Origin of the sequence: Rhodococcus sp. Ni2, assembly GCF_021352185.1 — a bacterium.
Taxonomy (GTDB): Bacteria; Actinomycetota; Actinomycetes; order Mycobacteriales; family Mycobacteriaceae; genus Rhodococcus_F; species Rhodococcus_F qingshengii.
Window position 1 is genome coordinate 57,672 of record NZ_WOXZ01000003.1, and the last position, 115,343, is coordinate 173,014.

Sequence of the window (115,343 nt, forward strand, 5' to 3'; positions counted from 1 at the left end):
TGTTGGACGGTCATCGTGTGAATGCCGTCCAACTCTTGGTCGGTGGGAAGTTTGCGGTGATCCAGCAGCTGGATCCCCACTTGGAGCCCCTGCACGATCACCGCAATCAGTTCCCGACGAACTGCCTCCGTTTGGAGGGAAGTCAACGTCGGGTTGGCACGGGACAGGTGATCTACGAGATCGCTTGCCAGTGGGATGACGTCGTTGACCGCTGTGGAGGCGGGCTTGCCTCCCAACATGAGCGGTCCCGGGTTGTTCAGCAGCGCTGGGGACATGGGTGGCCTCCTCTAGACAGGTGCGTCGCCTGGCACAGGCACCCGGAGGCTCGGCGCGTTACGAAGCGGGGTACACGCTGAGGCCTTGTTCGGGGGCATACTCGCCGCTGAAATTTGCGGATCGAATTGCGCCAGGCGTTGTGATTTCTACCACATGAACGATCGTCCAACTGTGAAATGGACAAATGTGAAGATAAGTCCATATGCCCCACGCGCTGCGGACCTAAACAATCGTCCACTTACGGTGTTTTTCGACGTCAGAGCGGAAAACGGATTCGGAGGACACCACGAGTTCCGTCTGGGATCATTGCCGGCGCCTACGGTGCTCGTCGCGGGCGATTTGCTCAGATCAAGCTCGAGGGCCCTGGGTCCTCGCGGACCCAGGGCCCTCGAGGCCTAGGTATTGATTCGACCAGTCCGATGTACGGGAACCGGTTCAGGGTGAAATCACCCCTTTTTGTACTGCTGTCTGTATTGCGGAAATCTCTAGATGACGCCCAGCGAAATCATGGCGTCGGCCACCTTCACGAAGCCGGCAATGTTCGCGCCGTGCACGTAGTCGCCCGGCTTTCCGTACTCGGCAGCGGTGTTGATGGTGCGCTTGTGAATGCCGCGCATGATTCCGGCGAGACGCTCGTCGGTGTACTCGAAGCTCCAGGAATCACGCGAAGCATTCTGCTGCATTTCGAGGGCGGAGGTTGCAACGCCACCGGCGTTGGCCGCCTTGCCGGGCGCGAAGGCTACGTTCGCGTCACGGAAGAGCTGGATGCCACCGGGGGTGGTGGGCATGTTCGCGCCTTCGGCAACGGCCTGAACTCCGTTGGCGATCAAGGTCTTTGCGGCATCTTCGTCGAGCTCGTTCTGAGTCGCGCAGGGGAGTGCGACGTCGCACGGCACGTCCCAGATGGAACCATCGGCGATGAACTCGGCATGCGGAACTGCGTCGGCGTACTCGCTGATGCGGCCGCGGCGAACTTCCTTGATCTCCTTGAGGAGGTCGAGATCGATGCCCTTCTTGTCCACGATGTATCCCGAGGAATCCGAGCAGGCGATCGCGACGCCGCCGAGCTGGTGGATCTTCTGGATTGCGTAGATGGCGACATTGCCGGATCCGGAGATCACGACGTTCTTGCCTTCGAGGCCTTCACCCTTTGCCTTGAGCATTTCGGCGACGAAGTACGCGACGCCGTAGCCGGTGGCCTCGGTGCGAACCTGCGATCCGCCCCAGGTGATGCCCTTGCCGGTGAGGACGCCCGACTCGTACGTGTTGGTCAGCCGCTTGTACTGACCGAACAGGTAGCCGATCTCGCGACCGCCGACGCCGATGTCGCCGGCCGGAACGTCGGTGTATTCACCGATGTGACGCTGCAGTTCGGTCATGAAGGACTGACAGAAGCGCATGACCTCTGCGTCGGAGCGGCCCTTGGGATCGAAGTCCGAGCCACCCTTGCCGCCGCCGATGGGCAGGCCGGTGAGTGAGTTCTTGAAGATCTGCTCGAAGCCGAGGAACTTCACGATGCCCAGGTTGACGCTGGGGTGGAAGCGCAGGCCGCCCTTGTAGGGGCCGAGTGCACTGTTGTACTGCACGCGGAAGCCACGGTTGACGTGAACGTTGCCCTGGTCGTCGGTCCACGGCACGCGGAAGATGATCTGGCGTTCCGGCTCGCAAAGCCGCTCGATGAGTCCGGCGTCGGCGTAGCGGGGGTGGCGTTCGAGCACTACGTGAAGAGACTCGAAGACCTCTGCGGCGGCCTGATGGAACTCGGGCTCTCCTGCATTGCGAACCAAAACCTGATCGTAAATCTGCGCTACGCGGTCACGTACGGACACCGCTCACCTACCTCGTTGTGAGAACTCTTTTACATTTCCGTTACATACTAGGCGCCTTTATTGCTGTATCGGACAACTGTCCTGTGAAGGTGAAATCGGACACAGCTGTCACTTGTGTCAGTTGAACGGGCGATTTATAACAATTTGCTCAGCTTTCACTCTCTTAACACATTCCAAATGGTTTGCTTCTGCGGTCGGGGATCACTGTGCCTGTGGTCCGAACGAGTCGAAATGATCAGAGGGGCTGCACGTGCGTAATAAACACTCCATGTCGGCGATGTTGTCGATAGGCGTCGTCACGATTGCCGCGACGATTGCCGCAGCACCGTCTGCGTCGGCGATCGGCGGACCGTGTGGGTCGGGAGGAAGTGGTTCCGCCGGATCGATGACGGGTTCGCTCGGCTCGCTGACCGGATCGCTCGGCAGTGGTTCCGCCGGTACCGGCTCCCTCGCCAACGCGCTGCCTTGGATCACCGGCGCCCCCAACGGTGCTCTGCCGGTGCTGACCGGCCGGACCAAGGCGATCGAAATGGTCACTGGCCCAGGCAGTCCCAACAACACCATCGAGCGGTTCAACGTGTCGGGTACCGACCTCGGAATCATGTGGGACAACGGTCTTTCGGGGCCGGATCACGACGTGCTGATGGCATTCGGCGACACGGTGGGCGACTGCGACACCCCGGGTGACGACTGGCGCAGCAACGTATTGTTCCGCAGCAACGACACCGCCATTGCCGACGGGATGAAGATCGACAGTTCTCCTTTGGACGGCCCCAATCATTCCAAGGAGATCATTCCGGGATTCGGCATTCCGGGTGAGTTCACCACCATCCCGACCGCTGGAATCTCTTACGGTGGTGTGCAGTACATCAGATTCATGTCCGTTCGGTCGTGGGACGAACCTGGAGCCTGGACCACCAACTACTCGGCTCTGGCTTTCTCCACGGACAACGGTGAGAACTGGGAACTCGATCCGGCGACAGTTCGCGCCAATACCGAAGGACTTGGCATTCCGGGGATTCCGGCAGTATCGCCGATCAATTCCAACTTCCAGCAGAGCGCCTTCCTCGACGGTCGGGACGGCTACATTTACGAATACGGAACTCCCTCAGGTCGTTTCGGTAAGGCGATCCTGGCGCGAGTGGCCGGCGCCGACATCAGAAATCTCGGCGCCTACGAATACTGGGACGGCTCCGGTTGGAGTCCGCGAGATACCGATGCCGTTCAGGTCATCAAGGCACCGGTCAGTGAACTCGCAGTGCAGTGGAACGACTACCTGAACAAGTACGTTGCCATGTACACCAGTGCCGAGGGCAACCTGGTGATCCGTCAGGCCGACCAACCGCAAGGCCCGTGGAGTGGTACGCAGACCCTGTTGAGTGGAATCACGTTGCCCGCGTTGTACGGCGGATTCATGCACCCGTGGGCGAGCGGACAGTTCCTCGAATTCGTCGCCACCACGTGGGACCGTTACAACGTCATCTACATGCGGACCGATTTGAACGGACTCCAGATGGCGTCGTCGGATTCGCGCGATCGTCCTGACCCCGCGACCACCGGTGAGGCTCGCGTACTCGAAGTCACGATGCCGGAAGACCGCTAGCCGAGCAAGATTCGACAACTATGGCCTGCAACTCGATCGAGTTGCAGGCCATAGTTCTGTGGGTAGTGATATTCGGGTGATACTCAGAGAATGAAGAGCATTTCCTGATACGTCGGGAGTGGCCAGTGATCGTCGGCGACGATGGTTTCGAGGAAGTCGGCCGCTGCACGTACCTCTGCCATGGCGGGCAGGAGTGCGTCCTGTGCGTGCTTGGCCTGATCGAATGGCGACTCGCCGGCGTCGGTGTCGATTGCTGCGCGCAGGGCCGCGAGCGCTGTGCGCAGAGCCGCAACGGGCGCCGACACTTCTTCGAGCGGTGCTGAATCCGGTTCGAGGCCGGCGGACTTCAGTGCGACGAAGTTCTGCGCAACTTCCGTCTGGTGGCGCACTGCGGCCGGAAGAATCAGCGTCGTACCGATTTCGGCGGCCAGGCGTGCCTCGACGCCGATGCTCAGTGCGTACTGTTCGAGTCCGACCTCGTAGCGGCTGTGCATCTCCCGGTGGTTGAAGACCTTGTACTTCTCGAAGAGTTCCATCGAGGATTCGGTGATCAGTTCAGGAAGGGCGTCCAGCGTCGTGCGAAGGTTCGGCAGGCCGCGAGACTCGGCCTCGATCTGCCAGTTCTCCGAGTAACCGTCGCCGTTGAAGACAACCGCACCGTGGTTGGTGATGATCTCGGTGAGCAGATTCTGGACGGCGGTGTCGAAATCGGCGCCGTCGGCGACCGCGGCCTCAAGTTCGGTGGCCATGTAGTCCAAGGCCTCGGCCATGATCGTGTTGATGGTGACCATCGGGCCGTTGACTGTTTGCAGCGATCCTGGCGCGCGGAACTCGAAACGGTTGCCGGTGAAGGCAAATGGGCTCGTACGGTTGCGATCGCCCGGGTCGGTCGGTAGGACGGGAAGGGTATCGGCGCCGATCATCATGGTGCCCTTGTCCTTCGACGATGTCGCGGCGCCCTTGGCGATCTGCTCGAAGACGTCGGCCAGTTGATCGCCGAGGAAGATCGAAATGATGGCCGGGGGAGCCTCGTTGGCACCGAGGCGGTGATCGTTGGTTGCCGATGCGACCGACGCGCGCAGGAGGCCCGCGTATTTGTGGACGGCCCGGATGACTGCGGCGCAGAATACGAGGAACTGGGCATTGTCATGCGGATTGTCGCCGGGGACAAGCAAACTGCCGAGTTCGGAGTTGCCCAGCGAGAAGTTGACGTGCTTGCCGGAGCCGTTGACACCGTCGAACGGCTTCTCGTGGAACAGACATTCCATGCCGTGCTTCTTGGCGATTGTCTTGAAAGTGGTCATCAGCAACTGCTGGTGGTCCGCGGCGATGTTGCCTCGCTCGAACATCGGGGCGATTTCGAACTGGCCGGGCGCAACCTCGTTGTGCCGCGTCTTGGCGGGGATACCGAGTTTGAAAAGTTCCCGCTCGGTGTCCATCATGAATCCGAGCACACGTTCCGGGATCGCCCCGAAGTAGTGGTCGTCGAACTCCTGGCCCTTGGGCGGCTTTGCGCCGAAGAGTGTTCGGCCGGCGTTGAGGAGGTCGGGGCGGGCGAGGAAGAAGTGTCGATCGATCAGGAAGTACTCCTGCTCGGGTCCGCAGAACGACACGATGTGCTCGGGATCGGTATGACCGAACAACTTAAGGATTCGTTCGGCGTGGAAACCCATTGCCTGTTGTGAACGCAGCAGGGGAGTCTTGTGGTCGAGCGCTTCGCCGGTCATCGAAACGAACACGGTCGGGATACACAGTGTGTTGCCGTTGGGGTTTTCGAGAACGTAGGCCGGGCTCGTGACATCCCAGCCGGTGTATCCGCGAGCCTCGAACGTGTTGCGCAGCCCGCCGTTCGGGAAACTCGAAGCGTCGGGTTCACCTTGGATCAAGGTCTTGCCGGCGAACTCCGCCAGTGCACTGCCGTCGCCGACCGGCTCGAGGAAGCTGTCGTGCTTCTCGGCGGTCAACCCGGTAAGCGGATAGAAGACGTGGGCGTAGTGGGTTGCGCCTTTCTCCAACGCCCAGTCCTTCATCGCGGATGCGACCGCGTCGGCGACCATGGGATCGAGCGGTTTGCCTTGCTCGATCGTCGCCATCACCGATTTGTAGACAAGCTTGGGCAGTCGCTTCTGCATGACCACCTTGTTGAAGACGTTGGCTCCGAACACCTCTCCGGGTGTCTCGTCGGTCGTGAAACTGACCACCGGAGGTGTGTAGGCCTCGACGTCCTTGATCGCTTGCAAGCGAACTGCATTTCCACTCATGTGCTTACCCCTCGCCCGGGCCCAGGGCTGCGCTGCTGATTGCGAGCCCGACTTCGGCAAACCCTACGAACCTCCGGTATCGGGGGTGTTTCGTAGATATTGCGCCTGTCCGCAAACTTCGAGTCACAACGGAAATGTCGATCTGTCGGAGGTCTACGGCAGACTTCGAGCCGACGGGCTACTGCAGGACAGTCGAATCGGAGAGTCTTTGTGATCAGGGTGTTGGTGCCAACAACGGTGGAGCAGGGCGATCTCGCGGAAGTGCTTCGGTTGTACGACGAACTTGTCACCGAGACCCGAAAAGAGGACGGCTGCATCAATTACGAGTTACTGCAGCGCACCGAAAATCCCTGCGAGCTCGTGTTGGTGGAGGAATGGGAATCGCAGGAGCACCTCGACGCCCACACTCATACCGAGCACTTCGTCAGGTTGGTTGAGGCGCTGGACAAGCTCGAGACGGCAGCGCCGGCGCAGATCTTCACGAAGGTTCTGTAGCGGCGGGATCAGGGCTCAGCGCCTGCTCATCTTGTAGACGCGAACGAGCGTGCCGTCCAATTCGGGGGCCACGGTGCCGCAGTGAAAGCTGTGGGTTCGTCGAGGTACTGGACCCCGTGCCTTCCGCCGTGAAAAGAAGTTTGAATCGAATAACAGGCGGCTGTGACGTCGACTTCGAGTGAACCGTCGACCACTGACAACACCCAGGTGTCGAATTCTTCGAGCAGTACAGCGGACCCCCTGTCGCATCCGTCGCAGGCACAGTCAGGAATGGACGCCATCGCCACAGCCGGGTTGCCCGCGGCAATCGTGACATTGAACGGGTGGGCGCTGTCGACCGGAGTGTGCGTGGTCAGCACGAGCGGAACCGCACCGTCACTCGAAGGCTCCAAAACGGTGTCGGCCCCGCCGGACTCCAAGGGACGGAGCGCCCATCGCACAGGCGGTACTTCTCGTGCCCAGCCGCGATCGACGAGGACCTTTGTCCACGCTCGAGCTCTTGCCACCACGATCAGGAACTTCTCCGGATCGCTACAACGCTCGTACGAGTCCTTGCGGGGTTGGACGTCGCCGCTGTATGGGCTCAGCCACCCTGGTGTCTGCGCGCCCGTGATGGCGAACGCGGCAGCGACGTCATCGAGTAGGTCGCATAGTTCGCGAGAGAGCCTGGAATCGTCTTCGCTCCAGCCATTTTCGCGGGCGGAGAGGACGTTGTTGTTGTAAGTCTCCCACCACGGCCTCGTCGGGTCCGTAATCATGACGGCAACGCTACTGGCAACTCTGACGATCAGTCTCCGATATATCCGGTCTCCGGGTTGACCTTGCTGAGGAAGTCGCGGATCGACGCACGGTGTTCATCGATAGTTTCGGGCTGAATTTCGTTCGATGGACTGTTCGCTCGGTCGAGGACACTGTAGTAGGAAACACGGTGAAAACTGGAAAACCCGTACCCCTCGTTCGGCCCCGATTTCCAGTCGTAGTCGGACGCGCCCGGCTCCCCGGGGCGGACCGTCACCGTGAAGATTTCTCCATCGACTTCCAGCGTGAATGGCCCATCATCTGCGATCGGACGGCTTTTACATGTCGACTCGTCCTGTTCCTCGCACGTCATGTGTCGACCCTGTCACAAGGGAAGGGCTACAACGATTGGTCGGGTCCGGTCAACGAGGCGGGACCGGTAGTCGGTTGGTGTGCGCCGGTGAACCGCTCGACGACGGATACAACGACGATCGCGAGTGCCAGGATTCCAACGGTCCGGGCGAGTGACTTCAGGGTCTTCGGAAGTGCCTTCTTCATGCGAGGCAGATTACTGCGGACGGCACGTAATTTGTGGGCTAGGTTTCGGTCCGTATCGGACTGCTCTGCCCAGTGGCCGCTCGTCCACGCAGTGTGACTATCCGTGAATCAAATCTTGTGGTGCCCCCGGCAGGATTCGAACCTGCGACCAAGAGATTAGAAGGCTCTTGCTCTATCCCCTGAGCTACGGAGGCGCGTGGAACATCATACTCGAGGGTTCGGGATGTGACGCGCGCCGCCCAACTCCGACGCGTTGTCGTAGTCGGTTCGCGAAGGTCCTACCCTTGAGGTATGGCTACACCCGACCTCGCGCCGACAGATTCCCCACCGGAGTCCACACAGCACAGCGGTGCACCCGCTTCTTCGACCGCGATATTCGTGGTCAGCGGACTCATCGCAGGGCTCACTGCAGCCATCGTGGTGGGATTCTCCGCGTCGCAGGCACTGACTCTTCTGGGTATTCCGGATCCAGGCCCGATCACCACGTACGGCCTGCCCGCGATGCGGGCACTGGGGGAGATCGCCGCGGTCATCGCGATCGGGTCACTGCTTTTGGCCGCGTTCTTCGTGCCGCCGCAGAAGTCGGGCGTCCTCGACGTCGACGGCTATCGAGCAGTCCGAACCGCATCGCACGCCGCTATCGTGTGGGCGATCTGTTCGTTCATGATGGTGCCTCTGACGCTCTCCGACACGTCGGGTCAGCCGTTTGCCGAAGCGATCAAACCGGCAAACCTCTGGTCGGGACTCGATCAGGTCGAGATCGCCGGCGCCTGGCGATGGACGGCCATCATCGCGGTTGTTCTGGCGATCCTGTCCCGACTGACACTGCGCTGGTGGTGGACTCCGCTCCTGCTGCTGATCGGTCTCCTCGGACTGATGCCGCTCGCTCTCACCGGTCACTCGTCTTCCGGCGGGTCGCATGACATCGCCACCAACAGCCTGATCCTGCACCTCGTGGCTGCTTCGCTCTGGGCCGGCGGGTTGTTCGCGCTACTGGCACACGCGCGGCGCGGCGGCGACTACACCGACGTAGCCGCCCGACGCTTTTCGACGGTCGCATCCATCTGCTTCGTCGTCATGGGATTCAGCGGCGTTATCAACGCGATTGTCCGTCTGCCACTCGACGACGTTTTCACCACGACGTATGGACGATTGATCGTCGCGAAAACAGTTGCACTGATCATCCTCGGGTTCTTCGGTTGGGCTCAGCGGAGTCGGGCGCTACCGGCGCTGGCGGAGAATCCGAAGAGTCGCTCTGCCCTGATTCGGTTTGCCGGCGCTGAAGGCATCGTGATGGCGGCGACCATCGGTCTCGCGATCGGCCTCGGACGTACCCCGCCGCCCCCGCCGTTGTCGATTCCCTCGATTCCCGAGGTCGAACTCGGGTACAACCTTCCGGATCCGCCGTCGTTCATAGCCTTCGTGACGGACTGGCGATTCGACCTCATGTTCGGCACCGCCGCCGTTGCTGCGGCGATTCTGTACGGCATCGGCCTTCGCAAGCTGGCGAAGCGTGGGGATTCCTGGCCTGTCGGCCGAACCATCGCCTGGATGAGCGGTTGTGCGGTGCTCCTGATCGCCACGTCTTCGGGCGTCGGCAAATACGCACCGGCAGTCTTCAGCGTTCACATGGGTGCGCACATGGCGCTGTCGATGTTGGGCCCAGTCCTGCTGGTTCTGGGTGCGCCGATCACTTTGGCTCTGCGGGCCCTGGATCCGGCAGGCAAGGACGGCGTGCCCGGCATTCGCGAGTGGATTCTGACCGCGCTGCACAGCCCGTTCTCGCGATTCATCACCCACCCGATCGTGGCGGCAGTTCTCTTTGTCGGCGGCTTCTACGCGCTCTACCTCGGCGGAATCTACGGCGCTACCGTCGACTCGCACAGTGCTCACCTGCTGATGAATCTGCACTTCATCCTCAGTGGCTATCTCTTCTATTGGGTGGCGATCGGAATCGACCCGTCACCGCGCCAATTGCAGCCGGTGACCAAGCTGGCAATGGTCTTCGGCTCACTTCCGTTCCACGCCTTCTTCGGCGTGGCATTGATGAGCACTACCGCCGTCATGGGCGGCGCGTACTTCCGTTCGCTCGGCCTCGGCTGGAACAACGATCTGATCGGCGATCAGCAGCTGGGCGGCAGCATCGCGTGGGCGACCGGCGAGATCCCACTCATGGTGGTCATGCTCGCGCTGCTGGTTCAGTGGTCGCGCAGTGACGGAAGGACCGCGCGCCGAACGGACCGTGCGGCCGAGCGTGACCACGACGCCGACCTCGCTGCTCACAACGCCATGTTCGCCGAATTGGCCAGGCGGGACCGCGAAGGGTGGAAACCCCGTGAGGCTGCTGACGCGGAGACTACAAGCGAGGACTCTGCGGACGAGACACCCAGCGAGAAGAAATCCGACGAATCCTCCACTAGCACCTAGCTCCGACACTGCCCGGGCCATTCGGTCCGGGCAGTGCTGTTCTCCACAGCTGTCCCACCGATGCACAGGTGGAAATCGAGGATCCCGAGCCATGCGTTTGTCGGCCCACAATCGAAATTGCCGACGCAGTGATCGGCCCCGCGGCAGTTGGCGGGTTCTGGAGTTCGAAGGGGGATCGGACATGTACGAAACGCATGCAACGGTTGTCGGAACCGTCATCACCAATCCGGTGAAGCGGCAGACCACCAATGGCGAAGAGGTGCTGAGCTTTCGGATGGCGAGCAACACGCGTCGCAAAGACGCGGTGACCGGAGAGTGGACGGACGGAGCGACCCTCTATCTCACGGTGAGTTGCTGGCGGCGGTTGGTCACCGGCGTCGGCGCATCCATCATGAAGGGTGATCCGGTCATGGTGGCGGGGGAGTTGCGCACCAACGAGTACACGACCAAAGAGGGTGTGCCTCGTTCCGATCTCGAGCTACGGGCGACTGCGGTAGGCGCGGACCTTGCTCGTTGCGTCTCGAAGATCGAGCGTCAGAGCAAGCCGACGTCGGCGGAGAATGTCGAGGACGCAGTCGACACCGTCGCTGCGTGAGGACTCACACCGAAGGTTTCGGGCAGTCGCGGGGCCGAGAGTCGTGCCCCGCGTCCACTCGCTCGAGAAGTTCGGTGAGAATTGCTCGCTCCGATTCGTCGAGGTCGTCGAACACATCCGAGGATTCGCGTCGTTGAGCTTTCGCGACGTCGGCAGCGAGGGTAGCGCCGGCGTCGGTGAGCTCGAGTAATACAGCTCGCCGATCGTTCGGATCGGGAGTGCGGCGCACCCATCCGGCCTCTTCGAGGGAATCCACGACGTCGGTCGCCGACCGCGGAACGATGCGCAATCGCTCGGCAAGAAACCCGAGTCGAACCGGCTCGCCCACTCGGGTCAGTACTCGCAGCGCTCGGCTTTGCGACGGCGAGAGACCGAATGGTTCCAGCGCTGCCACCTGACGTCGGCGGATGAGCCGTGCCACGGACATCACGACGTCGGTGAGTTCGCGCTCTCGGGAATGCATGGCGTCAGTCTAGCGTTGTTGGTGTCAGCCTCATAGTGAGGTAACCTCATCAATATGAAACTAGGGTGAGAAAGCCTCCAGGAGGTAGAACGTGAAACCAGATCACATGCGAAACATCGAACGATCCGCTGTCGAGATCACTCCGGCGGAATCCGTACCGGCAAAGCGCGTACTCGGACTGTTTGCGCCGTATCGAACTCAGATCGCCATCGTCACCGCGGTCATCACACTCAGCGCGATCGTGGCGCTGGGCAGCCCGCTGCTCCTACGCGAAATGCTCGACAAGGCGATCCCGGACAAGAACCTCGGACTCGTGAGCGTTCTGGCCATCGGCATGATCGCTATTGCCGTGATCACGAGCTGTCTCGGCGTGGCGCAGACCTGGATGTCCAACAGCATCGGCCAGAAACTGATGCATCAACTGCGCGTGCGGGTCTACTCGCATCTGCAGAATCAGTCGCTCGGATTCTTCGCTCGAACCCGAACCGGAGAAGTTCAGTCGCGTATTGCCAACGACATCGGCGGTATGCAGTCGGTGGTCACCAACACGGCAACGTCCATCGCGCAGAATGCAACGACCGTGGCAGCCACCATTGTTGCTCTGTTCCTTCTGGATTGGCGGCTTGCCATCTTCTCGCTGGCGATCTTGCCGGTGTTCATCCGTATCGCACGCAAGATCGGTGACGAGCGCCGCAAGATCTCGGGTAAGCGGCAGAAGCTACTCAGTGATCTGTCGGTCCAGGTGGAGGAATCTCTCTCCGTCAGTGGCATTCTCCTCGGCAAGACGACCGGCGCGAAGTCGGCTCTGACGGATCGATTCACCGAGCGTTCAGCGGAAGTCGCAGACGTCGAACTCCGGGCCATGATGGCCGGCAAGTGGCGCATGGCGACCATGTCGATCACCTTCGCAGCCATGCCTGCACTGGTCTACTGGTTTGCCGGATTCACTCTCGATCACGGCAACACCATCACCGTCGGCACCCTCGTCGCATTCACCACGCTGCAAACACAATTGTTCCGCCCCACCATGATGCTGCTCAACACGGGCGTCGAGGTGCAGAGCTCGATGGCACTGTTCAGTCGCGTGTTCGAGTACCTGGATCTGCCGATCGACATCGCGGATCCGGAAGAGTCGAAGAGCTTCGACCGCACCAAGATGTCCGGCGAACTTCGGTTCGACCACGTCGACTTCTCGTATCCAGGAACCGACAGCAAGACCCTCGACAACATCGACCTCACGGTCCCGGCCGGCGGAACCTTGGCGCTTGTCGGCTCCACGGGTTCGGGCAAGACCACTCTCGGATACTTGGCCGCACGTCTGTACGACCCGACTGCGGGATCGGTGAGAATCGACGACGTCGACCTGCGGGACCTCGATCTGGCGACGGTCTCCGACCTGGTAGGTGTGGTGTCGCAGGAGACGTATCTCTTCCACACGACTATTCGTGAGAATCTTCGGTTCGCGAAACCCGACGCCACGGACGCCGAGATCGAGCAGGCAGCGCGCATCGCGCAGATCCACGAGTTCATTTCCGGTCTCGACGACGGGTACGACACCATGGTCGGCGAGCGCGGCTACCGATTCTCCGGCGGTGAGAAACAGCGCATAGCGATCGCGCGCACAGTCCTGCGGAATCCGCCGATCCTCGTCCTCGACGAGGCGACGAGCGCCTTGGACAATCGCACTGAACGTGCGTTGCAGGACGCGCTCGACGAGCTGATGGTCGGACGCACCACTCTTGTTGTGGCGCACAGGCTTTCCACGGTTCGAGATGCGGATCTCATCGCGGTCCTCGACCAGGGCGTGGTTGTGGAAAAGGGCACCCACGACGAACTGGTGAAGCAAGGCGGGCGGTACGCGCAGCTGCTTGCGGCTTCGGGTAGCGACGCGGTCGAACTGCCTGCGGAACTGCAGACCGTGTGAGTGTAAGAAATGTCGGCCATTTCACTTCCGCAAGTTTCTAGAACGTGTTCTACTTTAATGGTCGTTGATCGACTATCAGTGGAGGCGGAAAGATCATGGGTCAGGTTCTGGACAACATCTCACAGTTCGCCGACGAGATCCGCGCTGACGGGGTCGAGGGCGACAAGCTGATGCGCTTGACGGACGGCAGCGCGAAGCGTTTGCGCGACTCCGGCGTCATCCGGATGTTGCAGCCGAAGGAGTTCGGTGGCCTCGAGGCGCATCCGCGTGAATTCGCCGAGACGGCAATGGCTATCGGTGCGATGGACGGTGCCACGGGCTGGGTCAGCGGCATCGTCGGTGTGCATCCGTGGGAGCTTGCGTTCTTCGACCGCAAGGCTCAGGAAGAGGTGTGGGGAACCGATCCCGATACGTGGATGGCGTCGCCGTATGCGCCGATGGGTGTGGCGAGGCCGGTCGAGGGTGGGTACATCCTCAACGGTCGTTGGTCGTTCTCCTCGGGTACCGATCATTGTGACTGGATCATGATCGGTGCGATGGTCGGTGACGAGTCCGGTAAGCCGTTGATGCCGCCGAAGATTCTGCACGTGTTGTTGCCGCGTTCGGATTACGACATCGACCAGGACAGCTGGAATGTCGTGGGTCTGCGCGGAACGGGGTCGAAGGATCTGATCGTCAAGGATGCGTTCTTGCCGACGTATCGGACTCTTGATGCGGGAAAGGTTTTCGACGGGACGGCGTGGAAGGAAGCGGGCCGTACGGAGACGTTGTACAAGTTCCCGTTCTCGTGCATTTTCCCGTTGGGGATCACTTCGTCGTTGATCGGTATCGCTGAGGGCGCGTTGGCGTGCAACATGGCGGCGCAGCGTGAGCGTGTGACGGTCAGTGGTGTTCCGATCAAGGAAGATCCGTACGTGCTGTTCGCGATCGGTGAGGCGGCGGCCGAGATCGCTGCTTCTCGGGCTGCGATCTTGGAGACGGTGGATCGTTTCTGGGACATGACGGAGAAGGGGCAGGAAGTTTCGTTCGAGCTTCGTGCGATCGGTCGCCGTACGCAGACTGCTGCGGCGTGGCGTGCGGTGCGTGCGGTGGACGAGATCTTTGCTCGTTCCGGTGGTGGGGCTTTGCAGTTGAACACGCCGATGCAGCGGTTCTGGCGTGACGCTCATGCCGGTCTCGCGCACGCGATCCACGTACCCGGTTCCATTTTCCATTCGTCGACGCTCTCGCAGCTCGGTGGCGAGCCGAAGGGCATCCACAGGGCAATGATCTGAGCCGTCCTGGGGACACCCGGAGGTGTCCCCATCGCGGTTTTCGTGGGGGTCGATGAGCATGTCGACGAATCTGGTCGATGACCTCGGACTGTCCGCAGAACCCGCATCGGTGTGAGCGCCAACGCGCAATGTGGGTTATAGGACAAACACCGATAGGCTGGCGGTCATGGCTGAGTTCATTTACACGATGAAGAAGGTGCGCAAGGCGCACGGTGACAAGGTCATCCTCGATGACGTCACGATGAGCTTTTACCCCGGCGCGAAGATCGGTGTCGTCGGACCGAACGGCGCTGGTAAATCCAGCATCCTCAAGATCATGGCCGGACTGGACCAGCCGGGCAACGGCGAGGCATTCCTGGCTCCGGGCGCGACCGTCGGCATCCTCATGCAGGAGCCGGAGCTCGACGAGACCAAGACTGTTCGCGAGAACGTCGAGGACGGTCTCGGAGAGACGATGGTCCAGCTCAAGCGGTACAACGAGATCGCCGAGCTGATGGCTACGGATTACTCCGACGAGCTCATGGAAGAGATGGGCGAGCTGCAGGAGAAGCTCGATCACGCAGATGCGTGGGAGATCGACTCGCAGCTCGAGCAGGCTATGGACGCCCTGCGCTGCCCCCCGCCGGAAGAGATGGTCACCCACCTCTCCGGTGGTGAGAAGCGACGCGTTGCGCTCTGCAAGCTGCTGCTGAGCAAGCCCGACCTCCTGCTCCTCGATGAGCCCACCAACCACCTCGACGCCGAATCTGTCCTGTGGCTCGAGCAGCACCTCGCTGCTTACCCCGGCGCAATCCTCGCCGTGACTCACGATCGTTACTTCCTCGATCACGTCGCGCAGTGGATCTGTGAAGTAGACCGCGGACGCCTGTACCCGTACGAGGGCAACTACTCCACCTACCTGGAGCAGAAGGCTGCACGCCTCGAAGTTGCCGGCAAGAAGGATCAGAAGCTGCAGAAGCGCCTCAAGGACGAGCTCGCATGGGTTCGTTCCGGCGCCAAGGCCCGCCAGGCCAAGAACAAGGCTCGTCTCGACCGCTACGAGGAAATGGCGAACGAAGCCGAGAAGACGCGCAAGCTCGACTTCGACGAGATCCAGATCCCGGCACCGCCGCGCCTGGGTGACGTGGTCGTGGAGGTCTCGAACCTCGACAAGGGCTTCGACGGTCGCGTTCTGATCAAGGATCTCTCGTTCACGTTGCCGCGCAACGGAATTGTCGGCGTCATCGGCCCCAACGGCGTCGGTAAGACGACGCTGTTCAAGACCATCGTCGGTCTCGAGGAGCCTGACGCCGGTGAGGTCAAGATCGGTCAGACGGTCAAGCTGAGCTACGTCGACCAGAACCGTTCCGGAATCGACCCCAAGAAGACGGTCTGGGAGACCGTGTCCGACGGGCTCGATTTCATCGTCGTCGGCCAGACCGAGTTCCCCTCGCGCGCGTACATCAGCTCGTTCGGTTTCAAGGGCCACGATCAGCAGAAGCCGGCCGGCGTCCTCTCCGGTGGTGAGCGCAACCGCCTGAACCTGGCGATGACGCTCAAACAGGGCGGCAACCTGATCCTGCTCGATGAGCCCACCAACGACCTCGACGTCGAAACCCTCGGCTCGCTGGAGAACGCTCTCGAAGAGTTCCCCGGCTGCGCCGTCGTGATCTCGCACGATCGCTGGTTCCTGGACCGGACCTGTACCCACATCCTCGCGTGGGAAGGTGGCTTCGGCGACAACGAGGCAGCTTGGTACTGGTACGAGGGCAACTTCGAGGGCTACGAGGCGAACAAGGTCGAGCGACTCGGCCCCGACGCCGCACGCCCGCACCGCGTGACTCACCGCAAGCTCACCAGGGACTGATCCGGTGTCCGACGTATACACGGCGCAGATCCAGGTCCGGTGGGGCGATTCCGACCGGTTGGGTCACGTCAACAACACGCGTTACGTCGAGTACATGCAGGAAGCGCGCATCCAGTTCCTGGAAGCGAAACTGGCGCCGCTCGGCGGCCGGCCGGGATACCTCGTGGTTCGAAAGATGACCGTCGAGTTCCTCAAGCCGGTCACCGATCGGTCCGGTCCCTTGAATGTGGAGATCTTCACGACTCACGTCGGGACTTCCTCGTTCACGGTTCGGCACGTCATCCGTGACAACGCGGGTGTCGAATGCGCTTTCGGCGACGCGTTGATGGTCGGATTCGACACGGTGTCCGAAAAGTCCAGACCGCTGGCGGACAGCGAACGCGCGGTGCTCGAAGCATCGCTTGTTCAGATGACGACATCGTAGATTTCGTTTCTCAGTTCACCCTAGGTACTGGTTGCCGCGGCTAGTCTCGAGTCAGAGATTGGTCGCGGCGATCAGAACCCACAAGGATGTGAGCCAGGAATGACAGACCGTGTACGGCAGCAGGGCACAGGCCTCGACGAAGCGACGTTGTTGACGCGTCTTCGCGAGGCCTTTTTCACGCATATCGACGAGGGTGACAGCGACGACGTCATCAACGGTCGATCGGATCGAGTCCTGCTCGCGCATCTTGCGCTCGGGAGGCAGCGGACCCCGGGCACGGCCGTATGGCGTGTGTACCGCCCGTCAGGATCCGAGGGTCTCGGCGCTGCCGTCCAGATCGTCACCGACGACATGTCGTTGCTCGTCGAGTCCGTTACCGCGATGCTCAACCGACAAGGTGTGGGAATCAGTCAATTCGCCCATCCGATCCTGACGGTTGAACGCGATGACTCGGGCAATCTGATGTCCTTGGGCGACAGCGGTATCCAAGAATCCTGGATGCACGTCCAGTTGGACTCCAAAGTCGAGGATTCCGCTCTCGACGCGATCGAAGCACACCTCGGCAAGGTGCTCGCAGACGTCCGCCAGGTGGTTGGTGACACCCCGGACATGAAGGCATTGCAACTGCGCGTTGCCGACGAGTTGGAGAGTGCTGCAGAAACTGCCTCCGGGAGGATCACCCCCGAAGAGTTCTCCGATACCGCTCGGCTGCTGCGGTGGATGGCGGACGGAAACTATGCCGTGCTCGGATACCGGCGATTCGAGGGTACGAAGGACGGTTCACGCACGGTCGCCGGCAGCGGGCTCGGCGTGCTGCGCTCCGACGCGGTCACCGAAGGCCCGATGAGTTTGCCTCCCGTCGCAGATCTCCCGGATCGACCGCTTCTGGTCCTGACGCAGGGATCGTTCCCCGCCACGGTGCACCGCGCCGTCTACCCGTACTTCGTGGGTGTCTCGATCCTCGACGACGAGGGAAACATCGTGGGGGAGCACAGATTCCTGGGTGTGTTCACCGTGGTCGCACTCCACGAGAACGTCCTCGCGATTCCTCTGATCGAGCGCCGCGTTCGCGAAGTCATCGCGCGTGCCGGTGTCGACCTGCATTCGTACTCCGGTCAGGCGATGCTCGAGGTCATCCAGTCGTTCCCACGCACCGAGTTGTTCTCGAGCGACGCCGAGACCTTGTTCGAGACCGTCCACGCCGTGCACAGCATCGGGCTGCGTCGACAGGTGCGACTCTTTGTCCGCGAGGACACGTTCGGACGGTTCGTATCCTGCTTGGTGTATCTACCCCGCGACCGGTACACGACGCGGGTGCGACTGGCGATGCAAAACCTGTTGTGGCGCGAATTCGGACCAGGCACAGTCGATTACACCGCCCGGGTTACCGAGAACGATCTTGCGCTGTTGCACGTGACGATCCGGCGCGATCCGGACAGTGAGCCGGTTCATCTGGATGTCTCCGAGGCCAACCGCGAGCGAGTTCAGGCTCTGTTGACCGAAGTCAGTCGTAGCTGGGACGACCGCATCAACGACCTTGTTCGTGAAAGTCCAGGTGTGGATCCGGAACTGGTGCAGCGGTATTCGCGGGTGCTTCCCGATGGATACAAGGAGGACTTCGAACCGTCACGCGCGTTGGCCGACATCGCCAGACTCGAGGCGTTGGCGCCAGGCGCGATCGACGTACTGCTCTATCGTGCTGTGGACTCCGCGCCCGGTGCCTGGCGCTTCACGCTCTTCGTCGGCGGCGACGGTATCTCGTTGAGCCAGGTGCTACCGGTGCTGCAGTCACTCGGCGTCGAAGTTCTCGACGAGCGGCCGCACGTCGTGCAGCGACTCGACGGCGTTCAGTGCTGGATCTACGATTTCGGATTGTCGGTACCGGCGGATCTTCGGGCGTCGGTCGAGATCGACCTCGATGCGCAGGTGCCGCTCGAGACCAGTACCGCCCCGCTGACCGAGGTCCAGAAGCGATTCACGGCTGCATTCGGTGCAGTCTGGTTCGGCCGGGCCGAAGCTGACCGATTCAACGAGTTGGTGCTGCGGGCCGGAATGTCCTGGCGGCAAGCCGTGGTGCTGCGTGCTTACACAAAGTATCTGCGCCAGGCCACATTTCCATACAGTCAGTTCCACATCGAAGGAATCGCGCTTACACACCCGCAGACCGCGTTTGCATTAGTGCAGTTGTTCGAGGCGATGTTCGACCCCGAGAAGCAGGACGACATTCGCGTCGCCGAATTGGACGAGCAGTTGCGTGCGTCCATCGACGAGGTACTCAGCTTGGATGCCGATCGCATTCTGCGTGGAATGTTCTCCTTGGTGAAGGCGACCTTGCGTACCAATTTCTACGTCGTCGACGCCGATGGCCGCTCTCGCGACTACCTGTCGGTCAAGCTCGATCCCTCACGGATCAGCGAGTTGCCCAAGCCGCGGCCGGCTTTCGAGATCTACGTGTACTCACCCGAGGTCGAAGGCGTCCACCTGCGATTCGGCGCAGTCGCGCGCGGCGGGCTCCGCTGGTCCGACCGGCGCGAGGATTTCCGCACCGAGGTGCTCGGCTTGGTGAAGGCTCAGGCCGTCAAGAACGCGGTGATCGTGCCGGTCGGCGCCAAGGGCGGCTTCGTCGTGAAGAATCCGCCTCTGCCGACGGGCGATCCGGCCGTTGATCGAATGGCGACGCTGGAAACCGGCAAGGCCTGCTACACCACGTTAATCTCCGGATTGCTCGACATCACCGACAACGTGCACGCGGCTACCGGCGAAGTTGTGACGCCGGATCGAGTGGTGTGCAAGGACGATCAGGATCGCTACCTGGTGGTCGCCGCGGACAAGGGCACGGCGACGTTCTCGGATCTCGCCAATTCGGTTGCCGCCAAGTACGACTTCTGGCTCGGCGACGCGTTTGCCTCGGGTGGCTCCGTGGGATACGACCACAAGGGCATGGGTATCACCGCTCGCGGCGCCTGGGAAAGCGTCAAGCGGCACTTCCGCGAACTCGGGGTCGACACGCAGACGCAGGATTTCACGACGGTAGGCGTCGGCGACATGAGCGGAGACGTGTTCGGCAACGGAATGCTCCTCAGTCGGCACATCCGTCTGGTGGGCGCGTTCGATCATCGACACATCTTCCTCGATCCGAACCCGGATGCAGCGAGCTCGTTCGTCGAACGTCAACGACTTTTCGAGTTGCCACGGTCGTCATGGGCCGACTACGACAAGAGCCTGATCAGTGAAGGTGGCGGCGTATGGGACCGCACGGTCAAGTCGGTTCCGATCGCCGAAAGCGTCCGGATCGCACTGGGTCTGGCCGAGGGGGTCACGAAGCTCTCGCCGCCGGAATTGATGCAGGCGATTCTGTCGGCACCGGTGGATCTGCTGTGGAACGGCGGAATCGGTACATACGTCAAAGCGTCGACCGAGACCAATGCGCAGGTTGGCGACAAGAGCAACGACGCCGTGCGTGTCGACGGTCAAGATCTGCGGGTCAAGGTGATCGGGGAGGGCGGCAACCTCGGCGTCACTGCTCTGGGAAGAATCGAGTTCAGCGCCAGCGGCGGTCACATCAACACCGACGCCATCGACAACTCGGCCGGCGTCGACTGCTCCGATCACGAAGTGAACATCAAGATTCTTCTCGATTCGCTCGTGCGTTCGCAGTTACTGCCCACGCAGGAACGGAATCCGTTGCTGGCGTCGATGACCGACGACGTGGCGGCGCTGGTGTTGGCGGACAACATTGCTCAGAACGCGCTGCTCGGAATCTCCCGCGTGACCGCTTCTCAGATGCTCGGTGTTCACCGCCGTCAGTTGACGGATCTGACCAAGGCACGTGGCCTTGACCGCAAGCTCGAGGCGTTGCCGACCGACAAGGAGATCGAGCGTCGACTCGAGGCCGGTGTGGGTCTGACGTCGCCGGAATTGGCGACGCTGACGGCGCACGTGAAGCTTTCACTCAAGGACGATCTGCTCGCAACCGAGTTGCCGGACAACGATTTCTTCGCCCAGCAGATCCCGCAGTACTTCCCGACCGCTGTTCGCGATCGGTTCGAAACGGAGATCAAGGCACACCCGTTGCGGCGGCAGATCGTCGCGACGATGCTCGTGAACGAAGTGATCGACAACGGCGGAATCACGTACGCCTACCGCTTGGCCGAGGAGACCGGAGCGAGCAGTACGGACTCGATCCGTGCCTACGCCGCTGTGCGAGAGGTGTTTGCGCTCGACGAGGTGTGGTCGCGAATCCGCTCGGCGGGCGTCAGTGCAGAGATCGAAAACGAGTTGATCGTTGAGTCGTGCCGCTTGCTCGACCGCGCGTCGCGGTGGTTCCTGGCCAATCGGCCCCAGCCGATCGCCGTCGGTGCCGAGGTTGCGCGTTACTCGGCGGCGTATCGGGCGACGGCCCCGCTGGTTCCCGGACTGCTCGCCGGTCATCAGCTCGACGATCTGCTGGTGCGCGCGCAGTCGGTGATCGACCGTGGGGCTCCGGAAGCGTTGGCGCTGGACGTGTTCCGGCTGCTGGATGTCTACTGCCTGCTCGACATCGCGGATATCGCCGACATCGCAGATCACGACATCGCCGAAGTTGCGGAGCTGTACTACGCCTTGGACGCGCATCTGGGAATCGACTGGTTGCTGAGCGCGGTCTCGGGACTCGAGCGCGGCGATCGATGGCACTCGCTCGCGAGGCTCGCGTTGCGAGACGACCTCTACAGTTCGCTTCGGCAGCTGACGATGGAGGTTCTGGCCGGCGGCGAACCGGGGGAGTCGCCGCAGGAGAAGATCGACGAATGGGAGTCGACCAATGCCTCGCGTCTGAGCCGGGCGAGGGCAGCTCTCGTCGAGATCTTCGAGTCTGGGACGCTTGACCTCGCGACGCTCTCGGTGGCGGCGCGTCAGGTTCGTAGCATGGTGCGCAGCATGGGCACCCGATCGGAGGTAGGACGTTGAGCGAAGGATTCCACGCCGAAGTTGTGGTTCGGTGGTCCGACATGGATGCCTTCCAGCACATCAACCACGCACGGATGGTGACGTTGCTCGAAGAGGCGCGGATTCCTTGGTTGTTCGAAGACTCGCGCCCGACGGTCACCCTGCGTGACGGGGCCGTGATTGCCGATCTCCATGTGCGGTACCGCGGCCAACTGCGGCACGACGATTCGCCGCTCGACGTCTTCATGTGGGTGGAAAAGGTGCGCGCGGTGGACTTCACCATCGCGTACGAGGTTCGCCCCCGCGGTGCGGATCTCAGTGTCCCGCCGTCCATCGTGGCGTCGACTCAGATCGCGGCCTTCGATATCGACACTCAACGTTTGCGTCGCCTCAGCGGGCCCGAGCGCGAGTACTTGGAGAGCTGGCAACGTGCATGAACGTGTACTGACCGTGCCCGAGGAGGCCGAGCGAAAGAACCTGGCCGGCTTCATCGGTCATGCCTTGCGTTTGGACGAGTCCACGGTCATCCGGATGCGTCGACGCGGAGATGCTCACCTGAGCGTTTGGGCGTCAACGGGTTTCGACGCTCTCGCTACGCGAACCGTGGCGGGCACCATCAACCCTGACGACACCTCGGCTGCCGGCGATCAGTTGCTCTCGGCGGTGGAGCAGGCGACAAGTGAGCTGATCGATCCGGGGTTCGCCATGGATTCGGCGTGGCGTGGGGCGTTGCCGCCGATGGACGGCTTCGAGCACCTGGACGACGTACCCGCCCGGGTGCTGATCGAACTGGCGCAGCGGGGCAACGCCTTGGCACTGGAGCATGGAAGTAGTCACGGTCCGCCGGCGTCGTTGCTCGATCAGGACGTGCTCGAGGTCAGTGGTCCGTCCGGCACGGTCGGGATCTCGATGCGGGTTGTTTTTGCCTTGACCGCAATGGGATTCGTTCCGCACGCCGGGTCCGAGGCGATGACCGCCGACATCGACCTCGAGCAGATCGACGCCTCGGAACTGGTTCGGGTGCGGGCGAGCAAATCCTGGGTGCGGCTCGATGCACGGTTCGGTTCGATCTACCGTCACCGCGGTGGTTCGATACCGCTGATGGTCGCACGATAGGAGTTCAGGTGGCGGGTGCGGTGTTCTCTCAGATCAGCCACGCCGCAGCGTTGACGGGTAGTTGACCGTCGAGGAGTGGTGCGCTGCTCAACAGTAGCTGCCCGCTCGGCAGTGCGATCGGCACCTCCGTGGTGTTGAGAGCACAGATCAGACCACCGCGTCGACGGAAAGCGAGGCAGCCGGGGGGACTGCCGTACCAATCGATGTCGGCGCCGGAGAACTCCGGCCTGGCGCTACGAAGTTCGAGGGCGGCGCGATAAAGCGAGAGCATCGAGTCGACGTCCTCGATCTGCGCCTCCACCGTGAGCGTCGACCACTCGCGTGGCATCGGCAACCAGGTGCTCGCGCCGGTGGTGAATCCGAACGGGGGTTCGCTTCCTTCCCACGGAAGGGGCACTCGGCAGCCGTCGCGTCCTCGCTCGGCATGTCCGGATCGTTCCCAGACCGGGTCCTGTAGTGCCTCGTCGGGCAGGTCGACGTTCGGCAGGCCGAGTTCGGCTCCGTTGTAGATGAAGCTCGCGCCCGGAAGCGCCAGTTCGACGAGGATCATCGCCCGTGCGCGTTGGGTTCCGATCTCACCCCCGCCGTAGCGCGTGACTTCACGTTCGACGTCGTGATTCGACAGCGTCCACGTGGGCACACCCCCGACCTCGGCGACGGCCGCAAGAGAGTTCTCCACGGCCTCCCGGACGGACTCGGCGGAGAATTCGGTTTCTGCAAGTCGGAAGTTGAATCCGAGATGCAGTTCGTCTGGCCGGATGTATTCGCCGAACTTCTGGTTGTCCTTCACCCAGATCTCGCCGACGGTCATCGCCTCCGGGAACTCGTCCATGACCTTGCGGATGCCGCGGTGGATTTCGTGAACTGCCGGGTTGTTGAACCGCGGGTCGTCGTCGGAATTGCGCATGAGCTCGTTGAGCTCCCAGTCGTGGTCCGGCAAACCGTCGGGCTTAGCCATTCCGTGGGCCACGTCGATGCGGAATCCGTCGATTCCGCGCTCGAGCCAGAAGCGCAGAGTCTTGGCGAGGTCGTCGAAGACCTCGGGGTTGTCCCAGTTCAGGTCGGGCTGTTCCTTGGCGAAGATGTGCAGGTACCACTGGCCGGGTGTTCCGTCGGCTTCGCTGACGCGGGTCCATGCCGGGCCGCCGAAGATGCTCGGCCAGTTGTTCGGCGGTTCGTTGCCGTTTTCACCTTTGCCGTCTCGGAAGATGTAGCGGGATCGCTCCGCAGAACCTGGCGCCGACGCCAGGGCTGCCTTGAACCACTCGTGCTGATCACTCGTGTGGTTCGGGACCAGGTCCATCGTGACCTTGATTCCGCGTTCGTGGGCTGACGTGATCAGTGAATCCATCGTCGCCAGATCGCCGAAGAGGGGATCGATGTCGCGAGGATCCGAGACGTCGTAGCCGTGGTCTGCCATCGGTGACTTCATCACCGGGCTCAACCAGATTGCATCGATGCCGAGCAGTTCGAGGTAGCCGAGTTTCTCCTCGACTCCGCCGAGGTCGCCGATACCGTCGCTGCCCGAATCGGCAAAAGAACGCGGATAGATCTGATAGAAGACCGCCTCGTTCCACCACGGGGCTTCGGGCCGGCTTACAGAGGACGAATCCGCGGGGGTGCTCACAGCAGTTCATAGTGCCAAACGTCTGGCACTCTCACGACTTGGACACGGCAAAAGCGTGACTCTTTACCTAGCCTTGGTGTACTTTGCATTCACGCGGTGACACCATGTGGCAACTTTGGTGTTACTGCCGGGGGAGAAGTATTCGGGAATTCAACCAAGGGGGCTTGGCCTTGACTTTGTCGGCAATCGAAGCGGTCAGTTTGGATCATGTACTGCTCGAAGATGATCCGATCAACCGCGACTGGATAATCTTCGGCACACCGGTTGCACGGTCGGCGCAATGGTCGGCGAGTAAAGACGGGACCACGACTACACACGTCTGGGATTGCACGAAGGGGCGCTTCCGCTGGTACTTCCACGCGGACGAAATCGTGCACATCATCGAAGGGTCGGTCACCGTTCAGGCCGACGGAATCGCCGAGCGAACCCTGAGTGTCGGCGATGCCGCACTCTTCCGTGCGGGCAGTTGGTCGGAGTGGGAGGTCGAAGAGTACGTGCGCAAGCATGCAATCTTGAGTTCGCCCCTGCATCCCACGGTGTCGTTCGGGGTACGAGCAGTCCGCCGGGTCGCGCGCGTGTTCAGGCCGAAGGCTAAGTAGACGGTCAGATAGCGGAGTTCACCATGGACGCGGCAGCCATCTCCATGTAGTCGATCAACTGCTTGCGGTGCACCGGGCTCAGAGTCTTCTCGTCGATGGACGCGATGGCGACGTGCATGCACCGCAGCCACGCATCACGCTCGATCGGGCCGATCACGAATGGATTGTGGCGCATCCGCAGACGCGGGTGTCCACGCTCCTCCGAGTACGTGTGCGGTCCGCCCCAGTACTGCTCGAGGAACATCCGCATCCGCCGCTCGGCCGGGCCGAGATCGGCCTCGGGGTAGAGCGGGCGCACAACCTCGTCCTTCGCGACTTCTTCGTAAAATCGCGCGGTGAGCTTGTGAAACGTCTCGGCTCCGCCGACGGCGTCGTAGAAGGTCTGCTGCACGTCGTGCTGTACGTCATTCATGGCAAGTTCCATTGTGCCTGACGGCCGTAGTGGTCGGTTTCCGGGTCGACGACGGTTGTATCGAGTCGGAGTGCGTACCCATTCACCGGAAATTCACCGGCCGTCCTGGCAATTTTGTTCGAAATGAGAGTGCGTAACGCGATCATCCGTGGTCAACTTGGGGGCAGTCTCCCGGAGGTCGTATGAAGAACCGACATGCTGCACGCAATCACCGACAACTCCAGCCCACTAGCGCGCGGAACGACCACGCGTTAGGGGCTGTTCTGGAAGTTGTTCCTGACGGGTTCGCGCACACTACCGACCCACTCTTTTCCGACGAGCATTCTCACCTCGAGATGTTCCCTCCCGATCGCGTCGTCCCCGAGTGGGTGAAACGTCGGGTGCTACTGCTCAACGTCACGTACGAACCGCTGACCGCCCTTCCTGCCAGGCGCGCGGTCGTACTGATGGCCTGCGGCAAGGCCGATACCGTCCACGAGGACGAACAGGGCCCGGTAGTCCATTCCGCGGACTGGTCGGTGCAGGTTCCCTCGGTCATTCGATTGCGCACCTACGTGCGCGTTCCATATCGCGCCCGCATCCCCATGACTCGTGCCGCGCTGATGCATCGTGACCACTTCCGATGTGCGTACTGCGGAGCCAAAGCCGAAACCATCGACCACGTCGTTCCTCGCAGCAGAGGTGGCGGGCATTCGTGGGAGAACTGCGTCGCGTGCTGTGCCCCCTGCAATCACCGCAAGGCAGACAAGATGCTCAGCGAACTCGGATGGACCCTCCGTGCGGAATTGGTCCCGCCGTCCGGACCTCACTGGCGTCTGCTCGCGGCGACCAAGGAATTGCATCCGGCGTGGATGCCTTATCTCGGCGTGGGCGCAGCCTGAGCTATGTGTCGGCGTGGGCGCAGCCTGAGCAATGTGTCGGCGTGGGCGCAGCCTGAATTGAGTTCTAGCGTCACCGAAACGAAATTGCCCGAGAATTTGTGGCCCTGACGCTTTCCTTCCTGGCGTTCTGGGCTACGTTATCTGGTGTGAGCATTCTCGAGGTAGTACTGATATACGTTGGGATTCCGGCCTTGATCACCGCGTTCTTCGCGGCTGCGTCCTTCCTCGGGAAGAAGACGCCGGGACCGGTTCCGCCGGCGTTCCATCTCGGTGAGTCGTGGGATCACGCTCCCGTGCTGTGGAGTGCTGTCGACGAGGTCACCGTTCGCGGTGGCCATCACGGCAGTGCACACGCAATCGAAGCCGGTTCGGCTGATCTGATCGGAGGGTCCGCAAGTGGCAAGTGGTGATCATTCGACCGCGCTCGCAGTAGCGCCCGAGGACCTGCCCGTCGGCAGCGTCGTCACGTCCAGTGGACGCGTATCCGGTGTGCATCGCATCGGCGAGCCGTTCACCGACGATCTTCCGTTCGAGACCATGGATCTGGTCGCGCTCGACGTCGCGATGACCGAAGCGACGCGGGCCACCAAGGTGCGGTTCAACGCGTACGTCGGTGATCTCGGTTCTGATCCGGCAGCGGGTGCCGACGCATTGTTCCCGACCACGCCCGAAGCCGAGCGTTCCGTCCTGATCGCCGTTTCGCCCAACCAGCGCACCGTCGAGGTTCGCAGCGGTCGGGCAATCGCCGATCGGGTCACCGATCGTGTTACCCAGCTCGGAGCAACGGCAGCTGTTGCATCCTTCAGTGAAGGCAACCTGATCGACGGACTGATCAGCGCTATCCGCGTTATGGCAGCCGCAATTTCAGCGCCGTAACTGTTTGTCAGACACAGGCCGGTGCCCGCGTCGGTTCGTGAGAATCGACGCGGTCACCGGCCTTTCGCATGTCAGCTCGCGTCGAACTTTCGTGCTGCGAGTGAACGAACCACGCCGGCCTGGCCTTCGACGACCAGGCGACGCAACGCGGGAGGGATGTCGCCTTCGAGGAACCGGTCTGCTGCCGCTACGGATTCGTCCGAGATCGACCACGACGGGTACAGCCCGATGACGACCGTCTGTGCCACTTCGCTCGAGCGTCGTTCCCACACCGCCGCGATATCGGCGAAGTAGCGGGAGACGAAGGGCTCGAGCAATTCGTCCTGGCCTTCGCGAGCGAACCCGCCGATGATCGATCGCGCGGTGATGTTGGGCACGGAGTCGTCGCCGACGACCTTTGCCCAGACCTCTTCCTTGACAGCGACCTGCGGACGTCCGGCCGCGGCCGCCGCGGCTTGACGAGCGCCCGCAGCGGTCGGGTCACGCTGAGCTTCGGCGTCGATGAATGGAGTTGCGGTTCCTTCGGCGTCGATCTCACCGGCGGCCGCGAGTGCCCCGACGATGCGCCAGCGCAGGTCCGTGTCGACGATCAGGCCGTCGAGCCCAACGGTGGAGGGATCGGCGTCGAGCAATTCGCGCAGTACCTCGGTGTGCCACGGGGAGAGTGCTGCGCCGGTGAGTGCGTTGACGAATGCCAGCTGGTGGTCGGACCCGGCCTCTGCCTCACGCGCGAGTTCGAGCAACCGATTGGCGAAGCTCGCCGCGCCTTCGGCCTCGGCCCAGGCCGGATCTGCGTAGGAGCCGATGGCGGTTTGGGCTTGGAGCAAGAGACGTTGCACCACACCGACTTCGGTCTCCGAACTGATGCCGCGCTCGACCAGCGCGACGAAGTCGCGTGCCTTCAGTTCGGCTTGACGGGTCATTTCCCACGCCGCCGACCAGACCAGGGTGCGGGGGAGTGAGTCGGTGATGTCGCCGACCCGCTCGATCGCCGTCGCCAACGATTCGGGATCGAGTCGCACGGAGCCGTAGGTGAGATCGTCGTCGTTGACCAACACGAGTGCACCGCGGGCGACGCCGACAAGTTCGGGGACATCCGTGCTTTCCACGGCATCGAGGTCGAGTTCGACGCGATGGCTTCGCACCAACTTGCCGTCGACGTCGTCGTAGATTCCGATGGCGATCCGGTGGATTCGCCGCTCGCCGGCGCCTGGTGCAGCACCGTCCTGCAGGACGGCGAAGCGGGTGAACTTTCCGTCTGCGTCGACATCGAAGTCGGGGCGCAGGATGTTCAAACCGGTGGTCTTGAGCCACTGCCGACCCCAGTCGGAAAGGTCACGGCCCGAGGACTTTTCGAGTGAGCCCAGCAGATCGTCGAAGGTTGCGTTCCCGAATGCGTGCTCACGGAAGTACTCACGCAGTCCGGCGAGGAACGGCTCGAGTCCGACGTATGCCACCAACTGCTTGAGGACGCTGGCGCCCTTCGCGTACGTGATGCCGTCGAAGTTCACCTCGACGGCGGCCAGGTCCGGAATGTCCGCGGCAATCGGGTGCGTCGACGGCAACTGGTCCTGGCGGTACGCCCACGACTTCTCGACGTTGGCGAACGTCGTCCAGGCGTTCGTGTACTCCGTGGCCTCGGTCTGGCACAGGACCGAAGCGAAGGTCGCGAACGACTCGTTGAGCCACAGGTCGTCCCACCACGCCATCGTGACGAGGTCGCCGAACCACATGTGCGCCATTTCGTGCAGGACCGTTTCGGCACGACGTTCGTACGAGTAGCGGGTCACCTTGGAGCGGAAGACGTAGTCCTCGAGGAATGTCACGGCGCCGGCATTCTCCATCGCGCCGGCATTGAATTCGGGGACGAAGAGCTGGTCGTACTTGCCGAAAGCATAGGGAACACCGAAGTTGCGGTGATAGAAGTCGAATCCCTGCTTGGTCTCGGTGAACAGTCGCTCCTCGTCCATGAACTCGGCCAGCGAAGCGCGGCAGAAGATTCCGAGCGGGATGTCGCCGTGCTCGTCGGAGTAGTTGTCGGTCCACTGCGCGTAGGGACCGGCGATGAGCGCCACCAGGTACGTGCTCATCTTCGGGGTGGTCCTGAAGACGTGCTTGCCGGGATCGGCGGCAAGGGTCTCGACGACCGCGGAGTTGGAGATGACCTTCCACGACGTGGGAGCGGTGACGCGGACGTCGAACGTGGCCTTGAGATCAGGCTGATCGAAGCACGCGAACATGCGCTTGGCGTCGGCCGTCTCGAACTGTGAATAGAGGTAGACGGAGTCATCGGTCGGGTCGACGAATCGGTGCAGTCCCTCGCCGGTGTGGGAGTAGATGCAATCGGCCTCGATGACCAACTCGTTGTCGGTAGCGAGATCAGGCAGGCTGATGCCCGTCGACTCGTCGTAGCCGGAGATGTCGAGCGCGGTGCCGTTGAGGACCGCGGAATGGACTCTGGCCGCGACGATGTCGATGAAGCTGCTTGCTCCGGCCGTGGCGGTGAACGTGACGGTGGTCTTCGAGGAGAACGTCTCCTCGCCGGGTGCGTCTTTGCCGTCGGTGAGATCGAGTTCGATCAGGTAGTTCTCGACGGTCAGGATTGCTGACCGTTGCGCTGCGGTTTCGCGTGTCAGGTTCGGTGCGACCACAAAGATCTCCTCGTAGATGGTGCGGATCTGTTACGTCCATCCCATCACGAAGAGAACGACTTCACTCAAGCGGACACTTCTGCCAGCGGAATCTCCGGATCGGCCAACCGCTCCGGATCGACGGGACGCGAAGACGCGACCAATTCCTTGATGGCGTCACCGGCATCCCAGATGTTCACGTTCATGCCGGCGAGCACCTTGTTCGCGGAATCGAGCCAGAATGCCAGGAACTCGCGCTTGTCGACGTCGCCGCGAGTGACGACACGGGAGTAGCCGCCGTGCGGTGCGTGACCTACGTATTCCATTCCGAGGTCGTACTGATCGGTGAAGAAATACGGCATGCGGACGTACTCGGCGGGCCGTCCCAACATGGTCTCTGCGGCCGTCTCGGGTTGGTTGAGTGCGTTTGCCCAGTGCTCCACCCGAATTCGTGCATTCAGAATCGGATGCTGTGCGGCCGCGATGTCACCCACTGCGACCACGTCGGGGTCGCTGCTCTGCAGACCGGCGTCGACGAGAACCCCGTTCTCGACGTCGATACCCGCCTCCGATGCCAACTCGGTGTTCGGCAATGCGCCGACAGCGATCAACACGGCGTCGGCCGGAATCACGGTTCCATCACTCAAAGTGACACCCGAGGCGTGACCGCCGTCGACAGAGATTGCGGTGACGTCCGTGCCGGTGCGTAAGTCCACCCCGTTCTGGCGGTGCAGCGCGGCGAAGACCTCACCCATTTCCGGGCCGAGGGTCGATTCGAGCGGAAGGCCGGCATGTTCGAGCACGGTGACCTCGACGTCGAAACCGCGAGCCGACGCGGCAATTTCGAGGCCGATCCAGCCGGCACCGACCACGACGAGCTTCTTGTCGGCGGCCAGGGTGCGCAGCAGCGCGGCGGCCTGATCGACTGTTCGCACGTAGTGAACACCCTCGGCGTCGGACCCCGGGATGTCGAGGCGCCGCGACCGCGAACCGGTGGCCAAGGCGAGCTTGTCGTACCTGATCGTGGAACCGTCCGGAAGTGACACGGTGTGCGCAGCGGGGTCGATGGCCGTTGCCGTCGTTCCCGGGCGAAGATCGACGCGATGGTCGCGAAACCACTCGCCGTCGTGGACGGTGAATTCGGGGAGTGTCTTCTTGCCTGCGAAGAACTCTTTCGACAGCGGCGGACGCTCGTACGGGAGGTGGTCTTCTTCACTCAATACGGTGATCTCACCGTCGAAATCTCTGTCACGCAGGGCTTCTGCGATCTTTGCGCCCGCGAGCCCGCCGCCGACGATCACGAATCTCCGGTTGGTGCTCATTACTGAACCACTCCTTCGTACTCGTTTCTTTTCGACACTACTGCGATCGGGAGGTGGTTCGGGGGAAAGCGCGGGAAGGATTGCGGGTTCATGATTGTTGGCAGAACGGGAGTATGTCCCCGAACTGATATGACCTGACCGACATGAACTGATAGGGAGTTTCTTCGTGAGCGCAACCTCGAGCAAGACCACGGACACTGCTGACTTCTGGTTCGATCCGCTCTGCCCGTGGTGCTGGATCACCTCACGCTGGATTCTCGAGGCCCAGCAGGTACGCGACATCGAGGCCAAGTTCCACGTGATGAGCCTTGCGGTTCTCAACGAGGGCCGTGACCTTCCCGACGAGTACCGGGAGATGATGACCAAGGCCTGGGGCCCGGTCCGTGTCGCCATCGCTGCAGCGCAGCTGAAGGGCGACGATATCCTGCTGCCGCTGTACACGGCGATGGGGACGAAGATTCACAACGAGGGAAACAAGGACTTCGCCGACGTCATCAAGTCGTCCCTTGCCGAGGTCGGCCTGCCACCTGAACTGGCCGAGGCCGCCGACACCGACAAGTACGACGAGGCTCTGCGCGAGAGCCACCACAAGGGCATGGACGCCGTCGGACCCGACGTCGGAACCCCGACGATCCATGTCAACGGTGTGGCGTTCTTCGGCCCCGTGCTCTCACGCATCCCGCGCGGCGAGGACGCAGGCAAGGTGTGGGACGGCGCAGTCGCGCTGGCCGGCTACCCCCACTTCTTCGAGCTCAAGCGGACCCGCAACGAGGATCCTCAGTTCGACTGAGCGGCAGTGAGCGCCGGATTTCGGTAGAGCTGACCCGGCCGGAAGAACAGATGCCCTGAGTGCGTGCGGTTGCGAAGCGCAGCCGCACGCCAGGTCAGCACCGGATGCGACGACAAGATGTTGACGAACCACGGGAAGAACCCGGATTCGAGTGTCGCCCGATCGGCCAGTTCGTCGAACCCGACCAGACCCACCAGATACTTTCCCGCGCCTAGGACGCCCATCGCGCCCGGTGCACCCTGCGGACGCATGTGAAAGCCGAAGTTGTCCGCCGTGTACTCCATGGAACGCGACAGCGAAGACCCGATCACCGGAATGTAGTTCGACGCGAACTGTCCCCACTGGCGCCAGTACGACGCATGCCCGGCAGCGATGTGGCCGACCTCGTGGCCGATGATGAATGCGAGCGCATCGGGCTCGCGTGCCTGCCCACCGACTTCGAACAGGTCGCTGTAGACGACGACGAAACGGCGAAATCCGTGCCCCGACGCGAACGCGTTGATCCGTCCGTTCCCCAGCACGACGTAGGCATCCGGCGGAGTTTTCATGCCGAACCGTGCCGCAGCCTCGGCAACGAGCTGATACCCCTCCGGAAACTGTGAAGGCGTCATCTTGATTCCGTTGACCTGTTGCGATCCGTACAGCTGACCTCGCGCGAGGAACAGCAGGATCGGAGCCGCGAGCACCACGAGGATCCACGTCGACAGATCACCCGCAGCGATCAGAACGATCGCCACCACATAAGTGACGACCGTCGTCAGCACCGCGAGCACGAGTAGCGGGATTTCCCACGGGTGGCGAACGGCGTCACTGCCCGGTGACACACGAACGGCGGGTGCAGCGGCCTGGCCGTTGACGGGGTACATGGGCACCACGATAGGTGTGCTCGCGCGGCGATGCGTGTTCCTGAAAGTGTGACGTCGACCCGGGTGCGCCCGGCTGGTCGGGCCTGAGAGAATTGTCGCCATGCGCGTATACCTGGGTGCCGACCATGCCGGATTCGAACGTAAGAACGAGATCATCGAACACCTGAAAGCGAACGGCCACGAGGCCATCGACTGTGGTGCTCACGAGTACGACGCCGTGGACGACTACCCGGCTTTCTGCATCGAAGCCGCAAAGCGCGTCGTCGCCGACGAAGGCAGCCTGGGAATCGTCCTGGGTGGCAGTGGCAACGGCGAGCAGATCGCAGCGAACAAGGTTCCCGGCGCACGGTGCGCCCTCGCTTGGAGCGTCGAAACGGCGAAGCTGGCACGTGAGCACAACAACGCTCAGCTGATCGGCATCGGCGGGCGTATGCATTCCCTCGAGGAATCGCTTGCCATCGTCGACGCTTTCCTCGCCACCGCATGGTCGGGTGAAGAGCGCCACCAGCGTCGTATCGACATCCTGTCCGAGTACGAGAAGACCGGCGTCGCACCGGCTCTGCCGCAAGCCTGATCCGAAAGTTGTTCCGTGCCTGAAGGTCATACCCTGCACCGGCTGGCACGGTTGCATGCCCGCAAGTTCGTCGGTTCACCGGTCCGCGTCCTCAGTCCGCAAGGCAGATTCGCCGAGGACGCGCGCCTGGTGGACGGACACGTACTCACGTCCTCGGATGCCTGGGGAAAGCACCTCTGGCACACGTACGACAACGGTCTGACAGTTCACGTACACCTCGGGTTGTACGGAAAGTTCACCGACGTCACCCTGCCGATGGAAGAACCGGTAGGTCAGGTCCGGATGCGTATGGTCGGTGCCGATTTCGGCACCGACCTTCGTGGTCCCACCGCCTGCGAAGTCCTGCTACCTCCTCAGGTCGCCGCGATCGAGGCCAGACTCGGGCCGGACCCACTGCGCCGCGACGCGGATCCAGAGAAGGCCTGGTTGCGAATCTCCAAGTCCAAGACGGCAATCGGCGCCCTGCTGATGGACCAGGCGGTCCTGGCGGGTGTCGGCAACGTCTATCGCGCCGAACTTCTCTTTCGTCACGGAATCAACCCTGAACGACCGGGGAATCTCGTCTCTCACGGCGAGTGGACCGCCATGTGGGCAGACCTAGTCGAATTGATGAAAGTCGGCGTCAGACGCGGGAAGATGCACGTCGTTCGCGCCGAGCACGACAACGGAGATCCGGCGTACGCGAAGGATCGTCCGCGTACCTATGTCTACAGAAGAGCAGGATCGCCGTGCCGCGTGTGCGGCACACCGATCCTGCATTCCGTCATGAAGGCACGAAACCTGTTCTGGTGCCCGGTCTGTCAGTCGGCTTAGAAGTCGAAGCCGCCGAAGTCCCCGCCGCCCCCGAAATCCATTCCGCCTCCGTCGCCACCAGACCAGTCGCTTCCGCCGTCAGCGGTGTAGTCCGTGTTGTCGATACTTCCTTGGTCGGCGCCGGGATCACCGGCGTCCATACCCTGATCTCCCGAGTCACCGGAGCCTGTGTCGGCGCCGGGATCGCCACCCTGGGCGAAAGCCTCTGCGCCGTAAGGAACCCCGGCCATGCCGGAGAACATGGTCGAGAACAGCATCATCGAACCCAGACCCCAGGCGCCGGCGACGAGTGCAGGCTTCCACCAGGGTTCGGAGTACCAGCCGGCCGGGACCGGGCGTCCGGCGACTCGGCCACCGGGGTAGTAGTTGGGTGTGTGCGACGACGGATTGGGTGATGCGGCGACCTTGCGGCCCTCGAATTCGACCTCACGGTCTTCGGTGACCGAACCGGCAGCCTTCTGTCCGTCGATGGAAGGAACTTCCGGTCCCGGATCCATGCCCATCGCCACCCGTGCCGCGCGGATGTAGTAAAGCCCTTCCAGTGCAGTCTGTTTCGCGAGACGTGCTTGGACCGGCGTTGCGGCCTGATCGATCTGCGAGCCTGCGGCGTTGTACCGTTCGGCCGCGTCGGCGAGGGCTTGGCGCGACGCGTCGTCACTGCCGGTCAGGTTGTAGACCTGACCGCCGAGGCGTTCGATCGACTGCCGGGCATCGGCTTTCGCATCGTCGAGTTGTGTTGCGCTGTGGCCGGAACCGCGTTGCTGGCTTTTCATGACCAGGAATACGACTACGGCCAGAACGACGAGTATGAGAAGAATCGTGGTCACGTGGCCTCCCGAGCAGAATCGATCCGGACAACTCCAGGATACGGACCGCAGGGGAGTGGTCTGAGTGGACAAAGTCGGAATACAAAAAATCCGCACCGGCTGGGCCGATGCGGATCTTTTGTGGAGTTTCCCTCCTGATGGAGGGGATGACGGGAATCGAACCCGCGTGATCAGTTTGGAAGACTGAGGCTCTACCATTGAGCTACATCCCCGTGCATACGACAACTCGGGATCGCCGTGTTCGTCGTCTGCGATACGAAACTGTACCCAATGCCCCACCGGATTTCATAATCGGGGGGTCGGAGAAGTTCGAGACCGTCGTTCACCTGGGGAATTGGCGAATTGCTCGGCGAGTTGGGGTGTCTCGGCCGCAGGCGCGACTTCTGATTCCGGCTCTGAATGGCAGTTGAGGCAAGGCTGTATGTGGCTGCCGTATGTGGCTGCCGTCGGATGACATACTGACGGGGTCGACAGCCGGGCCGTGTACAAATGGCGGTCGGGTTCGTGAGAGAGTAGTGAGCGCGATAGGGTTGTGCGCGGTCACCGATGGTGGCTGCCTTTGTGGCCCGCTGTCTTAGTGGCCTCGGATGGCCGTATCGTGTGTTTCATGTGATCGGAAACGGGATGTAGCGCAGCTTGGTAGCGCATCCGCTTTGGGAGCGGAGGGTCGCAGGTTCAAATCCTGTCATCCCGACAAGTACGTACATGGCACTTCACCTCCAGTAAGTCCGGGAGTGAAGTGCCGCGCCAGACAGCAGTACCGAACACACAGCACTACCGAACACACAGCAGTACCGATTCAACACAAGTTGTGAGCAAGACCAGACGAAGGAGCGAAGTTTCGTGAAGAGCACCGTCGAGCAGCTCAGCCCGACGCGAGTCCGTATCAACGTTGAGGTGCCCTTCGCGGAACTCAAGTCTGATTTCGACAAGGCCTACAAGGCCCTCGCGCAGCAGATTCGTCTCCCCGGCTTCCGTCCCGGCAAGGCTCCGGCCCGCCTCCTCGAAGCGCGTGTCGGTCGCGGCGCTGTGCTCGAGCAGGTCGTCAACGACGCTCTGCCGTCGCGTTACTCCGAGGCTGTCACCAGCGCCGGCGTGAAGGCCATCGGCCAGCCCGAGATCGAGGTCACCAAGATCGAAGACGGCGAGCTCCTCGAGTTCACCGCCGAGGTCGACGTGCGCCCCGAGATCGAGCTCCCTGACTTCAGCTCCATCAACGTCGAGGTCGATCCGATCGAGATCACCGACGAAGCCATCGAAGAGCAGCTGCTTTCGCTGCGTCAGCGTTTCGGTACCCTCACCGGCGTCGACCGCGCAGTCGAGGACGGCGACTTCGTCTCCATCGATCTGTCGGCCACCGTCGACGGCGAGAACGTTGCCGAGGCAACCGCGAGCGGACTGTCGCACGAGGTCGGTTCGGGCCAGCTCATCGAGGGCCTCGACGAAGCCATCATCGGCCTCAAGGCGGGGGAGTCCAAGGACTTCACGTCGACGCTGGTCGCCGGCGAGTACGCAGGCAAGGAAGCTGTTGTCACCGTGACCGTGCAGACGGTCAAGGAGCGCGAGCTTCCGGCTGAGGACGACGAGTTCGCTCAGCTCGCCAGCGAGTTCGACACCCTGGAAGAACTGAAGGCTGACCTCCGTGAGCGCGTCGCACGCGTGCGCAAGGTCGAGCAGGCCGGTCAGATCCGCGACAAGGTTCTCGAGCAGCTGCTCGAGACCGTCGAGGTTCCGTTGCCGGAGGCTGTCGTCAAGGCTGAGGTCGACGCTGCACTGCACGACGCCGTTCACGGTCTCGATCACGACGAAGAGGCACTGAACAAGCTCCTCGAAGAGCAGGGCAGCAGCCGCGAAGAGTTCGACAAGGATGCACAGGAAGCCGCTGAGCGCTCCGTCAAGACGCAGCTCTTGCTCGACTCGATTGCCGATGCGGGCAACGTCACCGTCGGTCAGGACGAGCTCACCGAGCGCATCCTGTTCCAGGCGCAGCGTTACGGTATGGCTCCTGAGCAGTTCATCCAGCAGATCCAGCAGGCCAACCAGCTCGGCGCCGTCTTCGCAGACGTCCGTCGTGGCAAGGCTCTCGCGTCCGTCGTCGAGTCGGCCGGTGTCAAGGACACCTCCGGCGCAGTTGTCGACACCGCAGAGCTGTTCGGCAGCAGTGAGGCCGAAACCGAAGCGGACGAGTCTGATTCCGCCGAGAGCGAAGACAAGTAAAAACGCAGGCGGACGGGTGTTTTCACCACGATCGACTGCACTGAGTTTTCCGCTTTGAGCGAAGTAGGGCGGCACCGGGACTCCGGTGCCGCCCTACTTCGTTACTGTCTGTGTCAGTAGAAGTGTTTCGCATAGACGATCCACCGCACAAGTAGATCCACATAGAAGGCAGGTACCGTGACTTCCAATCACCTGGAGACTTTGCAGAGTCCCGCCATGACTTCAGCGACCGCTGGGTTGAACCTCAGCGACTCGGTGTACGAGCGCTTGCTGCGAGAGCGCATCATTTTCCTCGGTACCCAGGTCGACGACGACATCGCCAACAAGCTGTGCGCACAGATCCTGCTGCTCTCGGCCGAGGACCCGACGCGAGACATCTCGCTCTACATCAACTCGCCCGGTGGATCCGTGACCGCAGGTATGGCGATCTTCGACACGATGCAGTTCGCCGAGTGCGACATCGCCACCTTCGGCATGGGCCTTGCGGCGTCGATGGGTCAGTTCCTGCTCTCGGCAGGCACCAAGGGCAAGCGCTACGCGCTTCCTCACGCCCGCATCATGATGCACCAGCCGTCCGCCGGTATCGGTGGTTCCGCCAGTGACATCGCGATCATGGCCGAGCAGTTCAAGCACACCAAGCGCGAAATGGCCGAGCTGATTGCTCAGCACACCGGCCAGACGGTCGAGCAGATCACCGCGGACTCCGATCGTGACCGTTGGTTCACGGCGAAGGAAGCTCTCGAGTACGGCTTCGTCGACCACGTCGTCTCCCGTGCGAATCAGGCCGGCGGCACCGGCAACTGAGCCGGTTCGCCCATCCTTTCGCTGCCCAATTCATACTTTGGAGAACTGATGACCAATCTTTTCGGAGCTAACTCGCTGGGCGGCCAGGCGCCGTCGGGCCCCCAATCGCGTTACATCCTGCCCCAGTTCACGGAGCAGACCAGCTACGGCGTCAAGACGTCCGACCCGTACAACAAGCTGTTCGAGGAGCGCATCATCTTCCTCGGCTCGCAGGTCGACGACGTGTCCGCCAACGACCTCATGGCGCAGTTGCTGGTTCTCGAATCGCAGGATCCGGACCGCGACATCACGATGTACATCAACTCGCCCGGTGGTTCTTTCACCGCGCTGATGGCGATCTACGACACGATGCAGTACGTCCGTGCCGACATTTCCACCGTCTGCCTCGGTCAGGCTGCTTCGGCAGCTGCCGTGCTTCTGGCCGGCGGTACGCCGGGCAAGCGCTTCGCGCTCCCCAACTCGCGCATTCTGATCCATCAGCCGGCTACGGGCGGCATCCAGGGTCAGGTTTCCGATCTGGAGATCCAGGCTGCGGAGATCGAGCGTATGCGTCGGCTCATGGAGAGCACGCTGTCGCTGCACACGGGTAAGGATCCGGAGACCATCCGCGTCGACACCGATCGCGACAAGATCCTCACGGCCGAGCAGGCCAAGGAGTACGGCATCATCGACGACGTGCTGGCTTACCGGAAGCTCAGCGCACAGAAGTAGTCGATTTCCGCCTCGTGTCGAGGATCTGTATCCCGATTCCCGACACGAGGCGGACACGTCGAGAAGTGCCTGGTGGAGCGCTTGCCAGGCTGAAATCTCGACTCTTTTCTTTTTTATCCGCAGACGAAACGCCGAGAACAGGTCGACCCCGTTCGGGATCTGCGGGTACCGTCACTTCACGGGCTGGTTCTCGACCGGCGTTCTGCGATTGTTCGACCAGATTTGTTCGATCAGTTTGTCTGATCTGACAACTACCGAAGTACTGCGGAGCGTCTCGACCGATCGAGTGGCGGCGAGTGCACGTACATGATGGAAAGTAGGGACCTCACGAGATGGCACGCATCGGCGACGGCGGGGATCTGCTCAAGTGCTCTTTCTGCGGTAAGAGTCAGAAGCAGGTCAAAAAGCTCATTGCAGGACCCGGGGTGTACATCTGCGACGAGTGCATCGACCTCTGCAACGAGATCATCGAAGAGGAATTGGCCGAATCGAGCGAGGTCAAGCTCGACGAGCTTCCCAAGCCTGCGGAGATCCGAGAATTCCTCGAGAACTACGTCATCGGTCAGGACTCCGCCAAGCGGACGTTGGCCGTGGCCGTCTACAACCACTACAAGCGCATTCAGGCCGGCGACAAGGGCCGTGACGCGCGGGGTGAGACGGTTGAGCTCGCGAAATCCAACATCTTAATGCTCGGCCCCACCGGCTGTGGCAAGACGTATCTCGCTCAGACTCTCGCGAAGATGCTCAACGTCCCGTTCGCCATCGCTGACGCGACGGCGTTGACCGAGGCCGGTTACGTCGGTGAGGACGTCGAGAACATTCTGCTCAAGCTGATTCAGGCTGCCGACTACGACGTCAAGCGCGCCGAGACCGGAATCATCTACATCGACGAGGTCGACAAGATCGCCCGTAAGAGCGAGAACCCGTCGATCACGCGTGACGTCTCCGGCGAAGGCGTTCAGCAGGCGTTGCTGAAGATCCTCGAAGGTACGCAGGCAAGCGTCCCGCCGCAGGGTGGCCGTAAGCATCCGCACCAGGAATTCATTCAGATCGACACCACGAACGTGCTGTTCATCGTCGCGGGCGCTTTCGCAGGTCTCGAGCGGATCGTCTCCGATCGTGTCGGCAAGCGCGGTATCGGATTCGGTGCCGAGGTTCGGTCGAAGGCCGAACTGGATACGGTCGATCGTTTCGCAGAGGTCATGCCGGAGGATTTGATCAAGTTCGGTCTGATTCCGGAGTTCATCGGCCGACTGCCGATGATCGCGTCGGTGACCAACCTCGACAAGGAATCGCTCGTTCAGATCCTGTCGGAGCCCAAGAACGCTCTCGTCAAGCAGTATCGTCGCCTGTTCGACATGGACGGCGTCGAACTCGAGTTCACCGAAGAAGCGCTCGACGCTATTGCCGATCAGGCGATCTTGCGTGGAACCGGCGCTCGTGGCCTGCGCGCCATCATGGAAGAGGTTCTTCTTCCCGTGATGTACGACATTCCCAGCCGTGACGACGTCGAAAAGGTGGTCGTCACCGCGGAGACCGTCAACGACAACGTACTTCCGACCATCGTTCCGCGTAAGCCGGAACGTGGCGAGCGTCGCGACAAGACGGCGTAGACCTTCAAAACGACTGTGGCCCGGTATCTCTCGCGAGATGCCGGGCCACAGTCGTTCGCGCAACACAGTGGTTCGTGTAACACAGTGGTTCGTGCAGGGTGTCTGTGGGGTGGTCGGCTAGATCGGGTTGCCGAGCTCCTTGAGGGGGGTGCGGAACGTCTCCTTAGCGGTGAACGCCGAGATCGCGCAGATGACGCAGGCCACCGAAGTCAGAATGGCAACGGGCATCCAGTGTGTCTTGTCGCCGCCCATGAGGGCGTTGCCGATGGCGGGGGCAAAGCCTGCGAGGGCGAAGCCGACCTGGGTGCCGATCGCAATGCCCGAGTAGCGGACCTTGGTGTTGAACATCTCGGAGTAGAACGACGGCCAGATGGCATTCGGGGCAGCGTAGAAGACGGACATCAATCCGATTGCGGCGAGGAAGATCAGGGGAACGTTGCCGCTGGCGATTGCGCCGAAGTACACGTAGATGAACACCGCGCTACCGAGGGCGCCACCGATGAACAACGGCCTGCGACCGATCCGGTCGGAGAGCATCGCCCAGGCGGGCTGACTGAGCAGGGCTACGGCGTTGGCTGCGATGGCAACCCAGAGCATGGTCGACTTCGGAATCCCCACTTCTTCGGTGGTGGCGAAAGCGAGACCGAAGACGGAGAAGATGGTCGAGACGACGGCGATGAAAGCGCAGCAGATCACGCGAATCAGATTTGCGCTGTGGGTGCGAAGAAGATCGGCAACAGGCAATTTGGCGACGGTCTTGGATTCCTGCTGCTCGGTGAACTCTTCGGGCTCTTCGAGCTTGAGACGCATGATGTATGCCGCGACCAGAACGATCAGGCTGCCCCAGAACGGGATTCGCCAGCCCCACGTGTAGAGGATGTCGTCGGGGAGCGCGGCGATGGGCAGGAATACGAGGCTGGCGAGGATGAAGCCGGCCTGGGTGCCGTTGAGGGTCCAACTGCAGAAGAACGCGCGTCGGCCTTCGGGGGCGTGTTCGAGCGTCAGTGAGCTGGCACCGCTCTGTTCACCGGCAGCGGAGATGCCCTGGGCGATTCTCATCAGGACGAGAAGGATCGGTGCAAGAACTCCGATCGAATCGGCGCTGGGAATACATCCGATGAGGAAGGTGGCTGCGCCCATCAGAATGAGCGTGAGCAGCATGATCTTCTTGCGGCCGACGCGGTCACCGAAATGGCCGAGGACTACAGCGCCGAGGGGACGCGCGACGTACGCGACACCGAAGGTGGCCAGCGAAAGTAGAGCCGCATGCCCGCTGTCCGGGAAGAACACCGTGGGGAAGATGAGCGCAGCGGCGGAGGCGTAGATGTAGAAGTCGTAGTACTCGAGCATGCTGCCGAGAAACGACGACGTTGCGGCGCGCTTGACCTTGGTCGTATCCGGCCTTGCCAAGGATCCCGCCTCGGGCCCGGACGGTGTAACCGTGCTAGCTGACATGCTCATCTCCTGGGTGGAAGCGTCGTGGAGGCTCTACATCCGCCGATTGTGTTCGTATCAAGAACGTCTGTGCGGAGAGCGATACAAGGAATGTAACCGACGCCACAGCAACTACACAAGATTATTAACCAAATAGTTCATAAAAATCTACTGGCGGTCACGCTGCTCGTCGAAACCGCAGTTCAGAGAGTTAGGAGGCCGGCTGTGCTGCGGCCGCCACCAACTGCTCCACCTGTTCCTCGGTGATCCCGAGGCCGAAGGTGGCGAGTTTTCCGAGCGGCATCGAGCCTGCGAGTGCCATCATCTCGGGGCTGACCGCCTGTGCACCGTCGCCCGCTGCGGCAGCCATGGCGGCGCCGAGAACTGCGCTGCCGACGGGATGGGCGAGCCATTCGCCGATGGTCGACATGGCGTCGAGCGTGCCGACGCCGACGTTCCCGGCCAGGGTGATCGTGTCGGTGGTTGCGATGTCCCGAGACGAGAAGCCGACGCGGATCTCGTAGTCGCCGGCCTCGATCGCCCAGTCCTTTTCCGTGACAGACCAATAGGCAAATGCCCTGCTGTCGAGCGTGATGGTCACAGTCGCGGATTCGTCGGGGTCGAGGTGGACCTTGGCAAAGCCTTTCAATTCCTGCGCGGGTCGATCGATGCTTGCCGAGGCGTCGTGGACGTAGACCTGAACGACGCTGCTGCCCGATCGGTCGCCGCTGTTGCGCACGGTGACGGTCACTTCGGCGGAGTTTTCACCGGCCTCGACGGAGGTATCGGTGATGTCGAAGGTGGTGTAGCTCAGCCCGAACCCGAACGGGTACGCCACTTCGCGCAGCGCGGAGTCGTAGTAGCGGTATCCCACGTACAGACCTTCGCCGTAGCGGACGTGCTGCTGTGATCCCGGGAAATGCAGATACGACGGATTGTCGTGGAGGCGAAGCGGAATGGTCTCCGTCAGGCGGCCGGACGGATTCGTGATGCCGAACAGAAGATCGGCAATCGCCGAGCCGCCCGCCTGGCCGAGTAGCCAGCCCTCGAGGATTGCGGCGGCATGATCCTTCCAAGGCTCGATCGCAACCACACCGCCGTTGGCGAGCACGACGACCGTGTTCGGGTTCGCGCCGTGGACCGCTTCCAGCAGGGCGATCTGGTCAGCCGGCAGTTCGATGTCGGTTCGGTCGAATCCTTCGGATTCCGTGGCGGACGGTAGTCCGAGGAACAGCACCGCGACGTCGGCGCGGCGTGCGGCGTCGACAGCCTCGGTGACCATGTCGTCGTCCGGAGTGCCGTCGAAGGTGAAGCCCGGTGCGAAAGTGACGCGGTCGGCGCCTTCGAGGTCGAGGATCGCGTCCAAGGCATTGTCGAGCTTGGTCGGGACCACCTGTGAACTGCCGGCTCCCTGGTACCGCGGGCTGCACGCGAATTCGCCGATCACCGCGACGGTTTGCCCGCCGGGGGTCAGCGGCAGCAGTTCTCCGTCGTTGGCCAGCAATACAGCGGACTCCGCTGCAGCGGTCCGTGCCAGTTCGTGGTGACGCTCGACGTCGTACGTGTGGCCTTCGGTGCGCGCGGCGGCGGTGCGTGCCACCAGCGTCGCCAGGCGCTCGGCGGCAGTGGTGAGCACTGATTCGTCCAGGTCGCCGCCGCGCACGGCGTCGACGATCTGGGTATCGGTTCCGGTCGGCGGCATTTCCAGGTCGAGGCCCGCGGCGAGTGCCGCCACGCGGTCGTTGACCGCTCCCCAGTCCGAAACGACGAGGCCGTCGAAGCCCCACTGTTCGCGGAGTACCTCGGTGAGCAGCCAATGGTTCTGGCTCGAGTACACACCGTTGATCTTGTTGTACGAGCACATGACCGTCGTCGGGGCCGCGGTCTTGACGGCGTATTCGAAGCCGGCCAGATAGATCTCGCGCAGCGTCCGTTCGTCGACGTCGGCACTGACTCTCATCCGGTCGTGTTCTTGGTTGTTGGCAGCGAAGTGCTTGAGCGAGGTTCCGACGTCGCGAGACTGGATGCCGGTGATCAGCGCTGCCGCGACGCGGCCGGAGAGGAATGGGTCCTCGGAGACGTATTCGAAATTCCTGCCACACAAGGGTGATCGTTTGATGTTGATGCCTGGGCCGAGGAGGACCGAGACCTGTTCGGCTTTGGCCTCGTCGCCCAGAGCCTCACCGACCTGGCGGATGAGGTCGAGGTTCCACGACGAGCCCAACCCGACCGCCGGTGGGAAACATGTCGCTGGAATGCTGTGGCCGAGTCCGAGTGCGTCGCCGCCCTCGGGTTGTTTCCGGACTCCGTGCGGACCGTCGGTCAGGAGTATCGATTCGATTCCGGGAACGGACTGGCTGTGCCAGAAATCCGAGCCCGACGTCAACGACGCCTTCTCCTCGAGTGAAAGCCCGTCTACGTAATTCTCGGTCACGTCATTCCTCCCGGTGGCAGCTGTGAGTTCCACTCACCACCGTAGGGGGATTTTTCGGACTTCGGGGTGGGTCAGGACGGCGCCTTCGAGGTCAAGAACGCAACAACCATGTCGCCGAGCATTGTTCGAAGATGCTCACGATGCGTCGAGTCGGTCAGATCGCGGTCGAAGAGCGCTTTGAAGGTGTAACGATTGGCGATACGAAAGACGCAGTAACTGCTGATCAACATGTGAATATCGAGAGCATCTACGTCGGAGCGGAATGCTCCCGACTGCTGTCCGTCGTGGAGGATCTGCGAGACCAGGTCGGCGGCGGGGGCGCCGAGGCCGCTGAGTAGCTCGGATTTCTCGATGTGCTCGCCGCGGAGCATGTTCTCGTTGGCCACGAGCCGAATGAAATTCGGGTGTTGTTCGTGGTGGTCGAAGGTGAGTTCGGCCAAGGCGCGGACCGCTGCGGTGGGGTTCAACCCCTCGAGGTCGAGTTCGCGTTCCTGTGCGCGAATGACGCTGTACGCATGCTCGAGGACGGACTTGTACAGCCCTTCCTTGTCGGTGAAGTAGTAGTAGATCATGCGCTTGGTGGTGTGAGTCTTGGTTGCGATCTCGTCCACTCGGGCGCCGGCAAAGCCTTTGTCGGCAAACTCCTCGGTGGCGACGGCGATGATGTTCACCCTGGTCAGGTCGCTGTTTCGGCGTCGTTTCTCCGGCTTCGACACCACGGAGTTCACTGACTGCTCGGAAACCATGTGCTCACTCTATCTGTCAGCAGTTTGTCGACTTTGCTTGTCGAGTCCGCGTCGGGGGAGTAACGTCCAGTGAACTAACTCACTAGTTCGTACATTAGTTTCGAGCGTCAACCCCGAGGTGCCCCTGATGACTTCATCTCTACCGATTCTGGTCCTCAACGGGCCCAACTTGAATTTGTTGGGCCAGCGCCAACCGGAGTTCTACGGGAGAGACACGCTGGACGACGTAGTTTCCCGCTGTGAAGCGGCGGCCGCGAAGTTCGGAGCGGTGGTCGAGGCAAGGCAGTCGAACCACGAGGGCCAACTGATCGATTGGATCCACGAGGCCAGGGGAAACGTTGCGGGCATCGTCATCAATCCCGGTGGGTACTCGCATACCTCCGTTGCGTTGCGTGACGCTCTGGTCACACTCGATGCCCCCGTCGTGGAGGTGCACATCAGCAACATCCACAGTCGCGAAGAATTCCGTCACCACTCGTATGTCTCCGGGATCGCCGACGCTGTCATCTGCGGATTGGGAATCGACGGTTACAGCGCCGCAGTCGAATTCGTCTGCGTCCGAGAAGGGAAGAACTGATGAGTGATTCGATCCTCTGCGGTCTGATCGGCACCGGCATCGGAGCCTCCTTGACTCCGATCATGCACGAGGAGGAAGGGCGCAGACAGGGCCTGCCGTACGTCTACCGCATCCTCGATCTCGATGCGATGGGGATGGCGCCGTCGGACATCGGTGAACTTCTCACCTATGCACGACGTTTCGGGTTCCGCGGCCTCAACATCACTCACCCATGCAAGCAGTTGGTGATCGAGCACCTCGACGAGCTCTCGCCGGATGCGAGCCGGCTCGGAGCGGTGAACACGGTCCTCTTCGACTCCGGCAAGGCGATCGGACACAACACCGATTGGTCGGGCTTCGGCCGAAATTTCGACGACGGACTTCCCGGAGCACAGCTCGATCGCGTCGTGCAGCTCGGTGCCGGCGGAGCCGGTGCGGCGGTTGCCTATGCCGCGCTCACCCGTGGCGTCGGGACACTGACGTTGGTCGATTCGAGCCTGCCTCGCGCGCAGGAACTTGCACAAACCTTCGCGCAGCAGTTTCCGGCGCAGGTTGTCGAGGCGCGGCATACGAGCGACCTCGCCGAAGTGCTCGGCAAGGCAAACGGATTGATCCACGCGACGCCGATGGGAATGGCGGCTCATCCCGGAATGGCATTCTCGCCGGATCTGCTTCGCCCTGATCTGTGGGTGGCCGAAATCGTCTACCGTCCACTCGAAACCGAACTGTTGCGTCAGGCAAGGTTGATCGGAGCCCCGACGCTCAGCGGAGGCGGAATGACTGTCTTCCAGGCCGTCGACGCGTTCCGGATCTTCACGGGCATCGAGCCCGACAGTAGGCGGATGCTCGCGCACATGACGGAACTTGTACACGGCGAACAGACTGCGGCAGCGCTGTGAGTGCCCCGGTCCGGACGTCGATCGCGACGGTATCGCTCAGTGGCACTCTCGAGGAGAAGCTCGACGCCATCGCTGCTGCCGGCTTCGACGGCTTCGAGGTGTTCGAGCCGGATTTTGTTGCTTCGCCGTGGTCCCCGAAGGAATTACGAACGAGGGCTGCGGATCTGGGCTTGACCCTCGATCTGTATCAGCCGTTCCGTGACTTCGACACGGTGGACGAGGCCCAATTTGCTCGGAATCTTGTTCGAGTGCAACGCAAATTCGAGCTCATGGATCAACTGGGGTGCGAGACGCTCCTGGTGTGCTCCTCGCCCCTGCCGACCGCAAGTCACGATGACGGTCAGTTGACAGAGCAATTCGGAGCTCTCGCCGAACTGGCGTCCGAGCACGGCAAGAAGGTTGCCTATGAGGCGCTCGCGTGGGGTGCCCACGTCAACACGTACGGCCATGCGTGGCAGATCGTCGAGGGCGTCGACCATCCTTCGCTCGGTACCTGTCTGGACAGCTTTCACATCCTCTCGCGCGGTGACGATCCCGCCGGAATTCGCGAGATTCCCGGCGAGAAGATCTTCTTCCTCCAGTTGGCGGACGCTCCGTTCTTGGCGATGGACATCCTCCAGTGGAGCCGGCATCACCGAAACTTCCCGGGGCAGGGCAGCTTCGATCTCAATGCGTTCGCTCAGCATGTCTACGCCACCGGTTACGACGGACCGTGGTCGCTCGAGATCTTCAACGACGTATTCCGCCGCGCCGACACCCAGCGGACGGCAATCGACGCTCATCGGTCGCTCCTGCATCTGGAAGAACAGGTCGCCGCCGCGAACCCTGCCGCCGGTGGACCCACGCTGTTCACCGCCCCGGAGCGCACACCGCTCGAAGGAATCGTGTCTCTGCGAATCGCGGCGGGTCCGGCGAAACAGGACCAGGTGCACTCGATGCTCTCCCGCGTCGGTTTTCATCTTGTCGGACGGCACCACGATCACGATTTGCAGTTGTGGCGGCACGGACCGCTCACCGTTGCCGTGGATGCGACTGCGGGCACGGTGTGGACGGCGCCCGGGCTGCCTGCGGATCTACCGGTTCTCACTCAGATCGGCATCCGGGCAACCGAACCCGAGGTGTGGGGAGAGCGCGCTCTGGCTCTCGAAGTGCCGGCGACGCGCGTGCAGTTGCCGGGGTCGAGCGACGAGAACTCCGAGGTACCGGACGTCGTACGCCTGAAGGTCACCGATGCGACATCGATCGACCTTCGTGGCCCCGGCAGCGCTGCAGCGTGGGAATCGGCATTCGAGATCTACCCGCTGCCCGCCGAGCGCAATCGTGAACAGGGCGCAGTGTTCACCGGGATCGACCACGTGGCACTGGCGGTTCCGGCCGAGAGCTGGGACGGCATCATGCTGCTCCTGCGGTCCGTGTTCGAGATGCAACCACACGAGGGGCAGGACGTCACCGATTCTGTCGGCCTCATGCGAAGCCAGGCGCTCACGCTCGTTCAAGGCGGTGACGGACATACCCTGCGCATCTCGCTGAACATGGTGGAGGGAAGTCGAAGTGGGCTGCCGACGGTCCGTCGCGGCGGCGTCAGCCACGTCGCCTTCGCGTGTGAGAACATCTTCGGTGCCGCTGCGTCCATGCAGGACTGGGGATTTGCTCCGCTACCCATTTCCCCGAACTACTACGACGATCTGGACGCGCGTTTCGGACTGAATCCGGAACTGCTCGACCGGATGCGCAGCACCGGAATTCTTTACGACGCGGACGCTCACGGCGAGTTCTTCCACCTGTTCACCCCGACCGTCGGGGGAGACCTGTTCTTCGAGGTCGTGCAGCGGGTGGGTGGATACGAGGGCTACGGGGAAGTCAACTCCGCTGTGCGACTGTCGGCTCAGTTGCGTGCGAGTTCGACGTGACCTCGACTCGGTGCGGGTGCGAGTAGACGTTCATCGAATCGCCGCGGATGAAACCGGCGAGAGTCAGCCCGGACTCCTGCGCTAGTTCCACTGCCAGCGACGACGGCGCGGAGACAGCACCGAGGATCGGAATGCCGGCCATGACGGCCTTCTGGACGAGTTCGAACGACGCCCGCCCGCTGACGATCAAGATCGTGTCGTAGAGGGGCACTCGGCCGTCGGTGATGGCCCAACCGATCACCTTGTCGACGGCGTTGTGACGGCCGACATCCTCGCGCAGTGCAAGGAGTTCGCCGGTGGCGGTGAACAATCCGGCCGCGTGCAGGCCACCGGTGCGCTCGAAGATCCGTTGGCTCTCCCGCAGTGTGACCGGCATGGCCGACAGGATGGTCGAGGTGACGGAAGTCGTGTCACCGACCAGCGGATGTCGCGTCGTGGTTCGGACGGCGTCGAGCGAGGTCTTGCCGCACACTCCGCACGCGGAACTGACGACGGTGTTGCGGTCGGTGGTGTGGTCGGGCAACGGCACTCCGGGAGCGAGAGCGATGTCGAGGACGTTGTACGTGTTCGCACCGGATTCGTCGACGCCGTCGCAGTAGCGGACGACGCTCACGTCGTCGCGGGTGGCGATGACACCTTCGCTGAGAAGGAATCCGTGCACGAGATCGACGTCGTTGCCGGGGGTCCGCATCGTCACTGCCAGCACCTGACCGCCAACTCTCATTTCGAGTGGTTCCTCGACGGCCAGCGTGTCGGGGCGCGTGACGACCCGATCACCCGAGATTCGAACGACCGGTGTTCGTGCGGTGACTCGTCCCATCTCAGGCGCCCGATGCTTCGAGTCGAACGGTGACGGCCTTCGACACCGGCGTGTTCGACTTGGCTGCAACGTGTTCGAGGGGAACGAGCGGATTTGTCTCGGGGTAGTACGCCGCAGCATTGCCGCGCGGGGTGTCGTAGGAGACGATGCGGAATTCCGTGACCCGACGCTCTTCGAGTGTGCCGTCGGGTGTTGTCCACTCGGACACGATGTCGACGAGATCGCCGTCACGGAATCCGAGCGCGGTGATGTCTTCGGCGTTGACGAGGATGACTTTGCGTCCGCCCTTGATGCCGCGGTATCTGTCGTCGAGGCCGTAGATCGTGGTGTTGTACTGGTCGTGGCTGCGCATCGTCTGCAGAATCAGGCGCCCACTCGGAGTGGGTATCCAGTGCAGGTCGTTCACGCCGAAGTTGGCTTTGCCGGTGTGCGTGCGGAACTCACGCGAGTCACGCGGCGGGTGGGGGAGTTGGAATCCGTCTGGCTCTCGAACGCGGGAGTTGTAGTTTTCGCAGCCTGGCACTACCCGTGAGATGGAATCGCGGATCAGATCGTAGTTGCCCTCGAAGGCCGACCAGCGGACGGAGTGATCGTTGCCGAGTAGTTCGCGGGCGAGTTGGCAGATGATGGCGACTTCGCTACGCAGGTAGGGGCTGACCGGTGTGAGGCGTCCGCGCGACAGGTGCACCATGGACATCGAATCCTCCACGGAGACAAGCTGCTTTCCGCCGGCTTGGACGTCGAGGTCGGTGCGTCCGAGGGTGGGGAGGATGATCGCGGTCTGCCCGTGGACCACGTGACTGCGGTTCAGCTTGGTGGACACCTGCACGGTGAGTTCGCATTGACGCAACGCTGTTTCAGTCGCTGCGGTGTCCGGGCTTGCCTGGATGAAGTTGCCGCCCATCGCCATGAAGAAGCTTGCCTTGCCTGCGTTCATGGCGCGGATCGCGTCGACGGTGTCCCATCCGTGCTTGCGGGGACTCGAGATCGAGAACTCGGTATCGAGCGCGGCCAGGAACTCTTCCGGCATCTTTTCCCAGATGCCCATCGTGCGGTCACCCTGGACATTGGAGTGTCCTCGCACCGGACAAACGCCGGCACCGGGTTTGCCCATCATTCCACGCATGAGCAGCAGGTTGACTGCTTCTTCGATGGTGGCGACTCCGTGTGTGTGCTGAGTGATCCCCATGGCCCAGCAGGTGACGGTTCGCTCGGATCGGGCAAGTGCGGCAGCCGTTTCCTCGAGCTGTGCCATCGACAGACCCGTTGCCTCGAGTACCGTGTCGAGATCGACCGCGCGGATGTGCTTCTCGTATTCGTCCCAACCGGCGCAGTACCGGTCGACGAAAGCGCGGTCGACGACCGTCCCGGGAGCGCGATCTTCCTGCTCGAGCAGCAGCTTCCCCAGGCCTTGGAACAGCGCCATGTCGCCGCCCAGCCGGATCTGCAGGAACTCGTCCGCGATGTCGACTCCGTGCCCGATCACGCCGGACACCTTCTGTGGATCCTTGAACCTGCGCAATCCCGCCTCGGGCAGAGGATTGATGGCAATGATCTTGGCGCCGTTGCTCTTTGCCTTCTCCAGCGTCGAGAGCATTCGAGGGTGGTTGGTGCCGGGGTTCTGTCCGGCGATGAGGATGAGATCGGCGTTCTCGAGGTCGGGAACCGTCACCGAGCCTTTGCCGATGCCGATGGATTCGGTCAGTGCGCTTCCGGACGACTCGTGACACATGTTGGAACAGTCGGGCATGTTGTTGGTGCCGTAGCTGCGAATCATCAACTGGTAGAGAAACGCGGCTTCGTTGGACGTGCGACCGGAGGTGTAGAACACCGCTTCGTCCGGCGATGCGAGGCCGTTCAGATGTTCGGCGATCAGTGCGTACGCGCCGTCCCAGTCGATCGGCCGGTAATGGGTTGCTCCCGGCGTCAGGACCATCGGGTGCGTCAGTCGCCCCTGCTGTCCGAGCCAGTAGTCGGTCTTGCCTTCGAGATCGGCGATCGAGTGCTCCGCGAAGAATTCGGGTGTGACGGTGCGAAGCGTTGCTTCCTCGGCAACAGCCTTCGCTCCGTTCTCGCAGAATTCGGCGGGCTTGCGATGTCCGGGAGTCTCCGGCCACGCACACCCCGGGCAGTCGAAGCCGTGTCGCTGGTTGAGTCTGGTGAGCGTTCGGGCGGTCCGCAAGGCTCCCATCTGCTCGATTCCTCGTTGCAGCGACACCAGAACGGCCGGAACTCCGGCGGCGTAGTCCTTGGGGTGCGTGACTTCGAGATCCGATTCGTCGATGTCCTTCGAGGGGCCCTGGCGCGTCATGTCTCCATAGTGGCCCGAACGGCGCGGTACTGCCATCGAATGGGCCGGTCGAACTAGCCGGAATGAAGCTTTCATCGGCTAGCCTTACCTACCGAACCAGCAGACTTTAAGGGGTAGGAACATGGATCGAACGGACGCAGGTCGGCTGACCCGGCGCGGATTTCTGATCGGCACGTCGGGAGCGTTGCTGGCATTCGCCGCAGCCTGCTCCAGTTCGAACGACGAGGACACACCTCCCAGCGGTGACTCTGCGGAATCGATCACGCACAAGTTCGGGGCTACGGAGTTGCCCAAGGATCCGCAGCGGATCGTCAGTGTCGGATACAACGATCAAGATGCGATCCTGGCGCTCGGTGGGACCTTGGTCGGAACCTTCGACTGGTACGGCGATTACCCCTACGGAGTGTGGCCCTGGGCGCAGCCGCTGCTGAACGGGGCGACTCCCGAGATCATCGGAACTGCGGGCACCACCATTCAGATGGAGAAGGTCGCTGCCACGACACCCGACCTCATTGTCGGCACCTACTCCGGGCTCACTCAGGCGCAATACGACAAACTCAGTGCCATTGCGCCGACGGTGGCGCAGCCCAAGGAGTTCGCGGATTACGGAATCCCCTGGCAGAACCAGACGACCATCATCGGCGAAGCGTTGGGGCAGCAGGGTAAGGCCACCGAGCTGATCGCCGGCGTCGACCAGAAGTTCGCCGACGTGAAGACGGCCAATCCGGCGTTTGCCGGCAAGACCGTTCTGGTCGGCGCGTTGAAGGGGCCGGGGCAGTTCGGGGTCTACGGACCGGAAGACCCGAAGGTGCGGTTCTTCACCGAACTCGGATTCGTGAATCCGCCTGTCACCGATCAGATCACGGGTAACTTCGCCGAGATCAGCACCGAGCAACTCTCGCTCGCGGACGTCGACGTACTCGTCTGGTACGCCGGTGGCGGCTACGGCGACAAGCTTCGCGCGGAGCTGGACAAGACCCCGATCTACCAGGAACTCGACGTCGTGAAGGACGGCCGCGCGATCATTCTGGAAGACGCTGCTGCCGAAGCCATGACGTGGAGCACCGTACTGAGCTTGCCGTACGCGCTCGAACAGATTCCGCCGCGGATTGCGGGCTTGCTCGTCTGATCGGTTCAAGGACAGCGCTGTTCAAAGTCCAGTGATTCGGACAGTCGGCGGTACTCTCGCCTCATGGGTGTACACGTACGGCCGGCTGTCCGATCCGATATTCCGGCACTGTCGGCAGTGTTGGCCGAGGCGTTCGAAGATGATCCCTTGATGGCGTGGATGTTGCCGGACGAGGCCACCAGGGCTGATCGCCTGACGAAACTGTTTGCCGCAGAAGCTCGTTACCACCACCTCGCCGGGGGCGGCGTCGAGGTGGCCACCGACGACAACGGCCTGATCGGCGGGGCAACTCTGTGGGATCCGCCGGGGCGGTGGAAGCAGTCGTGGATTTCCGGGCTCGTGAGCCTGCCCGCAATGGTGCGTGTCTTCGGCAGGGGGCTACGACACGCGGCCGAGGTCAGCTCCGTTCTCGAAGGAGCACACCCGAATTCGCCGCACTGGTATCTCGCGACCGTCGGGACCGGCAGCGCGGCGCGCGGTGGGGGATACGGCAAAGCGCTGCTGAACTCTCGGTTGGAGCGTTGTGACCGTGAACATGTCGACGCTTACCTCGAGAGCAGCAAGGAATCGAACATCCCGTACTACAACCGCTTCGGTTTCGAAGTGACCCGTGACATCGTCATGCCAGGCGGCGGGCCGACGATCTACGCAATGATGCGTCAACCGCGGGGCGCGTGATACGAACTAGTGGTGACCCAGATTCCCGAGCTCCACGCAGGCACACCGTTCGACGAACTCGACGACTACATCGCTCTGGCCAGGTTGTCCGGCCTGGTGTTGTCACCTGACGGCTCGCTGCTGATCTGCGCGCGCGCCGTTCTCGACGACAAGAGCGCCGAATACGTGTCCTCGTTGTGGGAGATCGACCCGGAAGGCCGGCGTCCTGCGCGTCGGTTGACCTGGGGTTCGACCAGCGAGTCCGGTGCTGCCTTCGCGTTCGACGGCGACGTGCTCTTCACTGCCACGCGAGCCGTGCCGGGCGAGAGTGATCCGCAACCAGCACTCTGGCGCCTACCAGCGGCGGGCGGAGAAGCTCAGCTGCTGATCTCGCGTCCCGGTGGTGTCTCGTCGGTATCAGCGGCGAAGGCGGCGCCGACGTTCGTGGCCCAGACGTCGGTCATGGCTTCGGCGATCAGCCTCGACCAGGACGATCAGGTGCGATCGGCGCGCAAGGACAAGAAAGTCACGGCGATGCTGCACACCGGTTATCCGGTGCGCCACTGGGACCACGACCTGGGCCCCGATCATCCGCATCTGGTTGTGGCCGAGACGGATTCGAAGGAATCCGTCGAGTTGCGGGACATCACACCGACGGCAGGCGCAGCGCTGCGGGAGACGTCGACCACGATTTCCGACGACGGTCTCTTCGTCGTGACCACGTGGACTGTCGGCGATGCGAGTGCCGCCCGCCGATCGACGTTGGTTCGGATCGACACGGTGACCGGTGACCGAGTCACGCTTGTCGACGAGGCCGACGCGGACGTCTACAACCCGGTGCTCTCGCCGGACGGAACCAAGCTCGCGTTCATCCGGGAGACACTCACCACACCGGAGTCCGCACCACGAATGACTCTGCAGCTCTACGACTTCGGATCCGGTGCCGTGACCGGCGTCGCCGACGGCTGGGATCGCTGGCCTACCTCACTTGCCTGGCTACCCGACGGATCCGGGCTGGTCGTCACCGCTGACGACGGCGGCCGCGGTCCGATCTTCACCATCGACCTGTGGGGCCAACCAGTGCGCCTGACAGCCGACGACGCGGCTTACACCGACCTTCGAGTGGCGCCGGACGGTGAGTCGATCTACGCGTTGCGAGCCTCGTACGAAGCGCCCCCGCACGTGGTGCGGGTCGATCTGCGATCAGGTGAGATCACCGCACTTCGTGGGCCCGACACTTTGCCGGAGCTGCCGGGAACACTGACCGAGATCACCGCGCGTGCCGAGGACGGTTCGACGGTGCGTAGCTGGTTGGCGCTGCCGACGGGCGCCGCGCCGCATGCACCGGTGCCATTGCTTCTCTGGGTCCACGGCGGCCCACTCGGTTCGTGGAACACCTGGTCCTGGCGGTGGAATCCGTGGCTGCTCGTCGCCAAGGGCTATGCAGTACTGCTACCAGATCCCGCGCTCTCGACCGGATACGGCCAGGACTTCGTCCAGCGGGGGTGGGGTCAGTGGGGCAAGGCGCCCTTCACCGATCTGATGGCGATCACCGATGCTGCTGTCGCCCAGCCCGAGATCGACCCCAAGCGAACCGGCGCGATGGGTGGTTCGTTCGGTGGTTACATGGCCAACTGGATTGCCGGACATACCAACCGTTTCGACGCCATCGTCACCCACGCGAGTCTGTGGGCACTCGATCAATTCGGCCCGACGACGGACGCTGCCTGGTACTGGCAGCGCGAGATGTCGCCTGAGATGGCCGTCGAGAATTCGCCGCATCTGTACGTCGCGGACATCACGACTCCGATGCTGGTCATCCATGGCGACAAGGACTACCGGGTTCCGATCGGTGAGGGCTTGCGACTCTGGTACGAACTGCTTGCCGAGTCAGGTCTGCCCGCCGACGACGACGGGAAAACGGACCATCGCTTCCTCTACTTCCCCGACGAGAATCATTGGGTGCTCAAGCCGCAGCACACCAAGATCTGGTACGAGGTGGTCACCGCGTTCCTCTCCGAGCACGTTCTCGGCGAAGATGTCGCGCTACCGGAGATTCTGGGCTGAACCCGCGCGTGCCTCGTTCGGATGAAACACCGAACGAGGCACGAGCGTCTTCGCGTGGATCCGGACCGGAATCAGGCGCCGGGGCAACGAACGGTGTACGACCACTCGGTGTGGTCAGGGCCCGTGACGCGAACCAGAACGGACGACGCCCCACCGGCGGGCACGTTGACGACAGCCGAACCGGTTCCCTCGTTGATGTCGTCGCCGATGTATCCGGTGCTGTGGATCAACCGTCCTTCGTAGTACACCTCGATCAGGTCCGGGATGTCCTCGGTTTCGTAGCCGAGTACGAACGACGTCGGTCCGCCGCGGCCGAGCTCGTGCTTGGTGCTGGTGATTCCTGCGCCGCCGGAGACCGTCGAGGCGTCGCAGCGCTGCGTGGGTGCAAACGATCCGCCGCCGCCGCTGCCGCTGGCCAGGCCACTGAGAATGTCCCTGACGTTGCCACTGGCCAGGCCGTTGACGATGTCCGTCGCGCTGGTCGAACCGGCGTTCAGGCCGCCGAGGACGTCGTTGAGGTTCCCAGTGGCAATCCCGCCGACGATGTCGCCCACGCTGCCGCTGGCGATGCCGTTTGCGATGTCGTTCCCGATATCGCCGACGCTTCCGTTGATCGTGGCGCTGCCACTGTCGATGCTTCCTTGCACACTTTCTTCGATGCCGGGGGCAGCGGACGCAGTCGCCGGAAGCACGAGGGCAACCGCCGCTCCGATCGTCGCGGCCGCCGCCAAGGTTCGAACGCCGGGACGGCGAGAACTCCAGTTGTTCAACATATTTGCTCCACAGGTAGTTGGTCGGTCGTCCTTCAGAGCGATCCTGTCAGCGGAGCGGATCGGTGAATATCGTTTGTTCGGATGACCCCGGACTGCGGGGCAGTCGTTCGTGTGCGCCGCGGCGGCCGACGGGCGAATTCGTTCACGACGGGGGAGTCATTAGGATCAAGTGGTGACCAGTGCAGCTCCAGAGAACCCCCAGACCCCCGCCGACGCCCTACCCAAGAGCTGGGACCCCAGCGCTGTAGAGGCCGATCTGTATCAAGGCTGGGTAGACGCCGGGTACTTCCAGGCCGACGCGACCAGCGACAAGCCCGGCTACTCCATCGTGCTGCCGCCCCCGAACGTCACGGGCAGCTTGCACATGGGCCATGCCCTGGATCACACCCTCATGGACGTGCTCAGCCGTCGCAAGCGGATGCAGGGCTACGAGGTGCTGTGGCTACCTGGCATGGATCACGCCGGTATCGCCACGCAGTCCGTCGTCGAGAAGCAGCTCGCTGCCGACGGCAAGACAAAGGAAGATTTCGGCCGCGAGCTCTTCATCGACAAAGTTTGGGACTGGAAGCGCGAATCGGGTGGAACCATCGGGGGCCAGATGCGGCGCATCGGTGACGGTGTCGACTGGAGTCGCGATCGTTTCACGATGGACGAGGGCCTCTCGCGCGCCGTTCAGACCGTCTTCAAGCGCATGTTCGACGAGGGTCTGATCTACCGCGCCGAGCGTCTCGTGAACTGGTCGCCGGTGCTGCAGACCGCGATCTCCGACATCGAGGTGAAGTTCGAGGACGTCGAGGGTGAGCTGGTTTCCCTGCGCTACGGCTCGCTCGACGACAACGAGCCGCACGTCATCGTCGCGACCACTCGCGTCGAGACGATGCTCGGTGATACCGCAGTGGCGGTCCATCCCGAGGACGAGCGCTACAAGCACCTCATCGGCACCACTCTCGATCATCCGTTCACCGGGCGTCAGATCCCGATCATCGCGGACGACTACGTCGACCCCGAGTTCGGAACCGGCGCTGTGAAGATCACGCCGGCTCACGATCCCAACGACTTCGAGATGGGCCTGCGGCACAACCTGCCGATGCCCACCATCATGGACAAGACCGGCAAGATTGCCGACACCGGAACCGAATTCGACGGAATGGACCGCTTCGAGGCTCGCGTCAAGGTTCGCGAAGCTCTCGCCGAGCAGGGGCGCGTCGTCGCCGAGAAGCGCCCGTACCTGCACAGCGTCGGGCACTCCGAGCGCAGTGGCGAGGCCATCGAGCCTCGTCTCTCGTTGCAGTGGTGGGTCAAGGTCGAGACGCTCGCCAAGGCTGCGGGTGACGCGGTTCGCAACGGGGACACCGTCATTCACCCGGCGAGCCAGGAGCCACGCTGGTTCGACTGGGTCGACAACATGCATGACTGGTGCATTTCCCGTCAGCTCTGGTGGGGTCACCGCATTCCGGTCTGGTACGGCCCCGAGGGTGAAGTTGCGTGCTTCGGTCCTGACGAAACGGCGCCGGAAGGCTGGGTCCAGGATCCCGACGTCCTCGATACCTGGTTCTCCTCCGGACTGTGGCCCTTCTCGACGATGGGCTGGCCGGACAATACGCCCGAACTCGAAAAGTTCTATCCCACCAGCGTTCTCGTCACCGGCTACGACATCCTGTTCTTCTGGGTCGCCCGCATGATGATGTTCGGCACCTACGTGTCCGAGGACGAGTCGATCACCGCCGGTCCGGGTAAGTCCGGCGCGCAGATGCCGTTCAAGGACGTGTTCCTGCACGGACTGGTCCGCGATCAGTACGGCAAGAAGATGTCGAAGTCTCGCGGCAACGGTATCGACCCACTCGACTGGGTCGATCGTTTCGGCGCCGACGCCCTGCGATTCACACTTGCACGCGGCGCCAACCCGGGCAGCGACCTGTCCGTCGGTGAGGATTCGGCGCAGTCCTCGCGCAACTTCGCGACCAAGTTGTTCAACGCGACCAAGTTCGCTCTGATGAACGGCGCTGCTCCCGCGCCGCTGCCCGCTCGAAGCGAACTGACCGACGCCGATCGTTGGATCCTCGACCGTCTCGACGCGGTCCAGGCCGAGGCGGACGCCGCATTCGATCGCTACGAGTTCAGCAAGGCGTGCGAAGGCCTGTTCCACTTCGCGTGGGACGAGGTCTGTGACTGGTACCTCGAACTCGCCAAGGTGCAGTTCGCCGCCGACGAGGCCGTCGCCGCGAACACCCGCGCCGTGCTCGGCAACGTTCTCGATGCACTGCTCCGCCTCCTGCACCCGGTCATTCCGTTCGTGACCGAAACCCTGTGGAAGGTGCTCACCGGCGGCGAGTCCGTCGTCGTCGCCGAATGGCCCACGTTGTCCGGTGAGGCAGTCGACGCCCAGGCCGCAACCAGGATCGAAGACACGCAGAAGCTGATCACCGAGGTGCGACGATTCCGAAACGATCAGGGACTCAAGCCTTCCCAGAAGGTCCCGGCTCGTGCGTCCGGGCTTTCGGAGGCCGGCATGGACGGCCAGTTCGCCTACGTGGCGGCGCTGGCCAAGCTGACCGAACCCGAAGAGGGATTCACCGCGTCGATCTCCGTCGAGGTGCGCCTGAGCCAGGGCACCGTCACTGTCGACATCGACACCTCGGGCACCATCGACCTCGGCGCGGAGAAGAAGCGGCTCGAAAAGGACCTCGCGGCAGCGCAGAAGGAGCTCGTCACCGCTGACAACAAGCTGGCGAACGAGGCCTTCCTGGCGAAGGCGCCCGACGCCGTCGTGGACAAGATCAAGACACGTCGCCAGATCGCCGTCGAAGAGATCGAGCGCATCACGGGACGTCTGAAGGAGTTGGCCGACAAGTGAGTTCGTACGAGCCGTCCCAATTCGACGCTCAGAGTTCGGTTCCGACTCCGGTCGACATCGCCGAACTGGCGCTGGTGGAAGCAGAACTCGACAAGCGTTGGCCCGAGACCAAGATCGAGCCGTCACTGACTCGCATCGAGGCGCTCATGGATGTCCTGGGCTCGCCTCAGCACAACTATCCGTCGGTGCACGTCACGGGAACCAACGGTAAGACGTCGGTGACGCGCATGATCGATTCGTTGATGACGGCTCTGCATCGTCGCACCGGGCGAACCACCAGCCCTCATCTGCAGATCGCGACCGAGCGGATCAGCATCGACGGTCATCCGATCTCGCCGCGGCTCTACGTGGACACGTTCCGCGAGATCGAGCCGTACGTGCAGATGATCGACGCACAGTCGGAGGAAGCCGGGGGACCGGCGATGAGCAAGTTCGAAGTGCTCACCGCCATGGCCTATGCGGCCTTCGCGGAGGCGCCGGTCGACGTCGCCGTGGTCGAGGTCGGCCTCGGCGGACGCTGGGACGCCACCAACGTGATCGACGGGCAGGTTGCGGTGATCACGCCGATCAGCCTCGATCACGCCGAGTACCTGGGCACCGACCTGGCCGGGATCGCGGAGGAGAAGGCCGGGATCATCAAGAAGGGCCGCGAGGACCTGGTTCCGGTGGACACCGTCGCGATCATCGCCGAGCAGACTCCCGAAGTCATGGAGGTATTGCTGCGGCGTGCTGTCGAGGTGGAGGCCGCGGTCGCTCGTGAAGGCTCGGAGTTCAAGGTGCTTGCTCGCCAGATCGCGGTGGGCGGACAGCAGCTCGAACTTCAAGGCTTGAGCGGTGTGTACACCGACATCTTCCTCCCCCTTCACGGTGAGCATCAGGCGCGCAACGCCGCGCTCGCGCTCGCTGCCGTAGAAGCGTTCTTCGGTGCCGGTCCGGATCGACAACTGGATCAGGATGCAATCCGCAACGGGTTCGCCTCCATCGTCAATCCTGGTCGCCTCGAACGTGTTCGGAGTGCGCCGACCGTCTTTCTCGACGCCGCCCACAATCCTGACGGTGCCCGCGCTCTCGCGGCCGCACTGGCCGCCGAGTTCGACTTCCGCAAGCTCGTGGGAGTGGTCAGCGTCATGGCGGACAAGGACGTCGACGCCATCTTGACTGCATTCGAATCCGTCTTCGACGAGATCGTCGTCACCCACAACGGGTCACCCCGGGCGATGGACGTCGAAGAACTGGCGAACATCGCCGTCGCGAAGTTCGGCGACGAGCGCGTCGTCGTTGCGCCGGTGCTTGCCGACGCGTTGGAAGTCGCGATCGAAATCGCCGAGCAGGTCGCCGAACCCGGTGAGGCCGTATCAGGGGCGGGTGTGGTGGTGACGGGATCCGTCGTGACCGCAGGCGCCGCCCGCACGCTGTTCGGAAAGGACCCCGCGTGAGTACCCCGTCAGATGCCAATCCCGAGTCCGGAGACCACGAGCCCGGAGACACTGCCGGCGAGTTCGGGCCGCCGACCAAGGACCCGTGGAAAAGCTTCCGCGGAGTGATGGCCGGAACCCTGATCCTCGAGGCGATCGTCGTGCTGCTGGCTTTGCCGGTTGTCGCGGTCGTCGGCGGAGGCCTCACCGCGGCCTCCGCGGGATTCATCATCGGGTTGGCGGTACTGATGATTCTGGGTGCGGGCATCCAGGGCAAGCCGTGGGCGATGGGGTTCAACGTCGCGCTGCAGGTGATCCTTCTGTTCGGTTTCTTCGTCCACCCGTCGATCGCCGGTGTCGCGATCACCTTCGGGATCGTCTGGGGATACCTCGTCTACCTGCAGAGAGACATCAAGCGCCGGATGGACAAGGGCCTGCTTCCCGGTCAGCGGGACTGACCATTTAGGCTGTCCGCTGTGACTGAGCGCACCCTCGTACTGATCAAGCCCGACGCCGTTGCCCGTGGATACGTAGGAGAAATCCTCAGCCGTATCGAGCGCAAAGGCCTGACAATTGCAGCACTCGACCTCCGCGTAGCTTCCGAAGAGGTGGCTGGTAGCCACTACGCAGAACACGCCGAGCGTCCGTTCTACCCGAGCTTGTTGGAGTTCATCACCTCCGGTCCGCTGGTGGCCGCAGTGCTCGAAGGCCCCCGCGCCATCGCTGCTTTCCGTCAGTTGGCCGGCGGAACCGACCCGGTCGACAAGGCTCTTCCGGGTACGATCCGCGGCGACTTCGGACTCGAAGCGCAGCAGAACCTCGTTCACGGCAGCGACTCCGTGGAGTCGGCAGAGCGTGAAATCGCTCTGTGGTTCCCCGCGCTGTCGTCCATCTGAATCTCCGATCGGGCCTCTGGCCCACATGAACGGGCCTTCGGCCCACATCTCCACAGCGAATTCTCGGCACGTATCCCACATCGGTGCGCCCTTTGCAGTTGCAGGCGCGTTGGTGTGGGATACTGCTTTCAGTTGAACCGCAATTTGTTTTACGCACGTTCAACCGGATGACACCTAGGTTCGATGCCCTTTCATCGCTGCTCCAGGTCAACAGGAAATCCCTGGACCTCTGCACGCTGGATGATCAGGCGCTCGCGCACAGGACAACGGCCATCCAGCCAGGCACTTCATGTGCTCGCAGTGAATAACGGGCATTGCGGACCATGCGGAGCGAGACCTTACAATCTCGTACTCACTTCTGAGTGCGAGTACACACAGCACGCTCCCGCGTGGCCGCGTGACAACTCGACTTCTGGGTTGGACGCGCCCGGGGGCTGAGGAGACTTACGTGGCCGATCAATCCCCAACCGAATCAGATTCCAGCACCACCCCGGAATTTCCCGACAAGATGCGCGTACACGCGCTGGCGAAGCTGCTCGGCGTCACCAGCAAGCAGGTCCTTGCCGAAGCCGCAGCGCTCGGTACCGAATTGCGCAGCGCGCAGTCGAGTCTCCACCGTGACGTCGCTCAGCGGATTCATGCCTCGTTGACTTCCGCGGCCGAGGCCATCGAGCCCGTCGTCGCCGAGCTCGACACCCTCATCGACCCGGTTGTCGAGGCGCCGGTTGCCGAGGAGCCTGCTGCAGAAGCTCCCGTGGAGGCTGCTCCTGTTGCAGAGGCTCCGGCCGAGAAGCCTGTCAGGGCTCGTCGCACTCGCAAAAAGGTCGTCGTCGAAGAACCTGCAGCAGAAGAAACAGTGGATCCGGCTGTCGCCGAGATCAGCGCTGGACTCGACGCCGCAGCTGCGCTGCAGAGCAAGGAAGCCGAGCAGTCCGATCTGTTCACTTCCTTCGAGGCGCCGCAGACCCATCAGCCCGAGGTGGCTCCCGCCGCGCCGCAGGTTCCGCTGTTCCTGCAGCCGGATCTCGAGGCAGCCGAGGTGGCCCCGCGTCGCCGTCGTGCCCGCCGTGAACCCGCCGCACCGGCGGTAGTCGAAGAGAAGCAGGCAACTGCGGAAACCGAAACAGTCGCACCCGAGGTCTCACCGGTTGTAGTTCCAGCCGTCGAAGAGCCGGCTGTGACCGCCCCGCAAACCGAGGGTGAGAGCGCCGAGTCCGAGGACGAGGACGACGATCAGCCGCGTCGCCGTCGTCGTGGACGCCGTGGACGTGGACGTGGTCGCGGTGAACAGGGTGGCGAGCAGGGTTCGGACGAAGAGTCGGATACCGCTACCGAATCGGAGCAGGAATCTGCCCCTGCGGCAGTCGAGAAGCAAACCGACGACGCTGCCGGCGAAGAATCCGGTGATAAGTCCGAGTCCACCGCTGATGCGGATTCCGAGAATGCCGACGATTCCGATCTCGATGCCGACGGATCGAGCCGCCGTCGCCGCCGCCGTCGTCGTCGCAAGACCGGCACCGACGGCGCCACCGACGCGACTGCGACGTCCGAGGACGATCCGCCGAACACCGTCGTTCACGAGCGCGAACCTCGCAACAAGACCCGCGTCAAGGACGAGGTCCAGGGCATCAGTGGTTCGACACGTCTGGAAGCGAAGCGTCAGCGTCGCCGCGACGGTCGTGACGCCGGCCGACGTCGCCCACCGATCCTGACCGAGTCGGAGTTCCTCGCGCGTCGTGAGGCCGTCGATCGCGTCATGGTCGTGCGCGATCGGGCAGACAGCGGTCAGCCGCATGCGACTACACAGGTAGCAGTCCTCGAAGACGGAGTGCTGGTCGAGCACTTCGTCACCAACTCGGCGTCCGCGTCGATGGTCGGCAACGTGTACCTCGGACGTGTCCAGAACGTGCTCCCCAGCATGGAAGCTGCGTTCATCGACATCGGACGTGGCCGCAACGGTGTTCTCTACGCCGGTGAGGTCAACTGGGAGGCTGCCGGTCTCGGTGGCAACTCGCGCAAGATCGAGCAGGCCCTCAAGCCGGGCGATCAGGTGCTCGTTCAGGTCAGCAAGGATCCGGTCGGTCACAAGGGTGCTCGACTGACCACACAGATTTCGCTTGCCGGTCGTTTCCTCGTCTACGTGCCCGGTGGTACGTCCACGGGTATCAGCCGCAAGCTTCCGGACACCGAGCGCAAGCGTCTCAAGGAAATCTTGCGCGACATCGTTCCCGCCGACGCCGGCGTGATCATTCGCACGGCGTCCGAGGGCGTCAGCGAAGAAGAGTTGGCGCGCGACGTGACTCGTCTGCAGGCTCAGTGGGCCGGCATCGAGGAGCAGGCTGCGGCTGCGGACACCGGTAAGTCCGGCAACCCGCAGGCGCTGTACGAAGAGCCTGACATGCTGGTCAAGGTCATTCGTGATCTGTTCAACGAGGACTTCTCCAAGCTGGTCATCGAGGGCGAGAAGGCGCACACGACGGTCGAGAACTACATCAACTCCGTTGCGCCCGACCTGCTTCCGCGGCTCGAGAAGTACACGCCGAACAACGGTATCGACGTCTTCGCGGCTCGCCGTATCGACGAGCAGTTGGCCAAGGCACTCGATCGCAAGGTGTGGCTGCCGTCCGGCGGCACCCTGGTGATCGACCGCACCGAGGCCATGACCGTCGTCGACGTCAACACCGGCAAGTTCACCGGAGCCGGCGGAAACCTCGAAGAGACCGTCACCCGTAACAACCTCGAAGCGGCCGAGGAGATCGTTCGCCAGATGCGCCTGCGGGACATCGGCGGAATGATCGTCGTCGACTTCATCGACATGGTTCTCGAATCGAACCGGGACCTGGTCCTGCGTCGGCTCACCGAATGCCTGGGTCGCGATCGCACGCGCCATCAGGTGTCGGAGGTCACGTCACTCGGGCTCGTGCAGATGACGCGCAAGAAGTTGGGCACCGGATTGGTCGAGGCCTTCTCGACCACCTGTGAGCACTGCCACGGCCGCGGCATCATCGTCCATTCCGAGCCCGTCGAGGTGAAGTCCTCGGACGACGGAGGATCGCGTTCGGGCTCGCAGCGCAGTGATTCCGGTACCTCGCGCAAGAACAAGCGTGGCCGCGGAGACAAGTCGGCTTCGACCGAGTCCAACGGACAGGAAGCTCCGGCGCCGGAGGTTCCGGCCGTCGACGCGACGGTCAAGCGGGCTCATCCGGTGGCATTGGCGATGGCCTCGCATCACCACGACGACGACGAGACCGTCGCGGCCGACTCGACCGAGTCTGATTCCGCCGGTGTGTCTTCGGGGGACGATGCATCCAAAAGTGCCGATCGGCAACAAGATCGGCCGATCGATACTCCTGCTGCTGCTGAGCACCATGACGTTCCTGTTGTGGACTCTGCTGCGGAAGAAGTATCCGCAGTGGACAACGAGTCGGCCGCAGCTTCGACCGAAGCAGCTCCGCGCGGTCGTCGGCGTAGTCGCCGGGCGTCGCGGGCAGCGTCGGCACCGGTTGCCGAGGCAGCTCCCGAGGTGGGCACGGTCTTCGTGATTCCGACTCCGGAACCCGTGACAGAAGCGGTCGTGGAAAACGTTCCGGCTCCGGCCACCGAAGCTCCGGCTGAGGAAGAAGTTGTCGTCGTCAAGCGACCCCGTCGCAGGCGTGCAGCAGCACGTCCCGCAGGGCCTCCGGTAGACGGAGAGTAAGAACTACTGGCTTTCGGTCGGTTGGATGACTTCGCGATGAGCGAGGACATCCAACCGTTATCCGAAGTTTCAGCTGGTAGAAGCAGTACAGAGTAGTAAGCACCACCCCTCGGCGGGGCGGTTTGACCCTGACGGTTGCTTTCCCGTAACCTTGGAGGGTCGCCACCCGGCGGTAGAGATTCCGTGTGCCTAGAGTGCGCGTGAATGTCCCGGTACGTCAGTGCCGAGCCGAGGTGACATAAACCAGACCAGTCGCGATGCATTTGAAGCCTCAGGCAGCAGCGCGAGCAAGTTCGAAGAAGCAAGGGGTAGCCCTCCGATGGCAACGTACGCGATCGTCAAGACCGGCGGAAAGCAGTACAAGGTCGCTGTTGGTGACCTCGTCAAGGTCGAGAAGATCGAGGGTGAGCCCGGCACTGCTGTCTCGCTTGCTCCCGTTCTCGTGGTCGACGGATCCGACCTGACCACCGACGCGGCCAAGCTGGCCAAGGTCGCAGTCACCAGTGAGATCGTCGAGCACACCAAGGGCCCGAAGATCCGCATCCACAAGTTCAAGAACAAGACCGGTTACCACAAGCGTCAGGGCCACAGGCAGCCGATCACGGTGCTCAAGGTCACGGGCATCAAGTAACCAGTTCTTTCTAGCTAATTTCACCCGAGGAGGGTCAATAGCATGGCACATAAGAAGGGTGCATCCAGCTCCCGTAACGGTCGCGATTCAAACGCCCAGCGCCTCGGCGTGAAGCGCTTCGGCGGCCAGTCGGTCAGCGCAGGCGAAATCCTGGTTCGCCAGCGCGGCACGCACTTCCACCCCGGCGTCAACGTCGGCCGTGGCGGCGACGACACCCTGTTCGCTCTCGCTGCCGGTGCAGTCGAGTTCGGCCAGAAGCGTGGACGCAAGACCGTGAACATCGTTCCGGCCGTCGTTGCGGCTGAGGTCTAGTCTTTCTCGCTAGTTGTGCGTCATCGGTTCTACTTCGGTAAGCCGGTTCTGCTTTCGGTAAGAGAGTGACGCGTTCCAAGCTCCCGATAGGGGCGGACCAGGGTTGAAATAACCCGGTCCGCCCCTATCGTTTGTTTAAGCAGTACCCGTTTTGCCCCGAGCAACCCTGCTCACCAGAAGTTCAGCTCATCGCGTGAGACCCGCAATTGACTGAGGAAGGATCCGGCAGTCATGTCCCGATTCATTGACCGTGTTGTGCTGCACGTCAGCGCTGGAAAAGGCGGCAATGGTTGCGCCTCCGTACACCGCGAGAAGTTCAAACCGCTCGGCGGTCCGGACGGTGCCAACGGAGGTCGCGGTGGCGACGTCATCCTCGTGGTCGACGAGAACATCCACACCCTCCTCGACTTTCACTTCCATCCCAACGCGAAGGCGACCAACGGCAAGCAGGGCGCCGGCAGTAACCGCGAGGGTGCAAACGGTGAAGACCTCATCCTCAAGGTTCCGGATGGAACTGTGGTTCTCGATACCGACGGCAACGTGCTTGCCGACCTCGTGGGAGTCGGTTCACGCTTCGACGCCGCTCAGGGCGGCCGCGGCGGACTCGGCAACGCAGCACTCGCCTCGAAAGCCCGCAAAGCTCCCGGTTTCGCACTCCTCGGTGAGGACGGTGTCGAGCGTGACCTGGTTCTCGAACTCAAGTCGGTAGCCGACGTCGGTCTGCTCGGATTCCCCTCCGCCGGTAAGTCCTCGCTTGTGTCCGTTCTCTCTGCGGCCAAGCCGAAGATCGCCGACTACCCCTTCACAACTCTGGTCCCCAACCTCGGCGTCGTCTCGAGCGGTGACACCACCTTCACCGTCGCCGACGTGCCCGGGCTGATCCCCGGTGCAAGCGAAGGCCGCGGTTTGGGCCTGGACTTCCTGCGCCACATCGAACGCTGCGCCGTATTGGCGCACGTGATCGACTGCGCCACCCTCGATCCGGGACGTGACCCGATCTCCGACATCGACGCCCTGGAAGCAGAGCTGGCCGCGTACACGCCCGCGCTCTCCGGCGACTCGGGACTCGGTGACCTCGACAAGCGCCCGCGCGTCGTCATCCTCAACAAGACCGACGTTCCCGAGGCCGCCGAATTGGCCGAAATGGTCACGCCTGAGATCGAAGCTCGCGGATGGCCGGTCTTCACCATCTCGGCGGTGAGCCGAGAAGGATTGCGACCGTTGACATTCGCGCTGGCGAAGATGGTCCGCGACTACCGTGAAGCTCATCCGAAGCCCGAGCCGAAGCGCCAGGTCATTCGCCCGGTCAAGGTCAAGGATTCCAGCTTCACCATCGAGAAGGATCCCGATATTCCCGGTGGGTTCGTCGTCCGAGGCACCCGCCCGGAGCGGTGGATTCGTCAGACCGCCTTCGACAACGACGAGGCCGTTGGTTACCTCGCCGACCGTCTTGCTCGATTGGGCGTCGAGGACGCATTGGTCAAGAAGGGCGCTCAGCCAGGAGCTTCCGTCACCATCGGTGACGTCAGCTTCGAGTGGGAGCCGATGACGCCGGCCGGTATCGATCTGACCCGCACGGGCCGTGGAACCGACCCGCGTCTCGATCAGGTGGAGCGCATCGGCGCCGACGAGCGCAAGCACGCGCGTCGAGTCCGCCGCGGCTTGCTCGACGAAGACGCTTGACCCACGCGATTTCAGGACGAAAACCGAAGAGAGGGAACGGGACTGTGCTCGGGTCCACCAGGGAGTCGATAGCGTCGGCTCACAGTATCGTCGTGAAGATCGGGTCGTCTGCGCTCACCAGTCTGGTGGCGGGACTCGATACTCACCGACTCGATCTGTTGGCCGATGCCATCGAGGCTCGCATGCGTGCGGGTTCCGATGTCGTCGTTGTCTCGTCCGGTGCCGTCGGCGCCGGACTGGCGCCGCTGGGACTGACCAAGCGACCGCGGGATCTCGCGACCAAGCAGGCTGCGGCCAGCGTCGGTCAGTTGGCTCTGGCTCACGCCTGGGGTACGTCGTTCGCCCGTTACGGGCGTACCGTCGGGCAGGTTCTACTCACGGCTGACGACATCGCTCGACGGACGCAGCACCGCAACGCCCAACGGACACTCGATCGTCTACGGGCATTGCACGCGGTGGCGATCGTGAACGAGAACGACACCGTTGCCACCACCGAACTTCGATTCGGTGACAACGATCGGCTGGCTGCACTGGTTGCTCATCTGGTCGGCGCCGACGCGTTGATCCTGTTGTCGGATGTGGACGGACTGTACGACGGGGATCCCCGAAAGGGCGATGCCACACTGATTCCCGAGGTCAACAGTCCCGAGGATCTCGACGGTGTGGTTGCCGGTTCGGGTGGCGCCCTCGGTACCGGAGGCATGGCGTCGAAGCTCTCAGCAGCACGCCTGGCCGCTGATTCCGGCGTGCCGGTTCTGCTCGCGGCGGCATCGGACGCTGCGCAGGCACTCAGTGGTGCCGATGTCGGAACGGCATTTGCGCCCCGGCCGACGCGATTGTCGGCCCGCCGATTCTGGGTTCGTCACGCCGCTGACACATCGGGTGACCTCCACCTCGACGAAGGCGCCGTCCGCGCGGTCGTGTCCAAGCGTCGAAGCCTTCTGTCCGCTGGCATCGTCGGTGTATCCGGTGACTTCCACGCCGGCGACGTCGTGTCCCTGATGGGGCCGGGGGAGAAGCCCGTCGCCCGGGGTGTCGTTGCGTTCGACGCTGCGGAGATCGAGGAGATCCTGGGGCGCTCCACCACCGATCTGCCGGCCGACATGCAGCGTCCTGTGGTTCACGCGGACGACTTGGTGGCGCTGTAGCTTTCGTACTCAACGAGGGCGGAAAGTGCTTCAGCGCAACCGAATTCGAGCTTGAGGTCGGCGAATTCGTCGCCGCGAGTCGTGCCTCGATTGACGATGGCGATCGGCTTCCCGGTCTTGGCGGCATGCCGGACGAAACGTAGGCCGGACATCACGGTCAACGACGACCCGGCTACCAACAGTGCGTCGGATTGGTCGACGAGGCTGTACGCACGGGCGACGCGTTCCTTGGGGACGGATTCGCCGAAGTAGACGATGTCCGGTTTGAGTAAGCCACCGCACACGGCGCAATCCACGACGCGAAAGTGTGCGGTGGATTCGATCACGGCATCTGCGTCGGGTGCGATTTCGACTCCTGTTGCAGCAGCGATTGTTTCGGCGAATCCGGGATTGGCTTCTTCCAGCCTCTCCGCGAGAGTGGTGCGGGAGATCAGCCGCTGGCAGCTCAGGCATCGAACCTGCGCGTAGGTGCCGTGGAGGTCGATGACGTTTCGCGCGCCGGCCTTGGTGTGCAGGAGGTCGACGTTCTGGGTGATCACGCCGACGGCTCGCCCTGTTCGTTCCAGTGCCGCGACGGCCCGGTGGCCCTGGTTGGGGCGGGAGCTGTCCATGTATCGCCAGCCGATGTGGTTGCGCGCCCAGTAGTGCCGCCGAAACGCCGGATCGCCGATGAACTGCTGGAACGTCATCGGATTGCGCGGGGGTGAATCAGGTCCGCGGTAGTCCGGGATTCCGGAGTCGGTGGAGATGCCGGCGCCTGTCAGAACTGCCAGGCGACGGCCGGCCAGGAGCTCGGGGAGGGCGTCGAGGCGGCTGTTGTCGGTAGGCACCGTTCCAGGATAGGCGCGTGTGCGAGACGGAGGCGCGGAGGAAGTCCGAAATGTTCAATAGAACACGTGTGCGATCGCCAATACTCGTACACATGAACACAGTGAACCCGATCCCTGCTGGTTACCGCACGATCACTCCCTACCTTGCGGTGCCGGACGGCTATGCCGCACTCGACTACTACAAACGAGCACTTGGAGCTGAGATAGTCGATGCGATGAACGCACCTGACGGCTCCCTCATGCATGCGGAGATCCGGATCGGCGATTCGATGCTGCAGCTTTCGCAGGAGATGCCGGACTTCGGTCTCAAATCACCACAGGGCGGCTGGGTGCATTCGTCGATCGTCGTCTACACCGAGGACACGGACGAGTTTGTCGCTCGGGCAGTCACCGAGGGAGGCACGCTGGTCACGGCTGTGGCCGATACATTTTCGGGCGACCGGCATGGAGTGTTTCTCGATCCGTTCGGCCACAGGTGGGCAGTATGCACGAAGGTCGAGGATGTACCTGCCGAAGAGGTCGCTCGCCGGGCGCGGGCGCTCTTCTTTCCGGAGACGCAGTCGCCACAGTAATTTGTGGCAACCGTGGTCCGAGAATTCGAGCTTCGGCGGCGTGCTCAGTATCCGGCAACTGGGTCCACGAGGGCAGCCAGCGCCTCACCCTTCGCGAAGCGGGTCACGTTCTTGGAGACGTGATCCGCGAAGGCGGCGGGGCGAACGCCTGGCGGATTGGAATCGTGGGGTGTGATGATCGCATTCGTCAGATCCCACAGTGGGTGACCGTCAGGGAGGGGTTCGGGATCGGTGACGTCGAGACCGGCGCCGCCGATCTGTTCCGACTCGATGGCCTCGACCAGTGCGTCGGTGTCGACCAGTGATCCGCGCGCGACATTGATCACCCAGGAATGGGGTTGCATCGCCGCCAACTGCGCACGGCCCACGAGGTGACGGGTGGCCGGGGTGGCGGGCGCAGCAATCACGAAGTGATCTGCGCGAGAATAGATTTCATCCATTCTGGATGCGGGGTACGTGGAGATCGCCCCGGGGACCGGGCTACCGGAACGATTGACTGCGATGCTGTCCGCCCCCTGCGCGGCCAGCATCGGAATCAGCGCGCGGCCGATACCGCCCGCGCCGATGATCGCAACCGTCGAGCCACGAAGGGTGCCGATCTTGGGAAAGAACTCGAACTGACGCCACGTTCGAGCCTCGATGTGTGCAGGCAAGTGACGAACTCCGGCCAAGAGAAGCATGAGTGCATGCTCGGCCACCGACGCCGAAAACGCACCGGCCGCCGAGGTCCACGTGATTTCTGTGTCCCTCGGAATCACACCGGAGTCGAACCAATCCTCGATTCCCGCCGACGGAAGCTGCACCCACCTGACCGACGCCGGTAACTCCGACGGAAAGGTCTCGGGTGAGCCCGCCCAGATCAGGGCGTCCGCAGTGTCGATCGGACTGATCAGACCACCGCCCCGAAGCACCGCGCTGTCGAGCAGTGCATCGGGGACGGGGCCGATCGCTACGCGTGGAGAGGTGTCAGTCGCCATGACTAGACGCTACGCGGGGACCTCCACCAGTGGGTAGACACCGTTCTCGTCGTGCACCTCACGCCCGGTGACCGGCGGATTGAACACGCACAGCATGCGCATCTGCGTGTCCGGCTCGACGCGGTGACGCTCGTGGCCGTTGAGCAGGTACATCGACCCCGGTGCGAGATCGTATTCCTTGTTGTTGTCGAGGTCGATCAGCTTGCCGGTGCCCTCGACGAGCCAGACAGCCTCGACGTGGTTGGCGTAATGGAACTCGTTGACCGAACCCGCCTTGATGGTGGTCTCGTGGAACGAGAACCCGACGCGGTCGCCGCCGAGGACGATGCGCTTGCTGCGCCAGTTTCCGTCCTCACTCGTGATGTCGCGGTCGGTGTCGGTGATCTCGGTGGTGGTGCGAACGATCATGGGAGAGTCCTTCCTCTAGCTGCAGACCTTGAGTGTCGCCTCGGCCAGGATGGAGAGGCCGTGCTCGAGCTCGTCGTCGGTAATCGTCAGTGCGGGAAGCAGTTTCACAACCTGGTCGGAGGGTCCGGAGGTCTCGGCGAGCAATCCCTCGTCGAATGCCAACTGGCAGACCTTGCCGGCGCGCTCGGGCTGTTCGAAGACGAGGCCCTGAACCAAGCCACGCCCGCGGTGCGAGACCTCGCCGGGGAACTGATCGGAGAGGTTGGCGAAGCATTCGCTGATGCGTGCGCCCTTCTTCAACGTCGTCTTGGTGAGTGCGTCGTCGGACCAGTAGTGGTCGAGTGCCACCTTGGAGGTGACGAACGCCGGGTTGTTGCCGCGGAAGGTGCCGTTGTGCTCGCCCGGTCCCCAGACGTCGAGTTCACGCTTGAACAGCGTGAGCGCCATCGGCATTCCGTAGCCGCTGATCGACTTGGACAACGTGACGATGTCGGGAACGATTCCGGCCTCTTCGAAGGAGAAGAACGGGCCGGTACGGCCGCAACCCATCTGGACGTCGTCGACGATCAACAGGATTCCGCGATCCGAGCACAGTGTTGCCAGCGCCCGAAGCCATTCGGGGCGAGCGACATTGACGCCACCTTCACCCTGCACGGTTTCGACGATCACTGCCGCGGGGCGGTTGATTCCACTGCCGGAATCATCGAGAACGCGGGAGAACCACTGGAAGTCCTCGGTGACGCCGTCGAAGTAGTTGTCGAAGGGCATCGGTGTCGTGTGCACGAGGGGGACACCGGCGCCCGCGCGCTTCATCGAGTTGCCGGTCACGGAGAGTGCACCAAGTGTCATCCCGTGAAATGCGTTGGTGAAGTTGATGACTGCCGAACGTCCGGTGACCTTGCGGGCCAGCTTCAGTGCAGCCTCGACGGTGTTCGATCCGGTCGGGCCGGGGAACTGGACCTTGTAGTCCAGGCCGCGCGGCTCGAGGATGTTGCGCTGAAAGGTCTCGAGGAACTCACGCTTGGCGACTGTCGACATGTCGAGACCGTGCGTGATGCCGTCGCTCATGATGTAGTCGACCAGTGCGGACTTGAGCACCGGGTTGTTGTGGCCGTAGTTGAGGGCGCCGGCACCGGCGAAGAAATCGAGGTAGTCGCGCCCGTTCTCGTCACGAATCCAGGATCCGGATGCGCTGGTGAACACTGCGGGCCAGTCACGGCAGTAGCTGCGAACCTCGGACTCGAGGGTTTCAAAAATGCTTGCTTCGTTGATATTCATATCTTCTTTGTTCCTCCGGGGCATGCTGTATGCCGAGCGCGAAGTGCGCTAGGCGCCGATCGTGTAAAGATCTTCGGCTTCGTGTCCATCGGGAAAATCGTTGGGCGAGAACAAGGTCTGCCTGGTTATCGGTACTTCGCGCCGACGTGCGAGCGCGGTGAAGAGTGCGATCGAAGCCTCGTTGTCGGGGCTGATCGTGGTCTCCAGATGTGTAACACCCAGTGGGGCAGTGCGATCCATCAAGTCGGACAGCATGCGGGCAGCAATTGCCTTGCCGCGCTGGTCTTCGTCGACCGCAACTTGCCACACGAACAGGGTTTCCTGCGCGCTGGGACGGGTATAACCGGAAACGAATCCGACTACGCGGCCGTCTACCTCCGCGACGATGGACGTCGCGCTGAAATCCCTGCACCACAACAGGTATGCATAACTCGAATTGAGGTCGAGCACCTTCGAATCACGTGCGATCTCCCAGAGCCGGACTCCGTCATCGATCTGTGGGCTTCTGAACAACACCGCGTCCGGCGCGGTGGTCGGGATAGCTCTCGTATCAACAGGCTTCATCGGTCATCTGAACGTAACAATCATTGCTGTCGAAGTCATGCAGATGTCCGTTTCGGGCCGTGTGGAACCCGTTGCGCCCCAGGTGAGGACATGAATGTGATGGTGCTCACATTATGTAACTTTTGCCGTTGTCGGAGCGACTATTTCGGGCAAAAACTCGCTATTTCGGGCTTGCGAGCGCCAACGGAAGTACAGAGTGAGCACCAGCCTGTCGAAGTGCGCGCGCGGCCATCGTGAAAGTCCAACCGGTATCGGCGATTGCGTCGACAAGAAGTATTGGTCCCTGATGGATACTCATGTCCGGGACTTCCCAAACATCGACCAGTCCGGACACGCGGTAGGCGGAGTTCGCTGCCGACACCGGAGGGTGGTCGGGTCGCAAGCGAAGGGTGCCCAGGTCGGTCAATCGCCCGACCTCGGCCAACTTGGCAGCCAGGCTCGACACCAACAAAGGATGCGTCGTGGATTCGAGGGCCATGACACCGGTGGGTCGCTCGGCCCAATTCCAGGCGGCCAGAACGCTGATACACGCGCTGACCACCGCATCGGGTACCTCGGCGTCGGGACCGTCGAAAAGCGCGCGGAGACGTTGACCCCAGCCCAGGTCCGACATCCGTCCGAGAATGCGCCCGGTTTCGGGCCCCTCGGTGATCTTCCCGGACAGCTTGACGCCCAGCTTGCTCAGGCCGGTCGGCCACATCTTGCGCGGCTCCAGGTCGAATCCGGGGCGCTGCAAGCGCGCCCGAGTCTCGTCGAGGGCGGCGGTGTCGACAGTGGTGTCGTAGCGATTGCCTGTGCAGTTGTCACAGCGACCGCACTGTGAGTTCTCCGAGGTCAGACCAGGATCGTCGAGTTGTTCACGCAGGAAGGTCATTCGACACGTCGTGATGCTCTGGTACTCGACCATTGCGGCCTGCTCGGCCTGGCGGGCGTCGTCGAGTCGGCCGTAGCGCTCGGCGTCGTACACCCAGGGTTCGCCGGTGCTGATCCACCCGCCCTTGACGCGTTTGACCGCGCCGTCGACGTCGAGGACTTTGAGGACCATCTCGAGACGCGTGCGATTGAGCTCCACCAGAGGTTCGAGTGCCGGTGTCGACGTGGCCTTTTCGGTGTCGAGGTGTTCGATGACGCTGCGGACCAGGTGCTCGCGGGGGAAGGCGACCGAGGCGAAGTAACTCCAGATCTGCTTGTCCTCGGCGCCAGGCAGGAGGATCACGTCTGCCCTGTCGGTGGAACGACCGGCGCGGCCCACCTGCTGGTAGTACGAGATCGGCGACGACGGTGCGCCGAGGTGGACGACGAACCCGAGATCAGGCTTGTCGAAGCCCATCCCGAGTGCCGAGGTGGCCACCAGAGCCTTGACGCGATTACCCAACAAGTCCTGCTCGAGAGATTCACGTTCAGTGGGATCGGTCTGGCCCGTGTAGGCGGCGACGGTATGGCCGCGCTCGGAGAGCAGGCTTGCGAGGTCGCGCGCGGCCGAAACCGTCAGCGTGTAGATGATGCCCGAACCCGGCAGCGTCTCGAGCATGTCGGCAAGCCAGGCAGCGCGCGCCGTCGCCTCCGGAATGTGGACTACAGAGAGGTGAAGCGACTCGCGTTCGAGCCCGCCGCGAAGGACGAGGGTTTCCTCACCGCCGACGCCGAGTTGGGCGGACACGTCCTCGACGACGCGGTTGTTGGCCGTCGCCGTGGTTGCGAGGACGGGAATGCCCTCGCCGAGTTCGGCGATCAAGGTCCTGATGCGGCGGTAGTCGGGACGGAAGTCGTGGCCCCAGTCGGAAACGCAGTGAGCCTCGTCGACTACGACCAGGCCGGCATCAGCTGCCAGGGCCGGGAGCACCTGATCGCGGAAGTCAGGGTTGTTCAGGCGCTCGGGGCTGACCAGAAGGACGTCGAGATCATTGGCTGCGACGCGGGCATGGATGTCGTCCCATTCGGTGACGTTGCCCGAATTGATGGTTGCGGCGCGCACTCCGGCACGTTCGGCAGAACTGACCTGGTTTCGCATCAGGGCCAGCAACGGAGAGACGATGACGGTGGGGCCGTGGCCCGTTGCCCGGAGCAGCTTCGCCGAGATGAAGTAGACCGCAGATTTGCCCCAGCCGGTCCGCTGTACGACGAGCGCGCGTTTGCGCTGCACCACCAGCGCCTCGATGGCCGTCCACTGGTCCTCGCGTAGGCGGGCATCCGGCCCCGCGAGTTCGCGGAGCAGCCGCTCGGCTTCGTCGCGCATGGCTGGGGCGGTGGCGGTGGTCATGGACCCCATGGTGCACGACCCTGCCGACACGTGCGGGCTTCAGGCCTTGGCAACAGGTTCCTGCAGTTCGGTGACCCAGCCGTCGACATCCTCCGGGCACGCCAGCGTCACCTCACGGCTGGGGCCGGCATTGCGGTATCCCGCTGCGTCGATCCATTGGGCCAACGCCTGATAAGCGGGCAGGCAGTTGTCCATCGAACCCTTGTGCAGCAGCGAGGCCACGTGCTCTTCGGCCCGCAGGTCCACCACAGCGAACTCGTAGTCGCCATCGGGATTCGCGTCTACCGGTAGCGCCGCATGGACGACGACGTTCTCGTCGTCACCGGCATCCTCGTAGTAAGCGACAGCGGGTCCGATCGCGGCGATACCGGCACGATCCAAACCGGTACAAAGGCGCTCGTACAACCCGCGAACCACCGGGCCGATCGACGACGGATCCATCGTCTTGGCGGTACCGGTCAACTCCGCGACCCGCAGCGCCGGAACTGACTTGATCACAACGTCGTATGCGGACATCTGTCCCTCACTTTCGATGATCCGTAGGCGCGCCTGTACATGCGCCAGTCGCGCGGTGTCTTCCTGGATTCGGGTTTCGAGTTCTGCTCGGCGAAGCGTGAGCATCCCGCGGATCTCGTCGACGGTGACCGCCGACTCCACCACCTGCTGGACCTGGGCCAGAGTCAGGCCCAACTCCTTGAGAGCGACGATGCGGTTGAGCAGCGCCAACTGGCCCGCGGTGTACGAGCGATACCCGGTGGATGCGTCGACCCTCGCGGGTCTGAGCAGACCGATGGCGTCGTAGTGGCGGAGCATGCGCACCGACACACGACCTGCTCTCGCGAAGTCTCCGATGCTCAACATCCTTGCTCGCCCCGTTTCTCTCTCACAAACCCGATACCTACAGGTTTACGACCTCACACGGTGTCAGAGTCAAGCTGTCGGTTCAGGACTTTTTCGATCGCAGCGCGAGTGGGTGACGACACCGACGCGCCGCGGACCGTCGTCGCCAGACTTCCCGCCGTGGCAGCGAACTGCAGGGCGCGGTCCTGGCCCTGCACCCACTCCACGGCGAAGGCGCCGGTGAAAGCATCGCCTGCGCCAGTTGTATCCACGGGTGTCACGGCCGGGGAGTCGGCGTGGATTGTCTCCTCGCCCGACCGGAGATCCGCGCCGCCGGCCCCGAGCGTCGTGACGAGGTATCGGACGCGACCGGTGACCGCGGCCAACTGCTCCGACTCGGTCTGGTTGACGATCAGGATGTCGACAGACTCGATCAGGGCGCCCGGAAGGTCTTGTACCGGTGAAGGATTGAGGATGACAGTTGTTCCGTTGGCACGCGCGTGCCGGGCCGCTGTGGTGACCGTGTCGAGGGGTATTTCGAGTTGGCACAGGAGAACGTCGGCGTGTGCGATCGCGTCGAGGTCTACTTCGGACAACGAGGTGACCGAGGAATTGGCGCCCGGGACGACGATGATGTTGTTCTCCGCGTCCTCGCTCACGGTGATGGCGGCAACGCCGCTCGGGCCGTCGACACTACGAAGCAACGCGGTGTCGACCCCGGCGTCTTGCAGGGTCTCGCGCAATTGGGTGCCGAAACCGTCGTCGCCGACCGCGCCGACGAACGACACGTCCCCACCGGCCTTCGCGGCGGCGATGGCCTGGTTGCTGCCTTTGCCTCCCGCCGCGGTGGCAAAGGCAGTGCCGAGCAGCGTTTCTCCCGGAGTTGGGAATCTGGACACTGACGTGGTCAGATCCATGTTGATACTGCCGACGACGACGATTCGAGGCGTGCTCATACCTCGAGGTTATCGGCCTTCATTCTCTTTCGACGAACCTTGCGGATGATCCGACGTGCTTCCTCGTCGGTGGCGACGGAGGGCGGAGAGCCGTCGAGTGGCTTGCGTGCGGTCTCGGGGATCATCAGGACTGCGATACCGCCGATCACGGCGGCGATCATCATGTACATCGGTGCGACCAAGTTGCTGCCCGTTGCACTTTCGAGGGCGGTGAGCACCAGGGGAGTGGTCCCGCCGAAGATGGAGACCGCGAGGTTGTATCCGATTGCCAAGCCGCCGTACCTGATTCCGGTCGGAAACAGTGCGGGAAGCACGGACGGGAACACACCGACGAACAGCAGGAGCAAGCCGCCGAGAATTGCGAGTCCCAGGAAGACCGTCACGTAGTTGCCGACGCCGATCAGAAGGTAGGCAGGCAGGGACAGGACGAAGAATCCGATGAAACCGCTGAGCAGCAAGGGTTTACGCCCGACGCGGTCCGAGAACTTTCCGACGTAGCTGATTCCCATCATCATCACGATCATGACGATGATCATCAGAACGAGTCCGTGGGATTCGTCGTAACCCAACGTGTTGGTCAGATACGTCGGCATGTAGCTGAGCAGTCCGTAGTGAGCGATGTTGTACGTGGCCACCAGGACGATGCACAGAACAAGCGGACGCCAGTTGTCGACGAGAGTTTCGCGTAGTTTCTTGCCTGTGGATTCATCTGCGAGGGAGCGCTCTTCGGCCTGCTCCATCATCTGGAATGCGGGGGTTTCCTCCAAACGCAGACGGAGGTACAGGCCGATGAGACCCAGAGGTCCGGCAATGAGGAAGGGGATGCGCCAGCCCCACTGGAGTAGGTCCTCGGCACTGACGACGGTCTGGATGATCGTCACGATGCCCGCTGCCGCCACATATCCTGCCAGAGTCCCGAATTCGAGGAAGCTGGCGAAGAAACCGCGGCGCTTGTCCGGTGCGTATTCGGCGACGAACGTACTGGCTCCGCCGTATTCGCCGCCGGTGGAAAAGCCCTGCAGTAGGCGTAGGAGTACCAGCAGGATCGGGGCGGCGATACCGATGGATTCGTAGCTCGGGATGAGGCCGATGGCGAAGGTGCTGCCCGCCATCAGAATGATGGTGGTGGCCAGGACTTTCTTGCGTCCGATGCGGTCACCGAGTGGACCGAAGAACAATCCGCCGAGTGGGCGGACGATGAAGGCTGCCGCAAAAATTGCAAAGGTAGAGAGGAGTTGAGCGCTGCCGCTCGCGTCCGGGAAGAACACTTTTCCTATAGTGGTAGCTAGATATGCGTAAACGCCGAAATCGAACCACTCCATGGCATTTCCGAGCATCGTTGCCTTGACAGCGCGCTTGACGGACGCATTGTCGGTGACGCAGACATCGGGTGATTCGGCCACTTCGAGAGCGCTTATCGAGTTCTCTGGTGTAGTCATGACATGCGCTCCCCAGCGCAATCATCGAACCGAGCGGGGCACGTACCTGATGCACGCATCTTTTCGTTGCCCACTCGCCGATGAGCCGGTCGGGAAATCGAGCGTCCGCGTGCCCTGTGGCTCGTTGCGACCCCCGTCGCACGGCTCTGGCCCGCGGCAGTGTCCGGAGCCCACAGGGCTCCGGACTACCGGCAAGTAAGACGCTTACGCTATCAAAGTTGTGCGCGGGAGCCGATTTTCGGGCTAGAAGGCGCGGGCGTACTGCGACGGGATATGCGGTCCTACCTCGGCGTTCAGTTCACGGGCCGCCCGGCGCGCCCAGTAGGGATCACGCAACAGTTCGCGGCCGAGGAGCACCGCCACTGCGCTTCCGTCTTCGACGATCTTCTCGGCCTGTTCGGGTTCGGTGATGAGGCCGACGGCGGCGGCCGGTAGCAGGCTCTCGTTCTGCAGGCGACGGGCGAACGGAACCTGGTATCCCGGCTCCACCGGAATCTTGGCCGCCGGTGAATTACCGCCGGTGGACACGTCGACGAGATCGACGCCGTAGTCGGAGAGGATGTTGGCGAGGGCAACGGTCTGATCCGCGGTCCAGCTGTCGACGTCGAGCCCACGTTCTTCCGTGAGCCAATCGGTCGCCGAGACCCGGACGAAGAGCGGTAGCTCGGCCGGCCACACCTCGCGGACTGCGCTCAGGATTTCGAGGAGCAATCGGATGCGGTTCTCGAAGCTGCCTCCGTAGCGGTCCGTTCGCTTGTTGCTCTCGGGGGAGAGGAACTGATGAATCAGGTATCCGTGGGCCGCGTGAATTTCCACGACCTTGAATTCGGCCTTCAATGCGCGGGTAGCCGCCGCTGCGAAGTCCGCGACGACCTTCTCGATGCCTTCCGTGGTGAGCTCGACCGGATCGGCAAGGTGACCGAACGGAACCGCGCTCGGGGCAACCGTCTGCCACGAGAGTCGGTCGTCGGCGGGCAGACTCTTGCCGCCGCGCCACGGAACCTGCGTCGACGCTTTGCGTCCGGCGTGGGCCAGCTGAATTCCGGGCACTGCGCCGAAGTACGCGAGTTGCGCGTTGATCTCGGCGAAGGCTTGCGCCTGCGTGTCGTTCCAGATCCCCAGATCAGCTACCGATATGCGGCCTTCGGGATTGACGGCCGTCGCCTCGGTGAGAATCAGGCCGGTGCCGCCGATTGCACGGCTCACCAGATGCGTGCGATGCCACTCGTTGGGCACTCCGACCTGGTCGCCGATGACGTCAGCGGAGTACTGGCACATCGGTGCCATCCAGACGCGGTTCGGGATGGTGACGCCGCGCAGGGTCAAAGGCTCGAACAACACACTCACGGATGGCTCCTGACTCGAAGAAGAAGGTCGGTGGGTGCAACAGCGCCCCGCATCGGAATTGTTCCCCGGCGGTCCGCCGGAATGGTCCCGGGTGGTCACAGCCTCGTTCCGCCGAGCAGGCCGTCACGGTGGGTGGTTAATGTGTATTCATGACCGCTGTGACTTCCAACGCAGAAACCGTCGACTCGAACGCGTCCGACACCAAGTCCGTCGTGCACGACGCCGCACGCCGAGCCCGTAAGGCTTCGCGCGTCCTGGCTCTGCTGACCACCGCGCAGAAGGATGCTGCGCTCAACGCCGCAGCCGACGCGGTACTCGCGGCAAGTGATCGGATTCTCGCGGCCAACGCTCTCGATATCGACACCGCGAAGGCGGGCGGCACCGAGGAATCGCTGCTCGACCGTCTTCGTCTGACCGCTGAGCGGATCGAGGGCATCGCGTCGGGTTTGCGTCAGGTTGCCGGACTACCCGATCCGATCGGTGAAGTGCTTCGTGGATCTACTTTGCCGAACGGTTTGGAGCTACGCCAGCAGCGCGTTCCGCTCGGTGTCGTCGGCATGGTGTACGAGGCTCGCCCCAACGTTACCGTCGACGCTTTCGGGCTCACTCTCAAGTCGGGAAATGCTGCGCTGCTTCGTGGTTCGTCCTCGGCGGTCAAGTCCAACGAAGCGTTAGTGGCGGCTCTGCGCGCGTCGTTGATTGACCAGGGACTGCCCGAGGATTCCGTTCAACTTCTGCCGAGTGCGGATCGGTCGACGGTCACGCACCTCATCCAGGCCCGCGGCCTCGTCGACGTCGTCATCCCGCGCGGCGGTGCCGGCTTGATCAGCGCCGTCGTGCGTGATGCCACCGTGCCCACCATCGAGACCGGTGTCGGTAACTGCCACGTCTATGTTCACTCGGCCGCCGATCTACTGATGGCCGAGAAGATTCTTCTCAACTCCAAAACCCGTCGGCCCAGTGTCTGCAATACAGCCGAAACCGTCCTGGTCGACGCTGCGATCGCCGAGACTGCCGTGCCGAAGCTGCTCCAAGCGCTCCAGATGCACGACGTCGTCGTGCACGGTGATCTGCCGGGACTGGTTCCCGCGACCGAGGACGACTGGTCGAAGGAATACCTCACCCTCGACGTCGCCCTCAAGGTCGTCAAGGACTTGGACGCTGCCGTCGAGCACATCGACCAGTACGGAACCGGCCACACCGAAGCCATCGTGACGTCCGATCTCTCGGCTGCCCGCGAGTTCACCGCTCGAGTCGACGCTGCGGCAGTGATGGTCAACGCGTCGACTGCCTTCACCGACGGTGAGCAGTTCGGGTTCGGCGCCGAGATCGGCATCTCCACCCAGAAACTGCACGCGCGTGGCCCCATGGGGCTGCCGGAACTGACGTCCACCAAGTGGATCGTCTGGGGCGACGGGCATACCCGACCCGCCTGAAAAGTTCACCAGACTTGCCCCACCTCTCAAGGAGTTAACCGTGGACCGAGCACTTCCCGACACGACGCCGTTCTTCTCGACCGTCGACGACGTGATCGAACGGCTGGCCGAAACCGGCTATCTGTCCGACAAGGCCACCGCGACGGCAGTCTTCCTGGCCGATCGTCTGGGCAAGCCGCTGCTCATCGAGGGCCCGGCCGGTGTCGGAAAGACGGAACTCGCCCGCGCAGTCGCCCAGACCACGGGCGCAGAACTGGTGCGTCTGCAGTGCTACGAGGGCGTCGACGAGGCTCGTGCACTCTACGAGTGGAACCACGCGAAGCAGATTCTTCGGATTCAGTCGGGCGGGGCGAGCGGCGCGAGGGGTGATGTCGCGGTCGACCACAGCTGGGATTCGACGAAGGCGGATGTCTTCTCGGAGGAGTTCCTGCTCGCACGTCCACTGCTCAAGGCCATTCGCCGCGAGGACCCGACGGTGCTGTTGATCGACGAGACGGACAAGGCAGACGTCGAGATCGAAGGTCTGCTCCTTGAAGTGCTCAGCGACTTCGCGGTCACGATCCCCGAGCTCGGAACCATTACCGCCACCCGCAAGCCGTTCACGGTGTTGACCTCGAATGCCACTCGCGAACTCTCGGAGGCTCTGAAGCGTCGTTGCCTCTTCCTGCATCTCGACTTCCCGGACGCCGACCTCGAGCGTCGCATCCTCGCAAGCCGTGTGCCGGAGCTTCCTGAAGCGATTGCCGAGCAGCTGGTCAACACCATTCGTGTTCTTCGCGGAATGCAGCTCAAGAAGGTCCCTTCGGTATCCGAGACCATCGACTGGGGACGCACCCTTCTTGCTCTGGGCATGGACACTCTCGACGACGATGCCGTTCGCGCCACGCTCGGCGTGATCCTCAAGCACCAGTCGGACCAGGTGCGTGCCGCCGCTGAACTTCGGCTGAACTGAGGTCTGACATGGCTCCCGCAGCATCGACGTCGCCGCTCTCACCTGGCGGCCTGGCAGCGCCGCACGGGATTCCCGGTCACCTCGTCGATTTTGTCGAGGCTCTGCGACGACGCGGAATCATGGTCGGCCCGTCCGAGACAGTCGACGCCGGTCAGGTCATGTCTGTTCTCGACCTGCTCGATCGTGAAGCGCTTCGTGAAGGGCTGGCATGCTCGCTCCTGCGCAGGCCGACCCACCGGGCGACGTTCGACGCCGTCTTCGACCTGTGGTTCCCCAAGGCGATCGGTGACCGTGCGGTCGGCGACGTCGACGTCACACTGCCGCGCAAGCCAGACGGCTCGATCGACCTGCAGGCATTGCGTGAGCTGATCGCCGAACTGCTGACAGACGGCAGTGACGAGGCGATGGAGATGACCGAACTCCTGACCGCCGCGATGGTCGAGGAACTCGGGCAGTACCAGTCGAGCAACGGCCCGTCGTTCTCCGCCTACCAGGCGCTGCGCGACGTCGCCCCGGAGACGTTGCTCAACAAGATCCTGCAGGGCCTGCTCGGCAACCAGGAGGGTTCCGGGTCAGAGGGCAAGGACAACTCCGACTATCAATCCGAGGTCGCCAAGCGCACGGCAGCGCAGCGCATCGCGGACTTCCGCAAGATGGTCGAGAAGGAAACGCGTCGACGCACAGCCGAGAATTTGGGCAAGGAGCGGGTCGCCACGTACGGCGTTCCGAAACTCGCCGAGGAAGTCGACTTCTTGCGAGCGTCCGATGCCGAACTCACCACGCTGAAGAAGAACGTCGCACCCCTGGCTCGCTTGTTGGCCAGTCGTCTCGCCGTGCGTCGTAGCCGCTCTCGCGCGGGTTCGATCGACCTACGTCGTACGTTGCGCAAGTCCATGTCGACGGGCGGAGTGCCGATCGATCTGGTGCAGCGCAAGCCGAAGCGGGCGCGGCCCGAACTTGTGGTGATGTGCGACGTGTCCGGCTCGGTGGCGGGGTTCAGCCATTTCACTCTGCTGCTCGTGAACGCTTTGCGTGAGCAGTTCTCGCGCGTGCGGGTGTTCGCGTTCATCGACACGACCGACGAGGTCACGCGGTTCTTCGACTCGAACGCAGACCTCGGATCAGCGATGTCACGGATGGTGCGTGAGGCCGAACTGATCACCTACGACGGCCACTCAGACTACGGACACGCCTTCGGAGTGTTCCAGGAGAAGTTCGCGCAGTCGATCACCAGTCGCGCGTCGCTACTGGTACTCGGCGACGGTCGCAACAACTACCGCGATCCCAACCTTCAGTCGCTGTCGCAGATGGTGGCAGTAGCCAAGCACGCGCACTGGCTCAACCCCGAGCCGAAGGGGCAATGGGGAACGGGTGACTCCGCGGCGAAGGTCTACAACGAGGTCATCAGCATGCACGAGTGCCGCTCGGCCCAGCAGCTTGCCGACGTCGTGTCCCGTCTGCTGCCGGTCTGACCCGTAAGCTCGACACTCGTGCAGAAGGGACTATCGGTGGAACGTGCTCGACGCCTAGGAGTGATGGGTGGCACCTTCGACCCCATTCACCATGGCCACCTCGTTGCGGCCAGTGAGGTCGCCGACCGGTTCGGACTCGACGAAGTGATCTTCGTCCCCACCGGGCGGCCCTGGCAGAAGCAGGGGAAGGGCGTCAGTCCTGCCGAGGACCGGTACCTCATGACGGTCATCGCCACCGCCTCCAACCCGCGGTTTTCCGTCTCTCGGGTCGACGTCGACCGTGAAAAAGTGACGTACACCGTGGACACGCTGCGAGACCTCCGGGCCTACCACCCTGACGCCGAACTCTTCTTCATCACCGGTGCCGATGCGCTGGCCAGCATCCTTTCCTGGCAAGATTGGGAAGAGTTGTTCGCATTGGCGAAGTTCGTCGGGGTATCGCGACCGGGTTTCGATCTCAATGCAGAGCACCTGGCCGGTCACCTCGACACCATGCCCGCCGACGCGGTCACGTTGATAGAGATTCCGGCACTTGCCATTTCGTCGACCGAATGTCGGCGTCGGGCAAGTGAAGACCGCCCCGTCTGGTACCTGGTGCCGGACGGAGTGGTGCAGTACATCTCGAAGCGGAACCTGTATCGACCTGTCGACGCGGAGCGCCGCGACGGAGCTACAACGATGTCGGAGCCCGCACCGGGGAAGTCGGAAGCCGTCCCGGGCGCCGAATCGAGCTAGCCGAGAACAACAAGTACTTTCTGAAGACGAAACTGGAGAACATCGAGTGAGCGCAAACACCGAAGCCATCGACATGGCACGCATCGCGGCCTTGGCAGCCGACGAGAAGCTGGCCACCGAAGTGGTGGTGCTCGATGTGTCCGAACAGCTGGTCATCACGGACTGCTTCGTCATCGCATCTGCGACGAACGAGCGTCAGGTCAACTCGATTGTCGAGAACATCGAAGACCGTCTCCGCGAAGCGGGACACAAGCCGGTCCGCCGTGAAGGCACCCGCGAGGGCCGCTGGGCACTGCTCGACTACGCCGACATCGTCGTCCACGTCCAGCATGACGAGGAGCGCAACTTCTACGCTCTCGATCGTCTGTGGAAGGACTGCCCGACGGTCGAGGTCGAAGGCCTCGGACAGAACCGTCCCGGCCCCGCCGACGCCAACACGGTGTTCGAGACCGACACGGTTTCCGAGCCGGACGCGCAGGATCCCTCGCTGTGACTTCGTCGGCGCCCAGTGCGGCGTCGAACCCTGTCCGCCGGCTCATCCTGCTGCGTCACGGACAGACCGAATACAACGCCGACTCTCGGATGCAGGGGCAACTCGACACCGACCTGTCGGAGTTGGGGCGCACGCAGGCCAAGAGTGCAGGTCCGGTGATCGCCGATCGCAGGCCGTTGACGATCGTGTCCTCGGATCTGCGTCGCGCGTATTTCACAGCCGTCGCTGTCGGTGATGCCGCCGGACTTCCGGTCCTCACCGACACGCGTCTGCGTGAGACACACCTGGGGGAATGGCAGGGCCTGACTCATCATGACGTCGACGAGCGCACTCCCGGTGTGCGATCTGCGTGGCGAGCGGATGCCACGTTGGCGCCGCCCGGCGGCGAAAGCCGAATCGACGTCGCGAATCGCAGCCTCCCCGTAGTTCACGAATTGCTCGACACGCACCCGGACTGGGCCGAGCGGCCCGTGGTTCTGGTGGCGCACGGAGGCTTGATCGCGGCACTGACAGCGGCATTGCTCGACCTACCCGTCGATCGCTGGGCCGTCCTCGGCGGATTGGGAAACACCAGTTGGGTGCAACTCAGTGGACATGGTGACGTCAAGTCGATCGAGTGGCGACTCGACGTATGGAATGCTTCTGCGAGTGTCGCAAATGACGTCCTCTGAAAGTGCCGACGGGCAGCGCCCCGTCCTCCTCGTACTCGCGGATTCGCTGTCGTATTTCGGCCCCAAAGGCGGCCTCGCGGCAGATCATCCACGCATCTGGCCCAACATCGTGGCCGACGAACTCGGCTGGGACGTCGAGTTGGTCGCCCGTATCGGATGGACGTGTCGCGACGCGTGGTGGGCACTGACTCAGGATCCTCGTGTGTGGGCGGCGGTGCCGCGGGCCGGCGCCGTCGTGTTCGCGGTCGGCGGGATGGACTCGCTGCCGTCCCCATTGCCTACCGCGCTCCGCGAGACCATCCGCTACGTTCGGCCACCCGCGCTTCGACGCGTGGTGCGCGAGGGTTATCAATGGCTGCAGCCGCGGCTTGCACCTCTGGGCCGCCCGGTCGCACTTCCGCCCAAGCTGAGCGTCGAGTATCTGGAAAGCTCGCGAAATGCGTTGGAGTACATGCGGCCGGAACTGCCGATGATCGCGACCCTGCCGTCAGTGCACCGCAGCGATGCCTACGCGAGCGTGCACGCCGGCCGGCCTGCCGCGGTGTCCGCGATCACCGAGTGGGCTACGGAGAAAGACGTTCCCGTAGTCGATCTCGCGGATGCAGTGCGTGACAACGTCTTTTCCGAGAACGGCAACCCCGACGGTATTCACTGGGGTTGGGACGGTCATGTCGGTGTAGCCCGCGCGATGATCGCTGCGATTCGCGGGGTGGAGTCGCAGAAAGTGGTTTCGCCGGAACTGGTATCACCGCCGAGCGAAGTCGGGTAGCAGAATGCCGGTCGTCGTCGTCACGGATTCCTCCGCCTGCATCCCGCAGGAGTCGGCCGACGCATGTGGCATTCAGGTTGTTCCGCTCCACGTGCTCCGTGACGGCTGCGACTTGCGAGAGGGCGTCGACGCAATGCCGAGCGACCTGTCGGGAGTGACAACGGCCGGAGCGTCGCCCGCCGAGTTGTCCGAAGCGTATGCACGCGCCCTGGACATGAGCGACGGTGACGGCGTTCTCGCCGTTCACATTTCACGCCAACTGTCGGGAACGTGGGAAGCCGGACGAGTCGCGGCCCAGGAGTTCGGTGGCGCCGTCCGCATCGTCGATTCACAGTCCGCCGGTATGGGTTTGGGATATCCCGTCCTCGAAGCTGCACGCTTGGCCGAGAAGGGCGCTTCACTCGAAGAGGCGTACGGCCGGGCGGTCGACGTAGCGAGCCGTGGGCGCTGCTACATCGTCGTCGACAAACTTGATCAATTGCGTAGGGGAGGACGAATCGGAACCGCGGCCGCACTGCTGGGCACTGCATTGGCGATGAAGCCGATCCTGCATCTGGTGGACGGCAAGCTCGTGCTCGGCGAGAAGACACGTACCACCACCAAAGCTCTTGCAAGGTTGGTGGATTCGGCAGTCGAACGCGCCGGTCTCGGTCGTGTGGCGATAGCCGTGCATCACATGCGCGCGCGAGAGCGTGCGGACGGGATAGCCGAACAGTTGGCCGAGCGCATTCCCGATGTAGCGGAATCCGTCGTCACCGACTTCAGTGCGGTTATCGGAGCGCACGTCGGTGTCGGCGCGATCGGTGTTGTGGTGTGCCCGTTGCCGGAGATCGACACGAGCGCCTGATCGCTTCTCCACAATCCGCGAGTTCTCCACAGATATAAATTGTTCGTCGTTGGCGGCGAGGTCTCTCGTTAGCGTCCAGTCATGAGGATCAGCGAGGAGCGCGAGCGGGCGCGTGATCGCCTCGCGGCGATGGACGGCAACTACCGGCGGCGACACGAGGACATCGACGAATTCGAGGATTCAGGGTCTTTCGAGAGGTCCCCCGAGTGGCTTCGGGACTTCGACGAGGACGACTACGACGCTCAGCCCGACTCGTCACGGTTCGACCGATTGCCCGAACATTGGCGCGGTACACGTTGGCGCCCGAGTCGGTCGGCGACCTGGGTGTTGGCGATCGTTGCAGTTCTGGCCACGGGAATCGGCTTGTTCGCCGTGTGGTGGGATTCTCCGAGCCTGCAGGCGGTCCCACCGTTGCCCTCGCCCCAGAATGTCACGGAGAAGAATGTGACTGCCGGCGATGGTGAATCAGCCAGTCCTGTACCGACCGGCGTCGTGGCAGAGCAGCCGCTCGAGGCTGTGGTGGTCAGTGTCGTCGGGCTCGTGCGCACGCCTGGGCTTGTCAATCTTCATTCGGGCTCGCGCATCGCCGACGCGCTTGCTGCGGCAGGTGGCGTGCTCGACGGAGCGGAGACGGTGGGCCTGAATCTGGCTCAGAAACTTGTCGACGGCGATCAGATCGTGGTTGGTGCGGCCGATCAGTCCGGTGGTGTTTCTTCGAGTACCACTGCAGGAGGGACCAGCCCCGCAGCTACAGGGGAATCCGGCGGGGCTGGGCTGGTGAACCTCAATACCGCCACCGAGGCCGAACTGGACGAGCTTCCCGGGGTAGGGCCGGTAACGGCTGCGGCGATCATCTCCTGGCGCACATCCAACGGAAAATTCACGGACATAGAACAATTGGGGGAAGTCGACGGGATCGGCCCGGCAAGGTTGGCCAAATTGCGAGTGCTGGTGTCGGTGTGAACGAACCGGAAGCCTCGCCGGTCCTCGACGCTCGACTGCTTCTGTCGGCGGTCGCGGTGTGGGGGAGCAGTGCGGTGGGGATCCTGTTCGGCCCGGTCGCCGCGTGGGTACTGGCGGTGGCGTGTGCGGTTCCAGCGGCACTCCTCACTTACGTGGTTGTGCGCCGGACATCAGCGGGGTGGGTACGAATCATGTTGGTTGCATTGCTGTTCGGTGCCGGGTGTAGTGCCGTCGGCGGGTGGCGGGCGTCCGAGGCGGAGAGGCACCCACTGACCCGAGCCTCTCTCGAGGGAGCTTGGGTGAGTGTCGAAGTGGAACCCTCGGAGGATCCGCACGCGGTCTCCGGCGCGGTGGGTCAAGGTCAGGTCGTCTTCAGGGCAACCGTCAATTCGGTGACTGCCCAGAACCGCAGGTACTCCGGAGGCGGCTTGGTCACCATCCGGGCGCCCAGTTCGTCGTGGCTCGAAGTTGTTCCAGGGCAGAGCCTCACGGTTCGTGGCCGGGCGAGTCAGCCATGGCGTAGCGATTCCACGCTCGCCGTGATCACGTCCGAAGGGCCTCCCGTCGCGGTGGGAGAAGTGCCCTGGTATCAGCGATGGGCAAGTGTGGTGCGCATTCGTTTCGCGGCTGCGTGCTCGGCTGCACTCCCGCCGGATCAGGCGGGTCTGCTGCCTGGCCTCGTCGTCGGAGACACGTCGGCGCTGTCGCCGGTGGTGAAGGACAACTTCACCGTTGCCGGACTTTCCCATCTCACCGCGGTGTCCGGCGCCAACATCAGCATTCTGCTCGGGGCCGTTCTGCTGTTGGTCAGAGCCGCGGCGCTCAGTCCACGGGTCGGCGCCGCTTTGGCGGTGGTAGCCCTCGTTGCCTTTGTTGTCGTCGCGAGGCCGTCGCCGAGTGTTCTACGCGCGTCGGTGATGGGCTTGGTAGGCCTGCTCAGTCTGGTCACTGGTCGGCGCAAACAGGCGCTGCCTGCGCTTGCCGCCGCCGTCATCGTTCTGGTAGTCGTGAGGCCCGAGCTGGCCGTCGACTGGGGATTTGCGCTGTCGACTACTGCGACGGGCGCGCTGGTGATCATTGCTCCGGTGTGGGTGGACGTGCTTCGCCGAAGAGGCTGGCCCCGTTGGTTTTCGGAGATGACAGCTGTCTCGGGTGCTGCGTTTGTCGTGACTGCACCGTTGGTGGGCGCCATGGCGGGAACCTTCAGCGTGGTCACGATTGCCGCGAACATGGCGGTGGCGCCGGTGATCGGAATCATCACGGTGTTCGGTGCGGTGATTGCCTTGTGTGCGCTGATCTGTCCACCGATCGCGGTGTTCGTCGCGCCATTGGTGCGGCCGCCGATGGGGTGGCTGCTGTGCGTGTCCGAGCGGGCGGCGGCGCTTCCCGGAGCGTCGGTGGTAGTGCCGTCAGGACTCATCGGTGCCCTCGTCGTCGTGGGAGTCCTACTGGCGACGACCCTGACGCTGTGGAATCGGATTTCGAGATGGGTGCTCGGCGTTCTCGTTCTGGGAGTTGTTCTGGCCCTGATCTTTCAGCACGTGTTCGGGGGTGGCCGTATTGCTCCGGGGTGGGCACTGGTGATGTGCGACGTCGGCCAGGGGGACGGTCTTGTGCTCTCGACTGGAGACGGCAGGGTGATCGTGATCGATGTCGGTCCTGATCCCACGTCGATGGATCGTTGCCTGAACATGTTGGACGTCAACGACATCGCGTTGCTGATGATCAGTCATTTTCATGCCGATCACATCGGTGGATTGGAAGCAGTCCTGAGTGGGCGTTCGGTCGCTGCGGTCGGAGTCGGGTCGATGTTGTTGCCGGAGTCAGGTTTTCGAGCGGTGAAGGATGCCGCCGACTCGCAGGCCGTTCCGGTTGTCTCGTTGCTCGCAGGTATGGAGTTGACGCTGGGATCGGTGAACGTGGAGGTTCTCGGTCCGTTGCTTCCGGCTCCCCGCGATGCGGGGGACGGCGCGGACGCCGCGAACGATCAGTCGCTGGTGGTGATGGCGCACACGGGCGCGGGTCGAATTCTGTTGACGGGCGACGCCGAAGTTGCGGGGGAGGAGGCGATCCTCCGATCGGGAGCGGACGTGAAGGCCGATGTGTTGAAGCTGCCCCATCACGGTTCTCGGACCACGTCGTCGGCATTTCTGGAAGCGGTGCGTCCGAGGTTGACGATGATCAGCGTCGGCGTCGGCAACAGTTTCGGGCACCCGAATGCGGAGGTTCTCGATGAACTGGATTCATTGGGCGGGGCGGTGGTTCGGACCGACGTCGACGGCACCGTCGCTGTGTACGGCGGGGGCGGCGGGTCTGTGTCGATCGTGTCGGTTCCTCGTGGGACCATCTTCGGGTGAGTAATCCGTCTGGAGTCGATCCGCTGCATCTTGTTCTCGGGGACGACGAGTTCCTGATCGACCGCACGGTATCGCAGCTCATCAGAGCCGTCCGCGGTGACCGCGGCCAGGGTATTTCGGATCTCCCGGTGACCAAGATGCGCGCGGGCGACACCAATGCTCCCGAGTTGGCCGAGTTGCTCAGCCCTTCTCTTTTTGCCGAAGACCGTGTGATCGTCTTGGAATCGGCTGCAGAAGCAGGCAAAGATGCCGTAGCGCTTGTCCTGGAGGCTGCACGCGAGCCGGCAGAAGGTGTGGTTCTGATCGTCGTGCACTCGGGCGGCGGTCGCGCGAAAGCGTTGGCGCCGGCCCTCGAGAAGCTCGGCGCGACGGTTCACAACTGCGGAAAACTGAACAAGAGTCAGCTTGTCGACTTCGTCCGGGGTGAGTTTCGGACCGCAGACGTCAGGGTTGCGCCAGATGCGATCGCCGCGATGATCGAAAGCGTCGGCTCCAACCTCCGCGAACTCGCGTCGGCCTGCTCGCAATTGGCGGCAGATACGGGCGGCAAGATCGACGTGGCTGCAGTCCACAAGTATTACTCGGGCAAGGCCGAGGTTTCCGGATTCGACGTGGCCGACAAAGTCATCGTCGGCGATACCCGGGGTGCGCTCGAGGCGCTCCGATGGGCAGATCAGATCGGAACAGCCCATGTTCTGCTCGCGGATGCCCTCGCCGACGCAGTCCACACCATCGCGAAGGTCGGCCCGTTTGCACGGGGCGGTGACCCGTTCCGGTTGGCGTCGGATCTCGGAATGCCGCCGTGGAAGGTCAAGAAGGCGATCAAGGAGGTCGGCGGCTGGGATCCCACGTCGATCGGCGCTGCGATGCAGATCGTCGCCGCCCTCAATGCCGACGTGAAGGGTGCCGCAGTCGACTCGTCCTTCGCCCTGGAGATGGCAGTGCGGAAAGTGTGCGCGTTGCGGAAGAACTGAGTACAACGTGGCCTACTGCGCGTCCGGCCAGAAGTAGTCCGACGACAGTGGCGGCCGTGGCCTCGCCCGCCCGGTAGTCGAGGCGTTTCACGCAGGCTTGCTCCAACTGAGTATGCGGAATGGCCTGAGGCCGTGTCGTTGGTTCACCTGTTCTGATGTCGGTCACCCGTAGTGAGTCGTGCGACACCGGATTCACCACACTGCCGCAGGCAATGGTTTCTTGGCCGATGCTGTCCACCGGCACCTTCACGGTGGTGAGTACCGCTCGTCCAACGGCGAGAAACGCCAGAATCGCAACGAGTGAACACATCACGCCGAAGAAGATCCGGAATTCGCTACGTTGCCTGCGCTTACACCATCCGTAGCTTGCGGCACCTCCGACGACTGCAACCGTCAATGATTCCCACCAACGAGGGATTCCCAGGGCGGCCACTACGCCGAAAGCGACGACCGCCCAGAAGACAGTCGTGAACAACCAGCTGCGAGGGCGCTTCCCGTGCCCGTTGATCGCCATCATCAGATGGTTGCAGCCCGCTCCACATATTCGCTGCAAGACATGGATGGCGGGTCTTCGCACTGACCCGATTGAATACGCAAAATAGCCGCCTGGTCTTTCGACCTGGCGGCTATCGAGACGAACCAGTGTGACGGCGAACCGTCACAGTGGAAACGTCAGAGCTTGTTGGCAGCCTGCGAGAGTGCAGACTTCTTGTTGGCAGCCTGGTTGGCGTGAATGACGCCCTTGCTGGCTGCCTTGTCGAGCTTGCGGCTGGTGGAGACGAGGAGCTCGTTGGCCTTGTCCTTGTCACCGGCTGCCGCAGCCTCGCGGAATGAACGGATCGCGGTACGCAGCGAGGACTTCACCGACTGGTTACGGAGTCGGGCCGCCTCGTTGGTACGGATTCGCTTCACCTGGGACTTGATGTTGGCCACGCGTAAAATCCTTGTCGTCTTTAGCTGGTTACGGTCGAGAAAGCTGTGGGCGCACTGATGCACCGACTGGCAAGATTACCAGCCGAGGGCCCAAGAACCCAAACCGTCGCACGTTGCGTCTGTCGAGAAGGGTACACCGAGCGCCCGATTTCTCGCCGCGCTGCCGAATAGCCCCACTTGTAGCAGCATGTTGCCCTATGACGCCGCCGCCTTCGAAAAGTTCGAGTAAAACAGGTTCGACCACCACCCGAGCGCGTCCTGCCGCAGTGTTCGACGGATATTCAGACATCGGTCGCTACGAGTTGGCTTTCGACGAGATGTTCGAGCCCGACGGCTCGGTGCGTGGTCCGTACAAGGGTGTGTACAAAGCCCTGGCGCCGACGAGCAGCGCCGACCTCGCCGCGCGTGCCGACGCACTCGGACGCGCATTCATCGACCAAGGTGTGACGTTTTCGCTGTCCGGGCAGGAACGACCCTTCCCGTTGGATCTGGTGCCACGCGTCATCGCCGCCCAGGAGTGGTCGCGGCTGGAAAAGGGCATCAAACAGCGGGTGAAGGCGCTCGAGTTGTTTCTCGCGGACATTTACGGAGAGCAGCGAATCCTGCGCGATCACGTGTTGCCGCGCCGCCTGGTCACCTCGTGTGAGCACTTCCACCGTGAAGCGGCAGGCATCGTGCCGCCCAACGGTGTGCGAATTCACGTCGCGGGTATCGACCTGGTCCGAGACGAGGCGGGAGAGTTCCGAGTTCTCGAGGACAATCTGCGATCTCCGTCCGGTGTCTCCTATGTGATGGAAAACCGTCGCACCATGACTCGGGTGTTCCCGGATCTGTTCATGTCCCACAAGGTGCGGGCGGTCGGTGATTACGCAACACATCTGCTGAGGGCGCTGCGTGCGGGTGCTGCACTCAACGAAGCGGACCCGACAGTGGTTGTTCTCACACCGGGTATCGCCAATTCCGCCTATTTCGAGCATTCGTTGCTCGCTCGTCAGATGGGTGTGGAACTCGTCGAAGGTCGCGACCTGTTCTGCCGCGACAACATGGTGTATATGCGCACGACGGAAGGCGAGCGCCAGGTCGACGTAATCTATCGCCGCATCGACGACGAGTATCTCGACCCGATGCACTTCCGTCCGGATTCGATTCTCGGCGTCGCAGGCCTACTGAATGCGGCGCGGGCGGGCAACGTGGTGATCTCGAGCGCCGTCGGCAACGGAGTCGGTGACGACAAACTCGTCTATACCTACGTTCCGCAGATCATCGACTACTACCTCGGTGAGAAGCCGCTCTTGCAGAACGTCGACACGTTCCGCTGTTGGTTGGACGAGGAGTGCGAGCAAGTCCTCGACCGCGTCGCCGAACTGGTGATCAAGCCGGTGGAAGGGTCCGGCGGCTACGGAATCGTCTTCGGACCCGACGCGAGCCCCAAGGAACTGGCCGCGATCACCCGCAAGATCAAGGCAGACCCGCGCGGGTGGATTGCGCAGCCACTCGTGCAGTTGTCCACGGTGCCGACCAAGATCGACGATGTTCTCTCGCCGCGCCACGTGGACTTGCGGCCCTTTGCCGTCAACGACGGTGAGGACGTGTGGGTGTTGCCCGGCGGCCTGACCCGGGTGGCACTTCCGGAAGGTTCGCTGGTGGTCAACTCCAGCCAGGGCGGCGGAAGCAAGGACACGTGGGTGCTTGCGAGTCGCACCTCTGACGAAGACCCAGAGTTGTCAGGCGAGGAACTGGTGTCCGAGCCCCCGGAATCCGCGGAGCCGGTGCAGGGTCCCGAACTGAGTACCTCGCAGCAACAACAGCAGCAGCAACAGTGAACACCTCGGAAGTGCCCAGCTACCAAGAACTATCAGTGAACGGAGCGTGGTGACCGATGCTTGCTCGCAACGCAGAGTCCCTCTACTGGATCGGCCGCTACGTCGAGCGCGCCGACGACACTGCTCGGATCCTCGACGTCGCCGTCCATCAATTGCTCGACGACGCCACCGTCGACCCGGACCGCACGTCGCGTCTGCTCCTGCGTGTCCTCGGCATCGAGGCGCCGGAGGGCAAGCTCGACGTGCGCTCGCTCACCGATCTGGTTGCGTTCAGCCGCAACCAGGTTGGTTCGATCGTGGACTCGCTGGCAAGTGCTCGTGAGAATGCTCGCGGGGCGCGTGAGGTCACGTCGAGTGAGATGTGGGAGTGCCTGAACACCACGTACAACGGACTGGCCGAGCGTGAACGTGCCTCACGCAGGCTGGGGCCACACGAGTTCTTCCGCTATGTGGAGGAACGCGCAGCGATGTTCGCGGGCCTGGCGGATTCCACGCTCAGTCGCGACGACGGCTATCGGTTCCTTCTGCTGGGCAGGTCGATCGAACGTGTCGACATGATCGTGCGGATGCTTCTGGCGCGCGCCGGTGACCGCCCGTCGTCGCCGGCATGGGTCAGCGTTCTTCGCTCGGCGGGCGCACATGACACGTATCTGCGTACGTATCGCGGAGCACTCGACGCCAATCGCGTCGTCGAGTTCATCTTGTTGGACAGGCTCTTTCCGCGCTCGGTGTTCCACTCGATCAGGCAGGCCGAGAAGTGCCTGCAGGAGCTCGACCCGCAGCCGGGCAGTCGCGTCGGAATCCGGGCGGAGGCGCCGCGGCTTCTGGGCCGCGCACGCAGCGAACTCGAGTTCCTGCCGCAGGGCGTGTTGCTCGAGGATCTGCAGGGACGGTTGCTCGGTTGGCAGGAGACCTGCCGCGAACTGGGTGAGGCAATTGCATTGCAGTACTTCCACGCTGCGCCGTGGGTCGCGTGGACGGATGCCGGCGCCGCGTATGCGGAGTCGACGGTGGAGGGAGAGCTGTGAGCTGGCGGATGAGGGTCGTGCACACCACGGGATATGCGTACGACGCCCCGGTGACGTCGTCGTACAACGAAGCGCGATTGACACCTCGCGGCGACACCAGGCAGACGGTGATACTCACGCGCGTCGAAACCCAGCCGGCAACGCGTTCCTACCGATACACCGATTACTGGGGCACCGCGGTGACCGCCTTCGACTTGCACGCCCCGCATACGGAACTCGAAGTGACCGGACTGTCGGTGGTGGAGACGGAACCGTTCGTTCAGCCCGAGGAAACCGTCGACTGGGATGAATTGTCGGGAAACGCGATTAAAGATCGATTCAACGAACAACTGAGTTTCACGAGATATGTTCCGCGTGATCGTAAGCTGGCGACAATTGCCAAGGAATTGCGCAAAGATAAATCACCTGAAGATGCAGTAGTGGCTGCGTCGCAATGGGTTTACGGCGAAATGTCATATGTGCCGGGTACGACCGGAGTGCATACGTCGGCGGTCGAGGCGTGGTCGGCACGGAAAGGCGTCTGCCAGGACTATGCGCATCTGACCTTGGTATTGCTTCGAACGATGGGGATACCGTGTCGATACGTTTCCGGCTATCTCCACCCCAAACGTGATGCGGCAGTCGGGGACACGGTGGTCGGCGAATCGCACGCGTGGATCGAGGCGTGGACCGGCGCGTGGTGGGGATACGACCCGACCAATGCGATAGCTGTGAATGAACAGCATGTCTCGGTCGGAATAGGAAGGGACTATTCGGATGTGCCGCCTTTGAAGGGAATCTTTTCCGGTGGACGCTCCACAGATCTCGAAGTTGTTGTGGAGATCACCAGGCTTGCGTAAAGTCCGGCAAATCTAGGCGCGTGAGCATTACTACCGTTCGATGAGAAGAAGGTGGGAATATGTCTCCAACTGCACAGGAATTGACTGAGATCGAACCGATCTCGGATGTGAAGAAGTATGCGGCCGAAGCGGTGGGAACATTCGTGCTCGTGTTCTCCGCAGTCGGAACTGCCGTCTTTGCAGGTGCGAAAGTCGGCAATCTCGGAGTTGCCTTCGCATTCGGCCTGACCCTGCTGTTCCTCGTATATGCGATCGGACCGATTTCCGGTTGCCACGTCAACCCAGCAGTGACTCTCGGCCAATTCGTGATCGGGCGAATCTCAGCCGTCAATGCGGCGATTTACGTTGTCGCGCAAGTGATCGGCGGCTTGGTCGCAGGCGTCGTGATCTACACGGTGGCCAACAGTCTCCCGGCGTACAACCGTGCTGCTGACGGTTTGGGTGCAAACGGTTGGGGCGCACACAGTCCGTCTGCCGAGAAGAATCTTCTCGGAAACGTGGTTTCCGACGGCTACGGCATCGGTGCCGCCATGATCATCGAGATCCTGCTGACAGCACTGCTGGTATTCGTCGTTCTCGCGTCGACCGACCAGATCTCCGACGTGCCGCTCGCCGGGGTGTCCATCGGCTTCACCCTGGCCGTCATTCACCTGATCTCGATCCCGATCGACAACACCTCCGTCAACCCCGCTCGAAGCCTCGCTGTCGCACCGTTCCAGGACGGTGCACTCGGTCAGGTGTGGTTGTTCATCGTGTTCCCGCTCATCGGCGGTGCGCTCGGTGCACTCATCTATCGAGCACTCTTCGGACGGTTCAACCGTATGGACAGCTGATCGACACTGTTTCCATCGTCCGGGTCGGCTTCAGCTCCAGCTGAAGTCGGCCCGAAGTTTTGCCGCGACCGCGTCGAACTTCTTGTGATCCATGACGGCGCCCTCGCGCCGGATCCCGCTCTCGGGAACGTCGAGCACCCGGTCGAGCCGGACCCAGCTGGGCCTTCCCTCTCCGTCCCATGGACCCGAACCGATTGCGAGCCAATCGCGCTCACCCTGGCGTTTACTCTGCGAAGACAACATCAGGCCGAGCAGCGTGTTGCCGTCGCGGCCGACAACCAGCACCGGGCGGTCTTTGCCCTGGGTCGGATCCTCCTCGTAGGCAACCCAGGTCCAGACGATTTCGCCCGGATCGGCCTTGCCGTCGAGGTCGGGGGAGTACTCGACCTTGCGGGCGCGATGTGCGGTCGGAGACGTTCGCGCGGCGATCGGGCGGCCGGACGGACCCGGCTTCGAGGCAGACGACTGGGACGTGGACGACTGCAGCTGGCGCAGCAACGCAGGGCCCTTCTCCACCGCGAGGGCGCCGAGGGTTCTGCCGATCTGCTTCCACATGCTTGCCATAGCGTTCGAGCATAATCACCCGCCCGTGGGAACCCCTGGTACGGCGGCGCCGAGACTTGGATATCCTGAGGGTTGACAGTGGCCCGGATCCGGGCCGGTGCCGGTCCGACTAAGGGGTCTCCCATCAGCAGCTTCGCCGACAAGACGTTCACGGATCCTGCGCAGATCCGGAACTTCTGCATCATCGCGCACATCGACCACGGTAAGTCGACGCTGGCAGATCGCATGCTTCAGCTCACCGGTGTGGTCGAAGAGCGGGCGATGCGTGCGCAGTACCTGGACCGCATGGACATCGAGCGTGAACGCGGCATCACCATCAAGGCTCAGAACGTTCGTCTGCCCTGGACCGTCGACGGCGAAGAGTTCGTCCTCCACCTCATCGACACTCCCGGCCACGTCGACTTCACGTACGAGGTCTCCCGTGCGCTCGAAGCATGCGAGGGCGCAATTCTGCTGGTCGACGCTGCTCAGGGCATCGAAGCTCAGACGCTGGCGAACCTCTACCTGGCGATGGAGAAGGATCTCAAGATCATTCCCGTCCTCAACAAGATCGACCTCCCGGCCGCGGATCCCGACCGCTATGCCGAAGAGATCGCGCACATCACGGGCTGCGAGCCCGGTGATGTCCTGCGCGTCTCGGGTAAGACCGGCATGGGCGTCAAGGAACTGCTCGACGAGGTCATCAAGCAGGTACCTGCGCCTGTCGGCGATGCTGACGGTCCCGCCCGCGCGATGATCTTCGACTCCGTCTACGACGCCTACCGCGGCGTGGTCACCTACGTGCGTGTGGTCGACGGTCGGATCCGTCCCCGCGAGAAGATCACGATGATGTCCACGGGCACCACACACGAACTGCTCGAGGTCGGCATCATCTCGCCCGAGCCGAAGGCCAGTATCGGTCTGGGCGTCGGCGAGGTGGGCTACCTTATCACCGGAGTGAAGGACGTCCGCCAGTCGCGCGTCGGTGACACCGTCACCACCACCCGCAATGGCGCGACCGAACCGCTGGTCGGCTACCGCGATCCCAAGCCGATGGTCTACTCGGGCCTCTACCCGATGGACGGCTCGGACTACCCCGTGCTGCGCGATGCCCTCGACAAGCTCCGTCTCAACGACGCGGCCCTGGCGTATGAACCCGAGACGTCGGTTGCCCTCGGATTCGGCTTCCGCTGCGGCTTCCTCGGCCTGCTCCACATGGAGATCACCCGCGACCGCCTCGAGCGTGAGTTCGGCCTCGAACTGATTTCCACCGCGCCCAACGTCGTCTACCGCGTCGTGATGGAGGACGGGGCCGAGGTCATCGTCACCAACCCGTCGTACTGGCCGGAAGGCAAGGTTCGCGAGGTCTACGAGCCCGTCGCCAAATGCACCGTCATCGCCCCGAGTGAGTACGTCGGCGCCATCATGGAGCTGTGCCAGTCCCGTCGCGGTGAGCTCGGCGGCATGGACTACCTCTCCGAGACTCGCGTCGAACTGCGCTACGAACTGCCCATGGGCGAGATCATGTTCGACTTCTTCGACGCCCTCAAGTCCCGCACCAAGGGTTATGCCAGCCTCGATTACGAGGAGGCCGGTGAGCAGCAGGCCGATCTGGTGAAGGTCGACATCCTGCTGCAGGGCGAGGCCGTCGACGCGTTCTCCTCGATCGTGCACCGTTCCAACGCCGGCGCTTACGGCGGACGCATGACGTCGAAGCTTCGTGAGCTGATTCCTCGCCAGCAGTTCGAGGTTCCGATCCAGGCCGCGATCGGCGCGAAGATCATCTCGCGCGAGAACATTCGCGCAATCCGCAAGGACGTTCTCGCCAAGTGCTACGGCGGCGACATCAGCCGTAAGCGCAAGCTGCTCGAGAAGCAGAAGGAAGGCAAGAAGCGCATGAAGACCATCGGTCGCGTCGAGGTGCCGCAGGAAGCATTCGTGGCGGCCCTGACGTCGGAATCGGTCGGCGAGAAGCCCAAGAAGTAGGAGCGCATGGTCACCACCTGGTTGTCCCGAGAGTTCGGAATCGAAATCCCGGTTCTCGGGGCGCCCATGGGTGGCCGCGCGGGCGGCGCGCTCGCCGGAGCTGTATCGGCGGCCGGCGGGTTGGGTCTGCTCGGCGCGGCTCGGTACAACACACCGGAGTGGATCGAGGCCGAAGCTGAAGTGGCCCGCTCGATCGGCGGAAAGTTCGGCGTCGGCCTGATGACGTGGTCGCTGCCCGAGAACGAGTTGATGCTCGACGCCGCGATTGCCGTCGAGCCGACCATGATCACCTTGTCGTTCGGTGATCCCGCCTCGTATGTCGGACGAATCCACGATGCGGGCATTCCCGTTGTGTCACAGATCAATACGCTCGAAGACCTTCGCATTGTCGAGGCCGCGGGTGTCGACGGCGTGATCGCGCAAGGCGGTGAGGCAGGCGGTCACACGGGCCGAATCGGAACCTTGCCGCTGCTGCAGGAGATCCTCGAAACGACATCACTTCCAGTACTGGCGGCTGGCGGAATCGGGACCGGCCGCGGTTTGGCCGCAGTCCTGGCAGCCGGCGGGGAAGGCGTGATGATCGGAACGGCGCTGCTCGCCAGCCCGGAGACGGTCGGGCCGGACTATGCCCGCGACCGCGTCGTCGAAGCCGGAAGTGCCGACACGATTTACACCTCGGTGTTCGACCGAGCGCGCAGTCAACCGTGGCCGCAGCGGTGGGGTGGCCGCGCGGTGGCCAACGAGTTCACTGCCGCCTGGCACGGAGTCGACGCCGATGAGGAAATGCTGGCAAAGGCGTACGACCCGTCGGATCCCCACAGCGGAGTCGTCTACGCCGGAGAAGCTGTCGGACTCGTACACGGAACCCATCCGGCCGGCGACGTGGTTCGACGCATCGGCGCCGATGCGGAGCGTCTGCTCTCTCGTTTCGCCTGAAAGCAAGGTCGGACACAACCGGGTCCCATATGAGAAGGTAAGCCTCTGCTAACTAGTGGAGGAGTATTTTCGTGCGTGCGATGAAGTTTTCGGCGGTGGCTCTCTTGGGAGCGCTGGTCGTAGGTATCAGCGGATGTTCGTCCTCGGACGCCGACGAGATCGCGGGCGGTCGGGTCACCACGATCGACCACAAGTTCGGCGCCACCACGATCACCGGGACGCCGACGCGCATCGTCGCGGCCGACACCCAGTGGCTCGACGCTCTGCTCGAACTCGGAATCCAGCCGGTGGGGTACCTGGCTGCCGGCCCGATGGGCGACGAGCGTGGTCTGTTCCCGTGGGAGAGTGGCGTGGACGCGTCGGCGAAGGAACTCGATCGCTCGGCGATCCAGCAGTTCGGTGTCCCGCTCAAAGCTGAAGAAATTGCAGCCTTGGATCCCGATCTGATTCTCGGCGGGTTCTCCGTCGCCGATCAGGACGATTTCGACCAGTTGAGCAAGATCGCTCCGACAATTGCCGGTCTGTCCGACGTCCAGGTCGATCCGTGGCAGGACCAGGTGGAGATTCTCGGCCGGGTTCTCGACAAGGAGTCGCGAGCCGACGAGATCGTCGAGGCGACAAACGGGCAGATCGATGCGCTCGCACAGCGGTTGCCGGGGCTGAAGGGTAAGACCGCTCTTTTGTCGCAGTACGTCTTCCCGACGTCGCAGTTGGTGATCGTCGCTGATCCCAAGGACGGTGCTTCGGGACTGTTCACGCGTCTGGGAATGTCGTTGCCGCCCAAGCTGGTCGACGAGGCCGGTGTGACCGGTGGCCGGCTGATACTCAGCCCGGAACGGATAGACGCTCTCAGCGCCGACGTCGTGGTGCTGCTGCCCAACGGCGGGTCGCTCGACGACATGATGAAGCTGCCGGGGTTTGCCGACCTGCCTGCAGTCAAGGGTGGCGGATTGGCCATCGTCGACTATCCGACTGTTGCCGGCCTGAACAAACCGTCGTCGCTGTCGCTGAAGTACTCGCTCGAATCGATCACGCCGCAGCTCGAAGCGGTGGCCGGCTAGACCTGCTGTGCGCCTTTATTAACCGCGGGCGGTTAATAAAGGCGCACAGCAGGGGGTCTAGGTCGCGTTGTGCGCGGGCTGGAAAGCTCCGGCTTCGGCAGCTTCCTCGGCGCGGATCACGTGGACCACGGCGTTGATCAGCGCCAGGTGTGTGAACGCCTGCGGGAAGTTACCCAGATGGCGACCGGTGTGCGCGTCGATCTCCTCCGCGTACAGCTTGAGCGGGCTCGCGAACCCGAGCAGACGCTCGCAGAGATGCTTTGCCCGATCCAGTTCGCCGATCTCGACGAGGGCGGACACCAACCAGAAGGAACAGATGGTGAACGTTCCTTCTTCACCGCTCAATCCGTCGTCGGTGGTGTCGACGCGATAGCGCAGGACCAACCCCTCTTCGGTGAGCTCGTCGGCGATCGCCAGCACCGTTGCCCGGATGCGCGGATCGTCGGCCGGCAGGAAGCGCAGCAGCGGTGCCAACAAGAGCGACGCGTCGAGTGAATCGTGGCCGTACCGCTGTGTCAGAACTCCGCGCGAGTCGACACCGTGCGCGAGGATGTCGGCCTTGATGTCGTCGGCGATGGCGGTCCACTGCTGCGCGAAGCTCTTCTCGCCCTGCATCTCTGCCAGCTTGGCGCCGCGATCGAGAGCGACCCAGCACATGATCTTCGACGACGTGAAGTGCTGCGGTTCACCGCGCACCTCCCAGATCCCGCGGTCGGGTTGACGCCAGTGCTTGATCGCTTCCTCGACCTGCTTCTTGAGTAGCGGCCACAACGCCTCGGGGACGCGCTCGCGGGTACGGATGTGGAGGTACACCGAGTCGAGCATGGTGCCCCAGATGTCGTGCTGCTGTTGATCGAACGCCCCGTTGCCGATACGCACCGGACGGGCGCCGTCGTAGCCGGACAGATGGTTGAGTTCGGATTCCTCGAGCGTGCGCTCGCCGCCGATGCCGTACATCACCTGCAAGGGATGTGGCTGACCGTTGTCCGAACTCGACACGTCGTAGATGAAGTTGAAGAAGTCGTTGGCCTCACGGTCCAACCCGAGCGTGTAGAGGCCCCACAGTGCGAAGGTGGAATCGCGAACCCACGCGTAGCGATAGTCCCAGTTGCGTTCTCCGCCTGGTGTTTCCGGTAGCGAGGTCGTCGAAGCCGCGAGTAGGGCTCCGGTCGGTGCGTAGGTGAGCCCCTTGAGTGTGAGCGCACTGCGCTGTAGGTATCCGCGCCACGGGTGATCGGGGAACTTGCCGATCGTCACCCACTCACGCCAGGACTTGGACGTCTGCCACATCTTGTCGGCGGCCTCGTCGAACGTCTGCGGCGCGGGAAGATCCGACCACGAGAGCGCGACGTACACGTTGTCGCCTTCGACCAGTCGCGTCCGCGCTCGTGCTTCACGACCTTCCAGACCCAGTCGTAGGTCGGTGGTCAAGCGCAGAGTGGGATGGTCTCCGGGCTTGGCGGAGCGACACGTTGCCGTTGCTTCCTCGTAGACCTTTCCGGTGTACTCCCAATTCGCCGTGCCACGGTGATAGTCGAACGCGGGCTCACAGCTCATCTCGAGTTCGACGGTGCCGCTGACGCATTTGACCGTACGGAGAAGGGTGTGTTCGGCATCCCAGTCGGTCGGTGTGCGCTTGTGCGTGTTCGATCGCTTGTCGACGTTGTGCCAGGGACCGAGAACCAGGGCGTCGCGGACGACGAGCCAGCCGGTCTCGGTCTGCCAGGTGGTCTCGAGAATGAGTCCACCCGGCAGATAGCGCCGAGCGGCCGGCACGTTCTGGCCGTAGGGGCCGATACGGAAATGGCCTGCGCTGCGGTCGAGGATGGCACCGAACACGCTGGGGGAGTCCGGGCGGGGAACGCACATCCACTCGACAGATCCGTTACGGGCAATCAGGCACGAGGTTTCGCAATCGGAAAGAAACGCATAGTCGTCGATCGGGGGAAAGTTGCTTCGATGGTGACCCGTGGAGGCGGGAGGAATCGTCTGCACCACTTCGTCGTCAGCACTCATTCGGCCATCATCCGGCCAGAATCGGCACACGTCCAATCCACACGCTGTCGGGACCGTATCGTCCGAAGGATAGGGTGTTGGCGTGGATCGGATTGCGGATTGGTGGGACAGCTTCGAGCTGTGGATGGCGGGGCTCCCGTTCATCCCGCAGGTCGCGTTGGTCCTGATCGTCGTCGTTCCGCTGTGCCGCCTGGTGGCCATCGGTCTGGATCGCGCGTTGGCCGCCGTTCTCGCTCTGCCGCTCTTCGGCTGGTTGCGTAGGAATTCTCGAGAAGTAGAGGAAAGCTGATGCCCCGCTCACGGGTCACTCTCGCCCTGATAGCCCTGATTCTCCTCGTGATCGTCGCGTGGCTTCTCACCCGTTAGTTCTCCCGATTAGAGCGGGCGCCGGTGCTCTGCTAAAGTCCACCGCGTGTCCGAAGCAACAGCTCCCGTAATCCGCCACCAGTTGGCGTTGATTGCTGTCGGCATGCTCGACGTCGCTGACGTCGCCTGTTGTTGATTTCCTGAGTTCGACCTCTCCGGTGGTGCTGCGCACCCCACTCGAACTTCTCTGCGCGTAACTCGCGCCCCCGATTCAGGGCTCATCGCCCGTCGGCTCTCCATGTCTGAACATCCCGATGGAATCAGCCCCAGAGGTCTCGGACTTGTCGTTTGACCAACCCTCGTTTGTCAGTCCTTTCAGGAAGGTATCTGCAATGAAACGCCGTTCCCGCACACTTCTCACTGCTATCGCGACCATGGGGGCCGTGGTACTCACAGCGTGCAGTGGTGGCTCGAGCGACACCGTGGGTGGTGACAGCGCCGCCAGCGACGGTAGCGCCGGCACGATCAACCTGTTCGCCTACGCCGTGCCGAAGCCTGGCTTCGACAAGCTCACCGCAGCCTTCCAGGCGACCGACGAGGGCAAGAACGTCAACTTCAATCCTTCCTACGGCGCCTCGGGCGACCAGTCGCGCAAGGTGAAGGACGGTGCCGAGGCAGACTTCGTCAACTTCTCCGTCGAGCCCGACATCACCCGTCTGGTCGATGCCGGTCTGGTAGATCAGAACTGGAACCAGGACGCCTACAACGGAATTCCGTTCGGATCGGTAGTCACCATCGTGACGCGTCCGGGCAACCCGAAGGGCATCAAAGACTGGGACGACCTGCTTCAGCCCGGCCTCGAGGTCGTCACGCCGAACCCGTTCAGCTCCGGCTCGGCCAAGTGGAACCTCTTGGCGCCGTACGCCGCGAAGAGCGACGGTGGCAAGAACCCGCAGGCGGGTCTCGACTACGTCACCGCCTTGGTCAACGACCACGTCAAGATCCAGCCCAAGTCGGGACGCGAGGCTTCGGAAGCCTTCCTGCAGGGTAGCGGTGACGTTCTGATCAGTTACGAGAACGAGGCACTGTTCATCGAAGGCAACGGCGACCCGGTCGAGCACGTCACCCCGCCCACGACCTTCAAGATCGAGAACCCCGTTGCCGTGATCTCGAACAGCAAGGTCCTCGACAAGGCGACCGCGTTCAAGGACTACCTGTACACGACCGAGGGTCAGACGCTCTGGGCCGAAGCAGGATTCCGTCCCGTGGATCCCGCCGTCGCTGCCAAATTCACCGACAAGTTCCCCGAGCCGACCAAGCTGTGGACCATTGCAGACCTCGGCGGCTGGAAGGCCGTGGACAGTGCTCTGTTCACCAAGGACACCGGTTCGATCGCAGTGATCTACGACAACGCGACCAAGTAAGACTGACGTGACTGACACTATTGACCCCACCCCCGTGGCTCGTCGGCGAAAACTCGCGCGGGTCACGGGGAGTGTGGGGCCGCTCGGAATCGGAGTGGCCACCCTGTGGCTCTCCGTGATCGTTCTGCTTCCGCTCGCCGCGTTGACCGCCACCGCGTTCGACGAGGGGATCTCCGGATTCTGGGACGCCGTCACCGCACCCGTCGCCTTGGCGTCGTTGCGCGTGACGTTGTTGGTCTCGGTGATCGTGGCATTGATCAACGTCGTGATGGGCACGATCATCGCGTGGGTGCTGGTCCGGGACGACTTCCCGGGCAAGCGCATCGTCAACTCGATGATCGATCTGCCGTTCGCACTGCCGACAATCGTGGCATCGATCGTGCTGCTGTCCCTCTACGGCCCGCAGTCACCGATCGACATCCATCTCAATGCAACCCAGCCCGGACTGATCGTGGCATTGGCCTTCGTGACCTTGCCGTTCGTGGTCCGTTCCGTGCAGCCGGTGCTGATGGAGGTCGACCGCGAAGTCGAGGAAGCCGCTGCGTCGTTGGGAGCTTCCAACTGGACGATCTTTCGCTCGGTTGTTCTCCCGACGTTGGCGCCTGCCGTCATCTCCGGTGCGGGCCTCGCGTTCGCCAGAGCGATCGGTGAATACGGCTCGGTCGTTCTGATCGGCGGCAACATCCCACGCGTGACACAGATGACGTCGCAGTACATTCAGCAGCAGATCGAGATCGATCGTCCGACCAACGCCGCTGCCGTCTCGGTAGCGTTGCTGGCCATCGCATTCGTGACGCTGTTCGTCCTGCGAATCTTCGCATCGCGGGGACAGCGACGTGAGGAGAGTTCCCGATGAACGTGTCCAGAGGATCGAAGATCGGTCTGCGGACCATCGCTCTCGTCTACCTGTTCGTGTTGCTGGTCGTGCCGATCGGTGTGATCCTGACGCGAACGTTCGAGAACGGAATCGGCCCGTTTCTCGAATCGATCACGACACCGGCAGCGATCTCCGCGCTGAATCTTTCGCTGATCATCGTGGCGATCGTGGTCCCGATCAACGTCGTGTTCGGCGTCGTCACTGCTCTGGCACTCGTGCGTGGGCGTTTCCCGGGCCGCGGAGTTCTGCAGTCGGTGGTCGACCTGCCCTTCGCGGTCTCGCCCGTCGTCGTCGGTGTGTCGTTGATTCTTCTGTGGGGTGCCAACGGTTGGTTCGGCGGCATCGAATCGTTGGGGTTCAAAGTCATCTTCGGGTTGCCAGGCATGGTGATCGCGACGATTTTCGTGACGCTGCCCTTCGTCGTCCGGGAAGTCGAACCCGTACTTCACGAGATCGGCGACGAGCAGGAACAAGCAGCCGCGACGCTCGGTGCCTCGGGCTGGCAGACGTTCTGGCGGATCACCTTGCCCGCGATCCGTTGGGGCCTGACGTACGGAATCGTGTTGACGGTGGCGCGTTCGCTCGGTGAATTCGGCGCAGTCATCATGGTCTCTTCCGGCTTCCCGGGGGTATCCCAGACACTGACATTGCTGGTGCACTCGCGATACATCGACGACCACAACACCTTTGGTGCGTATTCGGCGGCAACGCTGCTGATGGGCATCGCCATCATTGTCCTGTTGCTGATGACGCTGCTGGACCGTAAGAGGAGCACCACATGATCACAGTGACCGGGGCCCGCAAGAACTACGGTGATTTCGCGGCGCTCGACGACGTGACGGTCAACATTCCCTCGGGTTCGTTGACGGCATTGCTCGGGCCCAGTGGCTCGGGAAAGTCGACGTTGCTGCGTTCGATCGCAGGGCTCGAAGAACTCGATTCGGGAACCATCACCATCGCAGGCAAGGACGTCACCGGCGTCTCGCCGCAGAAGCGTGACATCGGTTTCGTGTTCCAGCACTACGCGGCGTTCAAGCACATGACGGTGCGGGACAACGTGGCGTTCGGGCTCAAGATCCGCAAGCGCCCGAAGCCGGAGATCGAGAAGAAGGTCAACGAACTTCTCGAGATCGTCGGCCTCGACGGGTTTCAGCATCGGTACCCCGCGCAGCTCTCCGGCGGTCAGCGTCAGCGCATGGCGTTGGCGCGCGCTCTGGCTGTGGATCCACAGGTGCTCCTGCTCGACGAGCCCTTCGGCGCGCTCGACGCGAAGGTGCGTGCCGACCTGCGCACGTGGTTGCGTCGCCTGCACGACGAGGTGCACGTCACCACCGTCCTGGTCACCCACGACCAGGAAGAGGCTCTCGACGTCGCCGACCGCATCGCGGTGCTGAACAAGGGGCGGATCGAGCAGATCGGTGAACCTGCCGACCTGTACGACCGCCCGTCCAACGACTTCGTGATGTCCTTCCTCGGATCCGTCGCGAAGCTCAACGGGCAGTTGGTCCGTCCGCATGACATCCGTCTCGGCCGCGATCCGAGCATGGCTCTCGCGCAGGAATCCGGAACGGCCGAGTCGCTCGGCGTCACACGCGCAACAGTCGAGCGCGTCGTGTACCTCGGCTTCGAGGTTCGAGTCGACCTGCGCAACGAGGCAACCGGTGAGTTGTTCTCGGCTCAGGTCACCCGCGGTGACAGTGCAGCTCTGCACCTCGAGGCGGGGGAGACGGTGTACGCGCGGGCTACCCGGGTGCCGGATCTGCCGGAGACCCCGGTGTCGACGCCGGTGCAGGAGCCGGTCACGGTGAGCGTGGTCGGCCAGGTGTGACCCGCTCGCCCTGTTCGACCTGTTGCACCCCCACTCCTGTTTGAGCGAACGGCACTTTCGGCCTCCTGATGGCGCCGAAAGTGCCGTTCGCTCAGAGTTGGGGGCCGGGCAACAGCGAGACGAGTTCAGCCCTCTCGGCAGACGAGGACCGGGCATTGGGCGTGGTGGATGAGGCTCTGACTGGTCGATCCGACTATCGACGCCATGAACGGGCTGCGGCCGTGGCTACCGACGACTACGAGTTGCGCTTCCGCCGAGTGCTCGAGCAGTGCCTTCATCGGTCCGCTGCGCTGGACACTGCGGGTGACTTCGACATCGGGGTACTTCTCCGTCCAGCCGGCGAGGCACTCGGACAGCAGTGCATGCTCATGCTGTTCGTACGGTCCCCAGTCGACGAAGCGCCTGGCTTCGGAGTACCCGCCCAGCGAGGCGTGCTCGTTCCACGTGTGGACCGCAACCAAAGGTGCGCCGAGGAACGCGGCAAATTCGAAGGCATGCGCGACGGCGAGTTCGCTGAGCTTGCTCCCGTCGACGCCGACGACGATGGGCCTGGTGTCGGCCATCGCGTGATCACCCGTACCGCGGAATACGGCCACGGGACAGTGCGCGCGGTTGACCACCCGAATGGTGTCGGATCCGAGAAACACGGACTGCATTTCGCTGGTGCCGGCCTGACCCAGTGCAACGATGCGAGCCGACTTCGAGAGTTCGACGAGTGTGGTTGCGGGAGTACCGGTCACGAGGCCACGTTCGACGGTGACGTCGGTGTGATCATCGCGGATGGCGTCCTCGGCCTCGTCGAGCAGTTTTGCACCCTCGACGCGAAGGTGGTGGTCGAACATCTCTTCGTCGGTGACGTTTGTACCGCCACCGGACTCGGGTTGTCCTGGCAGCACGTGGGTCAGGCGAAGTGGTTCGTCGAATCTCTTTGCAGCCGAAGCTGCCCACCTCGCGGCGTTGACCGCGCTTGCCGAGCCGTCGATACCGGCCACGATTCCGTGTCGAACAGATGCACTGGTCATGGAAGTCTCCTCGCGTCGCCTCCTTACCAGTGTGTCCCTGCTCACCCCCGGTTCGCTACAAACCGGTCAGCTCCCGTGGTGCGAGAACGTCGGTGGGCACTGCCGCGCGAGATCGACGCGGGCGCAACGACAACAGAGCGGTGATGAATCCGTTACCGGACAGTGTCAGTTCCACGTTCTTCAACACGGTTCGGCGCATCAACGCGAGCAGGGCCGCGACGCCGGTGACGGCCATCCACATAGGCAGCGGGTACAGCGTCAGGCGTTCACCAAGGCCGAAAGTGAGGGTTCGTCCGAGAAGCAGTACGGCACCGACGATTCCGGTAGCCGCGCACAGCCCTGACCACACTGCGATCCATTTGCTGTGCTTCCAGAATTGAATTGCCATGAGGACGAGAACGGCATGACGTGCGACGAAGCCGGGAAGTACGGCGGTCCAATGAACGAAGGTCCCGTCGTTCGCCGGGAAGAGGCCGGTGGCCGCGGTGCTCAATGCAACGACGACGGCAAGACCGAGAATCCACTTCTTCGCACGACCGTCCGGAATGTACTTGTGCAGCAAGGCTGCACCGAGGATGGTGAGCGCACCGAGGATCATGAAGGCCGCGTTCATCACGTCGTGCATCGGCGAACACGAATCCACGCTGCATGTCGTCACGCCCAGCGAACTGATGGAGTCGCGCGCGAAGCTGTACGGCGTCTTCCATGCTCCGGCTGTGAAGATTTCGACAAGCAGGTAGAGCACCGACAGGACCCATGCGATGCCGGCTGTGCCGAGGCGAAGATTGTGAGTGATGGTGTTCCCTCTCGCGGCGCTCTGAGGGGATTGCACCCAAAGATCTGTTTCGCAGGCGAAGGAGGTACCTTCGCGAGCTGGACAGATCCAACACTACGGTAACAATCTGATAACGGCCTGTGAAACCGGATCAGGCGGAGCGGACCAGACGGTCGGGTAGTGCATCAGCGACTTGTCGGTAACGGTCGATCATCGTTTCGATCAGTAGAGAGTGCCCACCGATCGTGTCGGCGAAACGCGCGCGCGGACATGCAGTTGCTGCGGCAGCGCTGAGTCGATCGGTCAGTAGGCCGGGAGCCAAGAACCACGGTGCGACGACAACACGTTCGGCGCCGTCCTGCTCGAGTGCGGAGATCGCCTGGGCAACTGTCGGTTCCGCGGATGTCGCGAAACAGATTCGAACGCCCGACCAGTTGGTTCCGCCGAGGAGAGTGGACGCCAATTCTGCGGTCGCGGCATTGGCGCGCGCGTCGGACGAGCCGACTGCCGCAAGAGCGACACCGACCGACGGATCGTCCGGGCGGGCACCCGCTTCGAGAATTCGCTCGCGTACTGCCTCGATCAGCCGAGCATCGCGACCCAGCACGTCTGCTTGGAACACGGTCAACTGGGGGTGGCGTGTCGCGGCAGCGGCCAAGAGTCCGGGCAGATCTACCCGGGCGTGGAAGGCATTGCCCAGCAGCATCGGAACAACAACGGCGTGAGTGTGGCCGTCGTGTGCAACTCCGTCCAGGACCTGATCGATGGACGGTGCATTGAGGTCGAGGAACGCCAGCCGGACATCGAGGTCTGGCCGGACTTCACGAAGAGCTGCCACAGCAGCCGCGATCACCCGAGCAGAACGGGGGTCACGGCTGCCGTGCGCAACAGCGATGAGCGGAACCATCGACTTAGACGCGCTCGCCCAATTCGACAGCGGAAATGACGTCGCCCACCAGGCCGGCTGCGAGAGTGTTTCCACCAGCGGGATCGATCAGCAGGAAGCTGCCGGTGTGGCGGTTGACGGCGTAGTCGTCAGCCACGATCGGCTCGGCCACCCGGATCGAGATCTTGCCGATCTCGTTGAGCTCGAGAGTGTCCGGGCCCTGATCCGTGGTGAGGTCCTGCTCGTTGAAGCGTTCCACCAAGCTGCCCACGATGGCCTGCGTCGTTCGCGTGCCGTGCTTGAGCAGCAGACGTGCACCGGGGCGCAGCGACTTCTCGGCCAGCCAGCAGACAGTGGCGTCGAATTCGCCGATCGGCTCGGGTGCGTCGGACGGCGATGCGATGGTGTCGCCGCGTGAGACGTCGACGTCGTCGGCCAGGATCAGCGTGACGCTGCGTCCGGCGTGGGCGACGTCCAGTTCGCCGTCGGCCGTGTCGATACGTGTGACGGTGGTGCGCGTACCCGAGGGCAGGATCACCACTTCGTCGCCGGGCACGACGGAACCGGCAGCGACCTGACCGGCGTAGCCGCGGTAGTCGAGGAACTCTGCGGTGCGGGGGCGGATCACGTACTGCACCGGGAAACGCAGACCGACGCGATGTGGCTCGGCGTCGACCGGAATCGACTCGAGGTGCTCGATCAGTGTGGGGCCGGTGTAGTACGGGGTCTTGTCGGAGCGGATGGCGACGTTGTCACCGTGCAGTGCCGACACCGGGATCTCGACGACGTCTTCGCTTGCCCAGCCAAGTGAGCTGGTGAGTTCGTTGAACTCGGCGGAGATCGAGGTGAAGACCTCTTCGGGGTTCTCGACGAGGTCGATCTTGTTCACGGCGAGAACGAGCTTCGGGACACCGAGCAACGCGAGAACCGCTGCGTGCCTGCGAGTCTGCGCGATGACGCCCTTGCGAGCATCGACCAGCAGGATCACGAGCTGAGCCGTCGAGGCACCGGAGACCGTGTTGCGGGTGTACTGCACGTGGCCCGGTGTATCGGCGAGCACGAAGGTGCGCTTGGGGGTCGCAAAGTAGCGGTACGCCACGTCGATGGTGATGCCCTGCTCACGCTCGGCGCGCAGTCCGTCCACCAGGAGCGAGAGGTCAGGGGTGTCGAGACCGCGGTCCACCGACGCACGGGTCACGGCGTCGATCTGGTCGGCGAGAACGGATTTCGTGTCGTACAACAGACGGCCCACGAGGGTGGACTTTCCGTCGTCGACGCTGCCGGCAGTTGCCAGTCTGAGCAGATCGCTCATCAGAAGTAGCCCTCTCGCTTGCGGTCTTCCATGGCCGCTTCGGAAACTCGGTCGTCGCCACGGGTCGCGCCGCGCTCGGTCAAACGTGATGCCGCAACCTCGGCCAGGATGGCCTCGTTGTCAGCGGCATCGGAGAGGACTGCGCCGGTGGTCGAACCGTCGCCGACGGTGCGGTAACGCACCGAAAGGGTCTGCAGCTCTTCGCCGTCAGCCGGTCCACCCCAGACGCCGGGCGTCATCCACATGCCGTCGCGCTGGTACACCGGACGCTGGTGGGCGTAGTAGATGCTGGCGAGTTCGACGTTGTCGCGGGCGATGTAACGCCAGATGTCCAGCTCGGTGAAGTTGCTGAGCGGGAAGACGCGCACCTGCTCGCCGGGGGAGTGGCGACCGTTGTAGAGGTTCCACAGTTCCGGGCGCTGCTTCTTGGGGTCCCACTGACCGAAAGCGTTGCGCAGCGAGAAGATCCGCTCCTTGGCGCGGGCCCGCTCCTCGTCGCGGCGAGCGCCACCGAATACGGCGTCGAAGCGGTTCTCGGAGATCGCGTCCAGCAACGGCACGGTCTGCAGCGGGTTGCGGATACCGTCGGGGCGCTCGGTGAGGCGACCGTCCGCGATGTACTCCTCGACGCTGGCCACGTGCAGGCGCAGGTTGTACTTGGCCACCACGTGGTCGCGGAAGTCGAGGACTTCCTGCAGGTTGTGGCCGGTGTCGACATGCAGCAGGGTGAACGGCAACGGCGCAGGCCAGAAGGCCTTGATCGCCAGGTGCAGCAGCACGGTGGAGTCCTTACCGCCCGAGAAGAGAATGACCGGGCGTTCGAATTCGCCGGCCACCTCTCGGAAGATGTGGATCGCTTCGGACTCGAGGGCGTCGAGAGTATCGAACTGTGTGCCGTCGAGCTGAGGCCGTGAAGGTGTCAAGTCAACTGTCATGATGCGTGCAACCCGCATTCTGTCTTGGAGGCACCGGCCCAACGACCGCTACGCGGATCGCTGCCGGGGGCTGGCTTGCTGGTGCAGGGTGCGCAGCCGATGGACGGATATCCCTCGTCGACAAGGGGATTGACGAGGATGGAATTGGTGTCGATGTAGTTCTGCATCTCCTCGTCCGACCAGGGAGCGATCGGGTTGATCTTCACGAGTCCGAAGGCTTCGTCGAAGGAGATCAGGGGAGCGTTGGCGCGGGTGGGCGCTTCGACGCGGCGGATGCCGGTCACCCACGCGCTGTACCCGGACAGTGTCTGCTTGAGCGGCGCGACTTTGCGTAGTGCGCAGCAGCGGTTGGGATCACGGGCGAACAGATCCTTGCCCTCGGCGACATCCTGCTCGGCGACGCTTGCCAGCGCACGAGCGTTGATGACGTTGACGCCGTACACCTGCTCGACCGCGTCACGCGTGCCGATGGTTTCGGGGAAGTGGTAGCCGGTGTCGAGGAAGAGTACGTCGACGCCCGGATGCACCTGTGCGGCAAGGTGAACCAACACCCCGTCCTGCATGTTCGACGCCACGATGTACGAGTCACCGAACGTGTCCTCGGTCCACTGCAACAGTTCCTGCGCGCCGGCTCCGTCGAGTTCTACTGCACCGCGTTCGGCGATGGACCGAAGCTCGTCGGCAGTTGCTCGCGAAATGTCCACTGTCATCGCAAATCTCCTTCGTCTGCGCGCACTGCCCATTCGGCGAACCGTTCACCTTCGTTGCGGTTCTTGACGAACTGACGTACGACGCGGTCGATGTAGTCACCCATCTCGACGCTGGTGACCTTGTGCTGGCGCAGCTTGCGTCCGAAGGCGCTGTCGAATCCGAGGCTGCCTCCCAGATGAACCTGGAAACCCTCGACTTGATTCCCCTCACCGTCGTCGACGAGTTGGCCCTTGAAGCCGATGTCGGCGATCTGCGAGCGAGCGCAGGAGTTGGGGCAACCGTTGATGTTGATGGTGATCGGCACGTCGAGCTGGCTGTTGATGTCGGCAAGACGCTGTTCGAGTTCGGGCACGAGCACCTGCGAACGCTTGCGGGTCTCGGCGAACGAGAGCTTGCAGAACTCGATGCCGGAGCAGGCCATCAGGTTCTTGCGCCAGTGCGACGGACGGGCGGGAAGACCCAGCGCGTCGAGATCGGCGATGAGCGGCTCGAGCGTCTCGTCGGCGACGTCGAGGATGATCAGCTTCTGGTACGGAGTGAAGCGGATCCGGTCGCTGCCGGCCTTCTCGGCGGCGTCGGCGACCTGAGCCAGGATGTCTCCCGAGACGCGGCCGGCGATCGGAGCGAAACCGACTGCGTTGTGGCCGTTGCGGGTCTTCTGGATACCGACGTGATCGATCGGGCGCTTGGGCTTCTCGGGCGCGGGGCCGTCGATGAGCGGACGCTTCAGGTACTCGGTCTCGAGAACCTCGCGGAACTTCTCGATACCCCAGTCCTTGACGAGGAACTTGAGCCTGGCCTTCGCGCGCAGACGGCGGTAGCCGTAGTCACGGAAGATCGAGACGACGCCCTCCCAGACATCGGGGACCTCGTCGAGCGGAATCCAGGCGCCGACGCGCTGCGCCAGCATCGGGTTGGTGGACAGTCCGCCGCCGACCCAGAGGTCGAGGCCCGGGCCGTGCTCGGGGTGGTTCACGCCGATGAAGGCGATGTCGTTGATCTCGTGAACGACGTCCTGCTGGCCGGAGATGGCGGTCTTGAACTTGCGCGGCAGGTTGGAGTACTTGGGGTCGCCGATGTAGCGGCGCACGATCTCGTCGATCGCCGGGGTGGGATCGAGGACCTCGTCGAGCGATTCGCCGGCCAGGGGAGAACCGAGGACGACGCGGGGGCAGTCACCGCACGCTTCGGTGGTCTTGAGTCCGACGGCTTCGAGGCGCTTCCAGATCTCCGGAACGTTCTCGACCTCGATCCAGTGGAACTGGACGTTTTCGCGGTCGGACAGGTCGGCGGTGTTCCGGCCGAATTCCTTCGAGATGCCGGCGATGGTGCGCAGCTGCTCGACGTTGAGAGCGCCGGCGTCGCAACGCACGCGCATCATGAAGTACTTGGCCTCGAGCAGGTCGATGTTCTCGTCGCCGGTGAAGGTGCCGTCGTAGC

100 protein-coding genes and 3 tRNA genes (2 of these 103 cut by a window edge) are annotated in these 115,343 nt (G+C 63.0%); 63 read left to right on the forward strand and 40 right to left on the reverse strand.

Going from position 1 to position 115,343, the window contains the following annotated elements; genetic code table 11:
- A protein-coding gene (locus tag GN300_RS26740; RefSeq protein WP_003945374.1) for a CdaR family transcriptional regulator crosses the window boundary here: on the reverse strand, positions 1-275 show its 5' end (the start). 985 nt of this gene lie to the left of the window's left edge; 275 of the gene's 1,260 nt are visible here — the first part of the coding sequence; its start codon is at positions 273-275; the stop codon falls past the left edge of the window.
- 486 nt (positions 276-761) lie between these two features.
- A complete protein-coding gene (gene gdhA, locus GN300_RS26745; protein WP_003945368.1) occupies positions 762-2,105 on the reverse strand; it encodes an NADP-specific glutamate dehydrogenase in 1,344 nt (447 codons plus the stop codon).
- A gap of 268 nt (positions 2,106-2,373) precedes the next feature.
- Here gdhA and GN300_RS26750 point away from each other — a divergent pair, with 268 nt between their 5' ends.
- The gene (locus tag GN300_RS26750) at positions 2,374-3,708 is read left to right on the forward strand and encodes a DUF4185 domain-containing protein (protein ID WP_007733338.1); all 1,335 of its coding nucleotides are present in this window, start codon (positions 2,374-2,376) and stop codon (positions 3,706-3,708) included.
- Between the two features lie 83 nt (positions 3,709-3,791).
- On the opposite strand, the gene GN300_RS26755 is transcribed toward GN300_RS26750, so the two are convergent.
- A complete protein-coding gene (locus tag GN300_RS26755; protein WP_003945365.1) occupies positions 3,792-5,969 on the reverse strand; it encodes a glutamine synthetase III in 2,178 nt (725 codons plus the stop codon).
- Positions 5,970-6,194: 225 nt separating this feature from the next.
- On the opposite strand from GN300_RS26755, the gene GN300_RS26760 reads away from it, so the two are divergent.
- On the forward strand, positions 6,195-6,464 hold the full coding sequence (locus GN300_RS26760; protein ID WP_230358829.1) for a putative quinol monooxygenase: 270 nt from the start codon (positions 6,195-6,197) through the stop codon (positions 6,462-6,464).
- A 26-nt stretch (positions 6,465-6,490) separates the two neighbouring features.
- Here the strand turns inward: GN300_RS26760 and GN300_RS26765 are convergent, their stop codons facing one another.
- The 3 genes from GN300_RS26765 to GN300_RS26775 form a co-directional block, all read right to left on the reverse strand.
- Positions 6,491-7,222, reverse strand: coding sequence for a DUF6226 family protein (locus GN300_RS26765; protein ID WP_063316247.1), 732 nt, complete (start codon positions 7,220-7,222; stop codon positions 6,491-6,493).
- Positions 7,223-7,601: 379 nt separating this feature from the next.
- Positions 7,602-7,760: a hypothetical protein gene (locus GN300_RS26770; protein ID WP_003945304.1), complete on the reverse strand. Its 159-nt coding sequence runs from the start codon at positions 7,758-7,760 to the stop codon at positions 7,602-7,604.
- 118 nt (positions 7,761-7,878) lie between these two features.
- A tRNA-Arg gene (locus tag GN300_RS26775) sits at positions 7,879-7,954 on the reverse strand.
- A 97-nt stretch (positions 7,955-8,051) separates the two neighbouring features.
- On the opposite strand from GN300_RS26775, the gene GN300_RS26780 reads away from it, so the two are divergent.
- A complete protein-coding gene (locus GN300_RS26780) occupies positions 8,052-10,187 on the forward strand; it encodes a cytochrome c oxidase assembly protein (RefSeq protein WP_063316245.1) in 2,136 nt (711 codons plus the stop codon).
- A 181-nt stretch (positions 10,188-10,368) separates the two neighbouring features.
- Entirely contained in the window at positions 10,369-10,782 is a 414-nt protein-coding gene (gene ssb / locus GN300_RS26785; protein WP_063316244.1) for a single-stranded DNA-binding protein, read from the forward strand.
- A gap of 4 nt (positions 10,783-10,786) precedes the next feature.
- Here the strand turns inward: ssb and GN300_RS26790 are convergent, their stop codons facing one another.
- Positions 10,787-11,245, reverse strand: coding sequence for a MarR family winged helix-turn-helix transcriptional regulator (locus GN300_RS26790; protein ID WP_030537583.1), 459 nt, complete (start codon positions 11,243-11,245; stop codon positions 10,787-10,789).
- Positions 11,246-11,351: 106 nt separating this feature from the next.
- On the opposite strand from GN300_RS26790, the gene GN300_RS26795 reads away from it, so the two are divergent.
- The 7 genes from GN300_RS26795 to GN300_RS26825 all read left to right on the forward strand — a co-directional run bounded on the left by GN300_RS26795 (position 11,352) and on the right by GN300_RS26825 (position 22,755).
- Entirely contained in the window at positions 11,352-13,169 is a 1,818-nt protein-coding gene (locus tag GN300_RS26795) for an ABC transporter ATP-binding protein (RefSeq protein ID WP_007733348.1), read from the forward strand.
- 95 nt (positions 13,170-13,264) lie between these two features.
- Positions 13,265-14,443: an acyl-CoA dehydrogenase family protein gene (locus GN300_RS26800; protein WP_060939153.1), complete on the forward strand. Its 1,179-nt coding sequence runs from the start codon at positions 13,265-13,267 to the stop codon at positions 14,441-14,443.
- Between the two features lie 166 nt (positions 14,444-14,609).
- The gene (gene ettA, locus GN300_RS26805; protein WP_007730925.1) at positions 14,610-16,289 is read left to right on the forward strand and encodes an energy-dependent translational throttle protein EttA; all 1,680 of its coding nucleotides are present in this window, start codon (positions 14,610-14,612) and stop codon (positions 16,287-16,289) included.
- Between the two features lie 4 nt (positions 16,290-16,293).
- Positions 16,294-16,713 carry a thioesterase family protein gene (locus GN300_RS26810; protein ID WP_003944475.1) on the forward strand — a complete coding sequence of 140 codons (420 nt, stop codon included), beginning with the start codon at positions 16,294-16,296 and terminating at the stop codon, positions 16,711-16,713.
- Positions 16,714-16,812: 99 nt separating this feature from the next.
- Positions 16,813-21,660: an NAD-glutamate dehydrogenase gene (locus GN300_RS26815; RefSeq protein WP_063316243.1), complete on the forward strand. Its 4,848-nt coding sequence runs from the start codon at positions 16,813-16,815 to the stop codon at positions 21,658-21,660.
- Positions 21,657-22,076, forward strand: coding sequence for a thioesterase family protein (locus GN300_RS26820; protein ID WP_003944573.1), 420 nt, complete (start codon positions 21,657-21,659; stop codon positions 22,074-22,076). The genes GN300_RS26815 and GN300_RS26820 overlap by 4 nt, the downstream gene beginning before the upstream one ends.
- On the forward strand, positions 22,069-22,755 hold the full coding sequence (locus tag GN300_RS26825) for a hypothetical protein (RefSeq protein WP_030536651.1): 687 nt from the start codon (positions 22,069-22,071) through the stop codon (positions 22,753-22,755). The genes GN300_RS26820 and GN300_RS26825 overlap by 8 nt, the downstream gene beginning before the upstream one ends.
- A 28-nt stretch (positions 22,756-22,783) precedes the next feature.
- Here GN300_RS26825 and GN300_RS26830 read toward each other — a convergent pair whose 3' ends face one another.
- Positions 22,784-24,382 (reverse strand): glycoside hydrolase family 13 protein, encoded by a 1,599-nt coding sequence (locus GN300_RS26830; RefSeq protein ID WP_063316242.1) that lies wholly within the window; start codon positions 24,380-24,382, stop codon positions 22,784-22,786.
- A 170-nt stretch (positions 24,383-24,552) separates the two neighbouring features.
- On the opposite strand from GN300_RS26830, the gene GN300_RS26835 reads away from it, so the two are divergent.
- Positions 24,553-24,981: a cupin domain-containing protein gene (locus GN300_RS26835; RefSeq protein WP_030536649.1), complete on the forward strand. Its 429-nt coding sequence runs from the start codon at positions 24,553-24,555 to the stop codon at positions 24,979-24,981.
- A 4-nt stretch (positions 24,982-24,985) separates the two neighbouring features.
- Here GN300_RS26835 and GN300_RS26840 read toward each other — a convergent pair whose 3' ends face one another.
- Complete coding sequence (locus tag GN300_RS26840) at positions 24,986-25,393, reverse strand: globin (RefSeq protein ID WP_003944464.1); 408 nt, start codon at positions 25,391-25,393, stop codon at positions 24,986-24,988.
- Positions 25,394-25,575: 182 nt separating this feature from the next.
- On the opposite strand from GN300_RS26840, the gene GN300_RS26845 reads away from it, so the two are divergent.
- The 3 genes from GN300_RS26845 to GN300_RS26855 all read left to right on the forward strand — a co-directional run bounded on the left by GN300_RS26845 (position 25,576) and on the right by GN300_RS26855 (position 27,150).
- Positions 25,576-26,274: an HNH endonuclease gene (locus GN300_RS26845; protein ID WP_172403517.1), complete on the forward strand. Its 699-nt coding sequence runs from the start codon at positions 25,576-25,578 to the stop codon at positions 26,272-26,274.
- Between the two features lie 146 nt (positions 26,275-26,420).
- Complete coding sequence (locus GN300_RS26850) at positions 26,421-26,684, forward strand: hypothetical protein (protein WP_007730943.1); 264 nt, start codon at positions 26,421-26,423, stop codon at positions 26,682-26,684.
- Positions 26,671-27,150, forward strand: a complete 480-nt coding sequence (locus GN300_RS26855; RefSeq protein ID WP_003944512.1) for a DUF5130 domain-containing protein — start codon at positions 26,671-26,673, stop codon at positions 27,148-27,150. The genes GN300_RS26850 and GN300_RS26855 overlap by 14 nt, the downstream gene beginning before the upstream one ends.
- A gap of 71 nt (positions 27,151-27,221) precedes the next feature.
- On the opposite strand, the gene pepN is transcribed toward GN300_RS26855, so the two are convergent.
- Entirely contained in the window at positions 27,222-29,801 is a 2,580-nt protein-coding gene (gene pepN, locus GN300_RS26860) for an aminopeptidase N (RefSeq protein WP_063316241.1), read from the reverse strand.
- Between the two features lie 65 nt (positions 29,802-29,866).
- On the reverse strand, positions 29,867-31,102 hold the full coding sequence (locus tag GN300_RS26865) for an NAD(P)/FAD-dependent oxidoreductase (RefSeq protein WP_058039388.1): 1,236 nt from the start codon (positions 31,100-31,102) through the stop codon (positions 29,867-29,869).
- A gap of 166 nt (positions 31,103-31,268) precedes the next feature.
- Between GN300_RS26865 and GN300_RS26870 the strand changes: the two genes are divergently transcribed.
- Positions 31,269-31,892, forward strand: a complete 624-nt coding sequence (locus GN300_RS26870; RefSeq protein WP_007730951.1) for a DsbA family protein — start codon at positions 31,269-31,271, stop codon at positions 31,890-31,892.
- Here GN300_RS26870 and GN300_RS26875 read toward each other — a convergent pair.
- Positions 31,880-32,758, reverse strand: a complete 879-nt coding sequence (locus tag GN300_RS26875) for a M48 family metallopeptidase (RefSeq protein ID WP_042923839.1) — start codon at positions 32,756-32,758, stop codon at positions 31,880-31,882. The two genes, GN300_RS26870 and GN300_RS26875, sit on opposite strands and share 13 nt — an antisense overlap.
- A 100-nt stretch (positions 32,759-32,858) precedes the next feature.
- Between GN300_RS26875 and GN300_RS26880 the strand changes: the two genes are divergently transcribed.
- On the forward strand, positions 32,859-33,332 hold the full coding sequence (locus tag GN300_RS26880) for a ribose-5-phosphate isomerase (RefSeq protein ID WP_003944571.1): 474 nt from the start codon (positions 32,859-32,861) through the stop codon (positions 33,330-33,332).
- Positions 33,333-33,347: 15 nt separating this feature from the next.
- Positions 33,348-34,145 carry an Fpg/Nei family DNA glycosylase gene (locus GN300_RS26885; protein WP_058039389.1) on the forward strand — a complete coding sequence of 266 codons (798 nt, stop codon included), beginning with the start codon at positions 33,348-33,350 and terminating at the stop codon, positions 34,143-34,145.
- Here GN300_RS26885 and GN300_RS26890 read toward each other — a convergent pair.
- Positions 34,142-34,918: a hypothetical protein gene (locus GN300_RS26890; RefSeq protein ID WP_047270838.1), complete on the reverse strand. Its 777-nt coding sequence runs from the start codon at positions 34,916-34,918 to the stop codon at positions 34,142-34,144. The genes GN300_RS26885 and GN300_RS26890 overlap by 4 nt on opposite strands.
- A 192-nt stretch (positions 34,919-35,110) precedes the next feature.
- Positions 35,111-35,184: transfer RNA gene (locus GN300_RS26895), tRNA-Gly, on the reverse strand.
- 408 nt (positions 35,185-35,592) lie between these two features.
- Between GN300_RS26895 and GN300_RS26900 the strand changes: the two genes are divergently transcribed.
- From GN300_RS26900 to clpX, 5 genes are all read left to right on the forward strand, one after another.
- Positions 35,593-35,666, forward strand: a tRNA-Pro gene (locus GN300_RS26900).
- 149 nt (positions 35,667-35,815) lie between these two features.
- Positions 35,816-37,189, forward strand: a complete 1,374-nt coding sequence (gene tig, locus GN300_RS26905) for a trigger factor (RefSeq protein WP_007730958.1) — start codon at positions 35,816-35,818, stop codon at positions 37,187-37,189.
- 216 nt (positions 37,190-37,405) lie between these two features.
- Positions 37,406-37,993, forward strand: a complete 588-nt coding sequence (locus GN300_RS26910; protein ID WP_007730960.1) for an ATP-dependent Clp protease proteolytic subunit — start codon at positions 37,406-37,408, stop codon at positions 37,991-37,993.
- Positions 37,994-38,041: 48 nt separating this feature from the next.
- Entirely contained in the window at positions 38,042-38,704 is a 663-nt protein-coding gene (locus GN300_RS26915) for an ATP-dependent Clp protease proteolytic subunit (protein ID WP_003944539.1), read from the forward strand.
- Positions 38,705-39,036: 332 nt separating this feature from the next.
- A complete protein-coding gene (gene clpX / locus GN300_RS26920) occupies positions 39,037-40,317 on the forward strand; it encodes an ATP-dependent Clp protease ATP-binding subunit ClpX (RefSeq protein ID WP_003944582.1) in 1,281 nt (426 codons plus the stop codon).
- A gap of 117 nt (positions 40,318-40,434) precedes the next feature.
- Here clpX and GN300_RS26925 read toward each other — a convergent pair whose 3' ends face one another.
- The 3 genes from GN300_RS26925 to GN300_RS26935 all read right to left on the reverse strand — a co-directional run bounded on the left by GN300_RS26925 (position 40,435) and on the right by GN300_RS26935 (position 44,931).
- Positions 40,435-41,772 (reverse strand): MFS transporter, encoded by a 1,338-nt coding sequence (locus GN300_RS26925; protein ID WP_003944496.1) that lies wholly within the window; start codon positions 41,770-41,772, stop codon positions 40,435-40,437.
- A gap of 190 nt (positions 41,773-41,962) precedes the next feature.
- Entirely contained in the window at positions 41,963-44,185 is a 2,223-nt protein-coding gene (locus GN300_RS26930; protein ID WP_063316295.1) for a glycoside hydrolase family 3 C-terminal domain-containing protein, read from the reverse strand.
- Positions 44,186-44,256: 71 nt separating this feature from the next.
- The gene (locus GN300_RS26935) at positions 44,257-44,931 is read right to left on the reverse strand and encodes a TetR family transcriptional regulator (RefSeq protein ID WP_019749082.1); all 675 of its coding nucleotides are present in this window, start codon (positions 44,929-44,931) and stop codon (positions 44,257-44,259) included.
- Positions 44,932-45,058: 127 nt separating this feature from the next.
- On the opposite strand from GN300_RS26935, the gene aroQ reads away from it, so the two are divergent.
- The 3 genes from aroQ to GN300_RS26950 are packed head-to-tail and all read left to right on the forward strand — an operon-like array spanning position 45,059 to position 48,296.
- Positions 45,059-45,508, forward strand: a complete 450-nt coding sequence (aroQ, locus tag GN300_RS26940; protein ID WP_007730969.1) for a type II 3-dehydroquinate dehydratase — start codon at positions 45,059-45,061, stop codon at positions 45,506-45,508.
- Positions 45,508-46,386, forward strand: coding sequence for a shikimate dehydrogenase (locus GN300_RS26945; RefSeq protein ID WP_063316240.1), 879 nt, complete (start codon positions 45,508-45,510; stop codon positions 46,384-46,386). The genes aroQ and GN300_RS26945 overlap by 1 nt, the downstream gene beginning before the upstream one ends.
- Entirely contained in the window at positions 46,383-48,296 is a 1,914-nt protein-coding gene (locus GN300_RS26950) for a sugar phosphate isomerase/epimerase and 4-hydroxyphenylpyruvate domain-containing protein (RefSeq protein WP_030536642.1), read from the forward strand. Before GN300_RS26945 ends, GN300_RS26950 begins: the two co-directional genes overlap by 4 nt.
- Here GN300_RS26950 and fdhD read toward each other — a convergent pair.
- Together fdhD and GN300_RS26960 are read right to left on the reverse strand one after the other, a co-directional pair.
- A complete protein-coding gene (gene fdhD, locus GN300_RS26955; protein WP_003944453.1) occupies positions 48,247-49,116 on the reverse strand; it encodes a formate dehydrogenase accessory sulfurtransferase FdhD in 870 nt (289 codons plus the stop codon). The two genes, GN300_RS26950 and fdhD, sit on opposite strands and share 50 nt — an antisense overlap.
- Position 49,117: 1 nt before the next feature.
- A complete protein-coding gene (locus GN300_RS26960; RefSeq protein ID WP_030536640.1) occupies positions 49,118-51,427 on the reverse strand; it encodes an FdhF/YdeP family oxidoreductase in 2,310 nt (769 codons plus the stop codon).
- Between the two features lie 121 nt (positions 51,428-51,548).
- On the opposite strand from GN300_RS26960, the gene GN300_RS26965 reads away from it, so the two are divergent.
- The 3 genes from GN300_RS26965 (at position 51,549) to GN300_RS26975 (ending at position 55,280) form a co-directional block, all read left to right on the forward strand.
- Complete coding sequence (locus GN300_RS26965) at positions 51,549-52,556, forward strand: iron-siderophore ABC transporter substrate-binding protein (RefSeq protein ID WP_030536639.1); 1,008 nt, start codon at positions 51,549-51,551, stop codon at positions 52,554-52,556.
- A gap of 63 nt (positions 52,557-52,619) precedes the next feature.
- The gene (locus tag GN300_RS26970; protein WP_030536638.1) at positions 52,620-53,234 is read left to right on the forward strand and encodes a GNAT family N-acetyltransferase; all 615 of its coding nucleotides are present in this window, start codon (positions 52,620-52,622) and stop codon (positions 53,232-53,234) included.
- Between the two features lie 12 nt (positions 53,235-53,246).
- Positions 53,247-55,280, forward strand: a complete 2,034-nt coding sequence (locus GN300_RS26975) for a S9 family peptidase (protein ID WP_050654660.1) — start codon at positions 53,247-53,249, stop codon at positions 55,278-55,280.
- Between the two features lie 71 nt (positions 55,281-55,351).
- Here the strand turns inward: GN300_RS26975 and GN300_RS26980 are convergent, their stop codons facing one another.
- Positions 55,352-56,053 carry a hypothetical protein gene (locus tag GN300_RS26980; RefSeq protein ID WP_063316239.1) on the reverse strand — a complete coding sequence of 234 codons (702 nt, stop codon included), beginning with the start codon at positions 56,051-56,053 and terminating at the stop codon, positions 55,352-55,354.
- Positions 56,054-56,225: 172 nt separating this feature from the next.
- Here GN300_RS26980 and GN300_RS26985 point away from each other — a divergent pair, with 172 nt between their 5' ends.
- From GN300_RS26985 to proB, 9 genes are all read left to right on the forward strand, one after another.
- Positions 56,226-58,907 carry a valine--tRNA ligase gene (locus GN300_RS26985; protein WP_063316294.1) on the forward strand — a complete coding sequence of 894 codons (2,682 nt, stop codon included), beginning with the start codon at positions 56,226-56,228 and terminating at the stop codon, positions 58,905-58,907.
- A complete protein-coding gene (locus GN300_RS26990) occupies positions 58,904-60,343 on the forward strand; it encodes a folylpolyglutamate synthase/dihydrofolate synthase family protein (protein WP_003944455.1) in 1,440 nt (479 codons plus the stop codon). Before GN300_RS26985 ends, GN300_RS26990 begins: the two co-directional genes overlap by 4 nt.
- Positions 60,340-60,780 carry a DUF4233 domain-containing protein gene (locus tag GN300_RS26995; protein ID WP_003944448.1) on the forward strand — a complete coding sequence of 147 codons (441 nt, stop codon included), beginning with the start codon at positions 60,340-60,342 and terminating at the stop codon, positions 60,778-60,780. Before GN300_RS26990 ends, GN300_RS26995 begins: the two co-directional genes overlap by 4 nt.
- A gap of 18 nt (positions 60,781-60,798) precedes the next feature.
- Positions 60,799-61,218 (forward strand): nucleoside-diphosphate kinase, encoded by a 420-nt coding sequence (gene ndk / locus GN300_RS27000; protein WP_003944527.1) that lies wholly within the window; start codon positions 60,799-60,801, stop codon positions 61,216-61,218.
- A 448-nt stretch (positions 61,219-61,666) separates the two neighbouring features.
- Positions 61,667-64,915: a translation initiation factor IF-2 N-terminal domain-containing protein gene (locus tag GN300_RS27005; RefSeq protein ID WP_063316238.1), complete on the forward strand. Its 3,249-nt coding sequence runs from the start codon at positions 61,667-61,669 to the stop codon at positions 64,913-64,915.
- Positions 64,916-65,234: 319 nt separating this feature from the next.
- Complete coding sequence (rplU, locus tag GN300_RS27010) at positions 65,235-65,546, forward strand: 50S ribosomal protein L21 (RefSeq protein WP_003944533.1); 312 nt, start codon at positions 65,235-65,237, stop codon at positions 65,544-65,546.
- A 42-nt stretch (positions 65,547-65,588) separates the two neighbouring features.
- Positions 65,589-65,858: a 50S ribosomal protein L27 gene (gene rpmA / locus GN300_RS27015; RefSeq protein WP_003944532.1), complete on the forward strand. Its 270-nt coding sequence runs from the start codon at positions 65,589-65,591 to the stop codon at positions 65,856-65,858.
- Between the two features lie 231 nt (positions 65,859-66,089).
- On the forward strand, positions 66,090-67,541 hold the full coding sequence (obgE, locus tag GN300_RS27020; protein ID WP_003944579.1) for a GTPase ObgE: 1,452 nt from the start codon (positions 66,090-66,092) through the stop codon (positions 67,539-67,541).
- A gap of 44 nt (positions 67,542-67,585) precedes the next feature.
- The gene (gene proB, locus GN300_RS27025) at positions 67,586-68,689 is read left to right on the forward strand and encodes a glutamate 5-kinase (protein WP_003944552.1); all 1,104 of its coding nucleotides are present in this window, start codon (positions 67,586-67,588) and stop codon (positions 68,687-68,689) included.
- On the opposite strand, the gene GN300_RS27030 is transcribed toward proB, so the two are convergent.
- On the reverse strand, positions 68,662-69,519 hold the full coding sequence (locus tag GN300_RS27030) for an NAD-dependent protein deacetylase (protein ID WP_063316237.1): 858 nt from the start codon (positions 69,517-69,519) through the stop codon (positions 68,662-68,664). The two genes, proB and GN300_RS27030, sit on opposite strands and share 28 nt — an antisense overlap.
- A gap of 50 nt (positions 69,520-69,569) precedes the next feature.
- Here GN300_RS27030 and GN300_RS27035 point away from each other — a divergent pair, with 50 nt between their 5' ends.
- Positions 69,570-70,091 (forward strand): VOC family protein, encoded by a 522-nt coding sequence (locus GN300_RS27035; protein ID WP_082845762.1) that lies wholly within the window; start codon positions 69,570-69,572, stop codon positions 70,089-70,091.
- Positions 70,092-70,135: 44 nt separating this feature from the next.
- Here the strand turns inward: GN300_RS27035 and GN300_RS27040 are convergent, their stop codons facing one another.
- The 9 genes from GN300_RS27040 to GN300_RS27080 form a co-directional block, all read right to left on the reverse strand.
- Entirely contained in the window at positions 70,136-71,068 is a 933-nt protein-coding gene (locus GN300_RS27040; protein ID WP_030536631.1) for a D-isomer specific 2-hydroxyacid dehydrogenase family protein, read from the reverse strand.
- Positions 71,069-71,077: 9 nt separating this feature from the next.
- Positions 71,078-71,476 carry an ectoine synthase gene (locus GN300_RS27045; RefSeq protein WP_003944463.1) on the reverse strand — a complete coding sequence of 133 codons (399 nt, stop codon included), beginning with the start codon at positions 71,474-71,476 and terminating at the stop codon, positions 71,078-71,080.
- A 15-nt stretch (positions 71,477-71,491) separates the two neighbouring features.
- Positions 71,492-72,754 carry a diaminobutyrate--2-oxoglutarate transaminase gene (ectB, locus tag GN300_RS27050; RefSeq protein ID WP_007731008.1) on the reverse strand — a complete coding sequence of 421 codons (1,263 nt, stop codon included), beginning with the start codon at positions 72,752-72,754 and terminating at the stop codon, positions 71,492-71,494.
- Between the two features lie 48 nt (positions 72,755-72,802).
- Positions 72,803-73,318, reverse strand: a complete 516-nt coding sequence (ectA, locus tag GN300_RS27055) for a diaminobutyrate acetyltransferase (protein ID WP_003944572.1) — start codon at positions 73,316-73,318, stop codon at positions 72,803-72,805.
- 160 nt (positions 73,319-73,478) lie between these two features.
- Positions 73,479-75,578 (reverse strand): DEAD/DEAH box helicase, encoded by a 2,100-nt coding sequence (locus GN300_RS27060; RefSeq protein ID WP_030536630.1) that lies wholly within the window; start codon positions 75,576-75,578, stop codon positions 73,479-73,481.
- A 39-nt stretch (positions 75,579-75,617) separates the two neighbouring features.
- Complete coding sequence (locus GN300_RS27065) at positions 75,618-76,439, reverse strand: MerR family transcriptional regulator (RefSeq protein ID WP_063316235.1); 822 nt, start codon at positions 76,437-76,439, stop codon at positions 75,618-75,620.
- A 53-nt stretch (positions 76,440-76,492) separates the two neighbouring features.
- Entirely contained in the window at positions 76,493-77,374 is an 882-nt protein-coding gene (locus GN300_RS27070) for a ribokinase (protein WP_063316234.1), read from the reverse strand.
- A complete protein-coding gene (locus GN300_RS27075; protein WP_003944479.1) occupies positions 77,371-78,813 on the reverse strand; it encodes an MFS transporter in 1,443 nt (480 codons plus the stop codon). Before GN300_RS27075 ends, GN300_RS27070 begins: the two co-directional genes overlap by 4 nt.
- A 243-nt stretch (positions 78,814-79,056) precedes the next feature.
- A complete protein-coding gene (locus GN300_RS27080; RefSeq protein ID WP_063316233.1) occupies positions 79,057-80,160 on the reverse strand; it encodes an NADH:flavin oxidoreductase/NADH oxidase in 1,104 nt (367 codons plus the stop codon).
- A gap of 149 nt (positions 80,161-80,309) precedes the next feature.
- On the opposite strand from GN300_RS27080, the gene GN300_RS27085 reads away from it, so the two are divergent.
- The 11 genes from GN300_RS27085 to holA all read left to right on the forward strand — a co-directional run bounded on the left by GN300_RS27085 (position 80,310) and on the right by holA (position 91,829).
- Positions 80,310-81,596 carry a glutamate-5-semialdehyde dehydrogenase gene (locus tag GN300_RS27085; RefSeq protein ID WP_063316232.1) on the forward strand — a complete coding sequence of 429 codons (1,287 nt, stop codon included), beginning with the start codon at positions 80,310-80,312 and terminating at the stop codon, positions 81,594-81,596.
- Between the two features lie 40 nt (positions 81,597-81,636).
- Entirely contained in the window at positions 81,637-82,548 is a 912-nt protein-coding gene (locus GN300_RS27090; protein WP_003944506.1) for a MoxR family ATPase, read from the forward strand.
- Between the two features lie 8 nt (positions 82,549-82,556).
- Positions 82,557-84,020, forward strand: a complete 1,464-nt coding sequence (locus GN300_RS27095; protein ID WP_063316231.1) for a VWA domain-containing protein — start codon at positions 82,557-82,559, stop codon at positions 84,018-84,020.
- Between the two features lie 18 nt (positions 84,021-84,038).
- Entirely contained in the window at positions 84,039-84,755 is a 717-nt protein-coding gene (nadD, locus tag GN300_RS27100; protein ID WP_003944462.1) for a nicotinate-nucleotide adenylyltransferase, read from the forward strand.
- A gap of 46 nt (positions 84,756-84,801) precedes the next feature.
- The gene (gene rsfS, locus GN300_RS27105) at positions 84,802-85,248 is read left to right on the forward strand and encodes a ribosome silencing factor (protein WP_003944502.1); all 447 of its coding nucleotides are present in this window, start codon (positions 84,802-84,804) and stop codon (positions 85,246-85,248) included.
- Positions 85,245-85,919, forward strand: coding sequence for a histidine phosphatase family protein (locus GN300_RS27110; RefSeq protein ID WP_019749053.1), 675 nt, complete (start codon positions 85,245-85,247; stop codon positions 85,917-85,919). Before rsfS ends, GN300_RS27110 begins: the two co-directional genes overlap by 4 nt.
- Positions 85,906-86,688 (forward strand): diglucosylglycerate octanoyltransferase, encoded by a 783-nt coding sequence (gene octT, locus GN300_RS27115; protein ID WP_007731025.1) that lies wholly within the window; start codon positions 85,906-85,908, stop codon positions 86,686-86,688. Before GN300_RS27110 ends, octT begins: the two co-directional genes overlap by 14 nt.
- A 4-nt stretch (positions 86,689-86,692) precedes the next feature.
- On the forward strand, positions 86,693-87,535 hold the full coding sequence (locus GN300_RS27120; protein WP_054826980.1) for a DegV family protein: 843 nt from the start codon (positions 86,693-86,695) through the stop codon (positions 87,533-87,535).
- An 81-nt stretch (positions 87,536-87,616) separates the two neighbouring features.
- Positions 87,617-88,498 (forward strand): helix-hairpin-helix domain-containing protein, encoded by an 882-nt coding sequence (locus tag GN300_RS27125; RefSeq protein ID WP_063316230.1) that lies wholly within the window; start codon positions 87,617-87,619, stop codon positions 88,496-88,498.
- Positions 88,495-90,855: a ComEC/Rec2 family competence protein gene (locus GN300_RS27130; protein ID WP_007731029.1), complete on the forward strand. Its 2,361-nt coding sequence runs from the start codon at positions 88,495-88,497 to the stop codon at positions 90,853-90,855. The genes GN300_RS27125 and GN300_RS27130 overlap by 4 nt, the downstream gene beginning before the upstream one ends.
- The gene (gene holA, locus GN300_RS27135; RefSeq protein WP_063316229.1) at positions 90,852-91,829 is read left to right on the forward strand and encodes a DNA polymerase III subunit delta; all 978 of its coding nucleotides are present in this window, start codon (positions 90,852-90,854) and stop codon (positions 91,827-91,829) included. The genes GN300_RS27130 and holA overlap by 4 nt, the downstream gene beginning before the upstream one ends.
- 672 nt (positions 91,830-92,501) lie before the next feature.
- Here holA and rpsT read toward each other — a convergent pair.
- On the reverse strand, positions 92,502-92,762 hold the full coding sequence (gene rpsT, locus GN300_RS27140; protein ID WP_003944567.1) for a 30S ribosomal protein S20: 261 nt from the start codon (positions 92,760-92,762) through the stop codon (positions 92,502-92,504).
- A 197-nt stretch (positions 92,763-92,959) separates the two neighbouring features.
- On the opposite strand from rpsT, the gene GN300_RS27145 reads away from it, so the two are divergent.
- From GN300_RS27145 to GN300_RS27160, 4 genes are read left to right on the forward strand one after another with little or no spacing between them, the layout of a single operon-like run.
- Positions 92,960-94,585, forward strand: a complete 1,626-nt coding sequence (locus tag GN300_RS27145) for a circularly permuted type 2 ATP-grasp protein (RefSeq protein ID WP_003944471.1) — start codon at positions 92,960-92,962, stop codon at positions 94,583-94,585.
- Between the two features lie 56 nt (positions 94,586-94,641).
- Positions 94,642-95,613 carry an alpha-E domain-containing protein gene (locus GN300_RS27150; RefSeq protein WP_003944483.1) on the forward strand — a complete coding sequence of 324 codons (972 nt, stop codon included), beginning with the start codon at positions 94,642-94,644 and terminating at the stop codon, positions 95,611-95,613.
- 8 nt (positions 95,614-95,621) lie between these two features.
- A complete protein-coding gene (locus GN300_RS27155) occupies positions 95,622-96,452 on the forward strand; it encodes a transglutaminase family protein (protein ID WP_007731033.1) in 831 nt (276 codons plus the stop codon).
- Positions 96,453-96,511: 59 nt separating this feature from the next.
- Positions 96,512-97,285 (forward strand): aquaporin, encoded by a 774-nt coding sequence (locus GN300_RS27160; protein ID WP_003944482.1) that lies wholly within the window; start codon positions 96,512-96,514, stop codon positions 97,283-97,285.
- Positions 97,286-97,315: 30 nt separating this feature from the next.
- Here the strand turns inward: GN300_RS27160 and GN300_RS27165 are convergent, their stop codons facing one another.
- On the reverse strand, positions 97,316-97,849 hold the full coding sequence (locus GN300_RS27165) for a type II toxin-antitoxin system PemK/MazF family toxin (RefSeq protein WP_063316228.1): 534 nt from the start codon (positions 97,847-97,849) through the stop codon (positions 97,316-97,318).
- Positions 97,850-97,921: 72 nt separating this feature from the next.
- On the opposite strand from GN300_RS27165, the gene lepA reads away from it, so the two are divergent.
- The 3 genes from lepA to GN300_RS27180 all read left to right on the forward strand — a co-directional run bounded on the left by lepA (position 97,922) and on the right by GN300_RS27180 (position 101,811).
- Entirely contained in the window at positions 97,922-99,814 is a 1,893-nt protein-coding gene (lepA, locus tag GN300_RS27170) for a translation elongation factor 4 (RefSeq protein WP_003944564.1), read from the forward strand.
- A 6-nt stretch (positions 99,815-99,820) separates the two neighbouring features.
- The gene (locus GN300_RS27175; RefSeq protein ID WP_030536619.1) at positions 99,821-100,750 is read left to right on the forward strand and encodes a nitronate monooxygenase family protein; all 930 of its coding nucleotides are present in this window, start codon (positions 99,821-99,823) and stop codon (positions 100,748-100,750) included.
- 80 nt (positions 100,751-100,830) lie between these two features.
- Complete coding sequence (locus tag GN300_RS27180) at positions 100,831-101,811, forward strand: ABC transporter substrate-binding protein (protein ID WP_233405725.1); 981 nt, start codon at positions 100,831-100,833, stop codon at positions 101,809-101,811.
- A 57-nt stretch (positions 101,812-101,868) separates the two neighbouring features.
- Here the strand turns inward: GN300_RS27180 and GN300_RS27185 are convergent, their stop codons facing one another.
- A complete protein-coding gene (locus tag GN300_RS27185) occupies positions 101,869-103,827 on the reverse strand; it encodes a glycoside hydrolase family 15 protein (protein WP_063316226.1) in 1,959 nt (652 codons plus the stop codon).
- An 82-nt stretch (positions 103,828-103,909) separates the two neighbouring features.
- On the opposite strand from GN300_RS27185, the gene GN300_RS27190 reads away from it, so the two are divergent.
- The 6 genes from GN300_RS27190 (at position 103,910) to GN300_RS27210 (ending at position 108,262) form a co-directional block, all read left to right on the forward strand.
- Positions 103,910-104,116, forward strand: a complete 207-nt coding sequence (locus GN300_RS27190; RefSeq protein WP_003944489.1) for a hypothetical protein — start codon at positions 103,910-103,912, stop codon at positions 104,114-104,116.
- A gap of 123 nt (positions 104,117-104,239) precedes the next feature.
- A complete protein-coding gene (locus GN300_RS30030) occupies positions 104,240-104,329 on the forward strand; it encodes an Ms4533A family Cys-rich leader peptide (protein WP_309599318.1) in 90 nt (29 codons plus the stop codon).
- A 196-nt stretch (positions 104,330-104,525) separates the two neighbouring features.
- Positions 104,526-105,557, forward strand: coding sequence for a sulfate ABC transporter substrate-binding protein (locus GN300_RS27195; protein ID WP_003944569.1), 1,032 nt, complete (start codon positions 104,526-104,528; stop codon positions 105,555-105,557).
- Positions 105,558-105,564: 7 nt separating this feature from the next.
- The gene (cysT, locus tag GN300_RS27200) at positions 105,565-106,413 is read left to right on the forward strand and encodes a sulfate ABC transporter permease subunit CysT (RefSeq protein WP_030536617.1); all 849 of its coding nucleotides are present in this window, start codon (positions 105,565-105,567) and stop codon (positions 106,411-106,413) included.
- Positions 106,410-107,216 (forward strand): sulfate ABC transporter permease subunit CysW, encoded by an 807-nt coding sequence (cysW, locus tag GN300_RS27205; RefSeq protein WP_003944503.1) that lies wholly within the window; start codon positions 106,410-106,412, stop codon positions 107,214-107,216. Before cysT ends, cysW begins: the two co-directional genes overlap by 4 nt.
- Positions 107,213-108,262: a sulfate/molybdate ABC transporter ATP-binding protein gene (locus tag GN300_RS27210; protein WP_063316225.1), complete on the forward strand. Its 1,050-nt coding sequence runs from the start codon at positions 107,213-107,215 to the stop codon at positions 108,260-108,262. The genes cysW and GN300_RS27210 overlap by 4 nt, the downstream gene beginning before the upstream one ends.
- Positions 108,263-108,387: 125 nt before the next feature.
- Here the strand turns inward: GN300_RS27210 and GN300_RS27215 are convergent, their stop codons facing one another.
- From GN300_RS27215 to GN300_RS27245, 7 genes are all read right to left on the reverse strand, one after another.
- Positions 108,388-109,284, reverse strand: a complete 897-nt coding sequence (locus GN300_RS27215) for a universal stress protein (RefSeq protein WP_003944544.1) — start codon at positions 109,282-109,284, stop codon at positions 108,388-108,390.
- Positions 109,285-109,339: 55 nt separating this feature from the next.
- Complete coding sequence (locus GN300_RS27220) at positions 109,340-110,116, reverse strand: DUF998 domain-containing protein (RefSeq protein ID WP_030536614.1); 777 nt, start codon at positions 110,114-110,116, stop codon at positions 109,340-109,342.
- Between the two features lie 94 nt (positions 110,117-110,210).
- Positions 110,211-110,966, reverse strand: coding sequence for a sirohydrochlorin chelatase (locus GN300_RS27225; RefSeq protein ID WP_007731050.1), 756 nt, complete (start codon positions 110,964-110,966; stop codon positions 110,211-110,213).
- 4 nt (positions 110,967-110,970) lie between these two features.
- Complete coding sequence (locus GN300_RS27230) at positions 110,971-112,257, reverse strand: sulfate adenylyltransferase subunit 1 (RefSeq protein WP_020969973.1); 1,287 nt, start codon at positions 112,255-112,257, stop codon at positions 110,971-110,973.
- Positions 112,257-113,192 carry a sulfate adenylyltransferase subunit CysD gene (cysD, locus tag GN300_RS27235; RefSeq protein WP_007731054.1) on the reverse strand — a complete coding sequence of 312 codons (936 nt, stop codon included), beginning with the start codon at positions 113,190-113,192 and terminating at the stop codon, positions 112,257-112,259. The genes GN300_RS27230 and cysD overlap by 1 nt, the downstream gene beginning before the upstream one ends.
- Positions 113,189-113,902: a phosphoadenylyl-sulfate reductase gene (locus GN300_RS27240; protein WP_003944488.1), complete on the reverse strand. Its 714-nt coding sequence runs from the start codon at positions 113,900-113,902 to the stop codon at positions 113,189-113,191. The genes cysD and GN300_RS27240 overlap by 4 nt, the downstream gene beginning before the upstream one ends.
- Positions 113,899-115,343 carry the 3' portion of a nitrite/sulfite reductase gene (locus GN300_RS27245; RefSeq protein WP_063316224.1) on the reverse strand. The gene runs 283 nt beyond the window's last position, so 1,445 of the gene's 1,728 nt are visible here — the last part of the coding sequence; the start codon falls outside the window, past its right edge; the stop codon is at positions 113,899-113,901. The genes GN300_RS27240 and GN300_RS27245 overlap by 4 nt, the downstream gene beginning before the upstream one ends.

Bases quoted from the DNA above. Each gene is read 5' to 3' on its own strand.
- GN300_RS26750 (WP_007733338.1), top strand. From the start codon at position 2,374: ATGTCGGCGATGTTGTCGATAGGCGTCGTCACGATTGCCGCGACGATT.
- GN300_RS26755 (WP_003945365.1), bottom strand. From the start codon at position 5,969: ATGAGTGGAAATGCAGTTCGCTTGCAAGCGATCAAGGACGTCGAGGCC.
- GN300_RS26765 (WP_063316247.1), bottom strand. From the start codon at position 7,222: ATGATTACGGACCCGACGAGGCCGTGGTGGGAGACTTACAACAACAAC.
- GN300_RS26770 (WP_003945304.1), bottom strand. From the start codon at position 7,760: ATGAAGAAGGCACTTCCGAAGACCCTGAAGTCACTCGCCCGGACCGTT.
- GN300_RS26780 (WP_063316245.1), top strand. From the start codon at position 8,052: ATGGCTACACCCGACCTCGCGCCGACAGATTCCCCACCGGAGTCCACA.
- ssb (WP_063316244.1), top strand. From the start codon at position 10,369: ATGTACGAAACGCATGCAACGGTTGTCGGAACCGTCATCACCAATCCG.
- GN300_RS26790 (WP_030537583.1), bottom strand. From the start codon at position 11,245: ATGCATTCCCGAGAGCGCGAACTCACCGACGTCGTGATGTCCGTGGCA.
- GN300_RS26795 (WP_007733348.1), top strand. From the start codon at position 11,352: ATGCGAAACATCGAACGATCCGCTGTCGAGATCACTCCGGCGGAATCC.
- GN300_RS26800 (WP_060939153.1), top strand. From the start codon at position 13,265: ATGGGTCAGGTTCTGGACAACATCTCACAGTTCGCCGACGAGATCCGC.
- ettA (WP_007730925.1), top strand. From the start codon at position 14,610: ATGGCTGAGTTCATTTACACGATGAAGAAGGTGCGCAAGGCGCACGGT.
- GN300_RS26815 (WP_063316243.1), top strand. From the start codon at position 16,813: ATGACAGACCGTGTACGGCAGCAGGGCACAGGCCTCGACGAAGCGACG.
- GN300_RS26840 (WP_003944464.1), bottom strand. From the start codon at position 25,393: ATGAATGACGTACAGCACGACGTGCAGCAGACCTTCTACGACGCCGTC.
- GN300_RS26845 (WP_172403517.1), top strand. From the start codon at position 25,576: ATGAAGAACCGACATGCTGCACGCAATCACCGACAACTCCAGCCCACT.
- GN300_RS26865 (WP_058039388.1), bottom strand. From the start codon at position 31,102: ATGAGCACCAACCGGAGATTCGTGATCGTCGGCGGCGGGCTCGCGGGC.
- GN300_RS26875 (WP_042923839.1), bottom strand. From the start codon at position 32,758: ATGTACCCCGTCAACGGCCAGGCCGCTGCACCCGCCGTTCGTGTGTCA.
- GN300_RS26880 (WP_003944571.1), top strand. From the start codon at position 32,859: ATGCGCGTATACCTGGGTGCCGACCATGCCGGATTCGAACGTAAGAAC.
- GN300_RS26890 (WP_047270838.1), bottom strand. From the start codon at position 34,918: ATGAAAAGCCAGCAACGCGGTTCCGGCCACAGCGCAACACAACTCGAC.
- GN300_RS26910 (WP_007730960.1), top strand. From the start codon at position 37,406: ATGACTTCAGCGACCGCTGGGTTGAACCTCAGCGACTCGGTGTACGAG.
- GN300_RS26915 (WP_003944539.1), top strand. From the start codon at position 38,042: ATGACCAATCTTTTCGGAGCTAACTCGCTGGGCGGCCAGGCGCCGTCG.
- clpX (WP_003944582.1), top strand. From the start codon at position 39,037: ATGGCACGCATCGGCGACGGCGGGGATCTGCTCAAGTGCTCTTTCTGC.
- GN300_RS26925 (WP_003944496.1), bottom strand. From the start codon at position 41,772: ATGTCAGCTAGCACGGTTACACCGTCCGGGCCCGAGGCGGGATCCTTG.
- GN300_RS26935 (WP_019749082.1), bottom strand. From the start codon at position 44,931: ATGGTTTCCGAGCAGTCAGTGAACTCCGTGGTGTCGAAGCCGGAGAAA.
- aroQ (WP_007730969.1), top strand. From the start codon at position 45,059: ATGACTTCATCTCTACCGATTCTGGTCCTCAACGGGCCCAACTTGAAT.
- GN300_RS26945 (WP_063316240.1), top strand. From the start codon at position 45,508: ATGAGTGATTCGATCCTCTGCGGTCTGATCGGCACCGGCATCGGAGCC.
- fdhD (WP_003944453.1), bottom strand. From the start codon at position 49,116: ATGGGACGAGTCACCGCACGAACACCGGTCGTTCGAATCTCGGGTGAT.
- GN300_RS26960 (WP_030536640.1), bottom strand. From the start codon at position 51,427: ATGACGCGCCAGGGCCCCTCGAAGGACATCGACGAATCGGATCTCGAA.
- GN300_RS26965 (WP_030536639.1), top strand. From the start codon at position 51,549: ATGGATCGAACGGACGCAGGTCGGCTGACCCGGCGCGGATTTCTGATC.
- GN300_RS26970 (WP_030536638.1), top strand. From the start codon at position 52,620: ATGGGTGTACACGTACGGCCGGCTGTCCGATCCGATATTCCGGCACTG.
- GN300_RS26980 (WP_063316239.1), bottom strand. From the start codon at position 56,053: ATGTTGAACAACTGGAGTTCTCGCCGTCCCGGCGTTCGAACCTTGGCG.
- rplU (WP_003944533.1), top strand. From the start codon at position 65,235: ATGGCAACGTACGCGATCGTCAAGACCGGCGGAAAGCAGTACAAGGTC.
- rpmA (WP_003944532.1), top strand. From the start codon at position 65,589: ATGGCACATAAGAAGGGTGCATCCAGCTCCCGTAACGGTCGCGATTCA.
- obgE (WP_003944579.1), top strand. From the start codon at position 66,090: ATGTCCCGATTCATTGACCGTGTTGTGCTGCACGTCAGCGCTGGAAAA.
- GN300_RS27035 (WP_082845762.1), top strand. From the start codon at position 69,570: ATGTTCAATAGAACACGTGTGCGATCGCCAATACTCGTACACATGAAC.
- GN300_RS27040 (WP_030536631.1), bottom strand. From the start codon at position 71,068: ATGGCGACTGACACCTCTCCACGCGTAGCGATCGGCCCCGTCCCCGAT.
- GN300_RS27045 (WP_003944463.1), bottom strand. From the start codon at position 71,476: ATGATCGTTCGCACCACCACCGAGATCACCGACACCGACCGCGACATC.
- ectB (WP_007731008.1), bottom strand. From the start codon at position 72,754: ATGAATATCAACGAAGCAAGCATTTTTGAAACCCTCGAGTCCGAGGTT.
- ectA (WP_003944572.1), bottom strand. From the start codon at position 73,318: ATGAAGCCTGTTGATACGAGAGCTATCCCGACCACCGCGCCGGACGCG.
- GN300_RS27060 (WP_030536630.1), bottom strand. From the start codon at position 75,578: ATGACCACCGCCACCGCCCCAGCCATGCGCGACGAAGCCGAGCGGCTG.
- GN300_RS27065 (WP_063316235.1), bottom strand. From the start codon at position 76,439: ATGTTGAGCATCGGAGACTTCGCGAGAGCAGGTCGTGTGTCGGTGCGC.
- GN300_RS27070 (WP_063316234.1), bottom strand. From the start codon at position 77,374: ATGAGCACGCCTCGAATCGTCGTCGTCGGCAGTATCAACATGGATCTG.
- GN300_RS27075 (WP_003944479.1), bottom strand. From the start codon at position 78,813: ATGACTACACCAGAGAACTCGATAAGCGCTCTCGAAGTGGCCGAATCA.
- GN300_RS27085 (WP_063316232.1), top strand. From the start codon at position 80,310: ATGACCGCTGTGACTTCCAACGCAGAAACCGTCGACTCGAACGCGTCC.
- GN300_RS27095 (WP_063316231.1), top strand. From the start codon at position 82,557: ATGGCTCCCGCAGCATCGACGTCGCCGCTCTCACCTGGCGGCCTGGCA.
- octT (WP_007731025.1), top strand. From the start codon at position 85,906: ATGACGTCCTCTGAAAGTGCCGACGGGCAGCGCCCCGTCCTCCTCGTA.
- GN300_RS27120 (WP_054826980.1), top strand. From the start codon at position 86,693: ATGCCGGTCGTCGTCGTCACGGATTCCTCCGCCTGCATCCCGCAGGAG.
- GN300_RS27125 (WP_063316230.1), top strand. From the start codon at position 87,617: ATGAGGATCAGCGAGGAGCGCGAGCGGGCGCGTGATCGCCTCGCGGCG.
- GN300_RS27145 (WP_003944471.1), top strand. From the start codon at position 92,960: ATGACGCCGCCGCCTTCGAAAAGTTCGAGTAAAACAGGTTCGACCACC.
- GN300_RS27150 (WP_003944483.1), top strand. From the start codon at position 94,642: ATGCTTGCTCGCAACGCAGAGTCCCTCTACTGGATCGGCCGCTACGTC.
- GN300_RS27155 (WP_007731033.1), top strand. From the start codon at position 95,622: ATGAGGGTCGTGCACACCACGGGATATGCGTACGACGCCCCGGTGACG.
- GN300_RS27160 (WP_003944482.1), top strand. From the start codon at position 96,512: ATGTCTCCAACTGCACAGGAATTGACTGAGATCGAACCGATCTCGGAT.
- GN300_RS27165 (WP_063316228.1), bottom strand. From the start codon at position 97,849: ATGGCAAGCATGTGGAAGCAGATCGGCAGAACCCTCGGCGCCCTCGCG.
- GN300_RS27175 (WP_030536619.1), top strand. From the start codon at position 99,821: ATGGTCACCACCTGGTTGTCCCGAGAGTTCGGAATCGAAATCCCGGTT.
- GN300_RS27180 (WP_233405725.1), top strand. From the start codon at position 100,831: ATGAAGTTTTCGGCGGTGGCTCTCTTGGGAGCGCTGGTCGTAGGTATC.
- GN300_RS27185 (WP_063316226.1), bottom strand. From the start codon at position 103,827: ATGAGTGCTGACGACGAAGTGGTGCAGACGATTCCTCCCGCCTCCACG.
- GN300_RS27195 (WP_003944569.1), top strand. From the start codon at position 104,526: ATGAAACGCCGTTCCCGCACACTTCTCACTGCTATCGCGACCATGGGG.
- cysW (WP_003944503.1), top strand. From the start codon at position 106,410: ATGAACGTGTCCAGAGGATCGAAGATCGGTCTGCGGACCATCGCTCTC.
- GN300_RS27210 (WP_063316225.1), top strand. From the start codon at position 107,213: ATGATCACAGTGACCGGGGCCCGCAAGAACTACGGTGATTTCGCGGCG.
- GN300_RS27215 (WP_003944544.1), bottom strand. From the start codon at position 109,284: ATGACCAGTGCATCTGTTCGACACGGAATCGTGGCCGGTATCGACGGC.
- GN300_RS27225 (WP_007731050.1), bottom strand. From the start codon at position 110,966: ATGGTTCCGCTCATCGCTGTTGCGCACGGCAGCCGTGACCCCCGTTCT.
- GN300_RS27230 (WP_020969973.1), bottom strand. From the start codon at position 112,257: ATGAGCGATCTGCTCAGACTGGCAACTGCCGGCAGCGTCGACGACGGA.
- cysD (WP_007731054.1), bottom strand. From the start codon at position 113,192: ATGACAGTTGACTTGACACCTTCACGGCCTCAGCTCGACGGCACACAG.
- GN300_RS27240 (WP_003944488.1), bottom strand. From the start codon at position 113,902: ATGACAGTGGACATTTCGCGAGCAACTGCCGACGAGCTTCGGTCCATC.